95 protein-coding genes (2 of these 95 running past the window's edge) are annotated in these 115,343 nt (G+C 50.9%); 58 read left to right on the forward strand and 37 right to left on the reverse strand.

Annotated elements, in window-relative coordinates; all coding sequences use genetic code 11:
• Window positions 1-1,064, reverse strand: partial view of a tetraacyldisaccharide 4'-kinase gene (gene lpxK / locus SH449x_RS14575; RefSeq protein ID WP_482376802.1) — the 5' portion only. The gene continues 19 nt to the left of window position 1, outside the view; 1,064 of the gene's 1,083 nt are visible here — the first part of the coding sequence; the start codon lies at window positions 1,062-1,064; its stop codon lies beyond the left edge, outside the window.
• Between the two features lie 228 nt (window positions 1,065-1,292).
• On the opposite strand from lpxK, the gene SH449x_RS14580 reads away from it, so the two are divergent.
• From SH449x_RS14580 to SH449x_RS14590, 3 genes are all read left to right on the forward strand, one after another.
• Window positions 1,293-1,679, forward strand: coding sequence for a hypothetical protein (locus SH449x_RS14580; protein ID WP_482376803.1), 387 nt, complete (start codon window positions 1,293-1,295; stop codon window positions 1,677-1,679).
• Window positions 1,669-2,064: a PaaI family thioesterase gene (locus SH449x_RS14585; RefSeq protein ID WP_482376804.1), complete on the forward strand. Its 396-nt coding sequence runs from the start codon at window positions 1,669-1,671 to the stop codon at window positions 2,062-2,064. The genes SH449x_RS14580 and SH449x_RS14585 overlap by 11 nt, the downstream gene beginning before the upstream one ends.
• 222 nt (window positions 2,065-2,286) lie before the next feature.
• Window positions 2,287-3,438 carry an IS110 family RNA-guided transposase gene (locus SH449x_RS14590; RefSeq protein ID WP_482376805.1) on the forward strand — a complete coding sequence of 384 codons (1,152 nt, stop codon included), beginning with the start codon at window positions 2,287-2,289 and terminating at the stop codon, window positions 3,436-3,438.
• 382 nt (window positions 3,439-3,820) lie between these two features.
• Here SH449x_RS14590 and SH449x_RS14595 read toward each other — a convergent pair whose 3' ends face one another.
• The 3 genes from SH449x_RS14595 to SH449x_RS14605 all read right to left on the reverse strand — a co-directional run bounded on the left by SH449x_RS14595 (window position 3,821) and on the right by SH449x_RS14605 (window position 8,707).
• Complete coding sequence (locus SH449x_RS14595) at window positions 3,821-6,394, reverse strand: protein kinase domain-containing protein (protein ID WP_482376806.1); 2,574 nt, start codon at window positions 6,392-6,394, stop codon at window positions 3,821-3,823.
• A gap of 281 nt (window positions 6,395-6,675) precedes the next feature.
• A complete protein-coding gene (locus SH449x_RS14600) occupies window positions 6,676-7,692 on the reverse strand; it encodes a GDP-mannose 4,6-dehydratase (RefSeq protein ID WP_482376807.1) in 1,017 nt (338 codons plus the stop codon).
• Between the two features lie 34 nt (window positions 7,693-7,726).
• The gene (locus SH449x_RS14605; RefSeq protein ID WP_482376808.1) at window positions 7,727-8,707 is read right to left on the reverse strand and encodes a sugar phosphate isomerase/epimerase family protein; all 981 of its coding nucleotides are present in this window, start codon (window positions 8,705-8,707) and stop codon (window positions 7,727-7,729) included.
• A gap of 305 nt (window positions 8,708-9,012) precedes the next feature.
• On the opposite strand from SH449x_RS14605, the gene SH449x_RS14610 reads away from it, so the two are divergent.
• Window positions 9,013-9,363: a hypothetical protein gene (locus tag SH449x_RS14610; protein ID WP_482376809.1), complete on the forward strand. Its 351-nt coding sequence runs from the start codon at window positions 9,013-9,015 to the stop codon at window positions 9,361-9,363.
• A 43-nt stretch (window positions 9,364-9,406) separates the two neighbouring features.
• On the opposite strand, the gene SH449x_RS14615 is transcribed toward SH449x_RS14610, so the two are convergent.
• The 3 genes from SH449x_RS14615 to SH449x_RS14625 form a co-directional block, all read right to left on the reverse strand.
• On the reverse strand, window positions 9,407-10,771 hold the full coding sequence (locus SH449x_RS14615; protein ID WP_482376810.1) for a DUF1552 domain-containing protein: 1,365 nt from the start codon (window positions 10,769-10,771) through the stop codon (window positions 9,407-9,409).
• Window positions 10,768-15,051 carry a DUF1592 domain-containing protein gene (locus tag SH449x_RS14620; protein ID WP_482376811.1) on the reverse strand — a complete coding sequence of 1,428 codons (4,284 nt, stop codon included), beginning with the start codon at window positions 15,049-15,051 and terminating at the stop codon, window positions 10,768-10,770. The genes SH449x_RS14615 and SH449x_RS14620 overlap by 4 nt, the downstream gene beginning before the upstream one ends.
• Before the next feature lie 252 nt (window positions 15,052-15,303).
• Window positions 15,304-16,368, reverse strand: a complete 1,065-nt coding sequence (locus SH449x_RS14625; protein WP_482381830.1) for a high affinity choline transporter 1 — start codon at window positions 16,366-16,368, stop codon at window positions 15,304-15,306.
• A 208-nt stretch (window positions 16,369-16,576) separates the two neighbouring features.
• On the opposite strand from SH449x_RS14625, the gene SH449x_RS14630 reads away from it, so the two are divergent.
• Complete coding sequence (locus SH449x_RS14630; RefSeq protein ID WP_482376812.1) at window positions 16,577-18,073, forward strand: ISKra4 family transposase; 1,497 nt, start codon at window positions 16,577-16,579, stop codon at window positions 18,071-18,073.
• A gap of 16 nt (window positions 18,074-18,089) precedes the next feature.
• Here SH449x_RS14630 and SH449x_RS14635 read toward each other — a convergent pair whose 3' ends face one another.
• Together SH449x_RS14635 and SH449x_RS14640 are read right to left on the reverse strand one after the other, a co-directional pair.
• A complete protein-coding gene (locus tag SH449x_RS14635; protein ID WP_482376813.1) occupies window positions 18,090-18,542 on the reverse strand; it encodes a sodium:solute symporter family transporter in 453 nt (150 codons plus the stop codon).
• Window positions 18,543-18,638: 96 nt separating this feature from the next.
• Window positions 18,639-19,979 carry a DUF3748 domain-containing protein gene (locus tag SH449x_RS14640; RefSeq protein ID WP_482376814.1) on the reverse strand — a complete coding sequence of 447 codons (1,341 nt, stop codon included), beginning with the start codon at window positions 19,977-19,979 and terminating at the stop codon, window positions 18,639-18,641.
• Between the two features lie 53 nt (window positions 19,980-20,032).
• Here SH449x_RS14640 and SH449x_RS14645 point away from each other — a divergent pair, with 53 nt between their 5' ends.
• From SH449x_RS14645 to SH449x_RS14680, 8 genes are all read left to right on the forward strand, one after another.
• Window positions 20,033-21,052, forward strand: coding sequence for an AAA family ATPase (locus tag SH449x_RS14645; RefSeq protein WP_482376815.1), 1,020 nt, complete (start codon window positions 20,033-20,035; stop codon window positions 21,050-21,052).
• A 3-nt stretch (window positions 21,053-21,055) separates the two neighbouring features.
• Window positions 21,056-22,003 (forward strand): DUF58 domain-containing protein, encoded by a 948-nt coding sequence (locus SH449x_RS14650; RefSeq protein ID WP_482376816.1) that lies wholly within the window; start codon window positions 21,056-21,058, stop codon window positions 22,001-22,003.
• Window positions 22,000-24,216, forward strand: coding sequence for a BatA domain-containing protein (locus SH449x_RS14655; protein WP_482376817.1), 2,217 nt, complete (start codon window positions 22,000-22,002; stop codon window positions 24,214-24,216). The genes SH449x_RS14650 and SH449x_RS14655 overlap by 4 nt, the downstream gene beginning before the upstream one ends.
• Complete coding sequence (locus tag SH449x_RS14660) at window positions 24,216-26,498, forward strand: hypothetical protein (protein WP_482376818.1); 2,283 nt, start codon at window positions 24,216-24,218, stop codon at window positions 26,496-26,498. The genes SH449x_RS14655 and SH449x_RS14660 overlap by 1 nt, the downstream gene beginning before the upstream one ends.
• Before the next feature lie 136 nt (window positions 26,499-26,634).
• Entirely contained in the window at window positions 26,635-28,131 is a 1,497-nt protein-coding gene (locus SH449x_RS14665) for an ISKra4 family transposase (protein WP_482376812.1), read from the forward strand.
• Between the two features lie 1,152 nt (window positions 28,132-29,283).
• A complete protein-coding gene (locus tag SH449x_RS14670) occupies window positions 29,284-32,670 on the forward strand; it encodes an amidohydrolase family protein (protein WP_482376819.1) in 3,387 nt (1,128 codons plus the stop codon).
• A gap of 43 nt (window positions 32,671-32,713) precedes the next feature.
• A complete protein-coding gene (locus tag SH449x_RS14675) occupies window positions 32,714-34,018 on the forward strand; it encodes an amidohydrolase family protein (protein ID WP_482376820.1) in 1,305 nt (434 codons plus the stop codon).
• A 372-nt stretch (window positions 34,019-34,390) separates the two neighbouring features.
• Complete coding sequence (locus SH449x_RS14680; RefSeq protein WP_482376821.1) at window positions 34,391-34,804, forward strand: hypothetical protein; 414 nt, start codon at window positions 34,391-34,393, stop codon at window positions 34,802-34,804.
• 413 nt (window positions 34,805-35,217) lie between these two features.
• Here the strand turns inward: SH449x_RS14680 and SH449x_RS14685 are convergent, their stop codons facing one another.
• Window positions 35,218-35,742: a GNAT family N-acetyltransferase gene (locus tag SH449x_RS14685; protein WP_482376822.1), complete on the reverse strand. Its 525-nt coding sequence runs from the start codon at window positions 35,740-35,742 to the stop codon at window positions 35,218-35,220.
• Window positions 35,739-36,008: a type II toxin -antitoxin system TacA 1-like antitoxin gene (locus tag SH449x_RS14690; RefSeq protein WP_482376823.1), complete on the reverse strand. Its 270-nt coding sequence runs from the start codon at window positions 36,006-36,008 to the stop codon at window positions 35,739-35,741. The genes SH449x_RS14685 and SH449x_RS14690 overlap by 4 nt, the downstream gene beginning before the upstream one ends.
• A 264-nt stretch (window positions 36,009-36,272) precedes the next feature.
• Here SH449x_RS14690 and SH449x_RS14695 point away from each other — a divergent pair, with 264 nt between their 5' ends.
• Both SH449x_RS14695 and SH449x_RS14700 read left to right on the forward strand, forming a co-directional pair.
• On the forward strand, window positions 36,273-36,884 hold the full coding sequence (locus SH449x_RS14695) for an SOUL family heme-binding protein (protein ID WP_482376824.1): 612 nt from the start codon (window positions 36,273-36,275) through the stop codon (window positions 36,882-36,884).
• An 11-nt stretch (window positions 36,885-36,895) separates the two neighbouring features.
• Window positions 36,896-37,177, forward strand: coding sequence for a hypothetical protein (locus SH449x_RS14700; RefSeq protein ID WP_482376825.1), 282 nt, complete (start codon window positions 36,896-36,898; stop codon window positions 37,175-37,177).
• Window positions 37,178-37,193: 16 nt separating this feature from the next.
• On the opposite strand, the gene SH449x_RS14705 is transcribed toward SH449x_RS14700, so the two are convergent.
• Window positions 37,194-37,358 carry a hypothetical protein gene (locus SH449x_RS14705; RefSeq protein ID WP_482376826.1) on the reverse strand — a complete coding sequence of 55 codons (165 nt, stop codon included), beginning with the start codon at window positions 37,356-37,358 and terminating at the stop codon, window positions 37,194-37,196.
• A 950-nt stretch (window positions 37,359-38,308) separates the two neighbouring features.
• Window positions 38,309-39,526 carry an outer membrane protein assembly factor BamB family protein gene (locus tag SH449x_RS14710; RefSeq protein WP_482376827.1) on the reverse strand — a complete coding sequence of 406 codons (1,218 nt, stop codon included), beginning with the start codon at window positions 39,524-39,526 and terminating at the stop codon, window positions 38,309-38,311.
• 321 nt (window positions 39,527-39,847) lie between these two features.
• On the opposite strand from SH449x_RS14710, the gene SH449x_RS14715 reads away from it, so the two are divergent.
• Both SH449x_RS14715 and SH449x_RS14720 read left to right on the forward strand, forming a co-directional pair.
• The gene (locus tag SH449x_RS14715; RefSeq protein ID WP_482376828.1) at window positions 39,848-40,126 is read left to right on the forward strand and encodes a hypothetical protein; all 279 of its coding nucleotides are present in this window, start codon (window positions 39,848-39,850) and stop codon (window positions 40,124-40,126) included.
• A gap of 280 nt (window positions 40,127-40,406) precedes the next feature.
• On the forward strand, window positions 40,407-43,913 hold the full coding sequence (locus SH449x_RS14720) for a PVC-type heme-binding CxxCH protein (RefSeq protein ID WP_482376829.1): 3,507 nt from the start codon (window positions 40,407-40,409) through the stop codon (window positions 43,911-43,913).
• A 114-nt stretch (window positions 43,914-44,027) separates the two neighbouring features.
• On the opposite strand, the gene SH449x_RS14725 is transcribed toward SH449x_RS14720, so the two are convergent.
• Window positions 44,028-45,539, reverse strand: coding sequence for a M81 family metallopeptidase (locus SH449x_RS14725; RefSeq protein WP_482376830.1), 1,512 nt, complete (start codon window positions 45,537-45,539; stop codon window positions 44,028-44,030).
• 206 nt (window positions 45,540-45,745) lie between these two features.
• Between SH449x_RS14725 and SH449x_RS14730 the strand changes: the two genes are divergently transcribed.
• From SH449x_RS14730 to SH449x_RS14805, 16 genes are all read left to right on the forward strand, one after another.
• Complete coding sequence (locus SH449x_RS14730; protein ID WP_482376831.1) at window positions 45,746-46,399, forward strand: RraA family protein; 654 nt, start codon at window positions 45,746-45,748, stop codon at window positions 46,397-46,399.
• 39 nt (window positions 46,400-46,438) lie between these two features.
• Window positions 46,439-47,701, forward strand: a complete 1,263-nt coding sequence (locus tag SH449x_RS14735; protein ID WP_482376832.1) for a hypothetical protein — start codon at window positions 46,439-46,441, stop codon at window positions 47,699-47,701.
• A 929-nt stretch (window positions 47,702-48,630) separates the two neighbouring features.
• Window positions 48,631-49,074 carry a hypothetical protein gene (locus tag SH449x_RS14740; protein WP_482376833.1) on the forward strand — a complete coding sequence of 148 codons (444 nt, stop codon included), beginning with the start codon at window positions 48,631-48,633 and terminating at the stop codon, window positions 49,072-49,074.
• A complete protein-coding gene (locus tag SH449x_RS14745) occupies window positions 49,067-49,273 on the forward strand; it encodes a helix-turn-helix transcriptional regulator (RefSeq protein ID WP_482376834.1) in 207 nt (68 codons plus the stop codon). The genes SH449x_RS14740 and SH449x_RS14745 overlap by 8 nt, the downstream gene beginning before the upstream one ends.
• Window positions 49,274-49,584: 311 nt before the next feature.
• Window positions 49,585-50,085: a nuclear transport factor 2 family protein gene (locus SH449x_RS14750; RefSeq protein ID WP_482376835.1), complete on the forward strand. Its 501-nt coding sequence runs from the start codon at window positions 49,585-49,587 to the stop codon at window positions 50,083-50,085.
• A 98-nt stretch (window positions 50,086-50,183) separates the two neighbouring features.
• On the forward strand, window positions 50,184-50,549 hold the full coding sequence (locus SH449x_RS14755; protein ID WP_482376836.1) for a DUF6992 family protein: 366 nt from the start codon (window positions 50,184-50,186) through the stop codon (window positions 50,547-50,549).
• A gap of 460 nt (window positions 50,550-51,009) precedes the next feature.
• Complete coding sequence (locus SH449x_RS14760) at window positions 51,010-53,493, forward strand: PSD1 and planctomycete cytochrome C domain-containing protein (protein WP_482376837.1); 2,484 nt, start codon at window positions 51,010-51,012, stop codon at window positions 53,491-53,493.
• An 11-nt stretch (window positions 53,494-53,504) separates the two neighbouring features.
• Window positions 53,505-54,905, forward strand: a complete 1,401-nt coding sequence (locus SH449x_RS14765) for a DUF1501 domain-containing protein (RefSeq protein ID WP_482376838.1) — start codon at window positions 53,505-53,507, stop codon at window positions 54,903-54,905.
• 384 nt (window positions 54,906-55,289) lie between these two features.
• Window positions 55,290-56,180, forward strand: coding sequence for a fasciclin domain-containing protein (locus tag SH449x_RS14770; RefSeq protein WP_482376839.1), 891 nt, complete (start codon window positions 55,290-55,292; stop codon window positions 56,178-56,180).
• 262 nt (window positions 56,181-56,442) lie between these two features.
• A complete protein-coding gene (locus SH449x_RS14775; protein ID WP_482376840.1) occupies window positions 56,443-56,595 on the forward strand; it encodes a hypothetical protein in 153 nt (50 codons plus the stop codon).
• Window positions 56,596-56,683: 88 nt separating this feature from the next.
• On the forward strand, window positions 56,684-56,920 hold the full coding sequence (locus tag SH449x_RS14780) for a hypothetical protein (protein WP_482376841.1): 237 nt from the start codon (window positions 56,684-56,686) through the stop codon (window positions 56,918-56,920).
• Between the two features lie 119 nt (window positions 56,921-57,039).
• Window positions 57,040-57,192, forward strand: a complete 153-nt coding sequence (locus SH449x_RS14785) for a hypothetical protein (protein ID WP_482376842.1) — start codon at window positions 57,040-57,042, stop codon at window positions 57,190-57,192.
• A complete protein-coding gene (locus SH449x_RS14790) occupies window positions 57,176-58,384 on the forward strand; it encodes a hypothetical protein (protein ID WP_482376843.1) in 1,209 nt (402 codons plus the stop codon). Before SH449x_RS14785 ends, SH449x_RS14790 begins: the two co-directional genes overlap by 17 nt.
• Window positions 58,381-58,776 carry a hypothetical protein gene (locus SH449x_RS14795; protein ID WP_482376844.1) on the forward strand — a complete coding sequence of 132 codons (396 nt, stop codon included), beginning with the start codon at window positions 58,381-58,383 and terminating at the stop codon, window positions 58,774-58,776. Before SH449x_RS14790 ends, SH449x_RS14795 begins: the two co-directional genes overlap by 4 nt.
• Window positions 58,777-59,657: 881 nt before the next feature.
• On the forward strand, window positions 59,658-60,254 hold the full coding sequence (locus SH449x_RS14800) for a hypothetical protein (protein ID WP_482376845.1): 597 nt from the start codon (window positions 59,658-59,660) through the stop codon (window positions 60,252-60,254).
• A 12-nt stretch (window positions 60,255-60,266) separates the two neighbouring features.
• Window positions 60,267-60,671 carry a hypothetical protein gene (locus SH449x_RS14805; protein WP_482376846.1) on the forward strand — a complete coding sequence of 135 codons (405 nt, stop codon included), beginning with the start codon at window positions 60,267-60,269 and terminating at the stop codon, window positions 60,669-60,671.
• A gap of 447 nt (window positions 60,672-61,118) precedes the next feature.
• On the opposite strand, the gene SH449x_RS14810 is transcribed toward SH449x_RS14805, so the two are convergent.
• The 3 genes from SH449x_RS14810 to SH449x_RS14820 form a co-directional block, all read right to left on the reverse strand.
• Entirely contained in the window at window positions 61,119-61,355 is a 237-nt protein-coding gene (locus tag SH449x_RS14810; protein WP_482376847.1) for a type II toxin-antitoxin system Phd/YefM family antitoxin, read from the reverse strand.
• A 290-nt stretch (window positions 61,356-61,645) separates the two neighbouring features.
• Entirely contained in the window at window positions 61,646-62,935 is a 1,290-nt protein-coding gene (locus SH449x_RS14815) for a DUF1501 domain-containing protein (protein WP_482376848.1), read from the reverse strand.
• A gap of 11 nt (window positions 62,936-62,946) precedes the next feature.
• Window positions 62,947-65,397 carry a hypothetical protein gene (locus tag SH449x_RS14820; RefSeq protein WP_482376849.1) on the reverse strand — a complete coding sequence of 817 codons (2,451 nt, stop codon included), beginning with the start codon at window positions 65,395-65,397 and terminating at the stop codon, window positions 62,947-62,949.
• Window positions 65,398-65,572: 175 nt separating this feature from the next.
• Between SH449x_RS14820 and SH449x_RS14825 the strand changes: the two genes are divergently transcribed.
• Entirely contained in the window at window positions 65,573-65,986 is a 414-nt protein-coding gene (locus SH449x_RS14825; protein ID WP_482376850.1) for a hypothetical protein, read from the forward strand.
• A gap of 144 nt (window positions 65,987-66,130) precedes the next feature.
• Here SH449x_RS14825 and SH449x_RS14830 read toward each other — a convergent pair whose 3' ends face one another.
• Complete coding sequence (locus SH449x_RS14830) at window positions 66,131-67,240, reverse strand: hypothetical protein (RefSeq protein WP_482376851.1); 1,110 nt, start codon at window positions 67,238-67,240, stop codon at window positions 66,131-66,133.
• Window positions 67,241-67,741: 501 nt separating this feature from the next.
• Here SH449x_RS14830 and SH449x_RS14835 point away from each other — a divergent pair.
• Together SH449x_RS14835 and SH449x_RS14840 are read left to right on the forward strand one after the other, a co-directional pair.
• Entirely contained in the window at window positions 67,742-68,032 is a 291-nt protein-coding gene (locus SH449x_RS14835; RefSeq protein ID WP_482376852.1) for a hypothetical protein, read from the forward strand.
• Window positions 68,020-68,427 (forward strand): PIN domain-containing protein, encoded by a 408-nt coding sequence (locus SH449x_RS14840; protein WP_482376853.1) that lies wholly within the window; start codon window positions 68,020-68,022, stop codon window positions 68,425-68,427. The genes SH449x_RS14835 and SH449x_RS14840 overlap by 13 nt, the downstream gene beginning before the upstream one ends.
• A 272-nt stretch (window positions 68,428-68,699) precedes the next feature.
• On the opposite strand, the gene SH449x_RS14845 is transcribed toward SH449x_RS14840, so the two are convergent.
• A complete protein-coding gene (locus tag SH449x_RS14845; RefSeq protein WP_482376854.1) occupies window positions 68,700-70,025 on the reverse strand; it encodes a Gfo/Idh/MocA family protein in 1,326 nt (441 codons plus the stop codon).
• Window positions 70,026-70,102: 77 nt separating this feature from the next.
• Window positions 70,103-72,172, reverse strand: a complete 2,070-nt coding sequence (flhA, locus tag SH449x_RS14850; RefSeq protein ID WP_482376855.1) for a flagellar biosynthesis protein FlhA — start codon at window positions 72,170-72,172, stop codon at window positions 70,103-70,105.
• 239 nt (window positions 72,173-72,411) lie between these two features.
• On the opposite strand from flhA, the gene SH449x_RS14855 reads away from it, so the two are divergent.
• Together SH449x_RS14855 and SH449x_RS14860 are read left to right on the forward strand one after the other, a co-directional pair.
• Window positions 72,412-73,470 carry a sulfotransferase family protein gene (locus SH449x_RS14855; RefSeq protein ID WP_482376856.1) on the forward strand — a complete coding sequence of 353 codons (1,059 nt, stop codon included), beginning with the start codon at window positions 72,412-72,414 and terminating at the stop codon, window positions 73,468-73,470.
• A 3-nt stretch (window positions 73,471-73,473) separates the two neighbouring features.
• Window positions 73,474-74,085 (forward strand): flavin reductase family protein, encoded by a 612-nt coding sequence (locus SH449x_RS14860; protein ID WP_482376857.1) that lies wholly within the window; start codon window positions 73,474-73,476, stop codon window positions 74,083-74,085.
• Between the two features lie 5 nt (window positions 74,086-74,090).
• Here the strand turns inward: SH449x_RS14860 and SH449x_RS14865 are convergent, their stop codons facing one another.
• The 7 genes from SH449x_RS14865 to SH449x_RS14895 form a co-directional block, all read right to left on the reverse strand.
• On the reverse strand, window positions 74,091-74,816 hold the full coding sequence (locus SH449x_RS14865) for a LuxR C-terminal-related transcriptional regulator (protein ID WP_482376858.1): 726 nt from the start codon (window positions 74,814-74,816) through the stop codon (window positions 74,091-74,093).
• A gap of 108 nt (window positions 74,817-74,924) precedes the next feature.
• On the reverse strand, window positions 74,925-75,788 hold the full coding sequence (locus tag SH449x_RS14870; protein WP_482376859.1) for a DUF6655 family protein: 864 nt from the start codon (window positions 75,786-75,788) through the stop codon (window positions 74,925-74,927).
• Between the two features lie 175 nt (window positions 75,789-75,963).
• Window positions 75,964-76,887: a hypothetical protein gene (locus SH449x_RS14875; protein ID WP_482376860.1), complete on the reverse strand. Its 924-nt coding sequence runs from the start codon at window positions 76,885-76,887 to the stop codon at window positions 75,964-75,966.
• Window positions 76,869-77,300 carry a DUF1573 domain-containing protein gene (locus tag SH449x_RS14880; RefSeq protein ID WP_482376861.1) on the reverse strand — a complete coding sequence of 144 codons (432 nt, stop codon included), beginning with the start codon at window positions 77,298-77,300 and terminating at the stop codon, window positions 76,869-76,871. The genes SH449x_RS14875 and SH449x_RS14880 overlap by 19 nt, the downstream gene beginning before the upstream one ends.
• A gap of 384 nt (window positions 77,301-77,684) precedes the next feature.
• Complete coding sequence (locus SH449x_RS14885) at window positions 77,685-78,149, reverse strand: tRNA (cytidine(34)-2'-O)-methyltransferase (protein WP_482376862.1); 465 nt, start codon at window positions 78,147-78,149, stop codon at window positions 77,685-77,687.
• A 3-nt stretch (window positions 78,150-78,152) separates the two neighbouring features.
• The gene (locus SH449x_RS14890) at window positions 78,153-78,509 is read right to left on the reverse strand and encodes a YbaB/EbfC family nucleoid-associated protein (protein WP_482376863.1); all 357 of its coding nucleotides are present in this window, start codon (window positions 78,507-78,509) and stop codon (window positions 78,153-78,155) included.
• Window positions 78,510-78,524: 15 nt separating this feature from the next.
• Complete coding sequence (locus SH449x_RS14895) at window positions 78,525-79,853, reverse strand: Gfo/Idh/MocA family oxidoreductase (RefSeq protein WP_482376864.1); 1,329 nt, start codon at window positions 79,851-79,853, stop codon at window positions 78,525-78,527.
• Window positions 79,854-79,980: 127 nt separating this feature from the next.
• Here SH449x_RS14895 and trmB point away from each other — a divergent pair, with 127 nt between their 5' ends.
• Window positions 79,981-80,655 (forward strand): tRNA (guanosine(46)-N7)-methyltransferase TrmB, encoded by a 675-nt coding sequence (gene trmB, locus SH449x_RS14900; protein WP_482376865.1) that lies wholly within the window; start codon window positions 79,981-79,983, stop codon window positions 80,653-80,655.
• An 8-nt stretch (window positions 80,656-80,663) separates the two neighbouring features.
• Here trmB and SH449x_RS14905 read toward each other — a convergent pair whose 3' ends face one another.
• Window positions 80,664-81,794, reverse strand: a complete 1,131-nt coding sequence (locus SH449x_RS14905) for a M20/M25/M40 family metallo-hydrolase (protein ID WP_482376866.1) — start codon at window positions 81,792-81,794, stop codon at window positions 80,664-80,666.
• Between the two features lie 39 nt (window positions 81,795-81,833).
• Between SH449x_RS14905 and SH449x_RS14910 the strand changes: the two genes are divergently transcribed.
• The 5 genes from SH449x_RS14910 to SH449x_RS14930 all read left to right on the forward strand — a co-directional run bounded on the left by SH449x_RS14910 (window position 81,834) and on the right by SH449x_RS14930 (window position 89,460).
• A complete protein-coding gene (locus SH449x_RS14910) occupies window positions 81,834-83,285 on the forward strand; it encodes a glucose-1-phosphate adenylyltransferase (protein ID WP_482376867.1) in 1,452 nt (483 codons plus the stop codon).
• A gap of 271 nt (window positions 83,286-83,556) precedes the next feature.
• Window positions 83,557-84,216, forward strand: a complete 660-nt coding sequence (locus SH449x_RS14915) for an HAD family hydrolase (RefSeq protein ID WP_482376868.1) — start codon at window positions 83,557-83,559, stop codon at window positions 84,214-84,216.
• 168 nt (window positions 84,217-84,384) lie between these two features.
• Complete coding sequence (gene carB, locus SH449x_RS14920) at window positions 84,385-87,633, forward strand: carbamoyl-phosphate synthase large subunit (RefSeq protein WP_482376869.1); 3,249 nt, start codon at window positions 84,385-84,387, stop codon at window positions 87,631-87,633.
• 2 nt (window positions 87,634-87,635) lie between these two features.
• Window positions 87,636-88,529, forward strand: coding sequence for a hypothetical protein (locus tag SH449x_RS14925; protein WP_482376870.1), 894 nt, complete (start codon window positions 87,636-87,638; stop codon window positions 88,527-88,529).
• A gap of 106 nt (window positions 88,530-88,635) precedes the next feature.
• A complete protein-coding gene (locus SH449x_RS14930) occupies window positions 88,636-89,460 on the forward strand; it encodes a phosphoadenylyl-sulfate reductase (RefSeq protein WP_482376871.1) in 825 nt (274 codons plus the stop codon).
• Here the strand turns inward: SH449x_RS14930 and SH449x_RS14935 are convergent.
• The 3 genes from SH449x_RS14935 to SH449x_RS14945 all read right to left on the reverse strand — a co-directional run bounded on the left by SH449x_RS14935 (window position 89,455) and on the right by SH449x_RS14945 (window position 91,828).
• The gene (locus SH449x_RS14935) at window positions 89,455-90,114 is read right to left on the reverse strand and encodes a TadE/TadG family type IV pilus assembly protein (RefSeq protein WP_482376872.1); all 660 of its coding nucleotides are present in this window, start codon (window positions 90,112-90,114) and stop codon (window positions 89,455-89,457) included. The two genes, SH449x_RS14930 and SH449x_RS14935, sit on opposite strands and share 6 nt — an antisense overlap.
• A gap of 38 nt (window positions 90,115-90,152) precedes the next feature.
• Window positions 90,153-91,247, reverse strand: a complete 1,095-nt coding sequence (locus SH449x_RS14940; protein ID WP_482376873.1) for a vWA domain-containing protein — start codon at window positions 91,245-91,247, stop codon at window positions 90,153-90,155.
• 65 nt (window positions 91,248-91,312) lie between these two features.
• Window positions 91,313-91,828 (reverse strand): TadE family protein, encoded by a 516-nt coding sequence (locus tag SH449x_RS14945; RefSeq protein WP_482376874.1) that lies wholly within the window; start codon window positions 91,826-91,828, stop codon window positions 91,313-91,315.
• Window positions 91,829-92,024: 196 nt separating this feature from the next.
• On the opposite strand from SH449x_RS14945, the gene ygfZ reads away from it, so the two are divergent.
• Window positions 92,025-92,939: a CAF17-like 4Fe-4S cluster assembly/insertion protein YgfZ gene (ygfZ, locus tag SH449x_RS14950; protein ID WP_482376875.1), complete on the forward strand. Its 915-nt coding sequence runs from the start codon at window positions 92,025-92,027 to the stop codon at window positions 92,937-92,939.
• Window positions 92,940-93,050: 111 nt separating this feature from the next.
• Here the strand turns inward: ygfZ and SH449x_RS14955 are convergent, their stop codons facing one another.
• Both SH449x_RS14955 and SH449x_RS14960 read right to left on the reverse strand, forming a co-directional pair.
• A complete protein-coding gene (locus SH449x_RS14955; RefSeq protein WP_482376876.1) occupies window positions 93,051-93,491 on the reverse strand; it encodes a hypothetical protein in 441 nt (146 codons plus the stop codon).
• 293 nt (window positions 93,492-93,784) lie between these two features.
• Window positions 93,785-94,681 (reverse strand): DUF1559 family PulG-like putative transporter, encoded by an 897-nt coding sequence (locus SH449x_RS14960; RefSeq protein WP_482376877.1) that lies wholly within the window; start codon window positions 94,679-94,681, stop codon window positions 93,785-93,787.
• Window positions 94,682-95,230: 549 nt separating this feature from the next.
• On the opposite strand from SH449x_RS14960, the gene SH449x_RS14965 reads away from it, so the two are divergent.
• The 4 genes from SH449x_RS14965 to SH449x_RS14980 all read left to right on the forward strand — a co-directional run bounded on the left by SH449x_RS14965 (window position 95,231) and on the right by SH449x_RS14980 (window position 98,587).
• Window positions 95,231-96,064: a hypothetical protein gene (locus tag SH449x_RS14965; protein ID WP_482376878.1), complete on the forward strand. Its 834-nt coding sequence runs from the start codon at window positions 95,231-95,233 to the stop codon at window positions 96,062-96,064.
• Window positions 96,065-96,147: 83 nt separating this feature from the next.
• Window positions 96,148-97,455, forward strand: coding sequence for a hemolysin family protein (locus tag SH449x_RS14970; RefSeq protein ID WP_482376879.1), 1,308 nt, complete (start codon window positions 96,148-96,150; stop codon window positions 97,453-97,455).
• 159 nt (window positions 97,456-97,614) lie between these two features.
• Complete coding sequence (locus SH449x_RS14975) at window positions 97,615-98,385, forward strand: hypothetical protein (protein ID WP_482376880.1); 771 nt, start codon at window positions 97,615-97,617, stop codon at window positions 98,383-98,385.
• A gap of 40 nt (window positions 98,386-98,425) precedes the next feature.
• Window positions 98,426-98,587 carry a hypothetical protein gene (locus SH449x_RS14980; RefSeq protein WP_482376881.1) on the forward strand — a complete coding sequence of 54 codons (162 nt, stop codon included), beginning with the start codon at window positions 98,426-98,428 and terminating at the stop codon, window positions 98,585-98,587.
• A gap of 220 nt (window positions 98,588-98,807) precedes the next feature.
• Here SH449x_RS14980 and serS read toward each other — a convergent pair whose 3' ends face one another.
• A complete protein-coding gene (gene serS, locus SH449x_RS14985) occupies window positions 98,808-100,097 on the reverse strand; it encodes a serine--tRNA ligase (RefSeq protein ID WP_482376882.1) in 1,290 nt (429 codons plus the stop codon).
• Between the two features lie 457 nt (window positions 100,098-100,554).
• On the opposite strand from serS, the gene SH449x_RS14990 reads away from it, so the two are divergent.
• From SH449x_RS14990 to mutM, 9 genes are all read left to right on the forward strand, one after another.
• On the forward strand, window positions 100,555-101,295 hold the full coding sequence (locus SH449x_RS14990) for a DNRLRE domain-containing protein (protein ID WP_482376883.1): 741 nt from the start codon (window positions 100,555-100,557) through the stop codon (window positions 101,293-101,295).
• Window positions 101,282-102,643 carry a DUF1501 domain-containing protein gene (locus SH449x_RS14995; protein ID WP_482376884.1) on the forward strand — a complete coding sequence of 454 codons (1,362 nt, stop codon included), beginning with the start codon at window positions 101,282-101,284 and terminating at the stop codon, window positions 102,641-102,643. The genes SH449x_RS14990 and SH449x_RS14995 overlap by 14 nt, the downstream gene beginning before the upstream one ends.
• A gap of 9 nt (window positions 102,644-102,652) precedes the next feature.
• Complete coding sequence (locus SH449x_RS15000) at window positions 102,653-105,073, forward strand: hypothetical protein (protein ID WP_482376885.1); 2,421 nt, start codon at window positions 102,653-102,655, stop codon at window positions 105,071-105,073.
• Between the two features lie 5 nt (window positions 105,074-105,078).
• Window positions 105,079-107,583, forward strand: coding sequence for a DUF1549 and DUF1553 domain-containing protein (locus SH449x_RS15005; protein WP_482376886.1), 2,505 nt, complete (start codon window positions 105,079-105,081; stop codon window positions 107,581-107,583).
• 18 nt (window positions 107,584-107,601) lie between these two features.
• A complete protein-coding gene (locus SH449x_RS15010; protein ID WP_482376887.1) occupies window positions 107,602-109,512 on the forward strand; it encodes a WD40 domain-containing protein in 1,911 nt (636 codons plus the stop codon).
• A gap of 32 nt (window positions 109,513-109,544) precedes the next feature.
• Complete coding sequence (locus SH449x_RS15015) at window positions 109,545-110,825, forward strand: outer membrane protein assembly factor BamB family protein (RefSeq protein WP_482376888.1); 1,281 nt, start codon at window positions 109,545-109,547, stop codon at window positions 110,823-110,825.
• A gap of 39 nt (window positions 110,826-110,864) precedes the next feature.
• Complete coding sequence (locus SH449x_RS15020) at window positions 110,865-112,277, forward strand: purple acid phosphatase family protein (RefSeq protein WP_482376889.1); 1,413 nt, start codon at window positions 110,865-110,867, stop codon at window positions 112,275-112,277.
• Between the two features lie 454 nt (window positions 112,278-112,731).
• On the forward strand, window positions 112,732-113,298 hold the full coding sequence (gene pyrE / locus SH449x_RS15025; protein WP_482376890.1) for an orotate phosphoribosyltransferase: 567 nt from the start codon (window positions 112,732-112,734) through the stop codon (window positions 113,296-113,298).
• A gap of 1 nt (window position 113,299) precedes the next feature.
• On the forward strand, window positions 113,300-114,148 hold the full coding sequence (mutM, locus tag SH449x_RS15030) for a bifunctional DNA-formamidopyrimidine glycosylase/DNA-(apurinic or apyrimidinic site) lyase (RefSeq protein ID WP_482376891.1): 849 nt from the start codon (window positions 113,300-113,302) through the stop codon (window positions 114,146-114,148).
• Window positions 114,149-114,180: 32 nt separating this feature from the next.
• Here mutM and SH449x_RS15035 read toward each other — a convergent pair whose 3' ends face one another.
• The 3 genes in view from SH449x_RS15035 to SH449x_RS15045 are tightly spaced (at most 45 nt apart) and all read right to left on the reverse strand, a layout consistent with a single transcriptional unit that may run on beyond the window.
• A complete protein-coding gene (locus tag SH449x_RS15035; RefSeq protein WP_482376892.1) occupies window positions 114,181-114,501 on the reverse strand; it encodes a helix-turn-helix domain-containing protein in 321 nt (106 codons plus the stop codon).
• A gap of 45 nt (window positions 114,502-114,546) precedes the next feature.
• Window positions 114,547-115,131, reverse strand: a complete 585-nt coding sequence (locus SH449x_RS15040) for an NUDIX domain-containing protein (protein ID WP_482376893.1) — start codon at window positions 115,129-115,131, stop codon at window positions 114,547-114,549.
• Window positions 115,132-115,140: 9 nt separating this feature from the next.
• Window positions 115,141-115,343, reverse strand: partial view of a hypothetical protein gene (locus tag SH449x_RS15045; RefSeq protein ID WP_482376894.1) — the 3' portion only. Its footprint extends 253 nt past the window's final position; only the last 203 of its 456 coding nucleotides appear in the window; its start codon lies beyond the right edge, outside the window; the stop codon is at window positions 115,141-115,143.

Below are 115,343 nucleotides of genomic sequence, written 5' to 3' on the forward strand. Positions count from 1 at the left end.
CGTCCTGCTACCATTCGCATCGATCGAATGACTTCTTTTAGGCGGTCTTCAAGGATCTCTTTGCCTCGGGTGACTTCGAGTTCGATATCGAGTGACCAAACGTTTGCTTTTTCGATCTTGGGAACGGCGATCTTAGCCAGATCTTTACCAGTACAAACAACCATGTCGCAGTGTGGCAAGTCGGCGGCTCGAACTCCGATCTCTCGAATGTCGCCACCCGTATAGAGGTGATGATCAGGAAAGATCACTCGCTCTGCCACGTTGGCTTTTAGGTCGGCCAGAGTCTGGAAAAAGGCAGGCGGATTTCCGATCCCACAAACAGCGACTACGTTCTTTCCTGCCAACGAACCGACCTCGAGCTCTTGGCCGAGACTGTTACGCAACCGAACGGGAGCATGCCGCGTTTCCACCCAGCCAGCTTTAGGAGCGTAGCGTTGGACCCGCGATCGAATTTCCGCCAGCTTTTGAGGTGCTACTTGATCGGTCCTGGTCGCGATTACCATGTCGGCCCGTTTGAGCGAGCGTACAGGCTCTCTAAGGAGTCCACGTGGGAGTAGATGCCCGAAACCAAACGGTTCTCTCGCATCCAGAAGAACGATTTCTAGATCTCGGGCGATGCGACGATGTTGAAACCCGTCGTCGAGTAGTAGCAATTCCATCTCCAACTCTTCGATCGCAATCTTCGCCGAGGCCAATCGATCCGGCGATTGCAAATGCGGTACATCGGGTAGAAGCCACTCCAGCTCCTTGGCTTCGTCATTTCTACCGTCGACTCCTGCACCATACCCGCGAGATAGGATAGCGACTCGTTTGTCTTGGGCTCGAAACCATCGTGCCAGATGAGCCACCATGGGAGTCTTGCCAGTTCCGCCGGCGGTGATGTTACCTACCGAGATCACAGGGATTGGGACTCGACGAGAAGATTTAATGCCTCGATTGTAGAGCCAGTTTCGCAAGGTGACGGCGGCGGCATACGGCTGGCTAGCGCACCAGAGCCCCGCTCGCATCAAAATCGATGCGGGCGTATTGGAGGGGTTGGTGATGATCTCTTCCAGACGTGGCATTGGTGGATGGTTGGCTAAGTACGCACCGTGAGGGGGCCCCGAATTCGGGAGAATTCTTTGTGGGGTCGGTTGGGGCGGGTTTTCTGGCGAATTGGAATGATAAGGAATATTCCCGGGAAAAGCGACCTAGCTTTTTTTCTTCCCCAGGACTATTCCCTTATAAAAAACCTGCGGAGTAATGTGTGCGGCAGGTGACAATTCCCAGGAATCTAACCCGAACTTAATACCATGCGACCTCACCTCTTAAAAGGCTTGTCTATTACCACGGTTTTGGCTGGCCTCACGTGGTATGTATCCTACTTGCCGAACGCCTCCTACAGCCAGTTCCCTCCGAATTTTGCAGGACCTCAATCAAGCCATTCGGTGAATGGCGGGATACCGGCTGCGGTTGCATCGACGGGTACCTCCATGATGGCAAGCTCGGTTCTCTCCAACGGGTTTCAGCAAATCGCGATCTACGATCAACCTAAACAGACCATGGCGGTATATCACATCGACCCGAACTCGGGCGACATTCAGCTGAAAAGCGTTCGCCGCCTGGATGCAGACTTCGCTCTTCAAGAGTTTAATCTGAGCGAACCAACCCCTTCCACAATCCGAAAAAATGTCCGATAGCTTTGATTTTGCACCTGTGTCTCAGTTGATTGGATTCCATGTACTCGAAGCGACCGACGAGGACCGAGCGATCGGGCGAGCCGTGGTCGAACTCCCCGTAGACCAGCGACTTTACAATCCGATGGGGCGCGTTCATGGAGGCATGTTAGCTGCACTAGCGGACGCTGCCATGGGAATCGCCTTTGGACGAACATTGGATGATGGCCAGGATTTTTCGACCATCGATCTGCACATACACTTTATGAGGCCCGTGACGAGTCGCAAGCTCATTGCAACAGGCAAGCTCATTCAGCGCGGGCTTCGTATTGGTTTTGTTGAATGCCAGATAATGGACGAACGAGGCCGCTATATCGCTTCCAGCAGTTGCAGTTGCACCGTCGTGTAGTGAGTGTTCTAACCCGGATCTCGACGGATTGTAAAGGTGACTATCCGTTGAAAGTGCTGCTACCGGCTGCCCCTGGAGACCTTAACGCAGGGCGACGCCCGTGCGGATAGGTATGAAAAAGCAACTTGCTGCACCTCGAATTACAATCGAGCAGTTAGCCCATAATCCTTTGTGGTGCAGCAAGTTGCTTCCATTCTATCCTAAATCCCTGAAGGTTCCATCATGTCGCAAATTCTAGATTTCCCACAAATCCCTGTGTTCGCCGGGTTAGATTACCATCAAGATTCCGTGCAAGTCTGCGTTCTGGACCAGGATGGCAAGAAACTTCTCAACCGCTCGGTCGCCAATTCTACACCTCTGATCTTTAGTACCCTCACCCAGTTCGGCACCCCTCTTCGCATTGGTGTGGAAGCGTGTTGCGGAGCTGCGAACTTAGCCGACGAGCTGGTAACGCAATACAACCTGCCCGTTCAGTTAGCCCACCCCGGTTACGTTAACCGCATGAAACGCTCTCCTGACAAAACCGATTTCGGTGATGCACAAATGCTTGCCGATCTATCACGCGTCAACTACCTGCCCAAGGTTTGGCTAGCTCCCAGCTATCTGCGTGAACTGCGCCGACTGGTGCGGCACCGTGGCCAATTAGTCAAACGACGCACTGAAACCAAGCTACGCATCCGTGGCTTGTTACGCGAGAATCGCGTTAAGTGTCCAGAGCCTGTTACGGCTTGGAGCAAGCCTTGGTTGGCGTGGCTACAACAGGGTGCGTCACTGAGTCCTTCGGACAAATGGGTGCTCAAAGACCACCTGATAGAGCTCAATTCCTTGACCGAACGCATCGGAGCGACCGAGGCGCAAATCGCCGAACAAACCAAAGACGATCCTGTGATTGTCGAACTTCTTAAGCTCAAAGGGGTTGGCCTAATCACAGCTGTGACGTTGAGGGCTGAGATTGGCCGTGTCGACCGCTTCTTGACAGGAAAGCAGTTGGCCCGTTTCTGTGGTGTGACACCTCGCAATGCCAGCAGTGGTGCTAGGCAAGCCGATGCGGGTTTAATCCGAGCCGGTAATCCAGACTTGCGTTGCTTGTTGATCGAGTTAGCACACCGTCTGATTCGCTATGACGAGTCCTGGCAAAAGCTGGCCTACTCGCTGATCTCGCAGGGCAAACACCGCAACGTGGCCGTGGCTGCTGTGGCCAATCGTTGGGTGCGAAAGTTGTTTCACCTTTGGAGAGCGGACTTCACTCCGAACATGGATTTTTTAAGGGATGGCAGGGTCGATAGAATCTCATCTAAATCCGAGCCGTCACCCAAGAAAAAGAGCCTGAAGAAAACTCCTCAGGCTCGACGAGATTCCCCCGCCCTGACCTGATTATCCCTTGTGAGGTTGCTTCCCAGCAGAGCCACACTCCGTTTCACCAGGCGTTTTTTAAGTTAGTAAGCGTAACGATTTAATCAAGGAAAAATTCAGTAAGACATTCAGTGATCTTCGGGGAAAGGTGAGCTCGAGTTTAACCTGGGCCACAGTCAACATGTGGCTCGTCTGCGGATGGGGCAGCCTTTCCCTCTTTCGAAAACAGCCAAATGGGCTATCCCATAATTGGGAGATGCTCGGATAGAGGAAGGGGATTACCGAATGGAACAACACTGAGCATTTCCGCGAAAAAAATCGTTCACGACTACTTGACGTTATCCGTTTTTCATAGAGGTTAAACGATTACGTTTATCGTTCGCCGGTCGCCTTATCTCTGTATTTACCCATTGCAGAGCATGAGTGACTCCAGCCAGTCTCGCCATTGCCGGATCGAAACAATATCCATCATCGGAATGCTCAGCGGCGACAATGCAACTTGATCATTCCCAGCAGGCCAAGCAATCGATCCACTCCAGAGCCCGCTTTCATCGATTTCGATGCGTAGCTGAAGCGGGTCTGCACTGCTGCGAGCAGTAAAACACTGTTGCAAATCGACCCAACCCAAGCGGTTCCAGGTGAATGCATCCACCCGTGAACCTTCGACGAACTGAAGTGTGGGTTGCTTGCGACCGTCTTTTGAGAATCGTAACGTCTTGCTTAGTGAAGTGGGTAACTTTTGGTCTCGAGGAATGAGTATCCTGGGCGGCGGGATCTGAGCCGTGTCGTCTTGAATAATGACTCCCAAATCGTAGCTAGCGGAGCTCACCGCATGTGGGCAGTCGACCTTAGCAGGTGGCATCATGTAATGTGCCTGAACAGCTGCTCCGCGAGCTAAATCTGCTGAGGAGATATCGCTCACCTTAGCGTGCTTACCAATCATGCCCTGAATCTGTTGGCGGATCGAAGGAACCCAGCTCGCCGCTCCCGACAAGAGTATCGACTCAATAGATCTCGGGTCGGTGTTCGTTCGTTCCAACAGCTTCTTGACGAAGAAACCGCAGTCGTTGACGAGTTCGTCGACCCATTCAGCGAGGTTATCTCGATCAATCTTACTCTCGAATCGCCCACCAGCCACCTCTACGATAAACGGAATCGCAGGTACAAACCGAAGCTTTTCAAAAGCTCGCTCTAGCGTTCTTTGGATTCGCGACGCGATTTGTCGATCATCCTTGGCTCTGGCTCCAAACCTTTGCTCAATAAGTGTCGCAACCTTTTTCGCGGCTCGATCATGCCACCGAACAAATCCCCTTTTCCAATCTCCCTCTGCGGCTAACAACCGAATTTCATCCCCCTCGACTTGTACGAAAGCCGCTTCGCAAGCGGCTCCGTTAAGCATGACGACTAGATGCTTCTTGGCGATGGGGGCCCCACTCCCTTTGGCTAATCGCACCTCAATCTCATTATGAGCTAAAGCCGCTGCAACGGGCTTGTCGAGCAATTGCAAAATCTCCACACCCGCAATCGAGCAAGCAACTTTGGTACATAGTCGATGCATTTGGTCATAACATGCAGGAACCGTTACGACAGCATGTGACGCATTCGGCAGTTCATGGCGGGTCGCGACCATCATTTGTCGCATCACACAGGCAACCAAAACTTCTGGTGGTACCTGACGACCTCCAAAAGGTCGCTCAAGAAGAGGCAACCCATACCACCTCTGCATCCCGTGAAAAATGCATTCAGGCTTTTGGACTCGCAAATCAACTGCCTGTGCGCCAACCGCTATGCTCTCCCCGTCACTGTAAAGTAAATTTCGCGTGATGACAGATTCACCATCGACCAAAACCTCCTCGATTTTATGGTCCCGATTCACATAGCTGATGCGTGAATGAAGCATTCCCAATTCGATACCGACCGCAGCGTAAGTCTTTTGCGAGGTTGACTCCGGTCCAACGCTGGTCGGACGAATAGGTGTCACACGGCTTGGAATGGCAACGGATCGACTCTGAGGCAAAGTGGATCGGTCCAAGAGATTTAGCTTGATCAATTTTTCCGTGAGCTCGTGCGCGGATTGCAACCGCTCATCTGGATTTTTCGCTATCAAAGACTGAAAAATGGAATCCAATCGTAGATCCACATCACCTCGCACTTCATACAATGCAGGTGGCTTGCGGTGCACGTGCGCGAGAGCCGTTTGGACGACCTCTCCCTGGAACATAGGTCGACCGGTGAGCAGATAAAATATGGTCGCTCCGAGGGAATATAAATCGCTTCGGTGATCCACTTTGTTCGGTTCATTAATCTGCTCAGGAGACATGAATTCGACTGTCCCAATAATTTGGGACGATTCCGGTTCCGCGGTTTGGTCTTTCTTGTCGCGTAAAACCGCCAGGCCAAAATCTAGAATCTTAAGAACGCCTTGTGGAGTCATCATCATGTTACTGGGCTTAATATCCCGATGCACGATCCCTTGATTGTGGGCGTACTCGAGGGCGGACGAGGCCTGAGCTAGAATGTCGACTACCTCTTTAGTAGACATGGGCCCATTTTGGGCGATGCGTGCTGATAAGAGATCGCCTCGGATCAACTCCATGACCAAGAAATGTACGGAGAGCCCTCCCGCCTTAAAGCAACCGGCGTCAAACGCCGTGACGATGTTGGGATGCATCAGCTTCGCCGTCGCTCGAACCTCCAGATAAAACCGATTGATCGCTTCGGGGTCGGCAGACAGCGATCGAGGTAGGATTTTCAGCGCCACTTCTCGGTCCATCGTGCGATGGCGAGCCCGAAAAACCTGCCCCATTCCCCCGGCACCTATCTTTTCTTCAACTAGATACTCACCGAAAACGGGAAGCCGGGTTGCCTTGTCCTTCTCGAGACGCTGAACAGGCAATAGGGATTGCTCATCGGAATCAACCTTGAGCTCAAACCCACCATCGTCAGGCGATTCTAGATCGATAGCGCGCGTTGCCATCGGTCGATTGGATGCTGGAGGATTCGAGCCGGACTGCATGGAGGAAACCAGGATGGAGAGAAAAGCCTTGGATAAGTGACATCCCTGCCCGCATTAAAGCTACCTTCATATTACGTACGAGCGACGAAAGGTTGCGGTTTGTCTCTCTAGAAACAGCCATTTTCCGGTCGATTTTCAGCAGACGAGCCTGCGTTTCAAAGCGCAGCATATACCTATGAGCCTCAAAATGGACAGCTCGAGCCGGTTCGCTCGCTCATGGAAAGGTCCGAAATTAGGCTCTGCTACGATTTTAGAGGTTCCGCCGACTGCAACGACTGCAGATCGTGCTCAACCATAATCCTGGCCAATTCCTGAAGTGGTGTCTTAGGTTCCCACCCCAGTTTCAGCCTGGCTTTGCTAGCATCCCCTAGCAACCCCGTCGCATCCGCCGGACGGTTAAACCGAGGATCCACGCGGTAATATTTCTGCCAATCGAGTCCGAGATAAGAAAACACATGTTCCATGAACTCCCGGACACTATGCGTTCGGCCGGTCGCTAAGACGTAGTCTTCGGCCAATGGCTGCTGCAACATCAACCACATTGCCTCCACAAACTCTTTGGCGTAGCCCCAGTCTCGCTTGGCATCCAGATTTCCCATGACGAGCTCCGTCTGTAATCCCTTTTTAATCCGGGCAGCTCCAAGAGTAATCTTGCGAGTTACAAAGTTCTCAGACCTCCTCGGGCTCTCATGGTTGTAGCAAATCGCATTGCAGAAAAACAAACCAAAGGACTCTCTATAAACCTTGACCAACTGCGTTGCAAATGCTTTAGCACATCCATAAGGTGAATTGGGGTTCATGGGGGTCGATTCGTTCTGCGGCGTAACCGTTGGCGTGCCAAAAATCTCACGGCTGCTCGCATGCAGAAATCTTGGTGGGGTCGGCTGATCCCGAAGGATCTCCATAATCTGAAGCGTACCAATCGCGGTCAGTTCACATGTACTCTCGGGTATTTCAAAACTGAGCCCGACGTGCGACTGCCCCGCCAAGTGATAGAACTCGGCAGGTTGCGTCTTTTGAACGATACGGCGGATAGAGGTGATATCAGACAGGTCGGCATAGTGTAGAAACAAACTTTTGCCGTAAATTTGACTGTCGTTGTATTGCCGACTCAATCGCGGACGATCGAGCGAGCTACTCCGACGCACGATACCATGCACGATATAACCTTTCGACAATAATAGTTCGCAAAGATACGAACCATCCTGGCCGGTGATGCCTGTGATCAACGCGACCGGAGGCTGAGAACTGTCTGTCATTAATTCGCTATGCTTCTACGTGAATACTTGATAATTACGAATTCAAGCCAAAGGCTTTTTCCATTTGTTTTCTGACCACGGTAAGTCGCTCGACATCTCCACCGCCCACCTCGGCTGTGGCCCAACCCGAGAAATGAATCTCCTCGAGACCCTTTTGAACTTCTTCCCAAGGCAGATCATCTTCATCCGAAGTGATATCAACAAACTTATTCTTGGTTCGACTGAATCCTTTCACATCGAGCTTGACTGCCCTTCGCCCGAACGCGTTGAGCCAGGCACGTGGTTGCCCATACTTCCAGTGATTGCCGATGTCATAATACATTCCCACCCAAGGACTATTAAAGGAATCGACGAAATCGATGAAGCGGTCAGGCATCTGTTCAGGTGGCTTGTCATGATCGTAGTGCATGCGATTCCAAACATTCTCGAAAAGAATAGGCTGCCCTAACGCCGCCGCTAACGGTAGCAACTTGCGAATCTCATCTCGCGCTCGATCATCACACTCTTGCGGAGTACCGTCATCTCCTTTGCCAATGACGATAAGTACTCCCGAGCCTCCAATGGCATGCGAAACTCGCAAGCAATGACTGATGTTCGCGACCCCTTTTGCCCGAACCGCAGGATCCTTGTTCGTTAGCGTGTCACGCCAGTGATCATGATTGATGGCGTTATGGCAAAAGACACCGGATTCGATGACCGCTTTTCTTGCCTCGTCTACCGTGAACTGACCAGCTTCGTCAAAATCGACTCCGTCAAAACCAGCTGCTTTGGCCATCTGTAGTCGCTCCACCAACGAAAGCTTTTTACCCTGGCTCTCCTTGGCAATCATCGTCAGCTTGCAAGAAAGCAAGACACGCTTTCCCTCAGTTGGTAGTTGCGGAAGCGAATCCGCTGCCGTAGCCATGCTTCCCAACGTTGCTGCGTCAGAACGATTCGGTCCCGTCATGGCAAACGCCGCCAGCGCCGCACCCGATACTGCGAAGGTGCGGCGATCCAGTTTCTCTCTCTGCATCATTGGGGTTGTCTCTCTAAGGGAAAGGAAGGAACTATGGGAAAGGTGCGAGGGCGAAAATAGTTGGTTCCGAACGACCTTCAAGTGCAGGCCGGAGCAGAAATTCAGGTCCTGCCAATTGTAACGCCTGTGACTGAAATTTGGCGAATCTCACGTCGCTGCTTCGAGGAAACGGCAAAGATTGTGTTCCGAAGAGCGATTTTCAGCCTAACCTACACCATCTGCTGACTTCCCCGCAACGCTACTTCGCTCAACGTTGCGGGCCTCAAGTCCTATGCAACTCCAGATGCACTTCCTTCAGGTTTCGAATGTCCCTATCAAGCCTCATTTCCCAAATCGAGCCGCTTTTACCCAATGAATCAGAACACCGCATTCTGCTGGTGGCAACCATCATTCGGTCAAGCTCCGTTGTTAACGGGGCAAACGGTGCAACTCCACATCGGGTCTCGGCCGAGCAAGTTCGCCTGGCATTATCGAGGCTCCAGTCTCTCGACGAACAGCTCGCTGCGGCAGCCCACGAACTAGACAATCTCGCGACGACAACACCCAGCGAATTTGAACCATCGCACGTTTGGACTCTCATTCGGACGATTAAAGTACAGAGCCAAATGCTCGACTTGATCTATCACCAAGAACAACCACAATCCGCGCACATCTAGCCTGAGCTAGCCCCTCAACGATCTACCGACAAGGCCGCTTCCTCTAAATCTCATGCAGTGGCTCGTTAGCGTCACCGAATCGATCGAGCTTCACGCCAGCTTTGCCTATCATGCTTAAGTAGAGTCGACACATTTGCCGATTCTCTTGCCCGGAGTAATCCAGCACTCTACCACCCTGAATCTGTCCGCCAGCTCCACCCAGTAAGATAACTGGTAATCGCCCCGCTTCATGATGACCATTGAGCATGCTCGAACAAAACAGAATCATCGAGTTGTCGAGCAATGTTCTCTCTCCCTCCTGAATCGACTGCATTCGCCTCGCGATATACGCTACTTGCTCAAGAAAGAATTGGTTTACCTTTAACCAGTCCTCGGTATCGGAGTGCGATAGCAAATGATGAATCATGTAATCCACCCCTAGGTTCGGAAAACGAAGGGACGAGTGATCGTTATTCAACTTGAGGCTGCATACTCGCGTCGTGTCGGTTTGAAATCCTAAGACGAGAATATCACACATCAAACGCATGTGCTCCGCGATATCTTGCGGGATACCATCTGCGGGACGAACCAACGATTGCTTGTCGAACACAGGCTTCCAACCTTGCAGTTCACCTCGCTGGTTTGCTTTCGATATGCGTGATTCGACATCGCGTACCGAGTCCAAAAACTCATCCAGTTTGCGTTGATCGGATTGACTGATCTCCCGCCGCAAGTCCTGGGCGTCTTCCAAGACGGAATCCAAAACACTCTTGTCAGCTCGGGTGACCTCGTCCTTGAATAATCGATCAAAGGCCAACGCTGGATAAAGCTCTAGCGATGTAGGAGTGGTGGGCGAGCTCCACGAAATATGCGAGCTGTACAGCATGGAGTAATTCTTATGCACAGATTGGTTCGACTTTTCGCAACCCAGCACCAAACTCGATACCTTGGTCGCACGCCCCTGATGCTGAGCGATCAACTGATCAAAACTGGTACCCGAGCGTATCTCTCCACCCGATGCTAACGGTGCTCCCGACAACAAATTCCCTGTCTGCGAGCTATGGATATTTCCCTTTAAAGCTTCTGCATTATAGAGACCGCTGATAAATAAAAGTTTCTCTCGGAACTCATGGAGTGGCTGTAAAACGCGGCCTAGTTCCAATTTCGAACCGGAACCTCTTGCCCACCATTCTTGATTGTGAAATCCATTCCCGGAAAATAATACTGCGGTTCGGACCGGCGGATCGGAATCGTTCTGACCTACCTGCGAATCCGCCCAAGTCGATACCGACTCGAGAAACGGCAACGCCATGGAGACGCCAACACCTCTCAGTAACGTTCTTCGAGCAAAATGTTTCGTCGGTCCCTTTTCTGAACTCGGTGCATCTGCTTGTTCGCAATCGGATGAGTTTGTGTATTGTTCGTTCATCTCTGGACTCCGCTGATAGAATTATGGCTCTGAATTCTTATATATCGAAACTGCTGACTCTCTAAGATCTTGTCGATGGCGACACTGATTCGGTACTCTTTGGATTCCATGGCACCGATCATGTCGTTTATCAACACCTCATCCGACAATTGAACGGCTCTTCCCAAGGAATAGCCAAGTAGCTTTTTGCAAAACTGTCGCACAAAATCATCTCGCCGTTGTTCCATCAGATAATTTCGCAACCCAATCCATCCTTCCAGCTTCGTGCCATCTGGCAATTCGGTTTTGGTGTCATACTTGGTTGAATCCCGACGACGCCCGATGGCGTCAAACCCTTCCCAAGCGAAACCAAATGGGTCGATCTTGGCATGGCACTTCGCACAGGCAGGCGCACTGCTGTGCATCTCGATCAACTGTCGCTCAGTCAGCCCTTCGGGAGCTGACTCGGGCAAGACCGGTACATCCTTTGGTGGCTTGGGGAGTTTCTCTCCTAGCAGCACCTCGCTTACCCAATTGCCCCGCAGTATGGGACTAGTCCTGGATGCTCCCGACTGCTTGGAAAGGACCGAAGCCATGGTCAGCACTCCACCCCGATCCGAACCCAAAGTGTGATGGACCTTTATCCAATCCTCGAAGCCGGGCACACTAATTTGATCCCCGGTGTTACCATTGAGAGAATCCCACTCAAAACCGTAATGAGTAGCCAATGATTGATTCACGAATGCAAAGTCCGCGTCCAATAATTGAAGCAAAGACGCATCCGTTCTAAACAGTTCTGCCCAAAATAGTATGCTCTCCTTGTACATATCCCCTCGCATCTCTGCGAAGCCTGGAAATGCAGCCTCACTTTTCTCATCATGCTGATCGAATTGATAAACCTGTAACCATTGACAACCAAACTCCATGGCTAATGAAATGACACGATCGGATTGTAATAGCCTTCGCGTGTGACCCTTGAGCACCTCGGGCTTGATGAGTTCTCCCGTTTCAGCCGCACGCAGCAGTTCTTCATCCGGCGGACTAGCGGTGAGAAAGTAACTTAATCTAGTCGCTAATTCATAATCCGATAAAGCCCGAATCGAAACACTACCATCAGCGATTGGCAGAATATCACCCACCCCGCGTTCGCTCTTGTAAAGAAACGATGGTGAGATCAAAATTCGCGTAATCAAACTGCGAATGGCCATTTCATGGTCGAGTTCCGATTGCCTCAAGGCGAGGTAGTCTCGTTGGATCTTCTCAAGCTCCTCTTCCAGCAACGGGCGTCTAAAGGCTCGAGCGGCTAACTCGCTTACAGCCGCTAGATGGCTTGGCTCCGACGCTTTGAGGGTCTTTCGAAATGCTTCTGCTCGGTCCAGAATGGGTTGCCTCAACGGTTCGAACGCACTTGGATCAGCATCCTGGGTGGCGTACTGCCATAATTGATCATACGCGTCTACCAAAGATAGGGCATCGCGGGACACATAATGCAATTCGTCCCACAGGCGATCTAAGTAGGCGATCTCGACATCCGAGAGCATGAGTCGCTGCAATGCATCGTCCTCCCGATAGTACAAAGTCAATGTTACAACCTCATCCACCGGTACGATCTTGTTGTAACAAAGTGCCGCTGGAAATAGCTCTCGAAACTCCGCAAACATCGATTCGAACTTTTGTTCCGTCATCGCTGACTTCGATACGATGACCGGTCGTTGTGATGATGTCTGATTCGTGGCGTCGGTCCAAGTACCTTTGCTATTCGATGAAATCACCTCTCCCAGATGTAGCCCTGGCGACGGAATCGGGGGATGCAAGGAAACGTACATCTGCACCGATCCTAGAGAGTCTTCCGGGGCTGCCAATCGTCCATAGGTTACAAATTCAGAACCAGCAATCAAAGAAGCAGGGACTCGTATTTCCAGGACGCTATTTGGAGCCACGCCTTCGATATCCTCTTCACGCTTTGTCTCGCCACCCAGTTGTTTTCCCGCGAGGCGGTCTACGTTAGCCATGGCTTCACGTAGATGGTAACTCATTAACGGTCCTGCTAAGGCAGTTAGCTGGCGAATGAGGATACGATCAGCATCAGAAACCTCTGGGCTGGCTAGCCCAAGCTCTTTCGCTTGTGTCAGGTTATGAGCCAAGGCTTGAGATAATTGGGAGCGGTCCTCGGTGCTGCTAGATGTTTGCCAGCGAGCGAGCGATGATCCTGCCGGAATGCCTGTAATCTCACGACCATCGATCGGCTCGCCAAAGAAATGCCAAATGTCCGAATTGCCGTAGGTGTCCGCGTGTGGGTTGCCATCCATTAGGTTAGAAGACACATCGCTTGCTAAGTCCCAGCGAAGCGATCCCTCGGCCGGCGGAGAACTGGAGTTAGCAGTATCAAGGAACTGTTCAAAAGTCAAGTTGACAGCTGTTGCATCGCAGGAATGATCACCATTTCGTGGATTTACAACCAAGCAAATACAATCGCCTTTATTCACAACTATGGGCTCGTTCCAATCGATAGGATGAATTGCTGGCCCATGGGCAACACCACTTAATAATGCTTGACGCGTCGCTCCACGCCTTAGCTGCAGTGTCCACTGAACGCCATTGCCACACTCGGGATGAGCATGCTGGATGCTTCCTTTGCCCCGGATCGCTCCTTGGATAGGACTTTTCCAGCCCACAACGATTTGCACCGAGGGCGCTGGGTGAACCAGCAAGCTTTGGGGCGCGAGATTCCCCGGAATGCGTACATGCTCAGTAGATGAATTAGCGATGACGCTCAGTGCGTCCGCACCTGTCCAACCTGACACAAAGTTGTAACCAGCAACATTCCTGATTCGCTCCTTCAAGTGTCCGCTGATCACCGGCCCGTTGGCGGAATGCAGCCCCAAATACTCGAGCCAAGCAGCCAGTAGATCATTGTCACACCCAAATTCCCTGGCGATCGACTCGATTGGGATAACTTCGGTCTGCCGACTCACCCAGTCTGCAGCGGCTAAGCAGCGTTCCATCTGTCGCAAAAGCCTTTGATTTGTATCGCGAAGATAGGGAACTAACCTATCGCAATCTTTGAGCAGTAGCTCTGGTCGCCCCGGTGAAACAAAACGCGGTCGCTCCCAAACCACCTCGTCGCCGCTTGTTCCATCTCCGGCATCAGACGTCGATAGATAGAGCACGATATCTTGATCGACAATTTCGTTTGCTGATGAAGACGCGACCGGAATCGACACACGAAATTCCTGTCCATGTGCGATCGGATTGACAGGCTCCATCCATCGCGACGGTCCATTCTTCTTTCCAATATGGCCCACGCTAGAAAACTTCCAAAGGGCTCTCTGTCGCTCCTCGATCCTACGAATCGCTCGATCTCTGGCTTCGGGCTCGTGAGAATACAATTGCTTTGCGATATCGACAATAAGTGGATTGCTCGATGTTTGAAACGCACTATACAACTTAGCAAGATATTTTGGGCTCAGTCCCCGTTTTTGAGCGATGGAATCAATCGCTTTGGGCTCTTTATCGATGTTGGTAATTTCTTCCTGCAATGCGATGAGATAGCTTTCAATAGGCAATCTTCCGCCATCGTTGGTGTTGAACACGACACCTTGCAAGTTAACTTGCGTTCCCCCCTCCTTTGCAGAGTACTTTGCATAGAGAGCTCGGATGTCATTCAGTACTTCTTCGGTCCAATCTCTCGGGGAAATCGATTCTGAGAACCGAATTCCGTTTGGGAGCAAAACCGCATGTTGCGAGATGTCGCGAGCCGCATCTAGGTATTTGGTCAACATCGCAGGAGACATGCTGAGTGCATTGCCAGCGTTGGTAAAGCCTTCTCCGGCTGCACCATCGACCGGAAACTCCTTGGCCGGATCGAACGTCTTGATCTTTGTCACGTCCCGAATGGAATTTGTGTACTCAACATTGTTGAGTCGCCTCAATACGACAGGTCCTGGATCACCAGCGAACTTTGCTGCTTCGTCCGAAAGTAGTTTGGCTAGATAATCGGTGATCGTTTGATGTTCTGACTCCGTGGGTTGCAAAGAATCTGGAGGAGGCATTTGGTTTTGCCTAAGTGTCTCCAGTATTTTCTGAGCTACATCGGTTCTCTGTCGAAAGGCGTTATCACTGTCGAGTAAATCCAGTTCCACATCTGCTTCCGCCGAACTTCCGGTATGACAGTCCGCACAGTAACGATTCAAGATTTCTCGAACAGGTTTGACATCTCCCGCGAATAAGACATCGCCAGCAAGAACTGCCATAAACAGAAGGGACAGCAAGCGACCACGAAAACCGAAGTAATCCGCCATGATCATCCAGGGAGGGAAAGGGATGTTGAGTAGGGTGGGATCCGCATTATACACAAATCCAAACCCCTCGCGGAAAACAGTTCAGCAATTCAAAATCGCGAGGTGTATCTAGATCCGGCCGATGCATCGCACCCCTCCCCAGCCACGCTTTCGCTGTCTGACCCTCCCCAAAACAGAGTTTGAGGAGGGTGAAGTCGGAGGCGTTTTGCGAGACGTGTCGGAAATTCACCTACATTGTTGCGGGTATTCCCTTTAGTGCCCTGTACTAACCCTCGGCTTGTCTTCAAGCGTCCTTGGATCGAACTTGGCCTGCTCGATAACCTGCGGAGCCAATGTACCAACCACCATTCCTATGATGGCTGCGACTAAACCAAACAATTGCGGCGGGACATCTTGAAACATGGTGGCTGTTTCATTCTCGCCTGGTTGCCAGTATTCACAGAGTAGCCACACACCAATCCCGCAAACGATGGAAACGATGGCTCCCTGGGTGGAGGAGCGTTTCCAGAAAACACCCGCAGCTAGTGGCGTAAATGCGGCTACGAGAGTAACTTTGTAGGCATTCTGCACCATCTCGTACATGGTCGATTGAGATTGCAAGGCAAAGGCTGTCGCCATGGCTGAAAAGCAGACCAGGATCACCCGAAGTGTATAGAGCATCGTTCGATCCTTCATCTTGAAGATGGGCTGCAAGACGTTCTCGGTGAACAAGCTCGAAGGCGCGAGAAGTGTACCGCTCGCTGTCGAAAGGATGGCTGATAACAGGGCGCCAAAGAAGAGGATTTGCACAGGCAAAGGTGCGCGATTCAAAATGAGATCGGGCAGAATCCGTTGAATGACTCGCTCATCGTCTTGTTCAAAGAGTGGCTGATACGTTTCGGGAGCGATCACAAGCGCCGAGTAAGCAATGTACATAGGGATGAATGCGCATACAAAGTAAGCCGCTCCACCAAACAGGGTTCCTCGGACGGCTGTCTTTTCGTCTTTCGCACTGGTGACCCGTTGGAAGACATCTTGCTGCGGAATTGATCCCAAGGCAAACGTAAGAAATGCACCGATGAACGTCATCCAAGCCGCGAATGCTCCCTCACCAGACATCTTGGGAAAGAATTGAAACTTGCCACTCTCGTACGCGTGAGAAATGACTTTGCCCGCTCCCCCGGCTTGCCCTCCCATCACGGTCGCCACAATCAACAATCCAACAAAGATCACCGCTGTTTGAATCAAGTCGGTGAGAGCAACCGACCACATCCCGCCGAAGAATGTATAAAACGTTACAATGAAGGCACCAACCAGAATAGCAGTGTTGAGCGCAATAGCCGGGTCCTTAAGTACTTGCTCTGCAGGTAAGCCACGGGTGTGACCGGCTCATCGTTGCTTAGTCGGTAGTGAGTCGCGATTTGCTAGCACAAGATATTGTGGCATCATTTCCGGCGACAACCAATTGGTTTCGTTTTCAGTATTGAGAGAGATAATAAGGGTAACGGCGAGCTTTTTCGTCGGTTCTCAATCACGGAGTCAAATCATGAACGAATCGTTGGATTTCCAGAATGTAGATTGTATTGTCGCACAGCTTAAAGAGCTGGCTAACACAGCTTTTCGTACGGGGCAAGCGATCGACCAAACGGAGCTTGATTTACACAAGCGACTAATGGCTCTCGGACATGCATTGATTGGAACAATCATCGAGCAAGCAGGCCAGGGAGATGTTGGACCTACCATCGAGAAGAAAGGGCGAGTCTATAATCGAATGCCCAAACGGACTCGGAGGTATCGCTCCATCTTTGGCGATTTCAGAATCGAACGCTACGTCTATGGAACAACACCCGATCAAGCGATCCAAGCCATTCCTTTGGACGAGCATTTAGGGCTCCCGCAGAATGATTATTCCTTGGTCTTCGAGTCGTGGGTCGGAACTCATGCGACCGAATCTTCCTTCCATAAAGCGGTTGGGTTACTGGAACGAATCACGTCACTCCACGTCCCAGTCGACAGCGCCGAACGGATCGGAAGCCGATTGGGAAAATCAGCGGCCTTGGTACTCGATAATCCGCCATCGATCGATCGAGCTACCGAGGCAGAACTCTTGGTCCAAACCAGTGACAACAAAGGCATCCCGATGGTACGCAAGCAAACGGAAAAAACACCTGTGGGTGCTTCTGTCGAACGCATGGGCCCCAAGCCGGGGCAGAAACAAATGGCGTGCATGGCCGGAGTGTATACCGTAGATCGCGATGTTCGAACGGCTACAGAAATCATTGATGCTTTATTCCATGAGCCTGAGTCAGGCGAGACAAGTAGATCAGAAGCTAAGCCGAAGAATCCTCGGTACTTTGGGGCGTTGACCAAGCATGATTCTAACGGAAACGTGATCGGTAAGTCCGCTGAAGAGCAAGCTCAGCAATGGCTAACTGCCAATACGCTCCGACGCCACCGAGAGGGTCAAGAGATTTTGGTTATGCACGACGGGCAACCATCACTTTGGAACTTAGCGCATGAGTACCAGGAGGGATGGAACACGATTGAAATACTGGACCTGATGCATGTACTTCCGCGAATCTGGGCAGCCGCGAAGATCATCCAACCAGATTCGCAAAGCTCGTATGTTCGCGAACAGCTGCTGCTACTGCTTAAGGGAACCGAAGGTCTAATGATCATAGGAATCAAGACTGCGATGAGACGCAAGGGCATAAAAAAAGCACAACGCGAAGAGCTTGGCAAGATCGTGAAGTATTTGGAAAACAACCGCTCACGAATCAAGTACGGTGAGTATTTGGCAAAAGGCTATCCGATATGCACTGGGTATATTGAAGGAGCCTGTCGGCATGTGCCCAAGGATCGAATGGAAAAGAGTGGGATGAGATGGAAGGAAAAAGGAGCCCAGACCATGCTGAACCTTCGCTGCATCGAAGCGAGTGAGCTTTGGGATGTCTTAGCCACAACGCACCGAACGGTAAACCTCTCGATCTACGGTAAGAAACGAGTGAACTATAGCGATCAGTTCTTGGCAATGGCGTCGTAACTAACAGAACAACCGGTCACACCCGTAAGCCACTATTACCGAGTACGAAAATCACCAATCCGAGAGCCGTCATCTGAGCAGAGGTCCAGCCCAGATAGGAAATCGTGATCACGACTGATGTGACGATCTCGACGAACTTGCCATATCGCTTGTGATAGAAGTCTCCAATCGTCAACAAATCCATTCGGTAGAATGCCCGGGCAAAAAACAATCCCACAAGCGTTAAACAAACCGCTGCGCCGAACGGATCGCCAGAGATTCCTTCGAGACCATCCTTGGTAAAGACGGCAGAGATGCTAAGAAGCGTCTCGGCGCCAAACCACGTCGCAAACACGCAAGCAAAGTTCATGTAAAGCGGCAGCGAGCGGCCAGCCACCATAAAGTCCTTCGCACCCTTAACTCGCAAGGCAGCAATGAGGCCAATGCTGATGGTGATGAGCATATAAACACAAACCGCCGCTATCAGCATCACATACCTCTCTCGCTAAGTTTCCGATCCTAATTCTGCACACCTGGGATCGGAGAATCTTATCAAACGTAGAATCCTAGGAAATCCCGGAGGTGACTATATTTCCAGCATTAGAATCTGCAAGAAGATACCGGAATCCAGCCGGAGATATCGGTTGACGAGCAATCGCCGGTCGCCAATAAAGTGAACGGAACCAACATAAGAGCCTTCGTAGGGCAGAGGCTTCGTGTTTATAGGGCTTTCTACCCCTTCGCGCCAGCCTCGCTCCACCCACCGGGCAACCTGTCCCGTTCGCAAAGAAAGGGTGCAAACCAGTCCGTCGCTGACAAAAGCAAGCTGATCGCCAGTTCTATCCACTGAGATTTGCCCCTCCACTCCGCACTCCAGTTCCGTCAGAACGCGGACGTCACCAGATTCCACGCCGACCTGTGCCACCTGCACAACGCCCTGTGGATCTCGCAGCAGAAAATAGATCGATTCGCCAGTGGGGGATGCCGTTAGCCAGTGTCTAGGACCTTGAACACCCGGGAACACTCGACTTTCCAGGTAAGTTAGTCGCCTAAGATTGATGCCGGGCAGCAGGGGCCAGCCTTGGCGATGGTCCATCGTTCGGAGCGAATCTACAATCTCCTCGTCGCTCGGAAGATCTGCGACGAAGATTTCCAGAATCTCCTCTCCTCGCTTGGATTCCACCATTCCCAAAAAAGCAATCGAATGATTGCCCACCCAACATTCTTCTAACGCCTTGCGAATTCCCAAATTCGGATCAGGCTCCAGCAACAAAAAACTGGAATAAGCCCCCGCAAAACTTTCTGCATCCTGATTCCGCGATTGAGTACTGGTAGCGAACATCTCTGCCACCATTTGGTTCACCGACGCAGAGTTCGTCATAAACCCAACGGTTCGAGGCATGGTCGGCCTGAGTGCATCGTCGTACGTGAAGCTGATTCGGCTGCCATTCGGACTCCAACTGTGAGCATGACTCCCGCCACTCAGCACTCCCAATGGCACGTTGAGAGGAGCCAAACGGTCATCAGCTCTTTCACTTTGCCCAATGCGATACTCAGCAGGGGTCACCTTGGAATCCCAAATAGCACCGAACCTTCGCGCGACTCCGTAAGGCAGCTTGGATGAACAATTGTGCAAACCGTGAATGAAAATCACCTTGTCATCTTGCGGATGATAAGCAGCGGCTCCCACGCCGGGCCCATACACCGTTCCCTCAGCGACTTGGTAGAGAACCTCCACCAGCGCCGAAGTCAGATGAACTCGTTCGATACTTCGTGTCGTTCCGATCTGTGCATCATCGTTTCGAGTATCGAATACAGCCCAAAATCGATCGGGCGACAGGACCTGGCGCCTATTTAAGGTATGCCCACGTTCGGCATTCGTGATGAGGGTGGCAACAGCCGGATAAGATTCGGGAGGATTTACCATAAGAAGCAGTGTACAATAAAGTCCTCGCGAATACCCTTGCCAATCGAGAGTTTATGACACCTACTTCCTCCGCACCTCCCACACCTAACGAGCTTGAACAAGCCAAGCGTTTGCAGGTGGCATTCAAAAATGTTCGCCAGCAAGTTGCCAAGATCATCGTTGGCCAAGACGAAACAATCGAACAGTTACTTATCGCGATTCTTGCGGGCGGCCATTGTTTACTCGAAGGGGTGCCCGGCTTGGCAAAAACGCTCATGGTCCGGACCTTGGCCCAGGCGATGGATCTCCAGTTTCAACGCATCCAGTTTACACCTGACCTCATGCCCGCCGACATTACCGGGACCGACATCATCCAGCAATCCGATTCCGGCCAGCGGCAGCTAGTCTTCGAAAAAGGGCCGGTCTTCACCCAGTTGCTTCTCGCGGACGAGATTAACCGAACGCCACCCAAGACCCAGGCCGCATTGCTCGAGGCTATGCAAGAGCATTCGGTAACAGTCGGTGGCAAACACTATCAACTTTCCGAACCCTTCTTTGTTCTCGCTACCCAGAACCCAATCGAACAAGAAGGTACCTACCCACTCCCCGAAGCTCAACGAGATCGATTCCTTTTTCAAACGCTGGTCAACTATCCAAGCCGCGACCAAGAAGGTGAAATCATCGAGCGAACAACCAGCCCAAGGCCCCAAACGATTGAACCGGTCGTCACGGGACCCGAGATTATCGAATACCAACGAATCGTGCGACTCGTCCCCCTGCCCGAACATGTCAAACAATTCGTACTCGATCTGGTGCGATCGCTTCGTCCCAAGGAGAACGATGGTCCCAAATGGGTGCAGGGACTGGTTCAATGGGGACCAGGTCCTCGAGCTAGCCAACAGATTGTCATGGCTTGTAAGGCGAGAGCGTTGCTTTTCGGTCGACTGCATGTTTCCACCGAGGATGTCGAAGCCTTAGCAACTCCTGTTCTGCGTCACAGGATGGTGCCGACCTTTGCAGCCCAAGCAGAAGGCATCGATTCGGATGCGATTGTGAAGAAGCTCTTGAACGAACTACCACGCCGCACGAAATAAAGAATGCAACGCAAAGCTTCGTTTCTTCGTTGGTTCGCCCCTCGGGATCTAACTCGTCTCGCACAACTGCAGATGATTTCGCGTGGAGTCGTCGAGGGGCTCAGCGGTGGGATTCATCGCTCTCGGTTAATCGGAGCGAGCGTCGAATTCAAAGAGCACAGAGCCTATGTTGCAGGCGATGAAGTTCGCTCCATCGACTGGAAGCTCTTCGGTAAAACCGACCGGCTCTACATTCGTCAATTCGAAGACGAAACGAATATGCGATGCGTTCTCATGGTGGACCAGAGCGGTTCGATGCGGTACCGCAGCAACGCTATTAATTCGATCTCGAAACATGACTTTGCTGTCAGACTCGCCGCCTCGTTCGCTTACCTTCTGATCTCACAGCAAGACTCCGCTGGGCTCGCTTTGTTCGATACGACTGTTCGGCAGTACATCCCACCCAAATCGCAACCGAGTCATTTGCAACTTATCACAGAAATGCTGGCCAACTCTGCACCTGGTGGGGACACGGATATCGGTACCGTTTTGCAATCGATGCTACCTCGATTGCAACGTCGCGGGCTAGCGATCTTGTTTTCTGATTGCTTCGGGGAAGCGAACGTACTGGTCAAGGCATTAGCTCTGGTGAAGAGTCAAGTCCGGAACGTTGTGGTGTTCCAAGTACTCGATGAGGATGAAGTGGAGTTCCCTTTCGACAGCAGGACCAAATTCCAATCCCTTGAGAATGTCAATCACGAGTTAATCGCGGACCCGAGGTCGTTAAGAAAGGTCTACCTGGATAATTTCCAAAAGCATCAATCGACGCTGGCTCGTGGTCTGCAACAACACGGTATCGAGTTTCAAATCGTCCGAACATCGCAGGATCTTTCGGATATCGTCAGTCGCTTTGTCGCGGAACGTTCCTCCAAGCCATTACTGGGTGGCAAGCCCACAAGTGGTGGTGCATGACGTTTCTCAACGCAATCCTTGCCTTCGGAACGTTAGCCTTTACCGTTCCACTCGTTATACACTTGCTCAATCGTTCGCAGTTTCGTGTTGTCGAATGGGGGGCCATGAGCTTTCTCGAACTGCAACCGCAGCTCAACACGCGACGAATTGAGTGGAGGCACCTGCTACTACTCCTGCTCCGCTGCCTAATCCCGATTTTCCTAGCCCTGGCCATGGCTCGGCCCTTTATAAGTGGCTGGTCGATGCTCGGGACAAGCGAACCAATTGCTCTCGCCATCGTGATTGATGATTCGTTGTCGATGCAATCGAAGGGAACAGACGGTCAAACACGCTGGCAAATTGCTGGGCGTGAAACGGACCAACTGATTCGTTCGCTGCCAAAGGGGAGCGATGTTCAATTGATATTGGCTGGGAATCCTCCGATAGCGTGCGACACCACGAACCGGGAATTGCTATTCGAACAATGGCAAACAAGACCGAGTGTTACAGGACCTGCGGATTGGGTCGCTGCGACTCGGCTAGCACTAGACTGGTGCAATCGCCAGCCACTGACGAGACGCCAGATCGTCTTATTATCTGACTTTCAAAAGAATGATTGGGTGGATCAACCAGATATTGGAACCGATCTAGAACAACTCATTGGCGAACAGATTATTGCACCGATCCTTTCCATGGTGAATGTTGCTAGCTCGGAAGGCTTGGGCTCAGCCCAAGTCCCATTAACAAACTATTCCATCGGTGACGTAGTCTTGAATCCCAGATGGATTGCAGAGGGGCAATCCATAACGGCTGCTTGCACGATTTACAATCATTCCGCGAATCCTGTGGAATCTCTTGAAATAGTTTCACAACTCGACGACCAAAGAATCGATTCACAAACCATCAATATTGCTCCTCACAGTACGTCCAAGATCACGCTGCGTTTTCCCGCTCGATCCATTGGTTGGCATGTGCTCAAAGTCGAAATCCCTCAAAAAGACGATCTTGAATTTGACAATGTGAAGCAGGTTCCGTTTCTCGTACAAGCCAAGAGTCCCGTGGTGCTAATCGATGGAAATCTTAGACAAGGCCCTATGGAGAGTGAATCCGATTTTCTACGCTTGGCTCTGGCTCCTTTCTCCTTTACCACGGGGGCGGGAAGCGATTACTTCGACGGACGAGTCATGACCATGGAACAGTGGAGGGGGCGATCGGGAGAGCCCGCTCAAGCTATCGCTGTTTGCAACGTTCCCGTTATAGATTCTGATGCCTCACAGAAAATGCGATTATTCGTCGAGAATGGTGACGGTATCATCGTGTTTCTCGGGAATCGAGTTGACCAGGATAGCTGGAATCGACTCCCCTCTGTTCAAGACGGCGGCATACGCTTTGTTACAATAAACGCCTACGAAGATGAGCAAACTCCATCCGCGACCAAACCAGTCGCGATCGATGTAGAGCGTTTACAAGCGACGCTTTTTGAGGGGCTCTCACAAGCCAGTCGCGATTCCCTCAGGTCCATCTCAATCAACCGCCATACATCGCTCTCCCCTTTGCCGAATACCAAACCAGATCAAATCGCCTATTTCACGAATGGGGAACCGTGGATTCTCAGGCATACAGTAGGTCAAGGCTCGATCTGGATCGTATCCACTTCTTGCAACGAAGTAGACACGAATCTACCATCGCGACCTGTTTTTGTGCCCCTAGTGCAACGCTTGTTCCACACAGTCGCAGGCTCCATTGCTGCGATGGAGGTCATCGAATCGGGTTCGCCGTGGTTCATGCGATTTTTCCCAAAACGACCATCAGATCAGATCACTGATACACCTGCTATAACGATCCGAACACCTAGGCGCACCGAAGAACTATCCGTCGAACGAGACTGGGACGATACGAGACAGATCGGTTTCTATCAAGCCGAATGGCAGCACGAAAACAATCGGCATGTATCGTATAGCTGGGTACAGCCGAGGCGTTCGAGCCATTCCAAACACTCGGAATCAGATCGCTCTGATAGCGACGCAGATCAGTTTGGTAAACTAGCAAGCGAGATAGGGGCACAACACTTTAGCTCCGTGGAACGCTTGCTCGCACGAGGTCAACAGACGTGGAAAGGCCGCGAGATAGGGACATGGTTCTGGTTGGCAGCGATGGGCTGTTTTCTTGCGGAGATGCTCGTTGCTCAATCGTTTTCGAGACGTCGTATCCTGTTTAGCAAGGGAACGTCGTGATGCAGTTGCGATTCGCGAGCTTGTTTCCCTGGTGGATCGTCATCTCAATCGCGGTTATCGGTGGTGTGATAATCGCCCTGTGGTATTGGCGGGAATCTAATCAGATCGGTAATCGACCCGGCTTGTTACTGGCTGTACTGAGAGGGATCGTATTCTTTCTCTTGATGGCGATGCTTTTGCGTCCCAGCGTCGAATACTCTCAGATCGAAGGAGAATTATCCAAAGTTCGGGTGATCATCGATACGTCGACCAGCATGCGAATTCAAGACGAAGTGTCGCCCGAGGACGCTCAGACCTTGATATCGCGAATCGATAGAGTTCATCAAGGTTTATTGTCAACTAAGCCGGGGCAGGAAAGCTTGTTGGCTCGTTTGGCACAGCAGCATCGCATAGAAGTTGTCGATCTAGAGGGCCGGGTGTACTGGAGCTCTGACCTGGGAATCACAAATCTGGACAACCTGAACATTTTAGCAGATAAGTCGTTGTCACCGATCGGAGAAGCGTTGTTAGCACAAGCTCGCGAGGCATCTGTTGCGAACGAAGAATCCGCAAATGCAAGTAAAGATAGATCGCCCCCCGATGCGGTCGTCTTGATCTCAGATGGGCAAAGCAATGGAGCCATCGAACCGCTGGATGTCGTTAGTCAAGTCAGCAATACATCGCTACCGATCTATACCGTCGCGGTTGGCAGAAACCTCGAACCGGATGATTTGGGTATCCTTTCGGCCCAATTTTCTAGCACAGTACGCAGAGAGGACTTGATCCGTGGCACTCTACGTCTCAAGGAACAATGCCCCGATGGTACATCGTATCGTTTGCTCATCAAGAATGGGGGAGTGATTGTCTACGAACAAAATTTCACATCACTCGATCGAGGGATTCGAGAAGTTGCCGTGGAGTTTTCGGCAGCGGAAGCGTTCGGATTAGCCGAATCTCGCGTCGTCGGAGATAAGCAGCAGCGACGGAGCATTCCGATCGATTTGGAATGCTCCATTGAGGCGAACGATCGTTTTGAGGAGCTAACACTGGTCAACAATCGCTGGTTGTCATCCACCTGGGGTACAACGCGAGAGAACCGAATCCTCGTTCTCGATCCACGGGGCCGATGGGAAACACGCTACGTTCGAAACGCCTTGGATAGAGATCCCAGTTGGGAGCTGGAAAGTCGGCTGGGCTCATCTGATTTTGAGAAAGAAACGACCTTCGTTAACAAGGAGTCCTTGCTTCCATTCGACCTGGTGATTCTGACCAGCGAAGCAGCCAGAACACTCAAGGACGAACAGACTCGCTGGATAAGTGACTTCGTCAGCAAATCAGGGGGAGGATTGATTTGGATCGACAGCATGCGAGCTACCAGGGAGGCTTCGGATCGAAACTCGGTTCGCGCAAATCAAAGCGATTCCTGGCGAGCGTTGCTGCCGATTCGCAGCGACGATGATCAAGGCTTTATTCAACCCGGCAAAGCGAATGAGGGGCAGTCCCACCTGCGATTATCGAACGCTGGAAAAAGGGAGCCAGCTTTGCAGTTGAACCCTATGGATTCGAAGGAAAGTACCTCAAAGGAACGTGCCTTGACGGAAAGTGTTTGGGATGGACTGGAAAGGCCACGATCGGCTGCTGTGCATATTCCCAAGCCTGGAAGCGAGGTCTTGATCGAGTTTCTGGCTAACATGAAACCAACGCGAGGTGGTGTACCCATCGAGGATTGGTATCCACTCATGACCACCTCACGATTTGGGCAGGGAAGAGTGATTGCACTAGCCAGCGATGAGACTTGGCGATGGCGATTCGATGTCGCTGATTTGTATCACCAGCGTTTTTGGAACCAGATAGCGACTTGGTGTATGCGTCCACCCTTTGCCATCTCCGATGATTATCTGTCGATCGATGCAGGCAGCCGGGTTTATCAGATAACGGAGCCAGTTGTTCTTCGTACCAAACTGCTTGACGACAAGCAGCGACCGCTGGAGAACGGCAGCGTACGAGCGGTTCTCGAACAATCTGGTGTGCCATTAGCTCGGGTGGAACTCGTAGAGCAACAGGATTCGGGAGGAGTTTATCGTGGTGAGTACAGCGATTTATCGCGATTGATTCAATCCGACCGTTACGATCCCAATAGCGAGGTGATCGTACGAATTGAGGCTTCGGGAGTCCCGCTCGAGGCTTTGAAGCCACAGACCTCATTTCTAATTGATCAATCCTTGGATTTAGAGTCCACACGTCTCGCATGCAACGAAGAGAAGCTTACGGGTGTGACCGGCTCATCGTTGCTTAGTCGGTAGTGAGTCGCGATTTGCTAGCACAAGATATTGTGGCATCATTTCCGGCGACAACCAATTGGTTTCGTTTTCAGTATTGAGAGAGATAATAAGGGTAACGGCGAGCTTTTTCGTCGGTTCTCAATCACGGAGTCAAATCATGAACGAATCGTTGGATTTCCAGAATGTAGATTGTATTGTCGCACAGCTTAAAGAGCTGGCTAACACAGCTTTTCGTACGGGGCAAGCGATCGACCAAACGGAGCTTGATTTACACAAGCGACTAATGGCTCTCGGACATGCATTGATTGGAACAATCATCGAGCAAGCAGGCCAGGGAGATGTTGGACCTACCATCGAGAAGAAAGGGCGAGTCTATAATCGAATGCCCAAACGGACTCGGAGGTATCGCTCCATCTTTGGCGATTTCAGAATCGAACGCTACGTCTATGGAACAACACCCGATCAAGCGATCCAAGCCATTCCTTTGGACGAGCATTTAGGGCTCCCGCAGAATGATTATTCCTTGGTCTTCGAGTCGTGGGTCGGAACTCATGCGACCGAATCTTCCTTCCATAAAGCGGTTGGGTTACTGGAACGAATCACGTCACTCCACGTCCCAGTCGACAGCGCCGAACGGATCGGAAGCCGATTGGGAAAATCAGCGGCCTTGGTACTCGATAATCCGCCATCGATCGATCGAGCTACCGAGGCAGAACTCTTGGTCCAAACCAGTGACAACAAAGGCATCCCGATGGTACGCAAGCAAACGGAAAAAACACCTGTGGGTGCTTCTGTCGAACGCATGGGCCCCAAGCCGGGGCAGAAACAAATGGCGTGCATGGCCGGAGTGTATACCGTAGATCGCGATGTTCGAACGGCTACAGAAATCATTGATGCTTTATTCCATGAGCCTGAGTCAGGCGAGACAAGTAGATCAGAAGCTAAGCCGAAGAATCCTCGGTACTTTGGGGCGTTGACCAAGCATGATTCTAACGGAAACGTGATCGGTAAGTCCGCTGAAGAGCAAGCTCAGCAATGGCTAACTGCCAATACGCTCCGACGCCACCGAGAGGGTCAAGAGATTTTGGTTATGCACGACGGGCAACCATCACTTTGGAACTTAGCGCATGAGTACCAGGAGGGATGGAACACGATTGAAATACTGGACCTGATGCATGTACTTCCGCGAATCTGGGCAGCCGCGAAGATCATCCAACCAGATTCGCAAAGCTCGTATGTTCGCGAACAGCTGCTGCTACTGCTTAAGGGAACCGAAGGTCTAATGATCATAGGAATCAAGACTGCGATGAGACGCAAGGGCATAAAAAAAGCACAACGCGAAGAGCTTGGCAAGATCGTGAAGTATTTGGAAAACAACCGCTCACGAATCAAGTACGGTGAGTATTTGGCAAAAGGCTATCCGATATGCACTGGGTATATTGAAGGAGCCTGTCGGCATGTGCCCAAGGATCGAATGGAAAAGAGTGGGATGAGATGGAAGGAAAAAGGAGCCCAGACCATGCTGAACCTTCGCTGCATCGAAGCGAGTGAGCTTTGGGATGTCTTAGCCACAACGCACCGAACGGTAAACCTCTCGATCTACGGTAAGAAACGAGTGAACTATAGCGATCAGTTCTTGGCAATGGCGTCGTAACTAACAGAACAACCGGTCACACCCGAAGCTTACGGCGATCGCACTCAAGACCAATGCTGAAACGTTGAGAATTGACAGCATGGAAAAAATAGAAGATCTCTTGATAGCTCATAAGAGAGGAACGTTGAAATTTCAACGCATCTCGTTAGCGGATAGCGTAGTGTGGTTTTTCATCGTCATGACATTGTTAGGGATCGAGTGGTCAATGCGCAAGCGATTCGGGTTGGTGTAACGTGTAAACCAGAAAGATTCTCGGATACCGCCATCATCCTACAACTCGAGGCCGAAGTGATTGGTGGAGATACACACAGTTTGTATTCGTCGTAAGGTGACGGCAAAAGCGATTGACAATGGCATGAAGTGACAATCCAACACTTGGATATCGAAAGAGCGACGCGTCCGCAACCCCACGACGTAGTCGAATGAGCAAAGGACGAAACACAATGTAAGATACACAAAAGCCATGTATGATGCGAAGAGATGGTTCCTCCATAGTCCTAGTTGCTTCTTGACATCCAGCTTTCCAGCATCGGAAATCAAATTGCGGAGTTCCTCAAACTAATCCTCGATTTTTAATCTCCCTTTGTAAGGCCGTGTACCTTTTTGGCTTTTTCAACATGAGATAGATCAGAAACAGAGGCATCAAAAGGAAAAATCCATACGAGCTGGCTGCAACTCCGAAAACGATGATGCCGATCAGAAATCCGATAAAAAAAGCGTCGAATAGAGGGGACGGTTTATTGCTTTTAGTTTCATTGAGCAACTCCTCATCACTCAGATGAGATAAATCGACTTCGCTACTGTTCACTACTTCTCCCCGGTTTAGACTTCGATACACGCTTTCCATCAACGAAGCGACCTCGCTCACCCCAGCCAAAACCGCAACTCCGGCCGCAAATCAAACCCGTTGCTCGAAAGGGGCATCTGCACAGCTTGATTTTGTCGCCCATGCTACGACGATTGCCTACATTTGTCTACCAAATGCCGAAAGATCGGAGCAAGCCTCATCAGTTTGGCATCGACGACAATTTGACGGATTGGGGCATGGCTACGCGACCTCCTCCTGCCGAATTATCAGCACTTGATTGCGGCCCGTGCGATTTCGATTAAGCTGAGGCAGACTTTAGATTCTTGGCGCGCGAGGAAATTACGATGACGAATGGGTGGACAAATCGCTGGGTCAAGCTCTGGGCACTAGCTATAATTCTGGCTTGGTTCGGACCGACTGCTGTAGCTCAATTGGTGGATAGTACGCGGCAAACTCAAGGGTTACACGAACACCCTGTGCAAAGCTTTGCATTGGTGGGAGGCAAGCTCGTGGTCGGTGATGGCCGCGAGATCGAAAACGCCGTTTTGGTGGTGAACGCCGGAAAAATCTTGGCTGTCGGGACCGCTGCGGAGATTTCCATCCCGGCAGGCTATGCAACGGTGGACGTCACGGGCCGCACGATTTATCCGGGACTAATCGATGCCTATTTGCCAGTCAATGTCGCGACGCCGACGGCGGCGAATCTATACTGGAATCCCAGAATTCGGGCTCAAGTAGACGTTCGCGATTTTCTGACTCCCGAATTGATGGATGATTCAACGAGGCGTTCACAAGGGATTGTGGCAGCACTGTTCGCTCCAACAGGTGCCATTATTGATGGCTCGGGGGCGGTCGCGAGTTTGGGGGGGAGTTCCTCCACCGCAGCGTCTTCGCGGCAAGTGATTCGTTCTGGGGTTGGCCAACATGCCGTGTTGACCGTATCCCGTGGAGCGCGAGGGCCGGCTGGATCCGACGATGGGACGGGAGGTTATCCTGGTTCGCCGATGGGGGCCGTGGCGTTGGCTCGGCAGGCCTTGTACGACGCAGCTTGGTACCGCGAGGCGTGGCAAATGGTCCGCGTCGATCCATCGATCCCCCTACCAGAAACCAATACGACCCTCGAAGCCTTGGAACCGCTGATCGCAGGACAACGTCCCCTATTCGTCCAAGCTGGTAATGAACTATCCATGTTGCGGGCCGATCGATTTGCCCGTGAATTTGGAGTCGGTCTGGTAGTTGTGGGTTCTGGGCGAGAGTATCGTCGGCTGGCAGATGTCGCAGAAACAGGGCGAGCCGTGATTTGTCCCCTGAATTTTCCTCCAGCACCGAACGTGGCTTCGGTGACCGATGCTCGGTCGGTTACGCTGGAGTCCCTGATGCACTGGGATCATGCACCGGAGAACCCAGCTCGGTTGGCCGAGCGTCAAGTCCGACTGGCCTTCACTTCGAACGGACTAACAAATGCCAACACCTTTTTGAGCCAAGTTCGCGTCGCCATCAAACGCGGACTTCCCCCTGAAAAAGCCTTGCGTGCATTGACCATCGACGCGGCGGAATTGCTGGGTGTTGCCGATCAATTGGGTACACTGTCGCGAGGAAAATTGGCGAGCTTTGTCGTGACGGATGGTGACCTGTTCAACGAGAAAACCAAAATCGTCCAGACTTGGGTCGCTGGGAAACAATATGAAATCAAGCCGACCACATCGATCGATCTGGCTGGGAATTGGCGATTCCAGGTGGCAGCCGTTGGCAATCATCCTGCATGGGAAGCGAAGATTGAAATCAAGGCTCGGGGCGAACAGTGGAGCATCCAGCAAATCAAAGATCCAACCGACGCTTCAACAGTAGCTCCCGCAACCCCTGACGACAAAACCGTCGACGTTAAAACAGCCGATGGCAAAACCGCAGAGGATAAAACCGCAGAGGACAAAACTGCCAAACCCAAGCCCGAAGAGTTAGCCAAGTTCGAACGCCTGAAATTAGAAGGTCAAATTTGGAACGGTACGGTCCAAGGCAAGAAATTACCGGTTGAAGGAGTCGCTCGCTGGAGTCTGGTAATCGAGACTGGCAAGTCCGATCGCTATTTCGGACGCTTGGTCTGGGCTGACGGCTCGGCCACGCCGCTCGTGCTGGATCGAATCGTCGCCGACCCACCCGTGCCAGAATCAACAGAAGCATCCTCCAAAACGGAGGACAAGGCAAACACCGAAGCCCCAACAACGCCGACGACCGAAGCAGCCAGCGACATCGCGGCGACTTCATCCGAGGCGAAGAAAACTGAACCGCGCGCAAAGACGGATGGGGACGCAACTCCGGCGCCCCAGCGAGCCTCGTATCCTGTTACTTATCCGCTAGGCATGTACGGACGAACGGAAATACCATCGCCAACGGATTCCGTCTTGTTCAAAGACTTCACAGTTTGGACCAGTGGCCCGGATGGTATTTTAGAAGGTGGCAGTGTGTGGGTCGTCGAGGGTAAGATCCGCCAAGTGTTCCGCCAGGCGGACGAATTGGAGGGCGTCGTCTTGCCCGAGGGAACCCAAGTCATCGAAGGCCAGGGACGTCATCTGTCGCCAGGCTTGATCGATTGCCACTCGCACATGGCGACTGATAGCGGTGTGAACGAAGGTACGCAATCGATCACCGCCGAAGTTCGTATCGGTGATTTTGTTGATTGCAACGATATGTCTATCTATCGCCAACTGGCTGGCGGCTTAACAACGGCCAACATCCTGCATGGATCGGCAAACCCGATCGGTGGGCAGAATCAAGTTGTCAAACTTCGCTGGGGTGCCGGTGATGAGGCATTGAAGTTTGCGGAAGCCCCTCCGGGAATCAAGTTTGCCCTGGGCGAAAACGTCAAACGCAGTAGCTCGACGCAGCCCGCTACTCGTTACCCGGGCAGTCGAATGGGTGTCGAACAGATCATTCGTGATGCATTTTATAGCGCGACCGAGTATCGGCTGCGTCAACGACAGTGGACCAATCGGCGGAGCGGTTTACCGCCTCGCATCGATCTAGAGTTAGAGGCCTTATCCGAAATCATAGACGGAAAGCGATGGGTCCATTGCCATAGTTATCGGCAAGACGAAATCCTGGCACTGATCCGAACACTCGATGAGTTCAACATTCAAATAGGCACCTTGCAACACATTCTGGAAGGTTACAAAGTCGCAGATGCAATGGCTCATCACGGGGCCATGGCCAGTGCCTTTGCCGATTGGTGGGCTTACAAACTAGAAGTGGCCGATGCCATTCCCTACGCCGGTGCCATCATGCACGATCAAGGGGTCATTGTAAGCTTCAATTCCGACGATGCGGAATTGGCACGCCGTATGAACGAGGAAGCAGCCAAGGCTGTGAAGTATGGTGGTATTGCGCCCGCTGAGGCCTTGAAATTCGTGACGCTGAATCCAGCCAAACAACTCCGTGTCGATGCCTACGTGGGATCTTTGGAGAACGGCAAGCATGCAGACATTGTTGTATGGACCGGATCACCGTTATCGGGTCTGTCACGCGTGGATCAAACCTGGATCGACGGTCGCAAGTACTTTGATCGCGAAGCGGATACGGTGTTGCAGCGCGAACAAGAAGGTTGGCGACAGTCCTTGATCCAAAAGGTTCTAAAAACTGGGTCGACCATGGCAGCCCCTGGGGAAGAAATCGACAAAGACCCATCGCGCGATTGGCCTCGCTACGACGAGTACTGCCGAGCTAAGGGGCAAGAATAGGTTCCATTCGATTCATCAACCAAATGCAAAAACGAGCATAACGATGCGATTCATTCTGTTCCTACTAATGTGGGTCGGCCTCTGCAAGGCAATTGCGATAAGCGACGAAACGGTTCCGGGTCGACCACAAAAGACCCCCATTGCCTTGGTGGGAGCCACCGTGCATCCAATTCAAGGGCCCGCGATTGCCGGTGCTACGATTTGTTTCGAAGCCGGAAAGATCATTGCCGTGGGTAAGAATGTTGAAATCCCCGCCAACGCCGAGGTGATTGCGGTCGATGGCAAGCATGTCTATCCTGGCATGTTCGAATCGCATTCGCAATTGGGGCTGACAGAGTTCGGTTCGATTCGAGCGTCGATTGATGATTCTGAAGTAGGCAACATCAATCCCAACGCTAAAGCAGCCGTAGCCTTGAACCCAGACAGTTCGCTGCTACCAGTCACTCGCTCGAATGGAGTTCTTTTAGCCTTGAGTGCTCCCACTGGGGGTTTGGTTTCAGGTCAAGCGGCTGTGATCCAATTGGATGGTTGGACCTATGAAGACTTAACGCTGGACGCCGACGCGGCCATGGTCGTCAATTGGCCAGGGCCGTCCGGTCGCGGACGAAGGGCAGTACGTGGGCCGGACGCTTCACCCACCACCCCGAGCGATCCTCTAGCCGAGTTCAAAAAATTGATCGAGGAGACCCGGCGGTACCAAACCCTCCGCGCCCAGCAACCAGACCAGCAACCGGTCGATCTAAGATTAGAGGCCATGGTGAAAGTAGTCGCTCGTGAGATTCCCATCTTGGCCGCAGCAGATGCCTTACCTCAAATCGAAAGCGCGGTGGCATTCGCCGTCAGGGAGAATCTACGGCTAATCATCTTGGGTGGTTACGATGCAGGGGAATGCACCGAACTATTAAAACGGCACGATATTCCAGTCGTGATCACGTCGACCCACCGAGTGCCGCAGAACCGAAGCGATGCATACGATGCCAGCTACACCCTGCCAGCGCGTTTGCAGTCCGCCGGGATTCGATTTTGCATCTCGAGTTCAGGGCGAAGCGAGACTTGGAACAGTCGCAATCTACCATATCACGCAGCCACTGCGGCAGCGTTTGGTCTTGAACAGGACCAAGCCCTCCGGTCGATCACACTCTCGCCGGCGGAAATCTTTGGTGTTGCAGATCGCGTGGGATCATTGGAAGTCGGTAAGGATGCCACCTTGATCGTAACCGACGGCACCCCCCTGGAGATTTCGACACAAACGGAGTTGGCATTCATTCAAGGACGTCGCGTGGATCTGAGCAACAAACAAACTCGCTTGCGTGACAAGTATCTGCAAAAGTACGAAGAACAAAAATGAGTCGGCAGCAAGATTGCTGGAAACCACGAGCGAATAACTCGTTCCAAGGCTCTGCCTTGGAATGACCTGCCTTGGAGGCTCCGCCTCGCCAGCAATGCCATTAAGGCCGCTTCGCGCAGCAAAGCAAATAGTAGCGGAACGGGCGCTAGCCCTCCTGTAGGGCTCCATCGCCCCCACCGCCCATAAACCCACCCAGCAATCCCCTTCACCCGGCTAATTCTTTATATCGTCGCCAGAGGCGACTCCCGGCTCGCTTCGCATCGTTCGACACCGTACAACTTGCGCACTTACGCTCCTATTTGCGTTTGAGGCACGTCCATCTAGCGAAAAACAGGAAACTCCGCTGTGCTAGCCAGCGGGATCTAATAGTCGGTGGATTGCATATCACGCCTGCTGAATGTTGAAGTCCCCTGTGGTACGATAGAGCCATATCAGAGACGGACTCTGACTGACGATGACACGTCAGCAGTGCGGACGACGGCACTCACACCTTCGGGCAGAACGCGTGCCCCGCTAACCTGCGGATGCATTCAACGTGTCGATCCCTGGGTCTTGGGCGGTCCATCGTCCCCTCTCGACGTGACTGATCCTTTTCGTTCGTTGCAGAAAGGACTCGTGAGTGACGATTCGGAATTGATAGGAAATGAAAATGGGTGGCCTGCGTTGATTGCGGGGCCTCCGCTAATGCTGGTCTATTTTGCGTTCCCTTTTGCGGTTACGGCACTTGGATTCTTCGTCATCTACGCTTTCAGCGTTTGGGTAACAAACGCAGTGGCGTCCCCGTAAGTATCGCTGCCAAAGTTCGCGTATACACCTGTAACTGGCTGCAATCATTTCGGAATGCTATTAAATCGTTTAGGGGCTTTGATCTTAATTCGGGCCGTGGGATAGACGAAAGATGCCGGAGGCTTGCCCTGCGGAGCTTCACGTTTCTCGCTAAGTTATGACTCTCCCAACGCTCCCCCCTCATCCAGGTTCGGCGGCTTCGCCGCCGAACCTGGATGAGGGGAAGGGAGAGTCTCCACCTATTTAGCGAGAAACGTAACATTCCCCAGGTCAAGCGTGGGGCATTTCCACAAAACAGGTCAATTAGCTGATTATCTATCCAACGCAATTATTACCCAATCGAATCCATTGCCCAAAGGTATGCCAGAGGGTGCGATTGCGGCTGATACCTCCCAGCAGGTCCCTAATGGCTCCTAGCCACCTGTAGCGAGTGCTTCGAGTGACTTGAACGGCAAATACAGACGCATTGGGTAGCCCGGCAGTTCTGCAAAATCGAATCGCTGATAGAAACGTTTGGCCTGTTCGTCCACGCAATCGAGGATGACGGCGATGAACGCGAAGGTCCGGCTCGCTTCGTAGCAATCGACCAGCGAAGTCGCAAGCAAATGCTGGCCGATACCACGTCCTTGGAAGGATTGATCAACGCCCAGCCAAGCCAAAACGCTCACTGGTAACTGGCGGCGAGGCAACTTCTTGACTACGTCCGCCGGTAGGTCGGAGAAATCGACCTGAGAAAAGGCCAGGCTGTAGTAGCCGGCGATGATACGTTCATTGTCAAGCAAAACCTTGGAAGTCGTCAGGTGCTTTTGCTGACTTTGTAGTGCCGACTTTTTTAACCATGCGTCAACACTATCGTTTCCCGACTTAAATTTCTGACGTGGATGCGACTTATCAAGAATCTCGATCGACCATCCTTCAGAAAAGCGTGGCCCACTCAAGACTCGCCTCGCATCATTTTGCCGAGTTGCTTCTGCGCCTTGGTCAGTTTAGGCGGTTTAGACAGAGCCGTCCAAAATTGAAGCTGCTCTTCCGGAGTCAACGAGATCATCCGCGCCTCTGCCGCTGCCAATTCACGTCGAGCCTGGCCGACAACAATCGAACGGACGTAATCGCTAACGCTGACTTTCCGAAGTTCGGCAGCCGAAGCCAGCAATGCCTTAGATTCCTCGTCAAGTCTCACCATAAGTGAGCTGTTTTTTTGCATCGTTTTCACTCCAGACCAATGATTTTCCACAGTCTCATTGTACTGCGTTACGCAATACAATTCAATGGATCTATGGAAGTGTATTTGGTAGGAAAGTGTGGGTACCGCTGCTCTCCTGGCATTGGGTAAACGGCTGGGGCATTAGGCGGTACCATAAGAGTAAAATAACACTCATCGCTCAACGCTAGCCGACCTCCTACAATTCAAGGGTGTGTGATTCGGATTCGGGTCACATCGTGGTTCATGTGTTGGAGGGCTTAGCGGATGAAACGCAAGAAAATGATGTATTTTTCGGCGACAGCGTTCCTCGTTTTGGCAGCCGTTTTTGCTTGGAATACGGTGTCTAGAGCTGCCTACGAGTCGGCAGAATATACGGTGGTTACCTCCGATGGCAAATTCGAAGTCCGCGAATACCCAGACCTGATGCTCGTGGCCACGACGACCAAACTTGATGCACAAGGCCGTGACGGCAGCTTTATGAAACTGTTCCGCTACATCAGTGGAGCAAATGAATCGGACAAAAAGATCTCGATGACGACACCCGTCTTCATGGAAAATGACAAAGCGGATTCGGCGGTCCAAATGGGTTTTGTAATGCCCAAAGATATTGCCGTGCAAGGTGTCCCTGCACCGACCGGCCCAGGCGTCGCAGTGCGGAAACGAGCGGGAGGTCGCTTTGCCGTTCTTCGATTTTCCGGGCAGCTCGATACCAAGCAGGCCAAGGATGCGGAAGTCAAGCTTCGAACCTGGATGGCATCCCAGGAGCTGGTCGCCGACGACTCGGTGGAATCTAGCGGTGTGGAAACTGCCGGCTACGATCCCCCGTTCACTCCAGGCCCGCTGCGACGGAACGAAGTCCTGATCCGTCTAAAGTAGCCCGATTCGCCGTGGCGTTCACCAAAGCTCTAAGGTCGTACCTAGTACCAAGCTCGTCATCCCTTAGATCATGGTCCAAGCTGAGTTCGCTAACGTCGCCTGTCTGCAAAAGCTCAATAGCAACGCTTGCAGCGACTGTCGCACAAGCGGAAACTCTCGCGATGATGGGAGACCGATTGAGCAATATCGATCGCGAAAAACTTCATGCGAGGGTCATGGGCTTCATGACCAAAACCAAAGCCGGTCCGGAGCCAACTCCGGCCGAGATTGAACAAGCGATTGGGAAGCGATAATCTGATTCAAGATGGCCTACAGGTTGACCTCAGGTTTGTCCTTCGTGGCTGGCAGGTTGAGTAGGGCTTCCTGCATGTCGGGTGCGAGTTGGTTGAGATCCATGATCTGGCTCATACGTGGCTGGGTGACATGACCGCGGCGGGCCGTTTCGATTGTGTCTGACGCTTCTTCTTGAGGCATCCGGCCCCTTAGCAACCGGAACATTAAGATGCATATGGGTAGTCGGTATAGCCTTTAAAAATAATAACTCCCCTTCTCCTCGCTTCGAGGAGAAGGGGCCGGGGGATGAGGATCTTCGTCCTGGTCATCATCGTCACCATAACGGCTTGTTTTTCGCAATTCCTGGTACGTGCATGGTACCGTACGTGCATGGTACCGCTCTCGCGAAGCGTGCAGCTCCCACAATCGCGCCTTTTGCGTTCAACAAGGCTATCCTCTAGTTCGTAGACACTCATAACTTTTACCGATTCCTCGCCTGAACCTACCCGGCTTAGTCCCACCAATTGAATGCAAGTTCACCAATAGTCTGCGGCTTCCAGTACTTAATCTGTTCGCGTTCAATTCGGTCTAGCGGCACCAAGTCCGATTCCTCGATCTTTCCTCTAGAAAAACTGGCAAACAGAGACGTTGAGCAAACCGAAATCTCTTCAAACCACTTGCGATTTCCGACCTAGCTCTCGTTATCGCTAACGAGCTAGTTGCCATCTTGACCACCATCGTGAACAAACATAGAGAGTAGCTTTCAAACTTCTTTCTTCAGACTTCACACTTCCGACGCTTCCCCTTGTTAAGTATTTGTTACGTCATTGCGATATAGACTCAGGCAATTTCTCGAGGTTCGCAAAGATATTTGGATGCTCTACGAACCATAAGGTTCTCATTGGCCTGAAGAAAAAGTTTGCTGCATGTGCTTGTCCGGAAACTGTCTCGATGTAATCGGGACAACCAAGCAGCCTGCTTCCGTAGTTCTCACGGCTCGACACGTTTTCAATGGGGCGTTTGGTATCATTTCTTATTCATTCAGATGCACAATCGTCGGAGTTTATGATCAAACGCTTGGTGGTAAACTGCCAGTCGGAATCACTCAGTGCTTTGAGCGTTATCGCTCACGCTGACCGCGAGAATTCCTCTCAGCGTTTCGGGTCGACAATCTTTAGCAACTCCGTGTCGGTTCGCAGATACATGCCAGTCCCATCGAAGGCGGGAGTGGCATAGGTACGGCCAGAAATCTCGTTCACTTGTACTACCTCAAAATCCTTGCCTGTTCGTACCCATTTTGCGACCCCTTCCTCGCTTAGAAACAATATGCGCCCATCCGCATAAACTGGAGACGCGGAGTAATTCCCGCCCAGCCGCTCCATCCAATGCTGCTCACCAGTCTTGGCATCCAAGCACGCAGCGATCCCTTTGTCGGAGACGGTATACAAAAGACCATCGACCAACACCGGAGTAGGTGTACTGGGTGCCGATCGTTCACGACGCCATGCAACGTGAGTCCCCGTCACGTCCCCCTTGCCTCCTAATCGAACTGCCATCAACTCGGGATTGTCGTAGTCATGGTTGTAGATAACCAAATCTTCGAACACGATCGGTTGAGGTACCACCGACCAGCCAGGTGCTAAAACGCGAAAGACTTCCGAGCCATCAGACAAATCGTAGGCGGCAAAATGCTCAGGCCCCGGTGCGAGCACAAGGGGTTTGCCATCAACCTGGGCGATCGAAGGCGTGACAAACGAATGGCTGATCCTCGCCGAAACACCTCGCTGCGTCTTCCAGACGATCGAGCCGGTCCGTGCATCGAGCGCAACGACAAACGGGTCCTTGCTGCCGTCACAAACGATCGCCAATCGCCCATCACGCAATATGGGGGACCCTCCCGATCCATGCACAGGTGGATAAATCAATTCCGTACACAGCCATTGGACCGTTCCATCCTCGCAAGCCAAACGAGCAGTCCCGAGTGTCCCGAAATGGACGAAGACCGAACCATCGGCCACGATCGGCGTCGGACTGGCGTGGCTGTTCTTGTTATGGATCGATGGTATGGAATCGACTACGCGGACTTCCCGTTCCCAAATCGTTTTACCACTGCTGGCATCGAGAGCCATGGCGACGAGGGATAGTCCGGAGCCTTTGGGAACTGCAGATGTTAGATAGATTGTGCTTTCGACCACGACAGGTGACGACCATCCCAGTCCCGCGATCGGCGCACGCCAAACGACATTGGTCGTATCCGACCATTCGACCGGAACATGGTCCATGCGGACATGTCCGTCTGACGATGGTCCTCGAAATTGGGGCCAATCTCCGAAATAGCCAAGTGCAATTAGCAGCAACAGATATCGCATAGGTGGGATTTGGGGCAAGAGGAGGAACCGCAATCCCCCGATATCATAATTCGAGGGTTCCTCGATTGCACCCCACCATCGCTGGATTTCGTCCATTGGAAACATGTGCTGCGGAATGCCGTTGCGATCATGCGTGTCTTTCGCTGGCTGTTATACTGGGCCAACCCAGACGGCTTATCCGGCTATTGAACCAAAACAGGAGTCAGCTCTCTGTATTCGGTTACTCCCATCAGAGACAAAAGAATTAGTTGCGAGACGTTTAGGAAATTTCATATCCGACACCTGCTGCTGGTTGTTGTTGCAGTAGCTGTTATGTGCTCGATGTTCGTTACTGCTCGGAATAACTACTATGCCGAGCGGTTTCAAACCGAATCGGCTCTGGCGAAGATTAAGGGTATTTCGAATATAAAACTGCATTCCTACAACGACGTCACCGAGGAAATAAGGAGCAGCAGCTTTTCAATCGATAGCCAGCCTGGCTCGATCGTGCAACTCGGAGGCCTAGTGAAGTATGCGGATGAAGGCCGATTCTCGATACATCGAATCCCAAGATGGCGAATAGTTACGGCCCCTCAGCCAAAGGCTTCTAGTGCGGTCTGATGCCGGATCGTTTGCTTATCACCCACGGCTTAAAGAATTGGGGATCCGAACCCATCGCTTCGCTTGCATCCGAGCCGAAGAACTTTTTCCCCCACACCGCTCGAATTTTAGCTATGCTACAATTTGGGCAAAGATAATGATAGGACGTTGATTCCAACGGGTATCCACCGGTTCTATTCTTGCTTCCCCCTCACTGTAGATTCCCTCCGTAGATTCCCTCCGTAGATTCCCTCCGTAGATTCCCTCCCTCCTGTTCTCCTCCTGGCAAAGATTTTTAAAAATGCCTTGTTCAAAAATGCGACTTGTATTGAACCGCTGCCTCCACGTACTGCTATTGGCGATGTTGTCTTGGGCGACGCCATCGAGTAACGGCTCGAACGGATCCCAACCGTTCTCATTCCATGAAAATGATTTAGTGACGATCTATGGGAGTGGCCTTGCAGACCGCATGCAACATAACCCGTGGGTCGAAGCGGTCTTACAGAGTCACTTGCAGGGAAAGAACGTTCGCTTTCGAACGATGAGCTTTTCCGGCGACACGGTCACAAAGCGTCCACGCGACGAAGGGCACATCAACGAAGAAGAGTACCTACAGCACGTTGCCCCGAGCGTGATTTTTATGATGTTTGGATACAACGAGTCCTTCGCGGGTCCCGATGGAGCCGACGCTTATCAAGCTGAACTTGTGGCCATGATTGAGAGGTACCGAGCAAAGCGAAAAGAAAAAGGAGTCGAAGCAAGATTCGTCCTGTTCAGCCCGATCGCGTACGAAAACACGGGCGATCCAAATTTACCGGAAGGGACGCAAATCAACGCTAACTTGGCGGCTTATACCGAGGCGACTCGGCGAGGAGCGCAAGCTTCGGGTGCTACATTTGTCGATCTATACTCACCGACGTTTCAATTGTTCACTTCTAGTCCCGAACAATTCACGATTAATGGGATCCATCTGAATCCTGCTGGCTATCGGAAGCTGGCCGACATAATCTCGCAAGCCTTGATCGGCGAGCCAGCTCCCAACGACGAGCAGCGTCTGAATGTCATTTATCAAGCGGTACAAGACAAGAACTGGCATTGGCACAATCGGTACAATGCGACCGACGGAAATGATGTTTGGGGCAATCGATCAGGCTTGACATTCGTCGACGGACAGAGCAACGCCGAAGTGCTGAAGCACGAATTGACCATGCTGGATGTGATGACAGCCAATCGCGATCCTGTGATTTGGGCCGCTGCGGCTGGGAAGAAAATCAAGGCTGACGACAGCAACGTGCCTCCGCCCATCAAAGTCATTTCCAATGTAGGCGGTGGCAGCGCTAGCTCCAGTGGCGAAAAGGAAGGGACGGTCAAATATCGGAGCCCCGCAGAAAGCGCGGCGATGATCAAGGTTCCCGAGGGATATGAATTAAATGTGTTTGCATCAGAAGAGATGTTCCCGGACATGGCCAACCCGGTCCAAATGCAGGTAGACAGCAAGGGCCGGCTTTGGGCTGCCTGTTGGAACACCTATCCGAAATGGGAACCACTCAAGGAAATGAATGACACCTTGATGATCTTCGAAGATACCAACGGAGATGGTGTGGCGGATCAACGCAAGATCTTTGCCCACGTCCACAATCCGTTGGGATTCGAGTTTTGGGGTGGTGGTTTAATCGTGACTTCCGGGCCCGACCTGCTGTTTCTCAAAGACACCGATGGCGATGATGTGGCCGATGAACGCACCATTCTGTTGCAAGGTCTGGGAACGTCCGATACTCACCACGCTGCCAACAACTTGATCTACGGTCCGGATGGCGGTATTTATTGGCAAAGCGGCATCTTCCTCGTACACAATCACGAAACGCCCTGGAATCAGAATCTTACTATCGGCGATTCCGGTATGTATCGCTTTGATCCACTCACTTTTGCCATTGCCCCTCATGCTGGCAACTCACCGAACCCGCATGGCACGAGTTTCGACTATTGGGGTTATCTCTACGCCAATGATGGTACCGGAGGCCGATCATTCCAGGTGCGTCCAGAAGGCAAAGGCTTCAAGATGCACGAATTGCTCAAGGTCGAGTTTCGTCCCGTTGCCGCCAATGAAATCCTGTCATCCGAACATTTCCCGGATGACATGCAACAGGACTTTTTGATCTGCAACACGATTGGATTTTTAGGTGTCAAACAGTACCATTTGGACCGGGACGGAGACGGCCAAAATCGAAAGCTTGGTGAAGTATGGGGTACACCCGTCAAGGAATTGCTCAATAGCGAAGATCGCAATTTCCGACCCACCGACGCGATTGTGGGGGCCGACGGAGCGCTTTACGTAGCGGATTGGTGCAATGTCATCATCGGGCATATGCAGCACAACATCCGCGACCCGAATCGCGATCACCGACATGGGCGCATCGTGCGATTAACTGTCAAGGATCGCCCGTTGCAACGCCCTGTCAAAATCGATGGCCAACCGATCGAGGAGCTTCTAGAGAACCTAAAACACCCGATCAATGGGGTTCGTCATCGAACCCGAGTGGAGCTGAGTGGGCGGAACTCGAAAGAGGTAATCGCTGCCACGCAAAAATGGATGGCTGGATTTGATCCGAACGATGAACGCGAAGCACATCATTTGCTCGAAGCCTTGTGGATGCACCAACAGCATAACGTGAGAAACGAAGTTTTGCTTAATCAACTCCTCAACTCAACGGTTCCTCATGCGGTCGTCGCAGCAAAAACCGTGCAGCATTTTTGGTACAACGTCGACGCGACCGGTGCCAGTGGCTTCGCAGCCCCAGCCGAGATTGAAATTGTCGACTACGAGGTTCCCAAGCGACTCAGCCCAGTTGAACAAGAACAGTTCCAGCGAGGCTCCTTGATCTACCAGCGTGAGTCACACTGTGCGACTTGCCACCTGGCCGATGGACAAGGCAACGGAGTCATCTACCCGTCGTTGATTGGTAGCACATGGATCAACGGCAGTGAAGAACGATTGATCAAACTGACCCTACATGGATTGTGGGGAAAACTCACAGTTCATGGCAAGACCTATGATCCGGCCCGCGGCGTCCCGCCAATGACCGCTTTTAAGAACCTGCTAACAGACCAAGAATTAGCCGATGTCCTGACATTTGTTCGAAACAACTGGGGTAACAGTGGTTCGAGTATTTCGGCCGAAACCGTGGCACAAGTTCGCGCGGCAACTTTGGAACGTTCGATCTTCTGGAAGCCGGAAGAATTGCTGGCCGAGCATCCATTGGAAGCAGAGTTGGCTTTGGCGGAACTGGGGCTCAATCCTGAAGGTTTTTCCAACAAGGCATTAGAAGATGAACTCTTGGAAATGGAAACCACGGAGTTAGTTCGGATGGCAAAGGAGACAGGCAATGCCGACCGCGGCAAGGAGCTGTTTTACAAATCGGCTGCAGCCTGTGCGTCTTGTCACGATCCGGCAACAGGAGCCCCACGAATTGGCCCAGACCTCAAATCGTTGACGACAAAAATTACCCCCGAGGAACTGGTGGATTCGGTGCTTCGCCCGTCGAATCGGATCGACAAAGACTTTGCCCAGGTAACCGTCCTGACCGTCGATGGTACAATCTATACGGGAATCCGAATCTCAGAAGACGAGAAACAATTGGTGATTCGAAACTTAGCACAACCAGACCCGATCGCCATTACGCGCGATGAAATCGAAGCAGTTAGCGAATCCCGCACATCATTAATGCCAGCGAATTTGGCACAAACGCTCAAAAGTCGCGAGGAATTCCTCGACTTGATGAAGTACGTGCTCGAAGCTCGAAAACACTGATGTTCGGACACTTCTCAAGCCAGGAGCATTCCCAATCCTTCTGGCTTGAACGTCAGCCTACCGACGAGATAGTTCCAGCAAATAGAATCCGGACAGTAATTGTTTAGCGATGCTTTAGAAATTGGAATCGAACCATTTACCTTGCGCCACTTCAAATGGATAGAGTGGACGGCGACGGTTGTGGAACTCCATTTGATCGAGATCTGCCGATGTGGAACCGATGGTATTGACACGTAGGAACTGGTCGCATACCTCGCGATAAGCTGCGAGCGGCGCGTTGACACCTTTCGCGACCAGAATGCGGAACTGTCGCGCATCCAATTCACAACTTGTAATCTGCTGTAAACTAAACGGAACCATGCGGCGACTGGTAAGCATGATTGTTAGATTGCGATCGAGTGTTTCAACGATCACGGTCGCTCCTTGATCAAAATCGACGATGCCACCATGTCGAGGCGCGGTTTCACGAAAGTGGCCTGAATGTAACGATCGTACGCGAATATCAACGTGGAGCGGACTACCATGACGATCATCCACTTTGCCACCAACTGCCAAACTCAGATGCGCACCCACACCTGCTGCAGTACAGGTCACGACAGCTTCCGGGTCGTATAAGCATACAAAACTTGGTCCTAAACGCCGTTCCATTAAAGCCGCAGCCAAGCTTGTACCGTCAGCAGACGAGCCGCCGCCAACATTGTCCCCCATGTCCAGCAAGCAATAACGGGACTGAGTGTCTGACTCACAAGTTTTCAAAGCGGCATCGATGTTTATCAACTGACCATCAAAATCCGCTCGATGTTCCCACAAACGGCCAGCAAGTTCATCGGCGAGTTGCTGCGCCAAATTGTGGTCATCATCAGTCACAACAATGGTAGCTGCCCCCATGTCAACAACATCAGCATAGGGGAATCCGAGTAAAATGCTGTTCGAAAGGATTTTTGGTTGCGATAGCTGCAAATCAGCGAATTGATAGTGATGTTGCAAATGAGGTTCACTAGTGCATTGTCGTTCAATGTTGATCACCATCGGTGGGAAGCTCGCCGCCATCGTCGGCCGCCATTCACCTCGCACCGTCCGCACTATCAAAGTGGCCGCCTCGATACCGCGAGCTCGCTGATCCAAGTGCGGATTAGTACGATACGCAACCAATGCATCGCATGCCTTCACCATCGCAGGTGAAAGATTGGCATGCGCATCGAGCGTGCCAATAATCGGTAGGTCATTCCCCACTCGCTTCCGTAATGTGGTTAACCAATAACCATCCGCATCAGCTTCGAATTGGCTGACCGCCGCTCCATGTGGGGCCACCAAAATACCATCGAGCTCAGGTGTGGCTGAGACAATCGTCAACATGCGCGCCACCAGCCTGTCCATGGTATCTGCCGTGATGATCCCCGACGGAGTCGCGCGAGTCGCCAGCAGTGGTACCGCGACGACATCGCCATCGCGGTTACACTGTTCTAGACCCGCAAAAAAACCACCGATTTCATGATGACTGTCAGCCAACTGCAATCGAATAGCTTCACCCTCTAAATACAAATCCTCATGAAATTGCTTGAGTGTCGTCGGCTGTCGTACAAACGTGTTCGATTCATGGAGAAGTGAAATAATGCCGATGCGCATTGTTTGGCTATTCAGAAGATTTTTTGGATACGGTTCTCAGGAAGGAAACTGAGAAAGAACGTTGTCGAGTATGGACATAATCGTAACATTTCCGTTTTGTTTTGCAGGATTCACCGGATGCCTTCGCCGCACCTCTACGACGTCCTCCTTATAATCAGAACAAGTATGACAAATGAATCCTTCACAATCAATCAGGGCAATCCGACATGAAGTACACCATGGCTGAGTTACGTACACAGTTGTATTCCGCCGTCGTCGCTGATGCATTAGATCAATTAGGATTCCGTCATCAATCACCTCGCGTAAGCATGTTTCCGTTGACGACTACCAATTCGGTTCTCATGGGACGTTGCAAAACAACCCTTTGGGCCGATATGGCTCATGTCGATCCGCGACCTTACGAACTCGAGTTAAAAGCCGTCGATGATTGCCATCCCCATGATGTCCTAATCGCTGCCGCAGGCGGCTCGATGCGCTCGGGCATCTGGGGTGAATTGCTCTCTACGGCAGCCCTCAATACGGGGTGCGTCGGAGCGATTGTCGACGGTGCCATTCGCGATGTGGACAAAATCTCGGGCATGAAATTTCCCGTTTGGGCTCGAGGAACGTGCGTTTACGATAGCCTGAATCGCCAGCGTGTCATCGACATCGATGTCAAGGTCGAGATCGATGGAATCTGCTTTACCCCCGGAGATATAGTAATTGCTGATCGCGATGGCATCGTGGTCATCCCTCAATCGGTTGAAGAAGAGACGCTCCGATTGGCTCTGGCAAAAGTTCAAGGCGAAAACGTAGTCCGAGATGCCATTCGTCAGGGGATGAAGGCTGCCGATGCGTTTCAAAAATATGGCATACTATAGGCACAACTCAGCCAGCGAATTACCTCAAAGGATCCCTACATGAACACAGCAACGAACCGCCGAGTTTTCTTGCAACAAGCTGGCGCTTTGAGTATCGCAGCCAGCGGGCTCAAATCGCAGGCCGCGCAATCGAGTCCCAAACGGGTCGCCGGTATCGTGACCATCTATCGTCGAAACTCACATGCCGATGTTCTACTCAGCAAGATCCTTAAAGGCTGGGAAGAAGATGGCGGTCCAGGCCCCCATCTAAAACTCGTTTCACTCTATGTCGATCAATTTCCCAATGATGATCTCTCCGTCGAATTGGCTAAAAAGTATGGCTTTCGATTGTGTAAAACTATCCCCGAGGCATTAACCTTCGGCACCGACCAATTGGTCGTCGATGGTGTGATGAGTATCGGTGAACAGGGCGACTACCCGTACAATGCACTAGGCCAGCATCTCTACCCCCGTCGAAGATTCTTTGATGAGATCTGCGACACGATGAAAAAGTGCCAGCAAGTGATTCCCGTGTTCAACGATAAGCATCCCGGACCAGAATGGGGCGATGCGCACTGGATGGCTGTACGTGCTAAAGAGTTGAATTTACCTTGGATGGCTGGTTCTTCCTTACCAGTGGGCTATCGTACCCCTGATGTAACTTTGCCTTTCGGCTCGAAACTTCAATCAAGCGTCGCCGTCGGCTATTCTGGATTGGACATTTATGGTTTTCACACTTTGGATGTGATGCAAAGTATCCTCGAGCGACGCGCGCCACGAGATGCCGAAAACGAACTTTCCGGTAAGCCTGCAGAAAAAGGAGTCCGTTGGGTGCAGAGCTTACCCGTAAGCGATCTCAATCGGCTGATTGAGACAGGTGTCATCGACCCAGAGGTACTCGATGCTGCACTTGCTGCCAGCCAAACCAATCGCCAAGCTGTTCTCGACGCCCCACCAGAAGATGGTGCCATTTTCTTGATCCAGTATCGGGACGGATTGCTGGCACCGGCGATCATGTTAGCTGGAAAAGCTCAAGCGATCTCGATGGCATTCCAAGTGCAAGGTGGAGCGGTTTCAGCAACTCGCATGGAAGAACGGGTGGAGCCACGCTATCCACATTTTGCACTTTTACTAAAAGGCATCGAGCAAATGCTCTTAACGGGACGCCCTGTCTATCCCGTCGAGCGTTCGCTGCTATCGGCGGGTATGCTCGATGGCCTCCTCACCTCACGCCACAACGGTGGCGAGCGCATCGATACGCCACACTTGCTAATTGAGTATCAGCCAACCGACTATTCCTACGGGCAGCACATCACTCTCTAAGTCGTTTGCGAAGGTGACGCTCGGCAAAGTTTTCCCAGGGTGCGCTGCGCAACCCTGGGCTTTGATGTCGAACCGTACCGTCCTGTTCTGACCCAGCTCTCGTTATCGCTAACGAGCTAGTTGCCATCTTGACCACCATCGTGAAGAAATCTCGAGAGTAGCTTTCAAACTTCTTTCTTCAGACTTCACACTTCCGACGCTTCCCCTTGTTAAGTATTTGTTACGTCATTGCGATATAGACTCAGGCAATTTCTCGAGGTTCGCAAAGAAACAACCGACGAAGAGTGATCAGAGCGCCATGACGACGTGCGTCATTCGATAGCTCCCACTATCGCGGCAAGGGATTAGGATGTACTCCGATTCGGCAGTCGGTTGTTGGGATCATTTTAAAAAGTTCCTGGTTCTGAGTCGTCGGCAGACTTTCGTGAACGAAGAGCAAGGTCCAGCTCGGATCAATCTATCGAATCGCAACAATTGAAATGTACTCCTAAACGGCAGTTGGTCAAACCATCGCAAAGTGGTGTGGAGCTCGACCATCGAAAAAGTGCTTCAGAGGGCACGCCAGCTATACCGCCAACGAAAACGTGTTGTATGTTTTGACGCACTACGAACCATAAGGTTCGCGTTGGCCTAAAGAAAAAGTTTGCTGCATGTGCTTGTCCGGAAACTGTCTCGATGTAATCGGGACACCCAAGCAGCCTGCTTCTGCAGTTTCACGGCTCGACACGTTTTCCATGGGGCGTTAGGTATCATTTCTCATGGATTCAGATCCACAATCGAACCGTATTCGAGTGGCATTCAGCGATGGGGTTGATTCGCGAATCCGAGAATTTCGCCCGTAAGTTACTTGCATGCGTGTAACCTACAGGTTACCATCCTAAGTGTAACCTATGCGTTACTAACGAAAAAAACTTCAGCTTGGGGTAATCATGGCGATTCAGCAAATGGAACTGGCGGATAAATTAACGTTACGGCGCGCCCGCGTTGCCATTGTTTTGGGAGGGCTTTTTGTTGTGAGTATGGTAACGAGTCTTAATGTTGACATCGGCGACAGTCGCCCGGCTACCATTCAAATCGTTGCTTGGATCGTGTGGGCGATTGCCTTACTATTACTGGTAGCTATGGGTGGAGGTTGGTTTCGAAAGCCATTCGTTCGGTCGATGATGAATGACGATTCCACCGTTGAGAATCGCAGGTCTGCATTGGTGATGGGGTTCTGGGCGATCGTGCTTTGCGCATTTGTTATTTATGGCGTGAGTTTTTTTGAGAATATTACCGGGCGTGAGGCGATTCGTATTATGTTGTCTGCGGCGGTTGGCGTTGCAGCGATCCGTTTTGGAATACTTGAGCGAAGAGCTCTTAAAAGTGCCTGAACAACTCCACAATCGACTAAAAGAGGAGCGGGAGCGGCTGCAGATTACGCAAGCGCAACTGGCTGAGAAAGTTGGTGTCAGCCGTAAAACGATTAACACGGTCGAGAATGGCATTTTCATTCCGTCAACAGTTTTGGCACTAAAACTGGCCAAAGCAATTGGTCGGCCAGTTGAGCGACTATTTTTCTTGGTCGACTAGACCGATCTGGAGGTGCACCAGTCACAAGCTCTGAGCTGTAAGTTATAAGGAGTAAGTGGAGTACAGAAGGTTCTTATTGATACGTATATTCTGCTCCGGCTTGCAGTAGTGTCACACCCCACTCACGCTGACGCTGTCTTAGCAGTCTGTAAGATTTGGAGACGCGGTGATCAACCTGCGATCGTTCCACAAGCGCTTTACGAGCATCGGCTATTGCTAAACGCTATGGACTAAGGTCTAAAGACTGACTGGAAGCGGAAGGTAAGGGAGTTGATCGTCTCCGATTCATTTACTTAACTGGAGTGGAAGTCATGAAATACAGTCTTTTGGTTCGTGAAACTTTGCGTGTCGGATTTTGGTTTGGTGGAGTCTTGTTCTTGAGCGGCATTGCGGTTGCAGAGGACGATCCTGCATTTCAGCCAGTTAAAGAACTGTTTGCCGCGATGTCCAAACACGATGGCAAGGCTATGAAGGAGACTTCAACCGAGGACTTCCAGCTGCTCGAGCACGGCGAAGACTGGACAATGGACATGCTCGTGGATGCAGTGCAACCCAAGGGTGAAGCGTATGAACGCAAGAACTTCTTTAAGCAGATTCGAGCTCGACAGGAAGGCAACGTGGCCTGGGTGAGCTACTGGAACAAGGCGGAAATTCGTCGTAGTAGCGGGCTGCGGACCGTCGTTTGGCTCGAGAGTGCAGTGACTATAAGAGAGGGCGACCGCTGGAAAGTCCAGCTTTTGCATTCGACTCGTTTAGAATCCGATAAGGTTCCAAAAGACATCCAATGGGTTCCGTTTGAAGCGACTCCGTAGCCTCGTTTCATCTGTGTCTGCAAGCATTGTTGTGTCGGCGAGTGTATTAGCGGTTCCATGCAATTGGAAGTTTCTTGCTCGTTTATAGGAGTCTCATCATGCACCAACAACTTGTTGCTACGATATTCGCGTTAGCGCTGCTTTCTCTCGGATCTGCTACTGTGGCTCTGTTTTTCAAACCACGCGATTTCGCTCGTGGTTTCTGGTTGATGTTAGGACTTTGGGGCCTTCTCGACGGGCTCATCGTGTGGCCATCGCTGCTGCAGGAACCTATGGCCCCAGAACAGCTGCACATAGTGCTAGGAATCAACTTGCTGCTCCAACTCATCTACCTGCCGACCGGTATTTTGCTGCTAACCCGTACGAAGGCTCTCGTTAAAGGATTCGGCTGGGGCGTTTTGGCTTCTGCGATTCCGCTTGCGATAATCGATGCTGTGTTCTACCTGCGATTGTCGAGCCAGTGATTATTCCGCTACTCGGGCCGCTACTTTGACTCGTCCGCAGGCGTTGGTCTTGATAAAGGACTTAGACCAGTTGGTGTCGTAGACCACGTGTTGGATCACACGTTTGCCGTACGGTTTACTCGAGTAATGAAGAAAGATGCCACATCTATACAGAGCGATATGGCTTTCGGCACCAAAAATTATCAACGACTCATTATCAAAAGTAGCTTCTCCCGCATGTCTCAAAACCCGTACCAAGCCACGAATGCCTCTCCTCCTTTACCACCGCGTCGTCATTCGATCTCAGCACTCGTTGTTTGTTTCGCTATCGCTCTTCGACGGGTTGTCCACTTTTGTCAGTCGCCAAAGAGGGGATTATTAGCATCAGCGGGAGGAATATAGTAAAATGAGTATCCCCCACGAGGATCCTTGCTTCCTAGCGTCCCACCTGCCATTCCTTCTTTGAACTGCGTACCTACCCATGTTTCTACGGAACACGCTTCCGCTACCAAGTCTCGGCTATCGAGTAGAACGATCGCGAATTGGTCTGTCGGTTGTACTTTTAGCTTTCATGGTATCTGCTGTCGGTGCAAAGGATTTTTCTCCAACTGCACCTGAAAAACCGGGCCAGATTGATGAAACCCAAAGCGCTGACATCGATTTCTTCGAAAATAAGATAAGACCTATTCTGATCGAGCATTGTTATTCGTGTCATGCTGCGGATGCAAAAATTATTCGCGGAGGTTTGTTGGTCGATAGCCGTGACGGACTTCTTGAGGGGGGTGACAGCGGCCCCGCCCTGATTCCGGGTAACGTGGACGAGAGTTTGTTGCTGTCAGCCTTAAAGCATGAATCGTTCGCAATGCCTCCTGATCGCAAGTTGCCTGATTCGGTAATCGCGGACTTCCAAACATGGATCGCGCGCGGCGCGATCGATCCTCGCGATACGGGAAACGCCGAGCCACCACGCGGAGTCGACTTCGAAGCTGCAAAGTCCCATTGGGCTTTCCAGCCAATCAACGATCCTGTGCCCCCGAGTGTGTCCAATGAGGGATGGGTCAAAAGCCCTATTGATCGCTTCGTGCTAGCTCAGTTGGAAGCCGCGAATATGAAACCGCGTCCCCGGGCCGACAAAGAAACTTTGATTCGACGGGCCAGTTTTGATCTTCTTGGATTACCTCCAACCGTTGCTGAGGTGGAGGAGTTTTTGGCAGATGAATCGCCCGAGGCGTTCGAAAAAGTAGTGGACAAACTCTTGCAGTCGCCTCACTACGGTGAACGTTGGGGCCGCCATTGGTTGGATCTCGTTCGCTATGCTGATTCCAACGGAGCTGATGAAAATCATGAGCTTCCCAACTCGTGGCATTTTCGCGATTGGGTCGTTCGAATGATCAATCGCGATCAACCCCTCGATCAATTTATCACCGAGCAACTCGCTGGCGATTTGCTACCCAAGACTGGTGATGAGCAAATCGATGGCGAACGATTAACCGCGACAGGAATGCTGGTCATCGGTCCCAAGATGTTAGCCGAACAAGACAAAGATAAGATGGTCATCGATATTGTCGACGAGCAGATCGATACGGTTTCACGTACCATGCTCGGTTTGACTATCGCCTGCGCTCGCTGTCACGATCATAAGTTCGATCCCATAACTGCAAAGGACTATTATGCTCTCGCAGGAATCTTCTACAGCACCAAGACGATGGCTGATCGCGCTTTCGTCTCTAATTGGCTCGAACGTCCACTTCCCTCCGCCGAAATCGAATCGCAGCGAGTGGAGCATCAAAAACAGATTGACGCTACCAAGGTCGAACTAGCGGCTTCGGAAGAAGCACTCAAGTTGCAGACCGAAAAACTGAACCAATTGCAGACCGAATTGGAAGCCGCCAAGGCAGAAGCGGAGTCGCTCAAACAAAAGGTCGAAGCTCAGAAGAAAGAAGTCGAAGAAGCCGAGAAAGGAATGCCAAACTTCACGATGGTCATGGCTGCGGATGAAGCGACTCCCACCGAATTGCCAATTCATATTCGAGGAAATCACCTGACACTGGGCAAGGAAAAAATCGCTCGCGGGATTCCTGCGATTCTAGCCGAAACAGCTCCTCAGCCCATCATGCCCGAAAATCAAAGCGGTCGCTTACAACTCGCTCAATGGTTGGTCTCACCAGAGAATCCGTTGACAGCACGCGTCATGGTGAATCGGATTTGGATGTGGCATTTCGGACAAGCCTTGATGCGTTCCCCCTCGAATTTTGGGCTGCGTGCCGAAGAACCAACCCATCCGGATTTGCTTGACTATTTGGCTAGCCGCCTGATCGAAGACGACTGGTCGATGAAACAGTTGCACCGCACTATTATGAATTCTGCGACTTATCAAATGGCTAGTGATGTCGACTTTCCCGAGTCACAACAATACGCCCAACAAGATCCCGAGAACCGACTTTTGTGGCGTCGAACACGTCGTCGGCTCGAGGCGGAACCGGTACGCGATTCGGTTCTGTTCGTGGGAGGAGGCCTTGATCTCAAGATAGGAGGCAAAGCCCCCGATGTGAACGCAAATCGTCGTGCGATTTACTTGCCCGTGAATCGAGCTTCGCTGTACGAGATGTTTTCCACCTTCGATTATGTAGAAACCGCCAACCATATTGAACAGCGTCCGACGACTACAGTGCCTCATCAAGCGCTGTTCTTGCTCAACAGTCCGATAGTTCACGCACAAGCGACGGCCATTGCCAAAGAATTAATCTCAAGGCACGAAAATCCTCAAGATAGGGTTCGGGCTTTGTTTGGCATCTTGTACGCCAGACAACCGACAGAAGCGGAACTGAACAGATCGATGCTCTTTATCGAGGATGCAGAGTCTCGACTAGAGAGCGTTACCGACCCCTTAGAGCGAGCCACTCAGGCTTGGTCCGCACTTTGCCGTTCGATGATAGCTGCCAACGAATTTGTATACATTGACTGAAAAGGTTTACCATGTGGACTCGCCGACAATTATTACGTCAAGCATCCGCCGGATTCGGTTCGCTGGCATTGATCGATCTCTTAGCTCGGTGTCAAGCTGCCGATCAAGGGACTGTGGCCAACAGTCCCCTAGCAGCCAAGACGCCACATTTCGCTCCCCGAGCTAAACGGGTTATTTTCTTGTTCATGCATGGCGGTCCATCGCATATCGATACCTTTGATTACAAACCGGAGTTAATCAAACAAGATGGAAAACCGCTACCGTTTGATAAACCGAGAATTCAATTTGCTCAAACCGGAAACCTGCTGCGTAGCCCTTGGGAATTCCGACAATATGGCCAGTCTGGGGCATGGGTTAGCGATCTGTTTCCAAATGTAGCGAAGTGTGTCGATGATATTACGTTCATCAAATCCATTCACGGTTCCAACGAAGCCCACGGAGGAGCACTCTTAAAAGTCCATACTGGATCCGATACATTTATACGACCTAGCATGGGTGCATGGATTAGTTACGGTTTGGGAACAGAGAATGAGAGTTTGCCGAGTTTTATTACTATCAATCCTACACTTGGTCACGGTGGCGTTCGCAACTTCGGTTCGGCATTCTTACCACCTATCCATCAAGCGACCCGAATCGGTTCCAGTCATGCAGATATGAAGACGGCCAAGATCGAGAACCTTACTAACAACAGTGTTTCACCAGAGTTGCAACGCAAACAAATCGAACTGCTCGGAGATCTCGATCGATTAAAGCGAGCTGGCACATCGGCTCGTATCGAGTCCGATCTCGATGCTAGGATCGAATCGTTTGAATTGGCGTTTCGTATGCAATCAGCCGCTCCGAGCCTGCTCGATATCTCGGGTGAAACCGAATCAACTTTGGCCATGTACGGAATCGATGGCAGCCCAACCGATAATTATGGGCGTCAATGTTTGATCGCGCGACGAATGTCCGAAGCGGGAGTGAGATTCGTTCAAGTGTCGCATGCTTACTGGGACCAGCATTCGGAGTTAAAGGAAAAGCATCAGGAACTATCCACCGAAGTGGACAAACCAATTGCAGGTTTGTTGATGGATTTAAAGCAACGCGGCATGCTGGAGGATACCTTGGTCATGTGGGGCGGAGAGTTTGGACGAACGCCAACGGCTCAAGGTGACAACGGTCGCGATCACAACCCACACGCGTTTACCTGGTGGATGGCTGGCGGGGGCGTCAAAGCCGGTTTCAGCTACGGAGAATCCGACGATTTTGGCTTTTACGCGGCTCACGACAAGGTTCACGTCCACGACTTGCACGCAACGATCCTGCATCTATTGGGGATCGACCATGAGAGGCTCACCTACCCCTACGGTGGCCGAGACTTTCGGCTAACCGACGTGGAAGGAAACGTCATCCACCAAATCATGGCGTAAGTAAACCTCTAACTTTGCTCTGACTATGCGATTTCAGCCTACGCGATTTCAGAATTCAGGTGCCGTACCCCAAAAGGTGGGTGAAGCGCTATCCGGACGAAAAATTTAAGTTTTGGTGGTTGAATTAGCGTTGCATAATGCTGAATCTGTTTTATCCACCAGCAGAATCCCAGACTATGAACAGCATGGGAGACGGCGTCCTCGGCTGGAAATGTGGTTATCTGTTACCTGCCCCATCCGTTTTCCAACACGCCAATCTGTAATTTTTTAGAACGGCCTAGTTGACTCGTTCGTACAATGCGTCAACTGGTTCGCGACCGTTACACATCTTGCTCGATTGAGCATCCCCCTTCAAAATGTTTTTTGATAAGACGGATTCAACCTATGAAAATCAAATTTTTCGGACTAGCACTCGCAGCTGTTGCGGGTTTGGGCGCTGTAGCCAAAGCTGACAAGAACATTGTCGAAACCGCTGTTGAAGCAGGCAGCTTCAAGACCCTAATTGCAGCAGCAACCGCTGCTGATCTCGGTGGGGCTCTCTCAGGCCCTGGACCGTTCACTGTCTTCGCTCCAACTGACGAAGCCTTTGGTAAGTTGCCAAAGGAAACCATCGCCGAATTGCTAAAACCTGAAAACAAGGCAACTCTTCAAGCTATCCTCAAGTACCACGTCGTTTCCGGTACTGTCATGGCAGCGGACGTAGTTAAGGTCAAAGGTGCGGTTTCCCTAAACGGTCAACGCATTGCCGTTAAGGTGGACGGAGGAAAGGTTTCAGTTGACGGTGCTAACGTTGTCAAGACTGACATCAAGTGCAGCAACGGTGTTATCCACGTCATTGACAGTGTGATTCTTCCTTCGACCGACTTGATTCCAGCCGTTGCAGAGAAGGCTGGTTCGTTCAAGACTTTGCTCGCCGCTGTTGGAGCTGCAGGTTTGGCTGAAACACTGAGCGGAGAAGGTCCTTTCACAGTATTTGCTCCAACCGACGAAGCTTTCGCTAAGATTCCAGAAGCGACCATCAAGGATTTGCTCAAGCCAGAGAATAAGGACAAGCTTGTTGCCATCTTGACCTACCACGTTGTTCCAGGCCGAGTTTTCTCGGAAGGTGCTTTGGAAGCCAAGTCTGCTAAGACTGTCCAAGGTTCCAGTGTTAAGATTTCCGTCAAGGACGGTGCAGCCTATGTCGAGAATGCGAAGATTGTCGCCACCGACGTCAACGCTGCTAACGGCGTGATCCATGTAATCGATACTGTCATCATGCCACCTGCCAAGTAATTTGGTTTGGCTGAATAGATAAAAATGAAATAGGGGTAGCATCATCATGCTACCCTTTTTTTATTTCGGTTGTCGGACTTCGGTATTATACGGATCCATCCGACCCATTTTTCAACATGCTCATCGGCATTACCGCCTTGGGCGTTCGCTGATCGTTCGTGAGATGGTTGCTGTCCATTCCAGAAAGTTGCAGCTAAAGCTACTGTGAACACTACCTTAAGTTATTCACACCGCTAGAGATTAGAGAAGCGCAAGAGGAACAATGATCAATTACCCTCAAGACATCTCTTGCGTCACTCCCATCTCTTGCGGTGTAAACTTATCCACCGAGCTTCGCGGGTCGCTTCGCGTGGGCGAGCTGATTGGGGCCGCACCATCAACCAATCAGCCAGTAGTCTCAACGGCGGGGGCTTGAGTCCATCAGCGGTGGATTCCTTATTCCGGTACGCGGGCCGCACTCAGAAGTGCTGTGTCCCCGTACTTTCTGCTATGGAGGCTTTTGGATGGCGGCCGGTTGCACGCTCGGAGCCATCGCAATAAGTGTGGGTATGATCCATCTAGCAAGCACCCTGGGTACGATACTGCACCGATCCAACTTGAAGTGTCCATGTGGTGCGTGCCGCGATGACGACTACGTTTGGATTGGCCAGGACAGCCAAAACAACCCTATCGCAAAGTATGCTTGCGGAAAGACGGTCGTACTCACACATAGAAAGTTCAAAGAAGTAAAATCGATGTAACACCCTGCCCCAAGTAGAACAATCAGTGCCATCCATGTAACATCCCGCACTGTGTCCGCTTGCGGCCCCTCCCTTAGGATATTCACACCGCTAGAGATAAGAGAAACGCAAGAGGAACAATGATCAGCTATTTTCAAGACAACTCTCGCGTCACTCCCATCTCTCGCGGTGTAATCCTATCAACCAAGTTTCGCGGGTCGCTTCGCGTGGGCGAGCTGATTGGTGGTGCTTCGCATGGTGCCAGCCACTGTTTTGGTGCTTCGACAACCTGAAGCGGAAACGGACTTTGGATCGCCCCTTGAAAGCTTCATCGAGGTGGAAAGAGCCCGTCAACGCGTTTTCGCCACGCACGGTCTAACGATCCACGTTCCTGATAGCCATTTGTCCCCAAATGGCGACCAGAACAACGGTAATGGAGGAAGTAACTGGGGGCAAAACGGTGACGGGAACGGTAACAACTCGTCCGGCGGTAATCAAAGCAACGACAATCCAGGCAATCAGATGGAGGTCCCGACACCTCCGGTCACACCGGGTGGTATTCGAATCGTCATCGATATCTACGGAGATATCCTTTCTGAGCATAGCGAAGAGGAGTGGCAGTTAATCAATGCCCACATGGCCAAGCGTTCGTGGTCGGATTGGTTCCACGGTCGATTGAAATCCCATTTGCAGGCGGGTGGATTCCAAGTTGGATTTCACAAGCATGATTTTCCGGATCCTCCCACGCTTAACGATGCGGTGCTGGGAGTCGCGAAGGTCGCCGGTGGGCATTCTGGCGACTTGGTAGATGAGGGGCTCGATTTCGCGGCAGCGGTCAATGACAAAGTGACGCCCACGGGATCGACCACCCGGGATTTGATGGGAAGCCTTACAGGTTACAACGGCTTCAACAATCCGAATGGTGCTGGTTCATACTTGGGTGGTTGGGTTGGATTCCTAGCCAGCCTGTTCGTCCCTGGCCCCAAGGGAGGCAATGCAGGAGGCAATGCTCTAGGTAATCTTGCCAAGCAGGGAGCGACAAAACCCAAGACGCTTGGTATTATTGAGAACGGCTTGTCCGTCGGGAAAAATCCTCCTCGGGTTAATGCCCCAGTTAGTACAGCGGGCGGGTTGATTAGCGTTCCTGGCTTTAGAAATGGCCAGCTTCTAGCGGAACATTATGCGAAGCACGCCCGAGGCGTTATCTGGAAGCGGGACAAGTCTGGCGTTTTAAAGGAACTTGCTAAGCCAGGCGGCGCGGACATGCCTGAATTTGGAAGTCTTGCAGCCTATAAAGCCGCAGCACAGCGTATGTGGACGCAGAGAGCGGGCGGTAGCATCGTAGAACACACGATGGCGAATGGCGAGCGCATACGTTGGAACTGGGCAGATAAAACATTCGGCGTGTTGTCGAAAGATGGCTACATCAGAACATTCTTTAGACCAGATCGCGGTTATGACTACTTCTTGGAGGCCATCAAGTGAGTGCATTCGAAGAGCGAATAGGGGAAACACTATCATTACACGGCTACAAACGCCGGTCATCTGTCGAGTTGCTTAAATGGTGGACAGACTTCGTTGGTCAGTGTGTTGATGGCTACGATTGGACAATCTATGAGTACGACGACGAAATCGGAGTTCGTGACTATTTGGAATGCTTGCTCCAGGATTCAGGACTGAAGACCTTCGGTGAGTTTAACTCATTCAGGAAGGCGATTGAGGAGATTGACGAACAGTTCCGAACTGTCTTGCAAACAAATGTCGATCGCCCAACGGACTCTCCACACTGGTGGCGAAAAGGCGTGCTCAAGTTCGCTGGCGATGAGTACCGCGACGACATGGAAAGCCGTTATTCAATTGTGGTTGACGGATACTAATCTAAACCGCCGGACAGTAGACGTGACATTCCGGCGCTGCAGGACATTCTGGAAAAAAGCGTTCGAGAACTCAACGCTATTAGGCGAGTTGATGGTGCGGCGAGAGTTTCTCTGAGGCACAGCTCACGCAATCGATGAGCTTGGGCTCACTTCGACCTAAATGGGCGAACGGTTGGGGCGCTTTTATTGTTTTGTGAGTTGGTTCTACCTCGATTTTCCGGCTTGAGACGATCAATCAGACATCCATCGAGCTTGCTGCTCGCTTGGTGACACTCTTTTCTTGGTACAAGACGCAGGTGCATAAGGCTTAGCTCGTGTTGTTTTGGAGGGAGACAAGCGATCGTTCGCGTTCTCCCGTTTTGCATGAGAAACATGCCGTGCCACCGACGAAATATCCTGCACTGCGTCCCCAAGCGGCCCCCTCCTGTAAGATATTCACACCGCTAGAGATAAGAGAAACGCAAGAGGATCGATGATCAACTGTGTTCAAGACAACTCTTGCGTCACTCCCATCTCTCGCGGTGCAAACCTATCAACCGGGTTTCGTGGGTCGCTTCGCACAGTGCCATCCACTTCCGGTGAACCCCAACGGTTCAAGATACCGTCAAGCGTTCGAGTCTTTACAGCGGAGCGGAACGTAAACCCAAAGGTGTCAAGCTCGACGAAGAAGATCAACGCCGTCGCCAAGAAGAGGAAGCAGCCCGGCAGGCAGCACTTAAGCAACAACAGCGTGAGGACGATAATCGACCGCTAAGTGTTCTTTCTGCGAATCGATTCTTACCGCAGGATGAGAAGTATCAAGAGCGAATACAGCTTGCCCACGACGGTGCGTTGGGCATGCAGGATACATTCCTTGAGGCGATACCTGTGTCGCTTCGATCGTGAAGAACGGCAACAAGCTCAACAAGGTGACCGACGGAATCAAGGCTACCACTCAAGGCCCCGCGAAAGTAAACTCAAATTGGTTCCGTAATGCCTGGGACCGCATTTTCGGAAAGACCCCATGGAGGGCAGTTACTGGTATGGTGAATCGAGCTTACTCATCACTAGCGGAGCAGCAATACGACGCGATTCGGGCACTACGACGCTCCGATATCGACTCTGTCGCCCAAAACACAGGGCTATCTGTCGCCGAGGTGACGACAATTAAGAAGCATCTGTTTTTCGGGAAGCACCAACGTTTCGCCCCAGAGGTCGGGAAAGTCATTCGTAAGCGGTTTGATGCCAATGATGAGATTGCCGAGGCGTGGTTGCGGGCCCAGAATGGACCTCTGAACGCCAGGCAACAAGAATGGTTCAGAAAACTGGCCGATCATGAATTGGCTGAGCGTACAATGATGGGACAGGGAATGCCGTTCCAGGATTTGAGTGCCTGGCAGCGAAATGGCGGACAATGGGAACACGTATTCCGCGAGGGTTTGCAGGGGGCTCATGAACTAGCCCCGCGAACACCGAAGTTTTGGCCTTTTTTTGACTAAGGATTTCTAAAAATGATCGAGTTAAACGCACAAAGTACGATCACGACCCCGATTCGTTGCAGTGGACGCGCCAGTGATGGGCCAAACAGTTCGGCACCGTTCGCGATCGTATTCGTCGAAGTTGGCCCAGCCACTGACGCATCGGCTGAGTTTACGATTGAGTACGACGACCCCGAATGTGTGAATCAGTCTGGAGCGAAATACGCAGATGACGAAGAAGTTGGATATTTCGTCGGCGGTGCCGCCAGAGGCGTGAAGGACGCGGCAGCTCACTACGAAACTCTTGGCGTCAGCCTTCGAGGGCTTCAAGCAAAAATCGTGAAGCTTATCGCACACGAGGTTGATTCAACTGAGCGAGCATTTTGGACCGCTGCGAAAAACGCAATGGCGGCTTGCTTGGTGAACATCCATAAGTAACGCCCCAGTTAGTGGAGTGCCAAGGAATTGGCAGCAGATTCGGCAGTTCTAGACCAAGGATACGGTATTCCAAGGCAACAAAGTTTTCCAACGCGATGACTTGTTCGATCCAAGCTTGATGACTTCTTGAAAGGTCAAAGGAAAGACGGTTAACGGAACATACCTTGAACGTATGATGAAAGTCCAAGCGAGAAAGAATAGAGAGATGATCAGTGGAGATGTTAAGAACGGAAAAGCCATTAATGGAAATATGCTGTTTCTAAAACGATTCTATAGGTAATCCAAGCTTGAGTTTGTTGATGCTTACTTTGATCGTGATTTCCCAAAGGCTGGCAACGCTTACCCATTTGCGATTTGCAGGTGACTCGATCGTTGTCAGTGCATTTGGGGAAAGTCTTTGGTCGTTCCAGACAAACCAAAGAAACGAGTGTGTATCCAATAGAACATTTATTCCATGTACTCGCGAAAGTCATCCAGCGGCGCATCAAAGTCATCAGCCATCCAGTGAGTCGTGCCTGCTGCAGAACCCGCCTTACACGGATAAAGTTGATCGGAAATGTCAGCTTTTTGAAGCGTCGCTATGACTTGCCCGTCATCAATGATGCGTGCCACTTCACCAGGCTTCAACTGGCTCAATATCACCTTGAGATTTGTATCGCTGCTGTTCAATAGAACGTCTGACATGATTGTACCTCCTACGCTCAATTGTACTCCCTCCAAAAGGAAACCGAAACAAAGCCAGAAGTAAAACTTGGTCTCGAAGGTGCTCCTCTTTTCTTGGCGCAAGACACATGTGCACATGGCTTAGCACGTGTTGTTTTGGAGGAAAAACGATCAAGGCCACTCGCGTAATATCCCGCACTGCATCCCCATGCGGCCCCCTCCCTTAAGATATTCACACCGCAAGAGATAAGAGAAACGCAAGAGGATCAATGATCAACTGTTTTCGAGACAACGCTTGCGACACGACTATTTCACGCTCGCCATAACTTTGACCAGTCGCATGATTCACTTATGCTGAGTGGGAACCGAAGTGCATAAGGATGATCCTGAATACCCGCTAATTCGCGTAATGCCAGGTGGATGTGCTCGGGCCTGATGCGGATACCTTTATCGGAATCCAACATCCATGACTCGGGATCGACCTTCGCAGCAAACTGCTGATCATCGGTGGCTCCTATCACCCGATTGCCACCGATACCCGAACCTAAAAACATTGCAGATCCGACCGACCAATGATCTTTGCCATTTCCCGAATTGTACTTTGGGGTTCTTCCCATTTCACTTTGCATGACGACGACCAGCTTCTCCCGAATTCCCAATTCTTCTGCCCGACGCATGGCATAGGCCACACCATCTAGCAATTCTGGGATCAATTTCAATTGATCCTGATCGTTGTTGGCATGGCTATCAAACTGACCAATGTTGAGATTGGCCGAGACACTCACTCCCGCTTTGAAACCTACCAATGCGATTTCGGCTTGCTGGTGCAACCGGTTCTTGGGCATCTCCTTAGGGATATATTCCGTAACCCTAGCAAGTGCTTTCGAATTGAGTTGCGCGCCGTATAACATGCTCTCACTACGAGCGGCACGTGGAAGTCTCGGGGACTCGCCTAATGATTCATGGTACTCCGCGAGAGTTCTTTCGACATGATCCATCACGAAAGGATCGTGGTAGGGCGACTTGCTGTTTCCGTGCACTGAGTCCGCGTTAGCGATCCTTTGCAGAGACTGCAAGTAAGGCACCCGAGACATCGCCACCAGGTTACCCGTGACAGAATAGTTTCCGAAGGTCAAGAATGCTAATGGACAATCTTGACCACGGCATGCTGCTACCAACGCCGCAAAGGTTGGATACTCGAGACTATCGAGCTTTCCGGTTGCCATATACCTCGAAGCCGGTGCATGATTATCAACTGAGTAATCTAAGCCGTTTATAGTTAAAAGCTCGCTGCCAAATTTTTCATAAAATGATTCGTTTGGCATCCCCTCCTCAGCATGGGACCGCGTGGGGGCAAAGGTGTGCGCCCCATGGGTCAGTATGTCCCCCTGGGCAAATAATCGATTTATCCCATTCACTCCCTTGGGATCCATGAGGTAGGTGGTGTCCCATCCCCCGGACGCATTGAATACCAAGTAGTATGGGCCGGCAAAACCCTCGTTGGAATCGGTAGGAGCAGCTCGGACTGATTCATGAAATCGATACGGTACTGCAAAACCTAAACCAGCTATTCCACACCATTTCAAAAATTGACGACGCATGGTGAATCCCGTTATTCGTATAAAAACTCAGGGCGTCGTAACAAATAGGTGACAACTCCCCGCCAGGCTCGGATGGTGTAGTGTGGGTCATCCGTAACCGCTTCGCCTTGTCGACACGACCAAATCTCATTCGTATCTTGAATACCATTCTCGCGTGCATCCCGTGCGATTTTCTCAAACAAATTTACCGTCCGCAGAATGTCAGAACGAAACTCCGGTGCATCTGGTTGCCCTAGGATGTGCCCATGCAGATGCACCACGGATCTTTCGATTTCGATGCGGGCCTCTGGCGTTCCAGGAACCGTATTCGCATCAATGAACGGAAAAAGCCGGCGTTGTTGCCTAGGCAGTGCAAAATCAGTCGCGACATGCTTGCACGCAATCTCATTTGACAAGATCCTTTGGATGGCCCCCATAGCTCCGCTCGGATCAGCAGCCCGCTCGGTCACCTCCTTAAGGTCGATCCCTCCGTATAACATTCCCATTTCGGCGTCGAGCTTATTCCATTTGGCTCCAAACACCGCATGGATCTTGCGTTCCAATTGCTCGGGTGTCAGCATACGAAACACCCCAATATCATCTAACTCGGCTAACCGGCATGGATCCTGCACCACGGAATGGATGCTGTCAACGCGATAGAATTCGGATAAAACGAGATCGCAAAAAACATCTTTGAGGTTGAAACCATTCTCGTAGAATCGCTGTGCAATTCGCTCGATCTCCGTTCTCTGCACGCGATAGGCGCGAAGTTTTGCTGAGTAAAGGGGATCGTTAAAGTTGGTTGGCAGTTTAAGCACCTTGCGTCCCATCAAGATATAGTAGACGTGTTCCGTCATGGTCACCGCAAATCTGGGGTCGGCTTCTATTCGCTCAGCAAACCAAGCCAATGATCGCCATCTTTCCGTCTCAGGTAAATTTTCCCCCTCGAAACCAGCACCGAACATATCGGTAAACCAGCCACCTTTTCGCTTTCCGTAAAGTGCAAAATTGGACTCGAATCGCCAATAGTCCTGATACAAACCTGCAACGGGGTCCAGCGTACGATGGCAGACAACGCAATCTGCCGCTTGCATGGTGGGGATCTCGTACTGAGCATTGATTGCTGCGGCATCGGAAACTCTAGCCGCTAATTCGAGGACGTCGACACCGAGAAAGTGCTGGTAGACAATTCGCGAACGAAGTCGATTGCGATTCGTTTCGGTCGTCGGATAGCGAGCTAGATATAGGAACGTCGTTAACAGTCCCGCATGCGGAAAAAAACCTGTCGTCGATTCTTGATCTTCCGATCGATTTCGTCCTCGAAGAGCCTTAAGCCTTACCGGTACGTACTCAAAGGGGTTGTTCGGATCTCTAAATGCCTCTCGTACCTCTTCGTAAACACCGTATCCTCTGGACGTGTAAGGCGAAACCATGATGTAGTCTGCTGTCACCAATTCCGTAAAGGGACGATCGTTTCGAACGATATAATCGATTAGCATCATTGGCTCGCGAAGCAATGCTTCACGGTAGTCATTAGCAAGCTTATATCCTGCTTGCTCGCGTTCCCTCTTGTCCGCAATATGACTAAAATCCTCGTGCTGATACCAAAGCCGACTTTGTTCAAAGTGTTCATACGACAAAGCCGTTACCTCAGCGTTATCGTCCACCGCAGTCAACAAGAAGATGTCGTTAAAACCCTCTCGCAAACGTTCGTAAAATGGCTCTTCCGACATAAGGGACATTAGCTTTTCTCGAAAAGCAAGCTCTCGATTGTGCTGGGCTGCCGATTCAAAATCTTCGATTTCTTGCAAGCTGGGAAGCCGTCCAACCAGTGACAACATCGCACGTCGTAACAGGCTTCTATCGTCTAGAAACCGCACCCCTTCCCAAAAGGGTGATCCGTTCTCCTGGCTTCGCTCTGGCGTGTGATCTTCGTGAGCGGTAATTTCTCCTCTAACATTGAAACTATGATGCAAATAGTTTTCCAGCATAACCAGTAACAGGTCATCGACGTCGAGTATGACACCACCACCGTGGGACAATTCCCCAGCCGCTTTCAGCAGAACACGCGATACCTGTCCTGTTGCTTCGCTATCTTTTGATGATGTGGCGACTTCGAGAAGCATTCGACGATTCGCGATCAGTTCTTTGTCTCGGGCTTGCCCGATAACTCTCTTCAAATCGGACAGCAAGAATCTGCTCTCCTCGGCATCTCCCCCCACGCAGTGACATGGTAGGCACTTTGGAGCCAGAATTCGATTCCAGATGCTATACTCGAACTCCTGATCGATGGGCCCTTGGCATAGGACCGGAATCACCTCAGGTTGGGGGGGAATAGTGCCTTCGTCTTGTGCTGTTTGGCAAACGCAGACAGCGTGCACGCAAACGCCTTGGTTTACAATCGTCACAACAGAACCAAGCAACGTTATTGCAGCCCAACATCGAACATGTTGATTCAGCGAGGGGGAAAATGACTGCAACACAAATATCGTCTCATTGTGCGAGTGAACTATTGCCTGGGCTAGGAATCTTGGAAGCGTACCACATGTGAGTGTAATGTGTTGCGAATGCAGGAACAAGTTTCTGAGGACACAACTGACCCGGTATTTTGGAGAGGACCAGAGTGGAGGAACGATCACGAAGGGAGGGTGCTTTGTAGTGGACGAGGCAACGAGGCCATTTGTACTGGAGACCGCTTGCTCTTATCCCAATAAGACTCCAGCGTATTACTTCCAAAATCTAAAGAATGAGTCATTCGAATGGAATGGCCCATGTTCTACCGAGACAATAATCCCGCGTTTGCATGCTGCACGTGCACTGGCATTCTTAGGTGATCCTGGAGTCCCGTATTTATTGGATGCCATTGACGATCCGACAATAGACATCGACAGCATCTACTTTGCACTTCTTGAATGCGGAATTCTGGCTGACCTATTCGAAGATGAGCTAATGGTACAGCGTTCTTCGGTCGGGGTACGAAACTGGTGGTATCACAATCGAGAGCATACGATTAACTTTCGGTCTAAACATCGGCTTGCGATCGGCCTCCCGGCAATAGAAAGAAAACCATAGCGAAGAACAAAATGGGGCAGCCCCGGGCTATCTCCCTGTCGTGGACGCTTACGTTGTGTTGGAACAAACACCGAAACGAAAAGTCCCTGCCCCCCTATCCAAATTCGATTAGCTCAACTAACCACTTTGAGCACCTTCATTCCCCTACTTCGAAATTAAACCTAAATCTAAAAGCAATCCGTAGTCATTCTCAACCGAACGATCGATTTTTAGTCCGATAGCTGGTGAAGTAAACGACATGGGCAGCATTGCAGCGCGATGATCACCAAGATCCGATCTATACTCGACGAACGTCCCCTTCCAAACGTCTTTAATCGACCCCATAACAAATGATCTTGGATTGCCTTTCTCATCGTAACTAAGCTTGATGTGGTCGCTCTTCCCTTTAAAAACACTGAGCTCTAGAAATCGCTCGTCTTTCTGATCGATTGGTCGCTCCGCATACTCAACTATTCTGAAGGTTGTTGTGTTGACAACGTACGACCTTAAGATCCAATCGTTGACAAAACTAAAAAGAACTAAATCGGAATCCAAATGCTCTGCCGACAGTGGGCGAAAGTTCTTCATAGCCTTTTCCCAATCCTCTAACGATGTTGGATTAATCCACTGCGCGAATGAAAAAAGTCCAATCGTTCGTAGATCGAGTATTCTAGGAAACGTCCTTTTATTATTCTGCGGGCGCGAAAGTACTGACCCCGTTCGCTTCGAACCTGTAATCTCATAATCGACAGTGCTTCCAAAAAGTTTTATGTCGACTACCGCAGGGTGTGAAAATGTTTCGAAAAGCCCAATACTCAGCTTACCATCTGCGCTTTGAATTTCCGCAAAGTCTTTCAAATCCTCTTCCTTTACAAGGCAGTAGTCGAATCTGTATTCCAAATCAATGTGGTTACAGAGAAAGTCCACAAAGAACGATTCTTCGGCTTTGGTTTGATCCAAATTCCGAGGCTCGAATGATTCGTTACTTAATTTACTGACGATCGGCCAATCCTTTGCTTTGAAACGTCTAAGCACCAAACGTCCTTTCACGCGCGCGTCTTGCCCCGCACGATTCAGAACTTTTGGCCAAACTGTCCTAAATGCGATCGCATTGGCTAATCCGACGGTCACGTCTTCTCTATCGAGATTTATGTAGTTGGTCTTCGCAGAGTCATCGATAAAGGGGAGTTTGTCGAAATCTTGACCGTAGGCATTAAAAAGTAATCCGAGCGAAATTACCCATACCTGAAGCATGATTTTTCGGCGAATCATCATTTCGGTTCTTATCCTTTTGTAGGAATTGTCGGGAGTATCTCCTCGTTTTTACACTCGTTCTCTGTCGATTTGAACATCGATCGGAGAAAATTCATTACAGGGCGATTGCATGAGAATTGGCGATTGAATTGTGGAGGTATAGCGAGTTCATGTCAAGAAAATTCTGTAAACGCCTAGTTTCCAAATTTTGAGGGTCCGATCGCAAGCGTTTACGAGTAGACAGACAATAGGAGCGTAATAGAACCAGCCGCATGGTGACGGGCGATGCGAAGCAAGCCTGGGATTCGCCTTTGGCGACGAGAAACAAAATAACTGGCGGAGAAGGATTGCAGGCCACTTTGTTGGTCGGTGAGGGCGCTGGAACCTTACCGTAGGTCTTGCGCCCTTACGCTACTAATGAGTTCGCGACGCGACTTAGCCTCATCACGATTGACCTTAATCGGAAACCTGAAGTCTTTTTGTCTTGTATCGGGTTTTGAGTTATAATCGACTGGTGTTTTGATGAGTCCGAAATTGGGAGTTGCGATGGAAAAACAAGATATCTCGAATCCAAATATCGATTGGGCTAGGCTGGTTCGTCACGTGGCCGCCGATCAGGTAACGATTGAGTTGGCGGATGGTACCGTTACGATTGCGCAGGTAATCCCTATAAAAAAATCCATTTCGATTCGGGACTTTGCTTCGTTGATGTCCACGTTACCGTCCTTGGGGGAAGATGCGGAATCTTTTGCAAAAGATGTCGAGACGGTACGGAATAGTTTTAAAGAAGTTATCGACCCATGGGAATCGTAGTCGATAGTGGGGTTTTTATTTTATGGGAGCGGCGTGGGCACTCTGTCGAAGCACAACTTGGGGAACTTGATCGACCTGGGTTCATTTCGGTCGCTTCTGCTTCAGAGTTGTTAGTGGGAGTGCATCGAGCAAATACGTCTGAACGGCGAGAAAGACGCAGTCGTTTCGTCGAGGGGATTTTGAATCGATTCCCAATTCTGGGTATCGATCTCCAAGTAGCTCGTATTCACGCTAAGCTTGCCGCAGAGCTTGCTCAGACAGGAACGATTATTGGTTATCAGGATCTTTGGATCGCGGCAACGGCTTTGAACTACGATCATGCCGTAATGACTACAAACGCTCGGGAGTTTTCTAGAATTCATGACTTGGAGGTTATCTCTATCGACACAACGTAGACATCTGCGTTTTGACCGAACTGAACAATAATCGACAGCTGGATGGTATCAAGTCACCAGGGATCATTCAGCCGGTGGTGGATACCGGGATTGATCGTACTCGTAAACGGGTTCTTGAAGTTGGCGACGATAGACCAAATGACTGGCGAAGAATGATTACCAGCCACTTTGTTGGTCGGTGAGGACGCTGGAACCCTACCGTAGGTCTTGCGCCCTTACGCTACTATTGGCTTCGCTTTGCGATGCGATTCTACTACTTCAGCAGCTTAGGCTCAAAGGGTCCAGCCCTTGCGATACTCTTTATGCAACAGATCATTGGCTTTGCTGGAATTGGTAACTTGGAATTTTTCAGCGTCCCAATGGATCTCTTCCCCAGCCTTGAACGCAACCACTCCCAATAACACCGCTTCGCTCAACGCTCCCGAGTATTCGAAGTTGCAGGTGGTCGGCGAACCAGTACGAATCGCTTCAAGCCACTCTTCATGATGCCCGATCGAGTCGGGAATCGTTCGTTCCGGACGAGCGTAGGTTGCGAACTTGTCATGAGGCAGCAAATGGTGTTCCCCGTAATTGGAGAGGATCATACCTTCGCTGCCAATGAACAATTGACCACCTCCCCAATTAAAGGGATTACCGTTGCGGTCTTTCAGTTCCTTCAGCTTCTCCGGTCTCTTGCCGCTGTCGTACCAAGTCACCTGAACTTCGGGCTGATCTCCTCGGGCGGGGTAGAGGTAATCCACGATAGCCCATTCTGGAGGGGTCACAGGATCGAGCTCGGTTCCTCGCGTTCGAATCTTCACTGGAGCTGTCAGATCCAACGCCCAATGTACCAAGTCCATAAAATGGCATCCGAAATCACCAAGTGACCCAGTACCAAAATCCCAGAACCTACGCCAATTAAATGGGTGAATGGATTTGCTATAAGGTCTCTCGGGAGCTGGCCCGAGCCAAAGATCCCAATTGAGATTCTTGGGGACCGTTTCTCCAGTCTGAAACTTGCCGCCAGTGTACTGTGCGCCGGCCCAAACGTGCACTTCTTTGATGGGGCCGATGGCTCCAGCTCGGATCAATTCCACGACGCGTCGATAGTTCCCCCCGGCATGAATTTGTGTACCCATCTGGGTGGCTTCACCCGTTTGCTTGGCAAGTTCTCGCAGGACTCTCGTCTCATGAACGGTGTGTGTTAAAGGCTTTTCGCAGTACACTGCCTTTTTCATGCGGAGAGCCATGGCTGCGGCTGGGGCATGCGTATGATCGGGAGTTCCTACTAGCACGCCATCGATTCGTTCCGATTCTTTCTCCAGCATGATGCGAAAGTCTTGGTAGCGGTTCGCATCCGGATAGGCTTGTCCACCTTTCTCGAGCAAATCGCTATCAACGTCGGCGATGGCAATAATGTTTTGGGATCGGCAGCCAGAAATATTTTCCCCCGCGCGGCCCGTGGCCCCAACAGCTACCAAGTTTAGTTTCTCGTTCGGTGAAGTTGATGCTTTCGCTGGTGACGGATTGACGTGATATCCAACTAATGCGGCCGAAGATGCCGCAGCAGTGGTCGATAGAAATCGTCTTCGATTGGGTTGGAGTGGTAGGTGGTTCATAGTAACCCGTTTCTGTAAGGAGGGAGAGTTGGTCTCGAATACGACCTGGACGCGGCCCCTCAGTATAAACGAATTTTTTAGTCACTCACCATGCCAACCGATTCGACGGTAGTATCTCGAGAAATCTCGTTGTAGCTAAGAATTTTTGCTAGGGGCAAGTTTTCGCTGGTCATTTGGCGCAGCGGAACGCGAATTTTGGGGCTCACTAGTACGCAAAGCGGGCGGCTTTGTTGTTCCAATTTCTTAAGCTGTTCCGCAATCTTCTGACAGGTTTTGTTGACGACATCGGGGGACATTCGCAGGAAAACTCCCCGCTCCGTTTGTTCGGCCCCGGCTGCGATTCTATCCTCCAAGGCTGGGTCGAGCGTGATGACCTTTAGGACTCCGTTGCTATCGCGGAATCGATGTGAGATCGTCCTAGCTAATCGATGGCGAACGTATTCGGTAAGCCAAATAGGATCCTTGACTCGATGTGCGAAATCCCCAAGCGTTTCTAGAATCACTCCAAGCTGTCTGATGGGTATATCTTCCTTGAGAAGGTTCTGCAGTACTTGTTGCACCTCGGAAAGCTTCATCAGACCTGGGATCAACTCCTCCACAACGGTCGGGGTTGTTTTCTTGAGCTGATCAACCAACTGCTTCGTGACTTCCCTGGTGAGCAATTCCTCGGCATGTCTTCGAGCCGTTTCTTGTACGTGCGTTGCCACCACAGCACCGCATTCGGCAACTTGATAGCCGTAAACCTCCGCGTGTTGTCTCAACCGAGGGTCGATCCAGAAGGCACGTTTTCCAAAGGCTGGATCGGTCGTCTCTTCGCCTTCGATGGGACCGAGCGTCAACCCTGTGTCGATGGCTAGGAGTCTATCTGTTCGAACCATCCCAGTCGCGATACGATTCCCGTTCAAGGAAAGCTCGTAGGAGTATTCCGGTAAGCTCATCCGATCTTTGATTCGCACCATGGGGAGCAGAATACCCATCTCGCTAGCCAGAGTTGCTCGCACCGTCGAGATACGCTTCATCAAATCGCCACCACGGTTGGGATCGGCTAGGACAATCAGTTTCGCTCCAAGTTCCAATCGCATTGGATCGACCTCCAAGAAGTCCTCCGCCTTCTTCTCGGGTGGAGCCTCTTTCTTGACAGACGATTCGGCTTGTTTCTTTTGCTTCTCTTCTTGTGCCACTTGATATTTGGTTTGTTTCAACATCATCACTGCTAAACCAATGCAACCGAGTCCCATGGTTAGCAGGGGCATGGTAGGCAGTGCGGTAAAGATGAGCAGTAGTAGAAAACCACCTGAGATAAACAGAGCTTCGGGCTTGGAAAATATCTGCTTAAGGAATTCCCCAGAGAAGTTGCTCTTCTGGGCGCTTCGAGTTGTTAAAAGAGCCGCAGCCAAAGAAATCAAGAATGCGGGAACTTGACTTACCAATCCGTCCCCAATGGTCAGCTTAGAGTAAATCGAAGCTGCTTGTGCGAGGCTCATGTCTGCATACATGTAACCCATGTAGAGGCCACCGAACAGATTTATCAGCGTGATTGCGATACCGGCGATCGCATCCCCTCGAACGAACTTCGAAGCACCGTCCATGGCTCCGTAAAAGTCTGCTTGCTTAGAGACTTCTTCGCGGCGCTTCTGGGCTTCTTTTTCGTCGATAGCTCCGGCACTCAAGTCAGCATCGATGGCCATTTGTTTACCCGGCATTCCATCCAAGGCGAACCGTGCAGCCACTTCACCGATCCGCGATGCACCTTTCGTGATCACGATAAAATTGATCAAGAAGATGATCACAAATAGGATGATCCCGACTTCGAGCGAGTCACCCGAGACGAATTCGCCGAATGCTCGAATCACTCCACCGGCAGCTTCCAGTCCGTCATCCTTTGTCCGAGTGAGAATGAGACGAGTGGTAGCGAGGTTTAGGACCAGCCGAGACAATGTGGTCGCCACTAGCATGGCTGGGAAGATGTTGAAGTCCATGGGCGATTTGGCATAGATGGTCGTCAACAGAACCACCACCCCGATGGCAATGTTCGCTGAAAGCATGATATCCAGCAAGGAGGGTGGCAGCGGAACCAGAATGACTACGAGACACCCGATAATTCCTAGCGGAAGAATCGCATCCTTGTAGTTCTGCCATAATCGCATCCATCCGTCCATCTATCAGCCATCGCCCCGTACTTGAGAAAATCTCGAGAGAAAAGGGAAAGTAGCCGTAAAACCTGCCGGATGTCTATATCGTTTAGTCGCGAAACTACGGTAATCTACATTGTTGGAACATCGCAACACTTGTAAAGAATTCGCTAGCATTACCTGCTCACGGAATGTCATCACCAGAGTCTGTCATTAATAGTTATCCTGAGTGGGCGCCACGGTTTTGGCATGGCATGCAATCCAAAACGTGGTTCTCCTACCTCATCAAGAATCGCTTTCGCGTCAGTTGGAAACGAATGCACGTTGCTTTAGGGGTCAGTGCGTTCATGCCGTTTTCCGATCTACTAGCGTTGTCACACTACTTGCTTTTTAATCGGGCTATCGAACGCACTGCCTTGGCTGGCCCCCCCGTTTTCGTTTTGGGGCATTGGCGGAGCGGAACCACTCTTCTGCACGAATATCTCGGCTTGGATAATCGATTCGCTTCACCGACCACCTTTCAGTGCTTCGCTCCCGCTCACTTTCTGCTTACCGAAGCGTTGGTGACACGATTTGGCGGCTGGTTGCTTCCCGACAAACGACCGATGGACAACATGAAAGCCGGTTGGAGTCTGCCTCAGGAAGACGAATTCGCGCTGATGAACCTCGGTGCCCCAACGCTTTACGCAAGAATGATGTTCCCCCAAAACGGCTTTGTCGACGAAAACACGCTGGCCGATGCCGAGTTCACCGCTGAACAGCGTCGCAGATGGAAGTACTTGATGACCTGGTTCATGAAGGCTCTGACCTACAAAACGGGAAAGCCTCTAATCCTGAAGAGTCCACCTCATACCGGGCGGATCGGCTTATTGCGAGAACTGTTTCCCGACGCCAAGTATATTCACATAGTCCGCGACCCCAGAAGCTTGTTTCCTTCGACAATGAAACTCTGGCGTTCCTTAGATCAGGTTCAAGGCTTGCAGGCTATGATCGCTGACGAGGAGTTGGAGCCTTTTGTATTCCGGTCATTGCGTCGTATGTACAACTCCTTTGATAAGGGTCGTAGCGGACTAACCGACTCACAAATCATAGATGTCAAATATGAGGATCTAGCCAAAGATCCACTAACTGTCGTCTCCAGCATCTATCGTCAACTAGACCTGGGTAAGTTCGAACCTATCGAAAATAGAATTGTCGCTAGAACGCAGTCGGCGAGTGAATACAAAACGAACCGCTTCCAACAAAACCCCGAGTTGGAGGAGCGTGTACTCACCGAATGGAATGACTATGCAACTCGTTATGGATACCATTAACTCATGCGTTTTGATTTCTCCGATTTATCACCTCAATCGTGCTACAAGTTGTTGGTCTCGCTCGTAGTTCCCAGGCCCATAGCGTGGGTCTCTACCTGCAATGAGAATGGCTCCTTTAATCTTGCACCGTTTAGCTTCTTCAATGCGATTGGTTCCGATCCTGCTCTCATCGTCATGGGAATTGGCGATCACCCTGACCGGCCCAAAGACACGGCCGTCAATATCGAAAGGAGTCAGGAGTTTGTTGTGAATCTGGTACCCGAAAGCCTCGCTCAAGCCATGAGCGACTCCGCGACCGATTTTCCACCTCATATTTCGGAAATTGAAGCGTTGGGCTTGACTACAGCGGAATCAAAGCTCGTAAAGCCTCCCCGCATCGTCGGCTCACCCGCTGCCCTAGAATGTCGACTGGAGAGGATTCTTAACATCGGAGCCAATCGCATTGTCTTTGGCGAGGTTGTTTCCGTATGGATTGACGACCGATACGTACTTAATCAGGACAAAATGCACTTGGACAGCCCAGCGCTCCAATTGATTGGTCGTATGGGGGGAGCCGGGGGATACACCACGACGAGCGGCTACTTTCAAATTGATCGAAAAAAGTACCCTAGCTAGTTAATCTAGCCGCTACTCTTCTCGTGCCTATCTTTTTCCGTGGTTCTGGGTTCGAGGATTTGCTTAACAAGCATGTGGAAGCGAACTAATTCTGGAATACTACTCACTTCCAGCTTTCTTAGAATCCTTGACCGACGCGCTTCTACTGTTCTAACCGCTAGAGATAAGTTCTTGGCAATTACTTTGTTCATAAGCCCTTGAGAAACATACTCAACCACGTCAATTTCGGCAGGTGATAGCTTCCGCCAGCGTTCGAGCAATGTCGTTTCGGTAATTCCGAGTGTATGACTCACCAAACTTTCATCGCTAACAAATCGGGGTTCATCGACTCTTATTCCTACGCCAATCACACCAACGACATGCCCTCCAGCGATGATAATTTGTCGCCTTAGTTCGACTTGGACATGTACACCTGCGTATCCCAACTCGCAACAGTTACGAAGCGTTTCACCTGGATTGCTAAGGAACTCATTTTCGTCCTTTATCGATTGATTCAGACGATGGTCTGTCAACAGACTGTGGAATGACAAACTCGTATCATGAGGTAATCTACCGCCAAAAACCGCCTGCATCGAGCCGCTTCTGTAGATCAGCTGTCGCTTTACATCATACGTAAAGGCAAAAAAATCGCTGCTCGGAGAATCAAAAAAATCCATTAGGACCGACTGGGGTGAGGTCAACAGAACCTTGGTGTGACCGTCAAGAGAAGTTAAAGGCTGATCGCTGCACATGAAAACCTCTGCTACCTTAACCAACGCTTGGATCAGGGCAGCCCTTAGTGGAAATGGATTCGAACTTTACGAGCCACTACTCGCAGAGTCAATCAGAAAGCCTGCATTTTATTGCTTTTCCATCTCCTGTCCCGTTGAGATTCCCGACGAATCCATTAGGTACTCACCACTTTCTGGGATGAATTCCCTTGGGAACGTTACGCCGGAACGGTGGTCTATCAACCCAACGGGCATATCGGTGGAGATATAGTTAGGCATTCCTGGTTGAAACCTTTTTCCAGCGAACCTTGTTCCTCGATAGATAGATCCTTGCTGTATTGGACCAATACCAAGGAACCAAGTATCTCGAGCATTACTACCAGCTTGTGCGATCCCCGTCTGGTAGATAGGTTCGCGTGTCTCTCTGTCATAAGCGAAGACAGCTACCTTTGTGGCAGCACTCTTAATTTCACGCTTAGCCAGAGACAACTCCGGTATGGCGGGCAAACTTCCAGTTCCCCCCACCACCGCCGACGCACTGGATAGAAAATTGTTCGCGGGTAGACCGTACGTTACGCTGTGACCATCGATACCTATGGCTCCACAGCGTGCTTCGCAAATCACATCTGCCGTGTCTTTCGTATCAACCAACAAACACCCTGCCGCAGTCATCTGCTGACGAATGGCACTGATGATGTAGTCGGAGTTGACATTGGTATTGTGCATAGGAGGCATCGCCGACTGCTTTCCCATGGCTGTAATATAGGTCGTGTCTAAAAACACCTTAGCCCCACATAACGGTCTGAAATCCAGCTTACCGACCGCTCCGTCAACCGCGTCGGACATGAGCAACTGCTCCGTTGCGGTAAAAACCTTGGTACTTCCACAACCCGTTAGAAAAATCGACAACAAAAGCAAGACCACAAGGGTGAACCTTTGTGTTTTCCTGATCCCGTGGGAGTATTGAGCAAAATGGATTCTAAGTTGGCTCATGGACTTTCAAACGCTGCGAATGGGCGAAGCGAAGAATAACCAATCCCCCCATCTTCCGAAATACCGATCAGGAAAGCTGGGCAAGCTAGCCTTACGACTCCTAATGGCTTCGAGCTTAAGCCGGGCCGCTAAAAATGCTAGCCAATGATGGTGGGCTTCGAAATATCTCCTGGCCTCATTTTGCCTCATCTTCAGCACTTTTCGGAAACCAACTGTTATACTCATCCCACCAACGCGTTCCCTTCAAAGGTATGATCTTCGCAGGGTCGGAGCTTTTTAGCTTTTCAGACAGCTTCTCCTTGCTGAGAATTTCAACCTCAAGCTTGTACTCGCATACGTTTTTGCCTTCTTTACTAGAGAGAGCAAACTGATATGGCACGTCAAGATCGTCCAATTTTTTCCACTTTGTTAATGTGACATGCTTAGCAGAAGGATCAATCGCCAGCAGCTCCGGGATCACGACTTCACTGCGTACGGGAAGCTCATCGCCGTCGGAGAAATCAATCAACTCTCGCACTCCGTTGCCGTCCCCACCCCACGTTTCTCGGCGTTGTCCGTTGGGCAAGACGATAGAATCAATTAGCTTTCGTTTCCGTATCACACTTTTGATAAGTGCGCTCATATCAGTCCGTTTTCCAGCTACTGAACTGGCACCGGTGAGTGCCAATGCGTGAGGATGGAATTGTGGTAGATGACTTGCGGCTATTATCTTTTCTTCCTCGGTCGAACTAGGAGACACGTCTACGTCATAATCTCTGGAAGGGCGATAGAACTTCCTCCAAAATTTTTTTTGATAGGTCAACTCCTCCTTCCAAAGAGGAAACGGATACAATTCCGGTTCTTCTTCCTTCATCGCGACATAGCGGAAATTTCGAGAATGAGAAACCATGACGACTCCCGTTACTATCTGAAGTCGTTCGTGAAGACGAGGATCTTCTAAATCTGGCGATTCAAACCAAATTTCGCCGCGATATCGATAAGCGTAGTCTCTATCGTAGTAATCCTCGTACTTCATCAGGTAGGCGGCGAGAAGTGAGTTGAAATCATCTCCCGTTCCCACCTGCCCAGCAAACAACCAAATCAATGTAACGAATAGCATAACATCTCTCCGAATTCGACGAGCGACAGATGAACAGCCCGTTCGAATACCCCGTCCGCGAAATCCACTTTCAGCTCAAGCACAACTGTTGAGCCAGCAGAAAAGTCCGCGCTATCCACCTTTGCTCCAACGCAACCGCAACTGCTTCCGACATCTCTTATAGTGATATCCTGCGCAGTTTTGTTTACGAGCTCTATGGCGAAGGGAATTCTTTTTCCAGATTCGAACACCCCAAGATCGAGTTTTGCGGAGCTTAAAGAATCGGAGATTTCCAGTTTCTTACGCGAGGATCGAATCACTGTTTCTTCAACAGAAGTACCCGGCCCGAGTGTGACCGCATTCGTTAAATGTTCTCTTCTATCACAGCCAACGATCACACCGCATAGCAGAAGAATCGCAGAACGATAGGGCATAGGGCATAGGGCATAGGGCACCTTGATCTAGAAATTAGAATTCTTCACCGTTCCCCAAGTTCTAAGCGATTTCGTAAACGAGTCAAGAAAATTCCAAAAAGAAATTTGAAAAGTTGTGATGGGGCTACAGAGAACGAAAGTAACCATTGCCTATTCAAGTTGCCGCTCTTCGTATCTGGTATCGCCCAGCGGCTTCTTCCGTCCCCAATACTCGGAAAGCAATTTGCTTCTGGGTAGTTCGAGTGACTGCACGTTCCTCTTTCACGCTCGAGAGCTGCTAGGAACCGACTTACTCGCTCAGCCAAAAGCGAGCGGGTAAATTTAGTTCTTTTGCCCTTTTCGGCCAAATAGCCATGAAACTATTTGGTTGTCAAACTATCAGCATTAGCTAGCGATTTGTCGGTAAGCCTCGTAGGCCCCTATCCCTACCGACACAGAAAGGTTGAGACTTCTCACCGGGCCGATCATCGGCAAAGAAACGCACTGGCTTTCGTACTGGGAACGAATGGACTGCGGTAACCCGCTGGTCTCGCTGCCAAACAGTAGCCAATCGCCCCGTTGATATTGAACCGACGTATAGTTGGTCGTCCCAAACTTGGTGAACAACCACAATCTGGTTTCATCCAAGTAGGGCAGTAGATGTTGCCACGAGTCAACCGCTTGCCAATTGAGATGCTGCCAGTAGTCTAAACCGGCTCGCTGAACCTGTTTCTCGTCGATTCGAAATCCAGTTGGTCTGACGATCCAAAGCTTGGCATTCAACGAGACGCAAGTTCTACCTATGTTTCCCGTATTCTGAGGTATCTCGGGCTGAAATAGGACGATGTTCAACGTGGGTTCCGAACTCAATCGCTACCCCGTGATATTTTTGAGCATGTCGTTGAAGCCAGGAATCAGTTCTGCTCCTCCCGTTAAATCGCGAATGGCTGAAACATGCAATTCTTTCGCCTTGCGATTGGCTTCATTCATGGCTTCTGTCACTAATCGCTGCGTTAGCTCCTGATGCCCGGATTCTAACAACGTCGTCGAGATACTCGTGTTTACGACAACACCCAGCCCTGACATCTCGACATGGACGGTACCGAGAATGTCGTAGCTCGATCCATAGACCCTGGCTACTTCTAATTTTTCCTGCATCACTTGAACCTGCGGCCCTAATTGGGACAGGTTCTTCATGGCACTCGCAAACTGCGTGATATTCTTAAACATAAAGAGACTTAGTCTTTAATCTTCGATGAAACGATAACGACCGGGCATAGGTACGACGACTTCTGGAGCTTCTCCCCAGGCCATACTATCTGGCCCCAGCTTCATGTCGCTTTCCATCGCATCCTTCCAAGTAATCACTTGTCCGGAGTAAGCTGCCTCTCTACCCATAATGGCCATGAGCGTACTCTTGCTCATGTAGTCGCCATTGTTCAAGCCTTCTCCTCGGCGAATGGAATTCATCAATGCTACGTGCTCGAGTTCGTACATGCTAGGTTTCTTTCCTTCGTATCTCCAGTTGGTCTCACCTTTGATAGAGTTCGCTAATACCTTTGCGGTCCCTTTGGTTCCAAATACATAGTCCTCGGTCTCGCTAAAGCATTCCGACATTTGTCTTGTGGCGGCAAAACAACGAGTACCATCTTCCCATTCGTAGACGATCGAAAAGTGGTCATAGATGTCGCCAAACTTAGGGTCGGTTCTTACTTGGCGACCTCCCATGCCATAGCACTTCACTGGTGGCACGTCGTTGTGCAACCACATAGCCTTGTCCAGCGAGTGGATAAATTGCTCAACGATATGATCACCGCTCAACCACTTGTAATAAAGCCAGTTGAGGACTTGATTGTGCATCGGTGTCCACTCGGGCTTGGGAACTCGCGACCAGAGGGTTCCAGTCAAATAGTTTTCTTGGATCGTGACGATCTCACCGATGGCTCCTGAAAAAATCTGCTCCATCGTCGCCTTGACACCCAAGTCATATCGCCAACACAAACCAGATACGACACTCAGTCCTTTTTCTTTGGCCATTTCACAAGCGGCCATAACTCGGCGAACACCTACTGGGTCGACGGCGACTGGCTTTTCGCAAAACACGTGCTTCCCGGCTTTGACCGCAGCCTCCATCTGAGCTGGCCGGAATCCTGGTGGTGTGGCCAACAAAACGACATCGATGTCCGTTGCCAATATTTGGTCCAAGCATTCCCAACCAGAAAAGCTCTGGTCGTCTGTTACCGCATATTGATCTCCCAAGGACTTACTTAGATTTCTCTTCCCATCGTTCATGCGTTCGTAAAATACGTCTGCAATGGCCGTCAATCGACAGCCGGGATCGGCAGTCATCGCGTCCTTGGCTGCTCCGCTTCCTCGCCCACCACAACCGATTAGCCCGACCTTGATAATGTCGCTTCCCGCCGCATGGGCCGACCTAGCCAAGAAAGCGGAGTTGCTGACAGCGGCTGCTCCTCCGACAACTGCTGTCGATTTCAAAAAGGATCGGCGATCGGCTGCTTTGGGTGTAGATTCGGTCGAAGAGTTGGACTGTTGCGAGGTTGGAACTTTATCCATGATCTGTAATTCTCGATAGGAGGGAGGAAAGCGGTGGGATTAAAGGCTACAAAATTCCTTCAAATGTTCTATTCTTTGGTGTTTCGGCAAAGCTTGTCTCACTCGGTTATAACTCAAGCCAACTCATATGCAACAAGACAGCGGAAGCGAAGGGGACGATTTTCCTCTTTTAGACGACCAAATCGATCTCGATGACATGCCCGAAATGCGGGGTCGCTATTTCCGCGACGAAGACGAAGGCTCGTTTCGTGAGTGGATCTCCGGTGCCCCAAAAGTTGAACTAGAGATCGGCTCTGGCAAAGGTCTATTTCTGCTCAATCAGTGTCATGAACGACCGAACATACGATTTGTGGGTTTGGAATTGGCCGCCAAATACGCTTGGGATTGCCAGTCCAAGGTCGAAAGGCAAAACCTAACCAACGTCCGTTTCTACGCTTGCAATGCCGTCGCCGTGATCGATCAAGACGTTCCGGATGCCAGCATCGACGCTGTTCATGTCTACTTCCCTGACCCTTGGTGGAAGGCCAAGCATAAGAAGCGCCGCGTCCTCAACGAACAGAGCCTCCAGAACATCGAACGTATTCTCAAGCCCAATGGTGAACTCCACTTTTGGACCGACGTTCTAGACTACTACGAACTAACCCTCGAATTGATCGATCAAGTGACCACACTCGATGGCCCGTTTTTTGTTGACACTCCCGAAGCGAAACACGATATGGATTATCGTACCCACTTTGAGCGACGTACGCGAAGGAACGGGTTGCCCGTTTATCGCAGCCGCTATAGCAAACGACCTTCTTAGAAGATTTCTTACCACCGCGTTAAAAACGCTTTTTCGTAGAGCTCTACTCCCCGATTCAATTGCTCCAAGCTTATCCACTCGTCACATCGGTGAGCTTGCTGAATGCTACCAGGTCCACAAACCACCATTCGATTCAAGCGTTGTAGAACTCCTGCGTCCGTAGCGTAACACACCGAATAAGATTTCGCTTGCCCGGCTAGTTCTAGCATCTTCGCTACAAAGCTGCTGCTTGGATCCACCCCCCAGGGGCGAGCCGAATACTTCGTTCGGTACTCCAAGCCGAATTGCTCGGTGATCTTTCTAATCTCCGCCAGAAGTGGTTGATGGTCGACGGCTGGCATCGCCCGGAAAAAGTTGTTTAGCTTGGCCATCGATGTGGTGACGTTCACCGCTTCTGGTTCGTTGCTAATGGTCATATTCCACGACAGGGTGGGTGGATCAAAATCTTTATCGTGGTACTGCGAGCTTTCCTCAGAATGGTTTCTTAGCTCTAGCAGCCGGTTCAAGGCTGGGATTAGCTTGTAGTTCGCGTTCACTCCTCCGTTGGTACTGGTGTGGGCACTAACACCTTTGGCGACTATGGCAAAGCTTTCTGCTCCCTTGTGGGCATGGATAACCTGCAATTCTGTAGGTTCACCAACAATGCCCATCGTGTCGTTCTCGACCATCTCCTCAAAAAGCTTGGAGTGACTGTTCACGTAGGAAGCTCCTCGCATGCCTACCTCTTCGTCGCTCGTAACCACGAAATACAGTGGTTGCTCGCTCGATACGTTCTCCGCTGCCGTAATCGCAGCGGCTAGCGAGCCTTTCATATCGCAGGTACCTCGCCCGTAGAGCCTCGAGTCTCGTTCCGTCCCTTCAAAGGCTCCGCAGAAATCCGGCTCCCAGTCCTCCGCCGGGACCACATCGGTGTGCGCTAGATACGCCACGCCACCTGTCCCTTGGCCTCTCTTGGCTACGACGCAAACCTTGGGGACCTTCTGATCATCGTCATAGGTCAACCATTCAATAGAAAACCCGATCTTGGATAGGGTGTCGGCCACGAATTGACTCACCTCGACGTTGCTTCGGTCGCTAACCGTGGGAAAACTCACCAATCGCTGAGTCAGTTCTATGGCCCGGTTTAATCTTTGTGACATATATCCTGGTCTTCGGAATCTATTTTTCTTAAGCTAAATGTGCCCCTAACCGCCTACTTGCTGGCGGTCACTTCCTTGGTTCTTGGGAAAAACCTCGGTTTGTTCATTCTATCGACCGCCCGGTCTGCTGTCCTGACCATTCCTATTGCGGTATCCTTAGCGGTAACGATTCCTTTAACTCGAGGCTCAACCATGAACAATATGCGTCAAGTCATTTCGCTCATCCTCGGCGGCGGCCGCGGTACTCGATTATTCCCCCTTACCAAAATCCGAGCCAAACCAGCAGTTCCCCTGGCCGGAAAGTATCGACTCATCGACATTCCTATCAGTAATTGCTTGCACAGCGGCATTAATCAAATTTATGTTGTTACGCAATTTTTGAGCGTTTCTTTACACCAGCACATTCGTCAGACCTACCGTTTTGACAATTTCAGTGGTGGTTTCGTCGAGCTTTTGGCTGCCCAGCAGACGATGGAGGGTGGGACCGAATGGTTCGAGGGAACCGCGGATGCTGTTCGCAAGAACCTTCGTTACTTCGACGAAAAAGACTGCAAGTACGTCTTAATTCTCAGCGGAGACCAGCTATACCGCATGGACTACGCCAAGATGCTCGAAACCCATATTCAGACCAATGCTGATGTCACCATTGCTGCTAAGCCGGTCGCTCGCTCGGAGGCTCATGCTTTGGGCGTTATGCGTTGCGACGACACCGGTCGTGTTACAGGCTTTCTAGAAAAGCCCAAGACCAATGAAGAAATCGATATGGTGGCTACCGAGCCTTCCTGGATCGATGCTCGTGGCATCAAAGCTCAAGGCCGGGACTGTCTGGCCAGCATGGGCCTTTACATCTTCAACAAAGAACTGCTCTTCGACGTTCTCAACAAAACCAACTACAGCGACTTTGGCAAAGAAGTTTTCCCTGCGGCTATTCGTTCTCGCAATGTTCAGGTTCACCTCTACGATGATTACTGGGAAGACATCGGGACGATCAAGGCTTTCTATGACGCGAATCTTTCGCTAAGCCAAAACTCGCCTCCTTTCAACTTGTTTGATGCCGATAGGCCAGTTTTTAGCCGCGCTCGATTCCTGCCCCCATCGGTCGTCGACGGTGCACACATTTCCAATTCCCTCTTGGCTGACGGTTGCCGCATTGGAAAAGGGACCCGAATCGAGAACAGCGTCATCGGCCTGCGATGCATTATCGGAGAAGGGGTCACGATCAAGAACAGCATCGTCATGGGAAGTGACTACCTAGAAGCCGACGAAGACGTAGCCAAGCTTATCGCCGAAGGAAAAGTCCCTTGTGGAATCGGAGCGGGGAGCTTGATTGACGGCGCTATCCTGGACAAAAACTGTCGCATAGGTCGTCACGTCCAAGTCACCAATCGCTTGAGCATAACGGAATCGGATGAATTCGATCCATGCTACATCCGAGATGGAATTCCTATCGTCTCGAAAGATGCGACTCTGTCCGATGGTTGGACCATGTGAGTGGGTAACGGTGTCTTCCTCTAGATACGTATAGAACTATATCTATGTTGTAGTAGTAGTACGAGGCGTAAAACTGTTAGTTCGGTTGCCTCAAACTGCGTTTAGTCAAGAAAAATCTTGGAAGAAACGGCTAGAAACCGCTGTGGATAACATGTTGTAGGATGAAAGAATCGCTGTCAAAAGTTGGTTGTGAACCAGCAGCTTTTGAACATCGAAGTTGAGGATGTTGGTAGCTAGCCAGCGAGAAAACAGGAAGGATCAAACAAGCAACATGTTATCCACAAAAATCGATGCCGTAGCCTTTGACATGGACGGGTTGTTGCTCAATACGGAGGATCTCTACAACGAAGTAGGAGAGATCCTTATGCAACGCAGAGGCAAGCCCTATCGAGATACCGTGAGGAAAAGAATGATAGGTTTGCCTGCACCGCAAGCTTTTGGAGTCTTGATCGAGGCGGAATCACTCACGGAAACTTGGCAGGAGTTGCACGAAGAGACACTTGTGATCTTCGAAGAGATTTTGCCGAGTAGGTTGAAGCTAATGAGAGGGGCGACAGAATTGTTGGATCTAGTAGATTCCTTAAAGTTGCCGAAATGCGTAGCAACGAGTTCTTCGCGAGGATTTGCGGAGCGAGCATTGGGACAGGTAGGAGTATTGGAGCGATTCGATTTCGTCTTGACGGCGGCGGATGTTCCGAGGGGGAAACCATATCCCGATATCTACCAGGAATCAGCCCGAAGAATGAGAGTAGCGGTGGCCACGATGTTGGTACTAGAGGACAGTCCCAACGGAACACGAGCCGGTGTCGCAGCAGGGGCCTATGTCGTTTCGGTACCGAACGAGCATACCGAGGGAGGGGACTTTAGCGGAGCCAAGTTCCTAGGCAAATCACTAGAAGATGAAAGGCTGACCACGCTTCTAACGCGATAAATTGGTTTAGCCTACCAAAGGCAGGCGATCCATGCTAAGGTTTGTGGAATTTTGGCCACCCCAAAAGGGTTCTCGGCAATTCGGACAAACTAGGCAGCAGGTAAATCTGGAAGTCGGGAGCGGAGTGGCTACAGCACCTCGTATTTCCCATATTTTTTAGGTTAAACCGTGCCGAAGCGGACTGATATCAAAAAGATTCTTCTTATCGGATCTGGCCCCATTGTGATTGGTCAGGCATGCGAGTTTGACTACTCAGGAACGCAGGCGTGCAAAGCTCTTCGTGAAGAAGGCTTTGAGGTTGTGCTGGTTAACAGCAATCCTGCCACCATTATGACCGACCCTGGGACGGCAGAACGGACTTACATCGAGCCATTGACGTGGGAGATCGTCGAAAAAGTCATAGAACGGGAGCGACCAGACGCGATTTTACCCACTCTAGGTGGGCAGACGGCGCTCAATATCGCCATGGAACTGGACCGAGAGGGGGTCTTGGAAAAATACAAGTGTGAAATGATAGGTGCGAATCCAGCCGTCATTCACAAGGCCGAGGCTCGCGACGCTTTCAAAGCCGCGATGGAAAAAATAGGCCAAGAAGTGTGCAAAGGGGTCATCGTCCACACGATGGACGAAGCTCGCAAGGCTCTACCCGAAGTCGGCCTGCCGTGCGTCGTGAGACCCAGTTTCACCATGGGGGGCAGCGGTTCAGCAATAGCTTACAACCGAGACGATTTCGAAGGCTTGGTTCAGAATGGCTTGTCGCTTTCCCCTATCTCTGAAGTCCTTATCGAAGAATCGATCATAGGGTGGAAAGAGTATGAGATGGAGGTGATGCGCGATGTCGACGATAACGTGGTCATCATCTGTTCGATCGAGAACTTCGATCCCATGGGAGTGCATACCGGCGACTCTATTACGGTCGCTCCAGCCCAAACGTTGACCGACAAAGAGTATCAACGTATGCGCGATGCGAGTCTTGCGATCATTCGCGAAATTGGAGTCGAGACCGGAGGGTCGAATATTCAGTTCGCGATCAATCCTGACACGGGACGCATGATTGTAATCGAGATGAACCCGCGAGTAAGCCGATCGAGTGCCTTGGCGAGCAAGGCGACTGGTTTTCCCATCGCGAAGATTGCAGCCAAGCTGGCAGTAGGGTTTAGACTCTGGGAATTGCAGAACGATATTACGCGTAAAACGCAGGCGTGCTTTGAGCCAACCATCGACTACGTGGTGACTAAGATTCCTCGCTTTGCGTTTGAAAAATTCCCGGAAGCGGACTCTACCCTAACGACTCAGATGAAGAGCGTTGGTGAGACCATGGCGATCGGTCGCACCTTTAAGGAGTCATTTCAGAAAGCACTCCGAGGACTCGAGGTTGGTGCGTTCGGATTCGGATCCGATAGCAAGGATCTTTGGTACACCGATGACAAACGTCCTGATGATGAAGAAATTGTCAGCAAGCTATCGCGCCCTAATGCAGAGCGTGTTTGGCATTTGCGGTATGCCATGTTGCATGGGATGAGCATTGATGAGATCTTTGAGATTACCAAGATCGATCGATGGTTCCTGGACCAATTGTCTGAGATCGTGGAGATGGAGAATCATCTTCGATCGCTGGGTAGTTTAGCAGCAGTCGACAAGGCGACTTTGCGCGAAGCCAAGCAGATGGGCTTTTCCGATCGACAGCTTGCTACGATGCTCGGAAGTGATGACTTAGAAGTTCGACAATGGCGAAAATCGCTGGGTGTAGTCGCAACCTTTAAAGCGGTTGATACGTGCGCGGCAGAGTTCGAAGCGTACACGCCCTATTACTACAGCACCTATGAATCCGAGTGCGAGGCTCCACCGAAAGGGAACAAGAAGCGAATTATGATTTTGGGCGGTGGACCCAACCGCATCGGACAAGGGATTGAGTTCGATTATTGCTGCTGTCACGCGAGCTACGCCATGAGAGAGCTCGGCATTGAGTCCATCATGGTGAATAGCAATCCTGAGACAGTCAGCACCGATTACGATACCAGTGATCTATTGTTTTTTGAGCCATTAACGACCGAGGACGTGCTGAACATATTCGAAGCGGTTCAGCCCGACGGGGTTATCGTTCAGTTTGGTGGACAGACACCACTTAATTTAGCGCGAGCGTTGTCCGACGCTGGTGTGCCGATCGTTGGTACCAGTGTAGAAACCATCGAGGATGCTGAGGATCGAGAGAAGTTTCAAAAGCTACTCCATGAGCTGCACCTCAAACAACCAGCCAACGGAATAGTAAGAACGATGGCGCAAGCGCGTTCCGAAGTGCAAAAGATTGGCTTTCCTTGTTTGGTGCGACCAAGCTTTGTTCTCGGTGGTCGGGCTATGGAGATTTGTTATGACAACGCGCAGTTTGAACGATTCGTGGCGGAAGCCTTCGTAGTAGCCCAGGGGCAGCCTGTATTGATAGATCGATTCTTAGAGGATGCGACCGAGGTTGATGTCGACGCGGTTTCCGACGGAACGGATGTCATCATCATGGGAATCATGGAGCACATTGAGGAAGCTGGTGTTCACTCCGGTGATTCGGCTTGTGTGATTCCACCGTTCCAATTGGGAAAGAGCGTACTAGATGAGATTCGGGCTGCTACGGTAGCGATGGCAAAGCGACTCAATGTCGTTGGTTTGATGAATGTCCAGTTCGCCATCAAAGAAGAGAACGGCATCTCGGTGGTGTACGTGCTCGAGGTCAACCCTCGGGCCAGCCGTACCGTTCCGTTCGTTGCTAAAGCCACAGGGACTCCTGTAGCCAAGATAGCAGCCAAGGTCATGGTTGGTGAGAAGCTTCGAGATCTTGGAATTCTTTCCGAGCCTATACCAAAAAGTGTGTCCGTAAAGGAAGCGGTGTTCCCGTTCCGAAAGTTTGCTGGGGTGGACATTGTTCTAGGTCCAGAAATGCGTAGTACAGGCGAAGTGATGGGTGTTAGTGACGACTTTGCCATTGCGTTTAACAAGAGCCAAATAGCTGCCGGTGTCGTGTTACCAACATCGGGCAACGTATTCCTAAGCCTTTCATCGCGTCATCGAAAAGGTGTCGTCGAGATGGCGAAGCAATTGCATGAGATGGGTTACAAATTGTTGGGAACGGCGGGCACCAGTGCTGAAGTTCAACGCGGAGGTATTCCGATCACTCCGATCAAGAAGCTAGCCGAAGGAAATCCGAACTTGATCGATTACCTCAAGAACGGCGAAGTATCGTTGATCATCAACACCCCCAATGGCAAGGGAGCCAGAACCGATGAAGGGCGGATTCGAGCTGCTGCGGTGCAGTTCGGTGTTCCGTGTATTACAACAGTCTCCGCAGCGAGTATCGCTATTGCAGCGATCTCGTCAGCTCGAGACAAGTCGATGGAGGTGCTCTCGCTCCAAGAAAGATTTGCGGACTAGACATGCGACTGCATTGGGTAGCAAATGCTTCAGTTAGCGCACTTCATGCGGGTGAGATGTGCGCTAAGCTTCCCACGCAGGTAGTCGATCCTGGGGTGTTGGAATCGCTCGGTCGTTTCGCTAGTAGCATCGATCAATTGATTGGGCCCAAGCTACCTGATACACGGATGTTCTGGTATCGACTCATCGCAACCGCAGCCGACATAGGTCCCAATTATGAGCTAGCTCAAACCGCGTTGCTTAAGTGTGGTGTGTTCGAAGCCAGCTCGGTGATGAACACATTGGCAGGACACATCACAGATATTGAGGCTGCCTTTAATCAGATGTTCCCGAAGCATGACGAGCAAGTCGGATTGCGAATGAGACCGTTGCAGGAGCAATGGCTAGGTTATGGACAAGGTTTAATGGCTCATTTGGGGCGCATGACGGACAAGTCTTTATTGCCGGATGAGGTAAGAGTGATACCCATGCAACCGATCATCGGAGGGTACGGATGGTCTCACATCGAGAATAATTTGGTTCGCATCGAAGCTATGCTTACCAATCCCATGGTAGAAATCCCGGAGGTTGTACGGTTGGGTTGGTTGGTATCACAAGTTCAGTTGGAGTTACCGCGATTTAGCGAATTGCTTGGCACATCATTACTGCATTCCGTAGGTCCCTTTGCGATGTTGCCACCGATATTGGCAGCAGCTCAAGTGCTGGAAATCAGCGCATGTTCTGAGGATAACGTAGCGTTGGCGATTGAAAATTGGCACATTCCGGTGCCTCAGGGGTGGGACCTACATGAACGACTGGTCCCTACGTTACTTGATTGGTGGGAGACTTATTTGACAACCCGGCCGGAATGGCACATTGCAATGCAGGCATTGGGAAAGATGCTTGCGTCCAATTGACCCATCAACAGGGAAATCGGTATATTTTCGCAATGGAGATGTCAGCAAAGGACATCATTGAGTAATCCTTTTTGTTTCGTTTCGTTAAGTTGACTGGTAAAAGATTTTGACCGATCGTCCCCGCGTACTTCATGGTTCAGGAGAATGGGAAGAACCGAGTGGGCCGAGAGGTTCGCTAGCGGCAGATCCTCCATTGTATCCGACTCCGGAGTTGCTCGAGGAACTAAAGCAGACCAGCGATCGGTTAGAGAAAGCGAAACCGGAAGAGATTTTGACGTGGGCCATAGATAGATTTGGTGACAAGTTCACTATGGCGACTGCGTTTGGTCCTGAGGGGATGGTTATTTTGGAGATGCTTTCCCGAATCTCCCCCTCGACTTACGTTTTTAACTTGGATACGGGATACCAGTTTCAGGAGACTCTCGAACTGCGAGAGAAAGTACTTGAGCGTTACGGGATCGCAGTAGATCTGTTGAAACCAGAGCATACGGTAGAGGAGTATGAACGAATCCACGGTGGGCCTCTTTATATTTCGAATCCCAATCAATGCTGTTTTGATCGCAAACTAAAAGTGTTGAGTCGCGCCGCATTAGGGCGGCATGCGTGGGCGAGTGCGATACGTCGCGATCAAAGCCCCGATCGTGCTCGAGCTCCCATTGTGGGTTGGGATCGCAAGTTCCATTTAGTCAAGATTAGCCCTCTTGCGAATTGGACTAAGAAGCTTGTGTGGAATCGTATCTTTGATCGAGGCATTCCGTACAACCCTCTTCACGATCAAGATTATCAGAGCATCGGTTGCTGGCCGTGCACGCGAGCAACCGTTGCGGGAGAGGATGACCGAGCGGGTCGCTGGAGTGGAACGGAAAAGAAAGAATGCGGTTTGCACACGGACGATGAACCACCACAGGCACCATTAACCACCAATTTATAAGCCGATCTTCGGTTTGGATGGCGGCGGTGGTGGCGGCTTAGGAGTTGGATTGGGCGCAGGCGGTGGTGGTGGCGGCGCAGGAGTTGGATTGGGCGCAGGTGGTGGTGGCGGAGGAGGAGTAGGTTCGGGACTTGGGGCCGGCGTCGGAGAGGGCGTAGGTTCTGGTGACGGGGGAGGTTCGGGTGTAGGGTTAGGTGTTGGTTCAGGGGCAGGTGGGATTTGTTCCACGACTTTGATTTGATGGATGGGGCCTCGTTCGGTGAGTAGTTTGGTTTCGGATTGAATAGACAAATTTTGCGCAAAGCGGCCTGCTAACCATAGGTTGCCAGCCGCAGGTAGGACGACCTTTACCGAAACCTCGGTCGTCTCCTCGAGGATGGGAGAAGGACTGACGGTTATGGTCGCGCCTTTCGCACCGAGTAAGCCCAACATCTTTGACGCTACCTGTTCAGCCTCGTTGGTATTGGCACCTGGCACGATAACATGCCGAGCAGCTTCGTAGGAGGCGTTTTCGACAACATGTCGCAGTAGGTTGAGTCGAGCAAACTCGATTCCAGCCATGACAAACAGCATGATGATAGGAAGTACCATCGCAAATTCGACGGTATGGGCACCGAGTCGATTTGCAAGAACTCTGTTCGAATGTCGGGTCATTATGGTCCTGCAGAGATGAAATCGTTTTATGGTTAAAGTTATCTAGAAATAAGGATTGGTAGCTGTCTTGCAATATCGCGAAAGATTGTGGCTAAGCTGGCCCCTGATGCGGCATGGTAGTGTTTTCCTCTACCGACCTTAGCAACCTCTCTCATGGTGTTTTGGTCAGCCTCTTGAGCAAAGGTTATCGAGAAAATCATGATCTCATCATCGCTTGCTTTTTCTGCCGCGAAAACAGGGTTACTTCCAACCGTATCAATCCCATCTGTCAAAACGATCATAACCTTGGCTGCAAAAGGGCGAGCCATATGAGATTCCAAAGCCATTCTTCCACCGTGAATTCCTCCACCAATACTGGTCTCGCCAGAGGTATAGTAGGCCGAATAGGAATCTAGGGCTTTGCGAATTTCGGAGTATTGATTTGTTAGGGGAACATCGAGCTTTGCCTTTGCATTGTATGTCGTTAGGGATACCAGCTCTTGCATCGGTGAAGCTTCGAGTTCTGCTATAAATACATCGACCGCGCGGACGGCATCCCGCCATCGGCTGGGAGTGGGAGCGGGGCCATCAAAGAACCATCCCTCGGGAGCAGCAGCAGGCAATGGTGGATACACCGCAGGTTCGTTGTCCGCATAAGCCATGGAGCCGGATCGATCGATGACCAGCGCCACATCGACTTCAATTTGATTAGATCGTGATGTCTGTTGCGATTGAACGACTCCCGTGAAGGGGTTGGGAATCAGCATTGGTAGAGGACCGTTCGGTGAATCGACCGTTCTTCTCGCGGTAACTTCGACAGCATTGGGACGTATTCCACCGGATTGGAAGCTATATCGGTGCTGGAGAGAGTTGCGAGATGATGATCCAAAAGAAAAATCGTTGTTAGTCAATTCAAGTGGTTTGCCAGCGACAGGGTTTCGGTTCGCAGCCTCTCGACCCTTTGCTTTTGCGAGCTCTTGGTCGTTCGTGATCATGAACTCTCGACCAGCGGCTCGGGAAGCGGCATCGGACGCGATGTACATTTGGGTTCGGCTGAGCTGTATGTAGGCAAAGTTGATCGCGAATGCCGAAAGTATTACCAAGACGGGGAGCATGACCGCCAACAACGGAACCACGGCCCCGCGTCGAGCCACAGGTTTTCGCCTAAAAAGTCGCCTAGTTTGGTGATATTTCCTTGGGGTGGAAATCATGGATGACATCAATCAAACTCCTTCATCATTTCAACGGTTCCCTTGAGGGATCGTCCGCCATAGAACTGAAGAGGCAGGACGGAGTTTTGCGAGCATGGGGCGGTCACTTCGACTCGAATGAACGAGCCATAGGGGGCCTTTTCTATATCTGAAGGGGAGACCTTGATGGTAGCATTTTTGATTCTCCTGAGGTTCAGCAGATGGGTGGCCGCATTTCGAACGTCGGATTCTTTGGATTCCGGTACGATGGAGACGCGAGCACCCTCGTAAGCGGCAATCAGCAAGGACTGCCTGAGGAATATCATGGTGCAGGTCTCGATCGTTCCTAGAAGAATCAGGACCAAGACAGGTAATACCACGGCGAATTCGACCATAGCAGCCCCCGATCTGTATCGATTGTGAGACAAACAAATTGCTGGACCGAGCTTCATGGCGAAAGTTGTCGTGGGAAAATTGGTATAGACTTCTGGAATGAGGAAAGCATCGTGTTGCACGGGCGTCTCCAGAGAAGCGTAGGTCTGCATCTAGTTCGAAGCGTATCAATGGAAAGTCAGATCTCACAAAACTTGGCTAAGTGCCTTCGAACAATTCGACTAATCGCTACAATCCAATCATGAGCTTTCTGCTATAGGCGTCCAATGTCCGAGGACTGGCAGAGTTCTAAGTTTATAAGAACTAGTTAGTACGAGCGGCGGGTTGTCGGGACAAGCGAGGTAAAGTATGTATAGATTGGGTACAGCGACCATTTTAGAGATTCGCGGCAAAGACCGTTGCAAAGTTCTCAATAATGTAGCGACACAAGACTTGAGAAGTTTCGGAACAGGTCAATCCTTTGAGACTTTCATCACGGAGACTAAAGGCCGGAGCCTAGGGCATGGCATGGCAATTGGCTTGTCAGACAGTCTCTGGTTCGTGACGGTACCTGATCAAGGGACGCGACTATTCTCGCACATGGATCGGTTCATCATTATGGAGGATGCTGCCGTCAAGGATCTGAGTGAGTCGTATGTCGTATGGCTGGCGACCGGCCCATCAGATTTCCCGTCGGTGTTGGGTGTTCCTCCAGCCAAGAATCAGTCGGTTGAGTACCAGCGAGAGGAACAGGCCGTCGTGGCTTGTTGGGCACCTTGGATTGCCGAGGATTCCATTCTTCTATTTGTTCCGAACACGATCGAAGCAAGCCTGGCAGCCCAATGCAAAGACTCGCTAGTCGATAGCAATTTGTCGGAGCGCGCCGCGTGGGAAGCCCTTCGCATCGCTCAATTCTGGCCATGGTATGGTCGCGACTTTGACGACAAGAATTTGCCGCAGGAGGTGGACAGAAACGATCAAGCTATTTCCTTCAATAAAGGATGCTACCTAGGCCAAGAGACGATCGCTCGACTGGACGCACTGGGGCAGGTTCAGAAGAAGCTTGTTAGAGTGCGGCTTTTTGCGGACCAAGTACCAAGTCTCGACGATAGTAGATTGCTTGCATTGGACAATGCAGAGCTGGAGATCGGGCAGTTGAAGTCAGTTGCAAAGGATGAACGTGGTAAGGTTGTTGGAATTGCCATGGTCAAGAGAAGCCATTTCACACCCGGTTCTAAGTTGCAACTCGGATCTGATCGAATTCCCGCTGAGGTGGAGGGGTAAGCGCGAGCGGCCAATGAAAATCACCGAAAGAATTCCGGTTCGGTAGCCTACTTCTAGAACCAAGGAGCCAATTGAACTTCTTGAACTAGACGCGCGAATAAGAAGTGATTCCTATTCGACTATTGCTCGAACCTGGCCCAAAAACTCACCCGAGCTGCGCAATCGAATGTTCACATCGCCTGTTGGCAAATCCTCTGGGAGCTTTACTGAAAATTTCATGTACTTTCCGTCTTTACCAGCCTTGGAGTCCGAGAATGTCGTGCTCTGAACGATGACACCATTTCGCTCGAAGTGGACTACTCCTATGCCTAACTTTTCCTTGAACCGTGAGTCTTGCCGAGTTATTAAAATGGAGAATTTTAGCTCGACGCCACGCTTGAGGGAAACGATCTCCCCTGATTCAAAACCAATTCCGTTCAGAATGACTTTTCCTAAATCGGGAATGTCTTGAGGTGTCGCGGGCTTCTCTCTCTTGCATCCAGTCTGGAGAACGGTCAAACAAAAAACCATCAAGCTTGGCAATAAGATTGAAGCGAATTTCGAATGAGGCACTGTACTCTCCAGAAATGAATTACTCAATTGACCACGGGCTAGTGAATCAGTTTTACTAGTGTAGTAGCCACTATTACTCCATCAACTTTTAGCTCAATGGTTCCTAGTATGTGTGGGTTATTTTGAGGAATCGGCCAGCCACCCTGCGGTTCAGGAATCGTATTTGACCAGTGTGTAGGTGTCCCATGCCCTCCCACGCTACTCATTATGACAGCTGTACCATTTCTTATCCGCAAAACGTAGTCACCCTCATGACAAATTTCAAAGTATAGAAAACAAACCACAAAACAACTTCATCGAGTACCGATGCCTTTCCAAACGTCGAGCTCAACCGAGTTTGATTCAAACATGACATGCCCGTCTGCGAAAAGGATATTTACACCACCTGAATGCATACTGACGGGTGTAAAGAGAGACGTTTGCAGGCGATCATCATGGCTGCAAGAACGTTCGTTCGGCCTTAATATATGATAGTAACTCGCAACTCCTAACCCTACCCAGGAATATCCGTTGTCGAGATGGGACGGCGTGAACGTTGTAAGTTCGATGCAATGATCGACGATTCCTCGTCTGTCTTCTCCGAGACGCATCTGGCGAGGCAACTCCCAAATGGTCCCAGCCCGGCGAGTTTCGGTAAGGGGACACGTTTCCGACATGATCGCCGTATTGGACGAACCTCTCGACCAACTCGACGATTTCGGATACTGACTCAACCTATTGATTTCTTCATCCATCCAAGGCCCGTTTCTCTTCGGGCCGAGTGTCGTGCCTCTGTTGAAAACATAATCCGTACGTGCCCTTTCCTGTGCCTCTGTGGCGGGACAACGGTACAAATCAATCTTCAAATGCATCAAATGGTTATTATCCTCAATAAATTGCAAACCAAAATCGATAGTAGAGTACACATCATTTTTTTCGACGAAAGGCAAAATAGCTACGAGAGGACCGCTTGAATTGGTCAACACCAATTTCGGAAAGCTGCGATGTGCCTGATTGTAGTTTTGAAGCCCGATTCCAATTTGTCGCAAACGATCACTGCACGCGAGCCTACGAAACGATTCACGCACCTGAGACAAGCCCATTAAGAGCAGCGAAAGCAGTATAATGATAACAGCAATGGATACTATAAGCTCCAGCAGAGTAAAAGCTCTTCTGCCGTGAACAGTCCCTCGTACATTTCGGACATGCATCTTTCCACCGAGAATCTGAAGAATTGGAGCGAGTGAGTTTTGTGCTGCTGAGAGAGGGGTGAGCACGAACTTTAGAGCCGACGTCCGAAGTATATGGGAAGCGCTGGTAAGGGTCAAGAAAAAAGAGATTGGGATTTAGCCCGGAGATTTCGCCGTTGCTTGGGCAAATCGAGAGAAATTCAGTACCAACGAAACTTTGTCGATAATCGAACAGAGGTTCGGTAGCGGTTAGAATTCCGGCACATTCTCGATAGTATCAATTGGCCCGAACTCAATCGGCATGTATTTCTTCTGTAAGCAGGCCGTTCCAGCACCTTGGGGTCGAAATCCACCTGCCGATCGCCTGAGATCGCAGTCAGTCAGTTAGTTGGTACCATTGGGCTTGTTCGTTTTTTCACAATTCCATCTGGTGTAGGGAGAAAGAATCTGATAGGTACGGGATCGAGGAGTCTAGTAGATCGCTGACTTTTCAGTGAGTCGCGTGAATTAGAGGCAGAGTACACCAGAGGTGACCGTTTCGTTTTTAGTCGTTAACAACATAGTAACTGTATGATTCGCATGGATGCGAGAGTCTTGATAACCTCGATATGCCTTTTTTTGGCAACGAAGGCTACCGAGTCGTATGGACAGGATCGTTGGTTCCCGTTCAGCGATCTGCCTTTCGGCAGAGCAACGAGGTTTCCCACGAACTGGCCTGAGCAGTTCGGTGCGGAGGAGTTATACGACGGAGACGATTCGCCCCGCATTCCCGAGCCGATGGTATTTGATTTGGTCAGACCACTCGGCGCCAAGCGAGGAGAGGCAGAGGTAAATACCTTAGCTATTATTCCGCTGAATCGTCGGACTGGTGTCGCAGAATGGGCTCCCGAGGTGGAGTTTGCTATAGCCGACGGGATTGCCGTCGAGTTCGAATTGCCTTTTGACGAATGGACGCTCCAAACCTACAAAATGGCGGGGCAGGTGACCTTTGGGAAGGCGTTCAATGACTCTTTTATCCATGGTGCCCAAAGCATCGTTGAATACAGAAAGGGAGATCAAAAGTGGGAAACGGCACTACTGTATCTTGCGGGAGTCCAATTCGATGATACTTGGTCGATGCTCAGCATGATTGGTATTCGAACGGTGATAGGCGGGGATGATCGCAGTGAACGAACAGAGCGGTTGTTCAATCTGTCGTTGTTTAAACACGTAGGTGATTACACTACTCTGGGTGTTGAAACCAACAGTGCTGTTGATTTGGCTGGAACGTCCGAGTATCGATTGATTCCTCAAATTCACCACGAGTTACGAGATCACATCATGCTACAATTCGGAGCAGGATATTTACTTAAAAGGAAAGAGACAGTACCAGAATTTGCGTTCCGCTTGATCTACAGCTTCTGAGTGGTATTCTTTCGCGTGGGAATTGCAAAGTATTTTCCTTTGGAATAGGCTTCATGGAACTATTCCTTGGGAGAACGGTCTGAATGTATACATTGGAAATAGCCGTCATGATTGTGATGATTGGCTTTAATAGCGTCTTTGCCGCCTACGAAATCTCACTTGCGTCCATTGGTATTGGACGCCTACATGCACTTCGGGCGGGAAAAAAACGTGGAGCGGATGCCGCGGTCCGCATGAAAGAAAATATCGAAGGCAGTTTGGCTGTCGTGCAGCTTGGCATAACGCTGGTAGGGGTCATCGCGGCTGCAACTGGTGGAGCTGGCGCCGAAGAGTCTTTTGAGCCTATGCTTATCGGGTGGGGAGTTCCTGAGAGTTTCGCGCAGTGGATTGCTATCCTGATTGTCGTGCTTCCTCTAACGATCGTCACGATTGTCTTGGGGGAATTGGTACCCAAGGTATTTGCACTCCGAAACAAAGAGTGGGTCTGCTTGATTCTTTCGCCCCTTATGGAGTGGTTCGCCTTAAGTGTCAAACCTGCGGTTTGGATTTTAGAGAGTACCGTTACATGGATCATGAGATTGGCATTTGGAAGCGAAGATGACCAATCCGATAAGTCTGCCATGGAGGAGCTACATAGCGCAGCATCTTTCGCCCGTATATCGCGACTCATCGGTCAGCGAGAGCAAGGCATCATCGTAAGTGCGTCAAGACTATCAACCACACCGGTGGAGAAGATTGCGCTGCCAACTGCGCACATCGATATGTTGGTTGCTGATCAAAGCCTATCAGACGCATTACTCACAGCGCATCTTCAAATGCACACTCGGTACCCTGTAACTGAGGAGGTTGGTAATGCTCAGAAGATCGTTGGCTACGTCAATTTCAAAGATATCGTGTCCAATATGCGATTTTCCTCTCCTACCAATTCCCTCAGTAAACTGATTCGCTCTATTGATTCGTTTGAATCGAATACGCCAGTATCGGATTGCTTAGAGCGATTGATTCGAGATCGAAATCATATCGCACTAGTAAAGGATCGATCTGGTGTGGTGCTTGGAATGGTGACACTCGAGGACATCATTGAGGAGTTAGTGGGAGAGATTCATGATGAATTCGATCGAATACCATCACACTTGAACAGAGTAAGGAATGGTTGGATCGCAGGCGGTTTTGTATCGCTAAATCAATTGCGTGATATCGCGGGAATTGAGCTCGAGCCGATTGGTGATAAGCCTCTGTATACACTGAATGACTGGGTAGTAGAATTTCTGGGCAGACCACCTCATGGTGGCGAACTCGTACGGTCAGAAAAATATGACATCGTAGTCCGAAAGACCCGAAACGTTATGGTTCAAGAAGCCCAGTTGTCCGTTAGGTCTTCAGAAGTGTGATCGTCGCTCTTGAGATATGCCTTTATCCGAACTTTGTATATCCATAAGGTGAGTGCACTTGGGTATAGCGATTGCATTGGATCGAAGATTCACGTAACCTTTATATTAAACGATCCGCGAAAACTCTATTACAACGCCCGGAATCAGGAAGACATAACCATGACGATCAGCCTCGCGAGAGCAAAAGAGATTTGCACCAAGTCGGAACTCGAATTGGTCCGCAGTAGCAGCACTAGAAACATCGGAGCTCTGGATGAAAAGGAGCTCAAGGCCGCGATTCGACGAGTTCGTACTCTTCGGGATAAGTGGAGAGATAAATCTCATGCCCAAGAACGCACCACCAAAGCGATGTCCCCCCAAGAAATCGGCGAGGCGAATGCCCGTAGCGCCGAAAAATCCACTTTGTTCAACGAAGCCCTAGGCCGATTCGAGTCGAGGCTTGCCAAACTCGGCGGCCAGTCCGAAAAGGCAACTCCACGAGCAACGAAGAAAGTTGCTCCCAAGGTAGATCATCGTGCTGACCGAGCAACGGTTCGATCGGGCCTAAACGCCAAGATGGACAAATTGAATGCAACGGGTCCAAAGAAGACCTCTACCAAGAAAACAGCAACCAAAAACGTCGCCGCTGAAGGTAAAGCAACCCCGACTAAACAAAAGCCAAAAGCCGTTAAGAAGGCCGATGCTAAGAAGCAAGCTCTAGTTGCCAGACGTAAGGCAAGGATGATCAAAGCGGATACTAACGCCGTGAAGCCAGTGGCGGAACAAGCTAGTCCCAAGTCGACCAAGCGTCCGGCTACGAAGTCCCCGAGGAACTTAGCAGCTAAAACTAGTGCGAAAGCGAGTGCAGTGGTGCGCGGGGGCACGACGCGAGTTCAAGGGCACATCTCGGCTCAGGGGCGTCGCAACCAAGCTAGACGAAACGCCAAATAGCTTTGATTTGGCTGGCGGGCGTGCTGCTTATCTACTGCGAATGATAAGCGGCACGACGCTCGTAGATTCTGCACTAGGAGCGGCTCATCGTATGTCTGTCGTAGGTTTTCATAACAAGCCAGCTCCGGTGCAGCGAGTAGTTCGCAAAGTATTTGCCTTTGAATACGTCGTGACAGGCTTTGCAGTTGGCGGCTTCTTTTAGTTCGTCGGTAGCTCCCTCGCGGCCAGCAACAACTTTTGCTGCTGCCAGAAGTGCTTTTTTGTAGTGGCCGAGGCAACGAGGCCCGATCGCATGGCACCAATATGACGAATCTCAGTAACTCATGCGAGCAGGCGGTCTCCAGGGCAAATGGCCTCGTTGCCTCGTCCACTACAAAAGGTGCTTCAGTATTTTGGACGGGTGAAAAGGATAGGAAGGTTTTCTACGACCCGCTCGTACCTAAGACGTCTTTCCCAATCCATGGCTGCAGAGCCGTTGGGACTCGGATCGTTCCGTCGGCTTGCTGATGATTCTCCATGATGGCTATAATGGCTCGACTGATGGCAATGGCGGTTCCGTTCAGGGTATGAACAAAATGGGTCCCCTTCTCGTTTTTGTTCTTGTAACGGATATTGAGCCTGCGAGCTTGGTAGTCGGTGCAGTTCGACGTACTGGTGACTTCGCCCCATTCTCCGTCGGTTCCTCGGCCAGGCATCCAGGCCTCTAGGTCGTATTTCCGGTATGCAGGGCCACCTAAATCTCCGGTCGCTGTATCGACGACTCGATAGGGGATTTCCATGGCATCAAATATGTCGCATTCGAGCTGCCTAAGCTCTTCGTGGATGGCATCACTCTGATCGGGCTGGGTAAAGGCGAACATCTCGATCTTGGTAAATTGATGGACTCGGTACAGCCCCTTCGATGCTCGTCCGGCCGCCCCGGCCTCGGTGCGGAAACAATGGCTGATTCCCACCAGTTTGAGAGGCAGCTCTTCGGCATCAATCACCAGCCCCGAGTACATACCCCCCAACGTGATCTCCGCCGTAGCGACTAGATTTAAGTCGGTATTCTCGATGCTGTAGATTTGAGTCTCGGGTCCTCGGGGGATGAAACCGATCCCGTGGAGTGTATGAGTGTTAGCCACGTCGGGGGTGGAAACAGGGATGAAGCCGTTTTTGACCAGCAACTGAACTGCGAATTGTTGCAGTGCGAGTTCCAGCAATACCGCGTCATTCTTCAGGAAGTAAAAGCCGGCACCGGCGACACGCGCACCAGCTTCGAAGTCGATCATGTGGTGTTTTCGGCCCAGCTCCAAGTGATCGAGCGGTTTGAAATCAAACTTGGGAATCGGCGTCTTGCCTCGAGCGATCTCCAAGTTCGCCTGATCGTCGTTGCCGATCGGGGCGGCGGGGTTGGTCATGTTAGGGATGTGGGCGAGGATATCCAGTACGACCTTATCTAGCTCGTCGTGGGATTTCTGAGCCGATTCCTTTTGTTCCCGGAGCGTTTTTCCCAGCTCTTTGAGTTTTTCCCGTTCTTCGGGGGTAGCCCCCTTCATTTTGCTGTTCAGATCGTTGGCTTGCCGATTAAACTCCTCGGCTTCTGCCAGGCAGGCACGACGCTTGGTTTCGGCCTCCATGAATCGGTCCAGGCTGTCGGCAGGGATGCCGCGATTGATGCAGTTTTGACGGACAGCTTCGAGATTTTCGAGGACAAATTTTCGGTCGAGCATCGATTCAGGGTCTGGTTAAGGTGGATAGGGAGATCACGCTAAACCCGAAGTGTATCGAATTGTTAAGATCGTTCCAGATTAACTCGAAGCCGAATTGGTGCTGCCTCAACTGATTTTACGGCAAAAGGAGCAAAAACAGTCATTTGTACACGCTAGGACTGATTTACTAGTAATCCAACTGACCGCTAGCCATCCGTCTTCAAGCCGAACCCGATCGATCATGTTCTCGGATCTTTAGCCAAGAAGTTTCCACATCGTCTAGCAATGTAGATCTGAAAAAACCTGAAGAGTTGTCGTAGGTGCTATTAATAAGATTCATCGCTACATCACAGAATCTTAACATGTACCTCATCATATCGACACACTTTTGAGCTAAAACGCCTGCCAAAGTTCAAGGGTCGAACGACTCCTGATTTCCCTGTTGGATCTCTCAATCCTTTCGATCTGAGGAACACGAATGATGCGTGTTTGGATTTATGGTTTGGTCTTGGCTTGCATGCCAAATTGCGTGCTTTCTGAGCCTTGCACTGCTGATCTGCCGACCGAGGAAACCGTAACCAAAGGGGCGACGACAAACGTCGAAATAACGCGATCCTTTCAGCAAGGCGTCGAGGGATACCAAGGCACCGTTGACACCGAAATTTGGGCACTTGCGCCCAACATTATTCTCGCGGACAATCCCAACGCTTCGTCAGATTCGGACAATGATGGTGGCGAAAGTCAAGTTCTCATCCGATTCGATGACATTTTTGGTTCTGGTGATAAGCAAATTCCCAAGGGAGCCAGGATCATTCAGGCGAGCCTATATGTTAGTGCTTTCGATCCAGGAAACACGGTGCATCTGCATCGAATGAATGTGCCCTTTTCGAAGACGCCCACCTGGAATTCCCTCGTGGATGGGGTCTCTGCAGATGGATGCGAAGCGGCTCGTACCAAAGACAGTCTTACCTTTGGCAAGATCGCCGCTAACAGCTCCCTGGTTATCTTCGACGTGACTGACACGATTCAATTCTGGTCCGCTGGACATCCCAATCATGGATGGGTCTTTATCAACACCGGTGGCAATGGATGGGACTTTTACACCAGCGAGTTTGAAGATATCTCCCAACGTCCAAAACTTGAAATCCTCTACACCGTTCCGACCGCGCCTACTCGTCTTACCAAAGTTTCCGATGGAGGGAATCATGCTGCCAAATAGTAACCAATCTCGATCGAACTCCAATCCGTTTCACGCTTGCGGCGCCCCCAATCGACGAGCGTTTCTCTATGCCGGATGGCTTGGTGGGGCGGGTTTGACTCTCGGTCAAATGCTTCAACTAGAGGCGATGGCGGGAGAACGCAAAGGTCCCGAGCCCAAAGCGAAATCGGTCATTCACATCTATCTCAACGGTGGCTTCCCCCACATGGATAGCTTTGACCCAAAGCCTGATGCCCCTGCCGAGTATCGCGGTATTCTGGATCCGATCAAAACCACTCTGCCGGGCGTCTACTTTAGCTCCCATATGGAATCTACTGCGAAGGTTGCCGATAAGCTAACAGTCGTGCGGAGCATGTCTCACACCGAGGTCGATCATAGCCGGGGGCAACATAGTATGTTCACCGGTTATCGGCCGAGCCCCGCTTTGGTTTACCCAAGCGTTGGTTCCGTTGTAGCTCAAGAGCTAGGACCTCGCGAAGCGATGCCTCCCTATATCTGCGTTCCAACCCAAGGGAGTGAGTTCCTAGGAAGCGGTTATCTCAGCAATGCTGCTGGGCCGTTCTCGCTGGGGGCTGATCCTGCACGTGCCAATTTCTCGGTTCGCGATTTGAATCTTCCCAAAGGTGTAGATTCCAGTCGCTTCGAAAAGCGAAAGAATTGGAAGCAGTTGGTGGATCAACACTTTGCGCAAATGGAATCGGACGATTCGCTTGCGACCATGGATTCCTTCTACCAACGAGCTTATGATCTCTTGGCTTCCCCCAAAGCTCGTGATGCATTTAGCTTGAAACAGGAGTCCGATGCGACCAAAGAACTGTATGGCATGAATCCCTGGGGACCAGTGCTTCGCCCTAGCGCTGGGCCCAAGTTTCTCATCGCTCGACGATTGGTCGAGGCGGGAGCGAGATTTGTTACCGTAAGCTACGGTGCCTGGGATACACACGCGTTTCACTACAATGGTATCCAAGTAGCGATGCCAGACTTTGACCGTGCCTTTGCAGGTTTGATCCAGGATTTAGACGACCGAGGCATCCTCGATTCGACGCTGGTGTTGGTCACCAGCGAATTTGGCCGTACTCCCAAGATCAACGCTGGTGGAGGCCGCGATCACTGGCCTCGCGTCTTCTCGATCGTCATGGCGGGTGGTGGTGTCAAAAGAGGTCATATATACGGTGCATCAGATGGTTTGGCTGCTGAACCCGCAGACTCGCCTCTCTCGGTCGAAGACTACGTTACGACCGTTTATCACTTGCTCGGTATCGATGCTAGCCAGTCGCTTATGTCGCCTGGGGATCGGCCGCAGCAGATCGTTATGAACGGCAATGTCGTACAAGGTCTCTTAGCGTAAGTGAACGTCATGAATTCTTATTTGCGATATGGCTTAGCGATATGCTTGGGATCTATGGGAGGAATCGCGATGGCTTCCAAGCCGTCGCTGGAAAAGATTACACCTCCCATCGGTACGCGTGGCTCGAGTTTCGAAGTGACTGCCATCGGTTCGGGACTTGGTGACATAAAGAACGTTGTGTTTTACGAACCAGGTCTGTCCTGCAAGTCGATCGAGGCTTCGCAGGATGAAGAAATTCGGATCGTGATCGAGGCTGAACCAAACTGCAGGCTCGGAAACCATCCGATTCGCTTGAGTGGTCCCAATGGTGTCAGTGAAATCCGCTTGGTTACCATCAGTCCCTTTCCGGTGCTGCGAGAAGAAGAAGCAACCGGAAAACCCCTTCCCTCCAACCAGACGGTCTTTGGGACGCTCGAGGGGGATGCTGTCGATAGTTATGAATTGAGCCTTGTTGAGGGGGATACTTTCTCAGCAGAGATCCATGCCATGAGACTCGGGGTCGGATTTCTTGACACCAAGGTGGAGTTGCGAAACTCTGAGGGAGTCTTAGTCGCAGCGAGCGATGACACTCCCTTAACGGGCCAGGATCCTATTCTGTCGATCCGGGTGCCACAATCTGGACGCTATCGCATTGACGTTACGAGCGTCGATGGACGGGCGGATGCAGATAGCCCCTATGCATTGCATGTCGGCACTTTTCCCAGACCCCACGGCATTTTCCCACTGGGTATCTCTGCTAATTCGAAGCAGGTTGTTGCAGCGTTGCACGCAGATAAAGAGATTGATTCGAGCTACGAGATCTCTTCCGTAGGCTTGGAACCAGGAACCCAATTCGTTGAGGTGATCGATGACGGTGTTAGCTGCCCATCACTGGTACCCGTTCGTGTATTCGATGGCACAGTTCTAGTTTATTCGGAAAGAAACGGTAACGACACAGCCGCTACGCTCGCAGTCCCATGTTCTATTCAGGGGATAATTCGCGAGGCCGGTCAGAAGGACCAAATAACTTTTACGACTCCGTCGAGTGGCATGCATCGCATCGAGGTATTCGCTTCCCGAGTCGGTTCCAAGCTGGATAGTGTGATCGAGCTACGGGACTCGGAGGGTTGGCTTGTGGCAACGGGAGACGATTTCGATGGGCTCGATTCCCGGATCGATTTCGTTGCAGAAGAAGGAAAATCGTACTCGGTCAGCATCTTTGATAAGCGTGAGAACGCGGACTTCAACACTCACTATTGTTTAGAAGTTACTCCTGTAAAGACTGCCCTTACAGCGTTCCTCCCCCGCCGAGATAAACGCTCGCAAGCGAGACAAACCATCGAGGTCCCACGTGGTAATCGCGTCTTGACTTACTTCGGTGTTCGCAAGGAGGCGACTGATCAAAAAGTGGCGATTGGACTAACCAATCTTCCTTCGTCGTTGTCAGTACAGTCGGCTAGGGAGCAAACCGATTCGTTTGTGATTCCTGTTGTCATCGAGGCCGCCGTGACTGGGGCGGAGGTTGATACTCTGGCAGGCGTTATCAACACTGTGACAGGCTCGGAGATGGACTTTGAGCAAGTCATCGACTTGATTTCGCTATCCGCTGATCGCTTATTCCACGGTGCATCCGTTAACCGAATCGTCGTCGCTACAACCAATCCCAATCCATTCCGTGTCGATTTGGAACCTATCGTGGTGCCTTTGGCTTCGGATGGAACGCTAGAGCTAAAGGTTAGGGTACATCGCGATGACGATTTTGATTTGCCAATAGAATTGAAGCTGTCATACTTGCCCGAATGGGTGGAAGCGGCTGAGAAGATCGTTGTTCCAGCGAATCAGTCGGAAGCTCTCGTCTCCATTCGAGCTTACGAAGGGGTAAAGCGTCAGGAATGGCCGCTAGTTGTGGAGGCGACGGCGAGTTTACCAGCGCGAGCCGCATCGGATGACGGTGAAGAGCGACGACCGCGTAGACGGTCTCGTTCACCTCTAGACTTCAGTACTGTAGCCAGTTCGATCGAACTCCTTCGAATCATTGAGACGCCTTGCACCGGAACAATTGATCCCATTTCGGCGGAACAATCGCAAACCGTCACAGTTCGTTGTCAAATGAATTTGGGCTCAGGTCTTCCAGATCAATTGACTGCGACGCTCGAAGGGTTGCCAAATCGCGTGACGGCCGAGGCAGTTGAGATCGATCGTAACACGTCAACGGTCACCTTTGAATTGACGATGGCTGACGATGCGCCTTTAGGAACATTTCCCGATCTTTATTGTCGCTTGAGCGGTGAACTGAATGGAACACCGGTTTCCTATTGCCTCGCTCGGGAAACCAAGCTTGTCATTTCCAAATTGGGAGAGTCGATGAAGGATGAGAATGGAAATCCACTCAGCCCACTCGATGCTCTTCGTCGCAAGTCCGCTACCAATAACCTCAACAACAATCCGTAAACAAAATGTCAACCATTCGAAACCAAATCCAATGCTTGAGCTTGGTGGGTGTTCTGGGGTTAGTAGCCGGAATACCGTTTGCTCGGAACTTAGTCGCAAATGAAACCAATCCGACTGATACGAGCAATCGCATCACCGCTGGTATGAACACAGCGAAGCTAGAATCGCTCCGGGTCGAACCGGAGTCGATTGTTCTCGATGGCGCGCGCTCGCGGCAGAGTTTGCTCGCGACGGCCGTCTACTCTGACGGGAGCACTCGCGATGTTTCTGCTTTTGTCGCGGTGACTATAGAGCCGAGCGGTTTCCTGCAATACGAATCGGAAACTCTGTTTCCTGCTGAGGATGGTAAGGGGGAATTGACCGTCACGTTTGAGAACCAAACGTTAGCGATTCCTTTTGAGGTTCAAGATGCAAAGAAGAATCCACCCATTGAGTTTCGGAATGAGGTGCTTCAAGTCCTGACAAAAGCGGGCTGCAATTCTGGAAAATGCCACGGTTCAGCTTCGGGTAAAGACGGATTTCGACTAAGTCTGTATGGCTACGATCCTGAGGGGGATCATTTTCGATTGACGCGAGAGTTGTTCGGGAGACGTATCAATTTAGTCTCTCCTGAACAAAGCTTGCTTTTGTTAAAAGCTCTGGGTGAGGTTTCTCATACAGGTGGGCAATGCATAGAGCAGGAGTCCGAATCGTTCGAGTTGGTTCGACAATGGATTCGGGAGGGAGCGAAATCCGATTCCGCGGAAGCAATAGAGCCTACGAAGATCGAGGTCTATCCGAAGCGTTCCGTATTCGCTAAGCCGCTCGGTGATCAGAAACTAGTGGTTATGGCGACGTTTGCGGACGGCTCTCGCCGCGACGTAACAGCCCACTCTGTGTTTATGAGCAACAACGAAGGGGTTGCAGCGGTCGACGAGAGGGGAATGGTTTCCGCTAAAGGACCTGGGGCAGCCTTTGTGATGGCTAGATTTGATAAATTCACCCAAGGAACCGATTTTGTCATTCGTCCTGGTAAAGATTATTCTCCTAACTTCCCGAATCCTTCGAATGAAATCGATCGCTTAGTCAACCAACGTCTGAGCTTCTTGCACATCGAACCCTCAGGACTCGCAAGCGATGAGCAATTCCTGAGGCGTGTTTACCTCGATTTGATCGGACTGTTGCCGACGGAAGCGGAGTACACTGCGTTTATGGCTGATCGGTCTGCGGATAAACGAGCTAAATTGATCGACGCGTTGATTGCTCGTGATGAGTTCAAAGACATTTGGGTCATGCGTTGGGCCGAGTTGTTGCAGATACGGACTGCTAATGGTATCAGTCCGAAAGCTCTCAAGCTCTATGATCAATGGCTCAGAGACTTCGTTCATGCAGGTGCTACGATTGACCAGATTGTCCAAACCGTCATTCCTGCAACTGGTGGTACGATTGAGAATCCCGTTTCCAACTACTACCAAACTGAAACGACTCCGCAATTGATTGCCGAGAGCGTCGCACAGGTCTTTCTAGGAACTCGGATCCAATGTGCGCAATGTCATAACCATCCGTTCGACCGATGGACGATGGATGACTACTACGGTTTCACTGCCTTCTTTAGCCAAGTAGGCTATAAGCAAGCGATCGACCCACGAGAATTGACCGTCTTCGATAAGAAGGAAGGAATGATTGAACACCCTGTTGCTGGCCGGACAGTCGTGCCACAGTTCTTGGGAGATGGAGCACCGCCTCAGGTCGACGGAAAAGACTATCGCGAGGTGCTGGCGAACTGGCTGGCTTCGAAGGATAACCCCGCCTTTGCTAAGAACATTGCTAATGTTGTTTGGTCTCACTTCTTCGGGATTGGTATTGTCGAACCGGTAGACGATTTCCGTGTCAGCAATCCACCATCGAACCCGGAGTTGCTTGACTATCTGGGTAGCCGGCTTGCGGAAGAGAGTTTCGATATCAAAGCACTCATTCGTGAGATTTGCAATTCGAGAACCTATCAGACTGAGACGAAGCGGACTGAGATTAATCGACTCGATGAGCGTGAGTTTTCTCACCAAAAAATCCGAAGGTTACGAGCTGAAGTCCTTTTGGATTCTATTTGCCAAGCCACCGACGCGGCGGAACGATTGCCAGGATTGCCACCAGGTGCGAGGGCAGTTCAAGTCGCTGACGGACTGGCCGCCAATTACTTCCTCAATACCTTCGGCCGATCCAATCGTAGTACACCTTGCACATGCGAAGTCAAAACCTCCCCTACTTTGTCGCAAGCTCTGCATTTGCTAAATGGTGACTCAACCACAGGCAAAATCAAGGAAGGTAATATCATCCGCAGTATGCTAGATCAAGGAGTAAAGCCTATTGATATTGCTCGCTCGCTTTATCGACGTTGTTTAACACGCGAGTGCACCGAGGAAGAAATAAAATCGATTCAATCTAATCTGGCTGATTACAAAGATCCAGCCGAAGGGTTAGAAGACCTGTTCTGGGCGATACTCAACTCCAACGAATTCATTTTCAATCACTAGGATTATCGAAGCCTTATCATGATGTCACAATCTATGAGACAAATACGAGGGGACGGACTAACGGCCTTGCTGACTATATTGGCAGGCATTGCCGCGCTGAAGGGAATTTTCGGTGTTGTGTTTTCTTCTACCTCTGTGCAGGGAGCCTATTCACTCGAGCCAGTAACCGCTTCGATTGAGGCTGTTGTCGAGAGCGAAGACGAAATCGTTACCTACAACCAAGTCCAGCCAATTCTTAAGAAGCACTGCCAGAGCTGCCACAATGAGAATCAGTCTCGAGGTGGCTTGTCTCTAACCGGTCTCGACAAAATTGAGGCTGGTTCGACCTCTGGAGAAGTGGTAGTGCCTGGCGCGCCAGAAGAAAGCATGCTCTACCTCGTGACTGCACACCTCGAGAATCCCAAGATGCCTCCGAACAAACCCAGGATCCCAGCACGCGAACTAGCATTGATCGAAAAGTGGATTGCGACGGGGCTTTCTAAAGAGTTAGGAAAGACGGAATCTACTCCGTCAAAAACCGAGGTCGCGAGCACCGAATCCGACGAGGACATGAGCGCCATGCGACGAGAACCGCAACTATTGTCGGAATCCAACTCGAGTACTGAGTCGAAAGAGGGGTCGTTTGAAGATACAACTCCCTTTCCACAGCTTAGCCCTATTTCAGCAGTCGCCGTTCACCCCACGAAGCCGATAGCAGTCATTCCAGGGGTAAATCAGTTGCTCTGGATTGATATCGATGGCAAGTTATCGACCAAGGCCATACCGGTCGCTGCAAGTGCAATCACCACCCTTTCTTTTAGTCGTGATGGGAAGCAACTATTGGTAGGCTGTGGCACCCCCGGCGATTGGGGCAAGATCTTTAGATGGGACGTAGAATCCATGCTATGGTCCGATCCAATCGGCGACGAGTCCGACACACCATTGTGCATGAGCGAATCCCCGGATGGGCGGTTCCTGGCAATCGGTAATTCCACCAAGGATATAAATATCTACGCGTCCGAGAGCGGACTGCTATTGCATACTCTAAAGAAGCACACTGACTGGGTCACTTCGGTTTCTTGGAGTCCGGACGGACTGCTGTTAGCTACTGGCGATCGTTTCGGCACGATCTATTTATGGGAAACAGCTACGGGTAGCGTATTTACAACGCTCCGAAATCATGTTGGCTCGGTGACGGGACTTGTTTGGTCTCACGACGGCGACGAGTTGTTTTCTACTGGTTGGGACGGTTTCGTGCGACGTTGGGATCTACACTCCCAAAGCGAGCTTAAGAATTGGACCGCTCATGCTAAAGGCAGTCATGGTTTGCTCAGTCTTTCAGAGGACCGAACCGTTGCAGACAAGGGGACCATTGCCACCTATGGGCGAGACGGTCTGCTCCGGTTATGGACCCTTAACGGTGAATTGGTTTCCGAGAAGTCTATGAAGGAAGAAATCGTTGTTGCCGCATACTTTGAAGAGAATGATGACCAGCGAATCGTAGTTTGCGATGCCGCTGGGTCGATCGCGTCAGTCGAGTTTCAAGCCGATAAGAATACCGTTGATAATGAAATAGCTCTATCGATTCCAGTTAGGTCGGTCAATCCAGAGTTCACTTTTTATCGTCCCGTGGCTCCTAATCGTTTAGCATCAGTCGTGAAGGAGGATGCCGTTCGAATTGTGGAAACGTCGAGCGTTAGCATTCCCAAATCAGATTCTTACGGTGTCAAAGAGGTGGAATCGACGACTTCTTTTCCAAGCAGCTGGAAGAGTCGTATCGCGAGCGACTTGGCCGATAGCCAACGAGCTCTGGAGAGTATTGAGCAATCGAAGGCACAATTGCTAGAATCCTTGTCGCAGATCGAAGAATCTTCAGCTCGATTGAAGCAATTGATCGCTATTCAAGAAGCTCGACTCAAGCAACTAGAGATCGCCGAGGAGAAAAAATGAGAATCGGAATCGAACCACGAAGAAGCTGCAAAATGCTCGCACGATATTTTCTTTTAGGAGCAGCCTCTCTTTCAATCGGGATAATGGCGACACCCAATCAAGCAGAGGACTGGCGGGGCTGGCGAGGGACTAGGGGGGATGGCATCAGCCTAGAGGAGAATGCGCCTCTTACATGGTCTGAAACAAAAAATATTAAATGGAAGATTCCTGTAGCAGGAATCGGCGCTTCTTCACCCATCATTGTGGAAGACAAGATCTTTTTGACCACATTCGATCCATCGGCGTTGGTCCGAAGATTGATTTGTATCAAGCTCGAGGACGGCTCGCTTCTTTGGTCGACCGATCTTCATACTGGTCCTGTTGAGCAACAGCATCGCGACAACACCAGCGCGTCCGCAACTCCCACTAGCGACGGACAAGCGATCTACACGGTGTTCGTTGATGACAAGGAGATGAATGTAGTTGCCTGTGATATGGAAGGTCAGGTTTTGTGGAAGAAATCGGTAGGAAGCTATTTTTCAAGGCATGGTTTTGCTGCATCTCCAGTACTTTGCCGGGAAGGTCTCATTGTCAATGGACACCAAGATGGCGAAGCGTTCATCGTCCTACTTGATACGCAGTCTGGCGAAAGCAAATGGCGTTACCAACCAGATATCAACTTGCGATCGTTCTCGACTCCTTACGTAACAAAATGCGGAGGAGAGGAGCGAATCATTGTCGCGGGTGCCAATCAAACGATAGGACTTGATCCGAAAACGGGCTCGCGTGTTTGGAACGTTGATGGACCGACTGGGAAGATCGTATCCTCGGTTTCGGTCGGCTTGGACCATGTATTCAGTTTTGGTGGTTCACCGGAACCGAGAGCAATCGCATTTCGAATTGCTAAGCCGGGCCCAGATGGGGCAACATGGCTGGAGGGGGACTTGACCAAATCCCAAGTGAGTTGGTCATTGAAAAAGAATATGCCGTATGTCCCAACCCCGTTGCTGTATGGAGATTTTCTACATGTTACCAATGATGACGGAATCTATAATTGCTTAGAGCCCTTGACGGGAAAAACAAAAAAGGCCAACAGGCTGGGATCGAGCACTTATAGCTCACCCATTGGGGTTGCCGGCCGGGTATACATGTTCGACGACGAAGGCAACTGCACGATCATCAAGAATAATGACCAATTCGAGGTGCTCGCTAAGAATTCCCTAGGCGAACGAGTCCAGACCCTACCTGCCTTTTCCTCTGGCAAGATGATCGTCCGTGGCGCGGAGCACCTTTGGTGTATCCGAGAAGAGACCGAATCAACAACTCCAAACTGATTTCCTACCGATTACTCAAACTCAGATTTCATTTATCACATGAGAAAACATATCCCTATCTTCAGTCGAATATTCGCTCTAGGCGTCGTCTCTACGGCTTTGAGCGTTCCCGTCAGCTTTGCACAGGATGATGCGAAGGGCGAAGCGAAGAAATCGAAGGAGCTAGCCGCCGATCCCGCCGAAGTCCACAAACCAAGCCTGATTCCCGATCGTGTCGTGCTTACGTTGCAATCGGATCCTAGAACAACCCAGGCAGTCACTTGGAGAACGAGCACTGCCGTCAAGGATGCCGTTGGTCAGATCTTGTTAGAAGATCATGGACCGCTTAAAGAGAAGAATGCGATAACCGTCAAAGCCAAGATGGAGTATTTGAAGACCAACTTGAGTGAAGCGCACTACCACTCTGTCGAGTTTACGGACTTAGAACCTCAGACCACTTATGCTTACCGGGTTGGCGATGGTGTCAACTGGAGCGAGTGGTTTCAATTCGTCACCGCACCGAGCAAACCCGAACCTTTTTCGTTTGTCTACTTCGGAGATGCTCAGAACGATGTTCGCAGCCAATGGTCGCGAGTTATTCGCCGAGCCTACACCGATGCTCCCAATGCAAAACTCATGATCCATGCCGGTGACTTGATCAATGTTGCTGAGTCAGATGCGGAGTGGGGAGATTGGTTCAAAGCGGGAAGCTTTCTGCATGCAACAATGAATTGCGTGCCCGTTCCTGGCAATCATGAACAGGCCAAGGTCGATGATAAAACCAGACGCTTATCCCATCACTGGAGAGCGCAGTTTACGTTACCCGATGCTGGGCTGCCCGGCTTGGAAGAGACATGTTACACCTTTGAATATGCAGATACCCGATTCATTGGATTGAATAGCAACGAAAAGCTCGATGAGCAAGCAGCCTGGCTCAACAAGGTTTTGGCAGCCAACAAATCCAAGTGGGTTATTTGTACGTTTCATCACCCTGTCTATTCCACGGGTAAGGATCGTGACAACCCAGAGCTACGAACCAAGTGGAAGCCTATTTTCGATGCTTACCGAGTGGACTTAGTCTTGACCGGTCATGATCACACCTACGGCCGAACCGGCTTGGAAACTCCTGTCATTGGCTATGAAGTAAACGCTGCGACGGGAAGTAACGTTGCCGATTCTGGCACAGGTACTGTTTATGTCGTGTCGGTTAGTGGTCCCAAGATGTACCCTTTACAACCGAGTGAGCACATGAGAAGGGTTGCCGAGGACACGCAGCTTTATCAAGTTATCACGATTGACGGCGACACATTGAAGTTCGAAGCCAGGACAGCCCTCGGTTCGCTTTACGATGCATTCCAGCTCACGAAGCGTCCCGGTCAAATCAATGAATTGACCGAGATTGATCCGGAGATAGAGACCAGAACTCGTCCGGAGCCGATCAAGGAAGCCGCGACCGTAGGCTCCACGAAGTGATCAGCCAATAGTAGCGGATTTGACGCAAGCCAACCGGTAGGGTATCAACAAGCCCGCCGCCCACGAACTCCGCCTGTGAATCTCCCCCTCGCTCTGCGTTGATCCCGCTTGGCTCGATCAGCGGCTTCACCGCCAAAAAGAGGGGGGATGGTTCGTCCGTGCTACCGACATTTGGTTCGTACGGAACAAGGAACGTCCCGACGGGGTCGGAGACTCTTCCACTGCTTGGCGATGGTCTCGGTTTTGGGCAAGTTTGGGCAAGACAGTCTCGGAGTGCAGCTCAAGAGCTTTCCCAGCTAATGAGCGGCTGGTTTACTTGCTCGCGAGCAGGGGTAGCCCGAAGGGTATGGTATCTCGTAAACTGAGCGTTTTAGTGGGTGTGGGAAGTTGATAATCAATCCTGCCTTCACCCAGACTATCTGTTTGCCGGACCACCCTTTCGCAAAGAATCAACGTGACAATCGCATACGACAAAGCTGCCCTCCGTGAAATCGTTCTACAACATGCACTAAAGTTCGGACAATTCACCTTGGCCAGTGGCAAACAGGCAACGTATTATCTCGATTGTCGTACCATCACGCTCCACCCTAAAGGGGCCAATCACATTGCGGCAGGCATGCTCGACGTCATTGCATCCGGGGTATTCGGAGGTATGCCTGATGCAGTCGGTGGTTTGGCGATCGGAGCTGACCCCATTACGGCTTCGATTGTGGTTCATGCTGGATTGCGAGATCTGCCACTCCTAGGCTTTATGGTCCGCAAAGAGCCCAAGCAGCACGGAACCGGCAAACTGGTCGAGGGGCCTGTCACGCCTGGGATGAAGGTTGTCATTGTCGAGGATGTCATTACCAGCGGAGGTAGCGCGCTAAAGGCTGCCACAGCGGCTCGTGAGTTCGGCTTGGAAGTCATTGGAGCTGTGGGCATCATTGATCGTCTCGAAGGTGGGCAAGCGAACTTCAACGCGGCTGGGATTCCACTCAAGACTCTGTTTACGATCGAGGATTTCCTCGAGAAGAAGTAACATGCCAGAGCTCCCCGAGGTGGAGACCATGCGTCGCGGGTTGCTGTCGATCATCGGTAGTTCCATCGACCAAGTCGAATACCCTGAGATTCCCTATCGACCCATAGTCGTATACCCTTCACGCGAAGAGCTTGCACGACGGGTGACGGGGCAGAAGGTCACTTCGGTGGATCGCGTTGCAAAGCGAGTCCTGGTGCGACTGGCTTCTGGGGATTCGATTGCCATGCAACCAAAGATGGCAGGGATTGCGATGTTGTGCGATCCGCCAACGGATGTCCATATTCGAGTTGTCTTTCATTTGCGAGGAGATAATGCCGACAACGATTCTCCAAGCCAGTTTCTGTACTGGGACCGGAGAGGATTGGGTACGGTCTGCTTGTGGACTCCCGATGAAGAGATGCAACATCTGGGGCCGGATAAGTTGGGTCCCGATGCACTAACAGTTGAACAAAAGGTATTTGTCGAGCGATTCCGACAGTCCAAAAAGCCTGTAAAAGTTGCGTTGCTCGATCAGCAGATCGTAGCAGGGATTGGGAACCTGTATGCGGCGGAGATATTGTTTGCGGCCAAGGTATCACCAGAAGCGCGTTGCAGCGAGTTGACTAGGGTGCAGTGGCGTTCCATTTTTCAGCACTCGCGACGCATATTGTTAGAAGCCATCGAGAAAGAAGGCTCCACACTGAGCGATGGGACTTATAGAAATGCGATCAACGGCGAGGGAAGTTACCAAAACCACCATCTTGTCTACGACCGGGAGGGGATTCTCTGTGAGCGTTGTAAGAAAGGTACGATTGCAAGAATCGTCCAGGCTCAACGAAGCACCTTCTACTGCCCACGTTGCCAAAAATAGAAAATTGTTTTGGCAAGGACGGTGTTCGGCGTTTATGTGTGTCTAGCGACTTCGATCCCAAGTGCTTTAGCCAAGCGATCGGCAGTAGCCAAGCGGATATCGCGTTCACCGGATAGAAATCGAGAAACTACGATTTGCGAGATACCGGCTTCTTTACAAATCTGGTAAATGGATTTTGGGCTCGACTGGATCGCGCGACGCAAAGCGTCACTGATACCACCAACCACGGGTGCAGAAGAATTTACAGACGGAAATTCCTTGATTACTTGGCTACGAGCTAGTTCATCACTCTCAATCTCCGCACTGGTCAAATGTCGATCACGGTTGATTCGTTCAAATTTCTTGCGTTCCATTTCATTCTCCCGGTCGTTCCGGAACTTCATACCATACGGGAATGTTTACTTTCGGTGATGGTCTCGCAGCAACTGAATCTTTAAGATCGCAACGCAAGTTGGACCGTGAGTTATCTCGTTTTCTAGGACCATTCGAACCGCGTCGGAGAAAGGCAATCGGAAGCACTCGATTTGTTCAGTTGCTTCTGGAGATGGGTCGATAAAGGAAAGCTCCGTGGCCAGGAACAGTTTTGTAGGAGACCAAAGGGCCGCGGTCAGCGGATCCACCACGCCGAATTCCTGAAGCCTACCTGCGATGACACCTATCTCCTCTGCCAACTCTCGCTGGGCGGCAAACTCAGGAGTCTCGGATTCCTCAACTCCGCCACTGACCCCCTCAATGGTATCGCGTCCTACCGCGTAATGAAATTCTTTGGTGAGGTACACGTAATCGTCGTTGTCGATTGCAATGACGCAAACGCCAGGTTTGATCCGGACCGTGGAGTAGGTCCCGGGATTGCCATCAGGACGCGTGACCTTATCGCATCGTACTTTCATCCACGGATCTTCGTAGACGACCTGTCGCTCGTTGATAATCCAAGGTCCATAGGGATGATGGGGAGGAAAATCATCACGTGAACTCGGATGCAAAGGTGACCTCTAAGGGGTAGTCGGAGTATTCTCTCTGGTCGGCGATTTCTCAGCTTCTTTGGCTCTCGCGACATCTCGAGCGAGATCACCGACTTGTTCTAGGAGCGTGAGTTCCAAAGTATAATCCGGTTCGTTAATGGCGTCACTCTTATCGGATGGCTCTTTCCAAGATTGTGATGCCATGCATACATCGACCGACCTTGCATTTACGT

Source organism: Brakhagea baltica (assembly GCF_052161605.1).
In the GTDB taxonomy this organism is placed as follows: Bacteria; Planctomycetota; Planctomycetia; order Pirellulales; family Pirellulaceae; genus JBKCUI01.

Bases quoted from the DNA above. Each gene is read 5' to 3' on its own strand.
- flhA (WP_482376855.1), bottom strand. From the start codon at position 72,172: ATGCGATTATGGCAGAACTACAAGGATGCGATTCTTCCGCTAGGAATT.
- SH449x_RS14595 (WP_482376806.1), bottom strand. From the start codon at position 6,394: ATGGCAACGCGCGCTATCGATCTAGAATCGCCTGACGATGGTGGGTTT.
- SH449x_RS14905 (WP_482376866.1), bottom strand. From the start codon at position 81,794: ATGTCACAAAGATTAAACCGGGCCATAGAACTGACTCAGCGATTGGTG.
- SH449x_RS14760 (WP_482376837.1), top strand. From the start codon at position 51,010: ATGTTTCTACGGAACACGCTTCCGCTACCAAGTCTCGGCTATCGAGTA.
- SH449x_RS14710 (WP_482376827.1), bottom strand. From the start codon at position 39,526: ATGCGATATCTGTTGCTGCTAATTGCACTTGGCTATTTCGGAGATTGG.
- SH449x_RS14590 (WP_482376805.1), top strand. From the start codon at position 2,287: ATGTCGCAAATTCTAGATTTCCCACAAATCCCTGTGTTCGCCGGGTTA.
- SH449x_RS14890 (WP_482376863.1), bottom strand. From the start codon at position 78,509: ATGTTTAAGAATATCACGCAGTTTGCGAGTGCCATGAAGAACCTGTCC.
- SH449x_RS14870 (WP_482376859.1), bottom strand. From the start codon at position 75,788: ATGAGCCAACTTAGAATCCATTTTGCTCAATACTCCCACGGGATCAGG.
- SH449x_RS14655 (WP_482376817.1), top strand. From the start codon at position 22,000: ATGACGTTTCTCAACGCAATCCTTGCCTTCGGAACGTTAGCCTTTACC.
- SH449x_RS14675 (WP_482376820.1), top strand. From the start codon at position 32,714: ATGCGATTCATTCTGTTCCTACTAATGTGGGTCGGCCTCTGCAAGGCA.
- SH449x_RS14975 (WP_482376880.1), top strand. From the start codon at position 97,615: ATGACGATCAGCCTCGCGAGAGCAAAAGAGATTTGCACCAAGTCGGAA.
- SH449x_RS14770 (WP_482376839.1), top strand. From the start codon at position 55,290: ATGAAAATCAAATTTTTCGGACTAGCACTCGCAGCTGTTGCGGGTTTG.
- SH449x_RS14815 (WP_482376848.1), bottom strand. From the start codon at position 62,935: ATGCGTCGTCAATTTTTGAAATGGTGTGGAATAGCTGGTTTAGGTTTT.
- SH449x_RS14765 (WP_482376838.1), top strand. From the start codon at position 53,505: ATGTGGACTCGCCGACAATTATTACGTCAAGCATCCGCCGGATTCGGT.
- SH449x_RS14875 (WP_482376860.1), bottom strand. From the start codon at position 76,887: ATGCTATTCGTTACATTGATTTGGTTGTTTGCTGGGCAGGTGGGAACG.
- SH449x_RS14970 (WP_482376879.1), top strand. From the start codon at position 96,148: ATGTATACATTGGAAATAGCCGTCATGATTGTGATGATTGGCTTTAAT.
- SH449x_RS14895 (WP_482376864.1), bottom strand. From the start codon at position 79,853: ATGGATAAAGTTCCAACCTCGCAACAGTCCAACTCTTCGACCGAATCT.
- SH449x_RS14620 (WP_482376811.1), bottom strand. From the start codon at position 15,051: ATGGCGGATTACTTCGGTTTTCGTGGTCGCTTGCTGTCCCTTCTGTTT.
- SH449x_RS14865 (WP_482376858.1), bottom strand. From the start codon at position 74,816: ATGTGCAGCGATCAGCCTTTAACTTCTCTTGACGGTCACACCAAGGTT.
- SH449x_RS14805 (WP_482376846.1), top strand. From the start codon at position 60,267: ATGATCGAGTTAAACGCACAAAGTACGATCACGACCCCGATTCGTTGC.
- SH449x_RS14855 (WP_482376856.1), top strand. From the start codon at position 72,412: ATGCAATCCAAAACGTGGTTCTCCTACCTCATCAAGAATCGCTTTCGC.
- SH449x_RS15035 (WP_482376892.1), bottom strand. From the start codon at position 114,501: ATGGAACGCAAGAAATTTGAACGAATCAACCGTGATCGACATTTGACC.
- SH449x_RS14695 (WP_482376824.1), top strand. From the start codon at position 36,273: ATGAAACGCAAGAAAATGATGTATTTTTCGGCGACAGCGTTCCTCGTT.
- SH449x_RS14845 (WP_482376854.1), bottom strand. From the start codon at position 70,025: ATGAACCACCTACCACTCCAACCCAATCGAAGACGATTTCTATCGACC.
- SH449x_RS14665 (WP_482376812.1), top strand. From the start codon at position 26,635: ATGAACGAATCGTTGGATTTCCAGAATGTAGATTGTATTGTCGCACAG.
- SH449x_RS14935 (WP_482376872.1), bottom strand. From the start codon at position 90,114: ATGACCCGACATTCGAACAGAGTTCTTGCAAATCGACTCGGTGCCCAT.
- SH449x_RS14720 (WP_482376829.1), top strand. From the start codon at position 40,407: ATGCCTTGTTCAAAAATGCGACTTGTATTGAACCGCTGCCTCCACGTA.
- SH449x_RS15020 (WP_482376889.1), top strand. From the start codon at position 110,865: ATGAGAAAACATATCCCTATCTTCAGTCGAATATTCGCTCTAGGCGTC.
- SH449x_RS14630 (WP_482376812.1), top strand. From the start codon at position 16,577: ATGAACGAATCGTTGGATTTCCAGAATGTAGATTGTATTGTCGCACAG.
- SH449x_RS14830 (WP_482376851.1), bottom strand. From the start codon at position 67,240: ATGATGATTCGCCGAAAAATCATGCTTCAGGTATGGGTAATTTCGCTC.
- SH449x_RS14785 (WP_482376842.1), top strand. From the start codon at position 57,040: ATGATCAGCTATTTTCAAGACAACTCTCGCGTCACTCCCATCTCTCGC.
- SH449x_RS14585 (WP_482376804.1), top strand. From the start codon at position 1,669: ATGTCCGATAGCTTTGATTTTGCACCTGTGTCTCAGTTGATTGGATTC.
- SH449x_RS14660 (WP_482376818.1), top strand. From the start codon at position 24,216: ATGCAGTTGCGATTCGCGAGCTTGTTTCCCTGGTGGATCGTCATCTCA.
- SH449x_RS14580 (WP_482376803.1), top strand. From the start codon at position 1,293: ATGCGACCTCACCTCTTAAAAGGCTTGTCTATTACCACGGTTTTGGCT.
- SH449x_RS14670 (WP_482376819.1), top strand. From the start codon at position 29,284: ATGACGAATGGGTGGACAAATCGCTGGGTCAAGCTCTGGGCACTAGCT.
- SH449x_RS14635 (WP_482376813.1), bottom strand. From the start codon at position 18,542: ATGCTGATAGCGGCGGTTTGTGTTTATATGCTCATCACCATCAGCATT.
- SH449x_RS14600 (WP_482376807.1), bottom strand. From the start codon at position 7,692: ATGACAGACAGTTCTCAGCCTCCGGTCGCGTTGATCACAGGCATCACC.
- SH449x_RS14810 (WP_482376847.1), bottom strand. From the start codon at position 61,355: ATGTCAGACGTTCTATTGAACAGCAGCGATACAAATCTCAAGGTGATA.
- SH449x_RS14610 (WP_482376809.1), top strand. From the start codon at position 9,013: ATGTCCCTATCAAGCCTCATTTCCCAAATCGAGCCGCTTTTACCCAAT.
- SH449x_RS14945 (WP_482376874.1), bottom strand. From the start codon at position 91,828: ATGCAGACCTACGCTTCTCTGGAGACGCCCGTGCAACACGATGCTTTC.
- SH449x_RS14650 (WP_482376816.1), top strand. From the start codon at position 21,056: ATGCAACGCAAAGCTTCGTTTCTTCGTTGGTTCGCCCCTCGGGATCTA.
- SH449x_RS14980 (WP_482376881.1), top strand. From the start codon at position 98,426: ATGATAAGCGGCACGACGCTCGTAGATTCTGCACTAGGAGCGGCTCAT.
- SH449x_RS14840 (WP_482376853.1), top strand. From the start codon at position 68,020: ATGGGAATCGTAGTCGATAGTGGGGTTTTTATTTTATGGGAGCGGCGT.
- SH449x_RS14860 (WP_482376857.1), top strand. From the start codon at position 73,474: ATGCGTTTTGATTTCTCCGATTTATCACCTCAATCGTGCTACAAGTTG.
- SH449x_RS14835 (WP_482376852.1), top strand. From the start codon at position 67,742: ATGAGTCCGAAATTGGGAGTTGCGATGGAAAAACAAGATATCTCGAAT.
- SH449x_RS14715 (WP_482376828.1), top strand. From the start codon at position 39,848: ATGTTCGTTACTGCTCGGAATAACTACTATGCCGAGCGGTTTCAAACC.
- SH449x_RS14645 (WP_482376815.1), top strand. From the start codon at position 20,033: ATGACACCTACTTCCTCCGCACCTCCCACACCTAACGAGCTTGAACAA.
- SH449x_RS14915 (WP_482376868.1), top strand. From the start codon at position 83,557: ATGTTATCCACAAAAATCGATGCCGTAGCCTTTGACATGGACGGGTTG.
- SH449x_RS15005 (WP_482376886.1), top strand. From the start codon at position 105,079: ATGTCAACCATTCGAAACCAAATCCAATGCTTGAGCTTGGTGGGTGTT.
- ygfZ (WP_482376875.1), top strand. From the start codon at position 92,025: ATGTATAGATTGGGTACAGCGACCATTTTAGAGATTCGCGGCAAAGAC.
- SH449x_RS14960 (WP_482376877.1), bottom strand. From the start codon at position 94,681: ATGCATGTCCGAAATGTACGAGGGACTGTTCACGGCAGAAGAGCTTTT.
- SH449x_RS15000 (WP_482376885.1), top strand. From the start codon at position 102,653: ATGAATTCTTATTTGCGATATGGCTTAGCGATATGCTTGGGATCTATG.
- SH449x_RS14605 (WP_482376808.1), bottom strand. From the start codon at position 8,707: ATGATGCAGAGAGAGAAACTGGATCGCCGCACCTTCGCAGTATCGGGT.
- SH449x_RS14690 (WP_482376823.1), bottom strand. From the start codon at position 36,008: ATGCAAAAAAACAGCTCACTTATGGTGAGACTTGACGAGGAATCTAAG.
- SH449x_RS14755 (WP_482376836.1), top strand. From the start codon at position 50,184: ATGCACCAACAACTTGTTGCTACGATATTCGCGTTAGCGCTGCTTTCT.
- SH449x_RS14740 (WP_482376833.1), top strand. From the start codon at position 48,631: ATGGCGATTCAGCAAATGGAACTGGCGGATAAATTAACGTTACGGCGC.
- SH449x_RS14880 (WP_482376861.1), bottom strand. From the start codon at position 77,300: ATGCCCTATCGTTCTGCGATTCTTCTGCTATGCGGTGTGATCGTTGGC.
- trmB (WP_482376865.1), top strand. From the start codon at position 79,981: ATGCAACAAGACAGCGGAAGCGAAGGGGACGATTTTCCTCTTTTAGAC.
- SH449x_RS14615 (WP_482376810.1), bottom strand. From the start codon at position 10,771: ATGAACGAACAATACACAAACTCATCCGATTGCGAACAAGCAGATGCA.
- SH449x_RS14775 (WP_482376840.1), top strand. From the start codon at position 56,443: ATGATCAATTACCCTCAAGACATCTCTTGCGTCACTCCCATCTCTTGC.
- SH449x_RS15010 (WP_482376887.1), top strand. From the start codon at position 107,602: ATGATGTCACAATCTATGAGACAAATACGAGGGGACGGACTAACGGCC.
- SH449x_RS14705 (WP_482376826.1), bottom strand. From the start codon at position 37,358: ATGCCTCAAGAAGAAGCGTCAGACACAATCGAAACGGCCCGCCGCGGT.
- SH449x_RS14730 (WP_482376831.1), top strand. From the start codon at position 45,746: ATGAAGTACACCATGGCTGAGTTACGTACACAGTTGTATTCCGCCGTC.
- SH449x_RS15015 (WP_482376888.1), top strand. From the start codon at position 109,545: ATGCTCGCACGATATTTTCTTTTAGGAGCAGCCTCTCTTTCAATCGGG.
- SH449x_RS14640 (WP_482376814.1), bottom strand. From the start codon at position 19,979: ATGGTAAATCCTCCCGAATCTTATCCGGCTGTTGCCACCCTCATCACG.
- serS (WP_482376882.1), bottom strand. From the start codon at position 100,097: ATGCTCGACCGAAAATTTGTCCTCGAAAATCTCGAAGCTGTCCGTCAA.
- SH449x_RS14995 (WP_482376884.1), top strand. From the start codon at position 101,282: ATGCTGCCAAATAGTAACCAATCTCGATCGAACTCCAATCCGTTTCAC.
- SH449x_RS14735 (WP_482376832.1), top strand. From the start codon at position 46,439: ATGAACACAGCAACGAACCGCCGAGTTTTCTTGCAACAAGCTGGCGCT.
- SH449x_RS14725 (WP_482376830.1), bottom strand. From the start codon at position 45,539: ATGCGCATCGGCATTATTTCACTTCTCCATGAATCGAACACGTTTGTA.
- mutM (WP_482376891.1), top strand. From the start codon at position 113,300: ATGCCAGAGCTCCCCGAGGTGGAGACCATGCGTCGCGGGTTGCTGTCG.
- SH449x_RS14925 (WP_482376870.1), top strand. From the start codon at position 87,636: ATGCGACTGCATTGGGTAGCAAATGCTTCAGTTAGCGCACTTCATGCG.
- SH449x_RS14780 (WP_482376841.1), top strand. From the start codon at position 56,684: ATGGCGGCCGGTTGCACGCTCGGAGCCATCGCAATAAGTGTGGGTATG.
- SH449x_RS14750 (WP_482376835.1), top strand. From the start codon at position 49,585: ATGAAATACAGTCTTTTGGTTCGTGAAACTTTGCGTGTCGGATTTTGG.
- SH449x_RS14990 (WP_482376883.1), top strand. From the start codon at position 100,555: ATGATGCGTGTTTGGATTTATGGTTTGGTCTTGGCTTGCATGCCAAAT.
- SH449x_RS14965 (WP_482376878.1), top strand. From the start codon at position 95,231: ATGATTCGCATGGATGCGAGAGTCTTGATAACCTCGATATGCCTTTTT.